The organism is Leptolyngbya sp. Cla-17 (assembly GCF_016807185.1).
Taxonomy (GTDB): domain Bacteria; phylum Cyanobacteriota; class Cyanobacteriia; order Leptolyngbyales; family Leptolyngbyaceae; genus ULC077BIN1.
Genome location: NZ_JAEVYN010000001.1, coordinates 171789 through 287131, shown reverse-complemented (window position 1 = coordinate 287131; position 115343 = coordinate 171789). Strand labels below are relative to the sequence as shown.

The window sequence follows — 115343 nt, the reverse complement described above, 5'->3', positions numbered from 1 at the left end:
CTGTGCAGAACTGGTTACCGAAGCCTATCGATCTTCGTTTTTTATGCCGCATCCAGAGACTCTTTCTCAGCCTGCCGCGATCGCCAGTGTGCGTGCAGGCAATGTAATTGGTGGTGGCGACTGGGCAAGCGATCGCCTAATCCCTGACATCATGCGGGCAATCCAGGCACAACAGCCTGTGCAAATCCGCAATCCTCACGCCATTCGTCCCTGGCAGCATGTTTTGGAACCCCTCAGCGGCTATATGCTGCTGGCAGAGCGTCTCTGGCAGGCCGGAGCTACCTATGCGGAGGGCTGGAACTTTGGTCCCAATGATGAGGATGTCAAACCCGTCTCTTGGATTGTGGAATATTTGACCCAGCGTTGGGGCGAGGGCGCAACTTGGCAACTGGATGCTGGCGATCATCCCCATGAAGCAACCTATTTAAAACTCGATTGCTCCAAAGCAAAAGCTAGGCTGGGCTGGTATCCTCGTCTATCCTTGGGAACAACCCTGGAATGGATCGTGGAGTTCTATCAGGCCTATCGTCACCAAGAAGACATGAAAACAATCGTGGAAACGCAAATTCTTCGCTATCAAGCGTTGCAATTAAATCCGGCTGCCCCTATCGCTGCAATGCCGTCCCTTTCCACCAGTTCACCGTAATCATGCATGACTTGGAGTATCTATGATTTTCACTGAAACTGCTTTGCAGGGAGCTTTTATCATTGATCTCGATCGCAAATCGGACGATCGCGGCTACTTCGCCCGGATGTTTTGCGGCAACGAGTTTGAACAGCATGGCTTGAAACCCACCATTGCCCAATGTAACCTTTCGTTTAACCATCAGCGGGGCACCTTGCGGGGAATGCATTATCAGATTCCACCTGCCACGGAAACAAAACTCGTTCGCTGCATTCGGGGCGCAATTTATGATGTCATTATTGATCTACGTCCTGACTCTCCCAGCTATCTTCAGCATGTGGGCGTGGAACTGACTCCCGAAAATGGGCGATCGCTCTATGTTCCCGAACTGTTTGCCCATGGCTACCAAACCCTGACCGATGACACTGAAGTGATGTATGCAGTCAGCGAGTTTTATACGCCCAATTGTGAACGGGGTGCCCGATACAACGATCCTGCCTTTGGGATTGAGTGGCGCTTGCCCATTACAACGATCTCGGAAAAAGATGCTACTTGGGCATTATACGAACCTGTCGCGATTGGAGTTCCGTCATGATTATTGTCGATACAGCGCTGAAAGCACGGGCTGAAGCAGGAAACCCCGTCAAAGTGGGCATGGTCGGGTCTGGGTTTATGGGCTGGGGGATTGCAAACCAAATTATCAACTCGGTTCCTGGTATGGAATTGGTGGCAGTGGCGAGTCGACATTTAAGCAATGCCAAACGCGCCTACGATGAGGCTGGCGTTGAAACGGTGCGGCAAGTGAAGACGGTGGCAGAACTGGAGGACGCGATCGCCCAAGGAACCGCCGCCATCACTGAAGATGCCCTATTGCTCTGTCAAGCAGACGGGATTGATGCGCTGATTGAGGTGACGGGTACGATTGATTTTGCGGCAAAAGTCGTTTTAGAAGCGATCGCCCACGGCAAGCATATTGTGTTAATGAACGCAGAATTGGATGGCACCATTGGCGCGATTTTAAAAACATACGCTGACAAAGCAGGTGTGATTCTCTCTGGCTGCGATGGCGATCAACCAGGTGTAGAGATGAACCTCTATCGCTATGTCAAGAGCATCGGCATGACTCCCTTGCTCTGCGGCAACATCAAAGGCTTGCAAGATACCTATCGTAATCCGACAACCCAGGAGGGATTCGCTAAAAAATGGGGGCAAAAACCCCATATGGTCACCAGTTTTGCCGATGGCACTAAAATCTCCTTTGAGCAGGCGATCGTTGCTAATGCTACCGGCATGACCATTGCTAAGCGAGGCATGTTGGGCTATGACTTCACAGATCATGTGGATCAGATGACCCACTTGTATGATGTCGATCAACTGAAAGCTTTAGGAGGCATTGTGGATTATGTGGTGGGCGCAAAACCCGGTCCCGGTGTGTTTGTCTTTGCCACTCAAGACGACCCAAAACATTGCCATTACCTTAACTACTACAAGTTAGGTGAAGGTCCGCTTTACAGCTTTTACACACCCTATCACCTTTGCCATTTTGAAGTGCCGCTATCGGTGGCACGGGTCGTTCTATTTAAAGATGCGGTGCTGGCTCCATTAGGTGCGCCCAGAGTGGAAGTAGTGGCGACTGCCAAAACTGATTTGAAAGTGGGTGAAACGATCGACTGCATTGGTGGATACATGACCTATGGACAATGCGAAACTGCTCAAGTTACCCAAGCGCAAAATTTATTTCCAATTGGATTGGCAGAGGGGTGTCGTCTGAAGCGCGCTGTTGCTAAGGATCAGATCCTCACCTACGAAGATGTACAACTGCCAGAAAATCGCTTGTGCGATCGCCTCCGGGCTGAACAAAATGCCTACTTTGCTCAAGCGCGTGAACTTAATTATTGTTTAACTCATAATGAAGCTTAGTGTCATCCTGCCTTGTTTTAACGGTGCCAAAACGATCGCGATTCAACTAGAAGCACTGACCCATCAATCTTGGGATAGTGAGTGGGAAGTTGTTGTTGTCAATAATGGTTCAACCGACACCTCAATGGAGATTGTGGAACGATATCGAGATCGTTTGCCTAATTTGCAAATTGTCAATGCTTATCAGCCAAACACCCCCAGGCGAGGCGTGACTCATTCCTACGCCGTGGGCTGGCAAACGGCAACAGGAGACGCCTTTTTATTGTGTGAGGCGGATGATGAAGTAGGGGAAGGCTGGCTTTTAACGTTAGGCAACGCACTCAAGGCTCATCCGTTTGTCGCTGCTGCTATCGACTACACTAAACTAAACCCTGACTGGCTCGTTAGCGATGGCTGGCAGCAACAGTCGGCACAAGCAGGGCTATCTACTATTTCGCCACCGCTCTATTTACCTTATGCCAGTGGGTGCAGCTTGGGCTTGCGGAGATCAGTCTATGAGGCGATCGGCAACCCCGATGAAACCTGCACTGCCAGTTGGGATACGGATTATTGCTGGCGAGCCAATTTGGCTGGAATTCCAATTCAGTTTGTGCCAAATGCCATAATTCACTATCGTCTGCGTACTGAACTGGGAGACCGCTACCGCCAAGGAAAGAACTGGGGACTGGCACATGTGGTGTTAGATCAAAAATATGGCTCATCTATCACCCGGCTGAGGGTGTTTAAACACTATGGGCGCAGCATGTTGAAGCTATTTAAACAACTTTTAAGTCTGTTTCCCCACCTTACCAGACGTAAAGGGTTTACCCAATGGATTTGGGGCTTCGGCTGGTGTGTTGGCGATTTGCAAGGCGGACGACATTTATGGGCAAACGTATTTAAGGGATCTAAGGGTTAACGCTCTATCAACCAGATCGGTCGAGACTTCGGCGTGAGCGCTTAGTCGAACACCGGAGTATCGACCTCCATCCGTTAAGGGTTGATATGAAATTTGAGGGTAGACTGACTGTGGGGATAAAGCGTTCACCTGGCCACCAGCTTTGCCGATGGTACCAAAAGATTTCCTTTGAGCAGGCGATCGCGGCAAACGCAACCGGAATGACAATCGCTCAACGCGGCATGTTGGGCTATGACTTCAGACTGCACAAAGACGAGCTAGTTGAGAAATGTAACCTCAATTACACTGGGCACGTCAATGATCTGGCCAAGCTTTATGACGTTGAACAACTAAAAGAATTAGGTGGCATCGTCGATTACATCATTGTGGTCAAACCAGGCCCTGGCGCATTTAAGGCTTTGTAATTTCCATGTAAATTGACGATGGAATAAAACAAAACTTTATGGAATTTGCTAAACACTTGCTTCTTGCTCACTTGGTGAGACATGAAAAAGCGTGATTTATATGGGGATGACATTTTTTGTAAGTGGAAGTGTTGCTGTTGTACTCGCTAAACTGTTCAAAATTTGCTTAATTGAGTTTGAGGATTAGAAGAAGCAGTAGACATCAATAAAATCTGGTCTTTAAAAATAGCCTGATTGTAGGATAGGAAATTAATGCCATCCGGCTGAAGAAACCAGCGAGCCTCAAATGCTACTCTTTGCTTCCTAGTGCACCCCGCGCAGCGATCGATTGATTCAGTTACTCATAAGCCCATCGTGGAATTATTTGATTCACCGCCTTATATCGATGCTCAGTGGCTAAGCCGCGACTCAACCTTAGTGGCACCTGACCTGATTGGATGTACGTTGGTTCGGAAAATGCCGGATGGAACACTTTTGCGTGGGTTAATTGTTGAGACGGAAGCGTATGGTCCAAATGATCCGGCGATGCATGCCTATCGTCGCTCCACCACTCGCAATCAGGTCATGTTTGGTGAGCCTGGTATAACCTACGTGTATTTAATCTACGGTATGTACCATTGCATTAATGTGGTTACAGACCAAGTAAATATTCCCAGTGCTGTTTTGATCAGGGCGCTTCAGTTAGAAACTATGCCCGCCTGGATTGATCCTCCGCAGCAACTTAAACCCCACCGAGTTGCAGCGGGTCCAGGAAAACTTTGCCGCGCTTTCAAAATTGACTTGACTTTGAACGGAACTCCTCTCCAGTTTGGTCAAGCTTTATGGTTAGAGCATCGTCAGTTTCAGTTGCAGCAGCAGTTAGCGGATGGCAATCTATCTTTAATTCAAACTACTCGCATTGGCTTGACTAAGGGAACAGATTTTCTATGGCGCTGGTATTTATCCAACTGTTCAGCCGTTTCTCGTAAAGGATAGACTCTCTCGATTAGTGCAAGAGCGAAGAATTTAGATTGTAGGAAACCGACTTAAAATAAATCGGATCTCCTTCTTATTGCACTGCCGCTTGTGGCTGGCATAGGCTCTCCGCCCCTGCACACGCACTGCCGATAGGCTGGAGATTTGACCCAAAATATCAACAACATATTCGGTAGACAGCGGTGGAAAATCGGTAAAAGTGACGAGATACCAAATCTCATTCAGCTTGTGATATTGATGATAAACATCAATAACTACTACATCTGTTGGAGGGGTAGGCGACTTTTCCTTACGATTGATTCGCTGAACTGCACACAGAATTCCAGTTTTAGGATCGACGTAGAACTGATCTCGATAGGCGCGATCAAGTCGTGTTCTTCCGCCCCATTGAGATTGACCGTAGAGAATATCATCAATCCACTCAACGTGCAGCACCACATAGTCCTTCACATGGTCAAGCACATGTCGTCCTGCCATGGTGTTGCTGTCGAGTTGCTGGCACAGCTTACTGTGAACAGTGTTCCACGGTTGCCCAACGTGCGATCGCAAAAACCGCCGCAATGGTCCAAGATGATCCGAAAGATATTTGGTTTTCTTTCTCGGTTTGATCAGATAGGAATTGAATAACCCGTCTTCAGCAGCATCCTGGGTGAGTTGATTCAACTGCTTCTTAAAACCTTTTAGCTTCTTCAAACTTGTCCTTCTGCCGCCACGGGGACGCTCGATTACAATTTCGCTCAAACGATGTTCGCTCATATTTTGATTCCAAAATTATTAGGGGCGATCGCGTTGTTTTCAGAACCGGAGCAAACCTCATTGAACTCACCTCTAGCTATGGGATATTAAAAGCCTCTCTGGTAGGAGTTGAACCTATATAGCCGACGTTCGTAGCATCAGCACCAGATCCGCTGGCAGAAAGACAATGGAGAGGACGGGAATCGAACCCGCATTGATCGACGGTAACTTTTAGGAAACGCGCTTCCTTACTACCCGTAGGCAAATGGGAACTTCCCCCATCTCGGACTATTAATTCCTTTCAGTGCCTCTGCAACCCGTTACCAGAGTTTTATCTCCCGATCGTCCTTGTGAGAACCGTTCCTTTAGTTTCTACGGCTGCCATTCCATTTAGGCGACCTCCCCAAAATTCCACTGACGTGGAAGTCCACCAGGCAGGTACTGCCCCTGCTACGACTGCGTTATCGGCACAGCGCGTCACTATATCCGCCTCTGGTGGAAACTTGATTTGGAGTGACTGACGAGACTCAAACTCGCTAACACTGGTTTCACAGACCAGCACCTCGATCGCTTCGGTTTCAGCCACAGTGGATCCGGTGGGATTTGAACCCACAGCCTCCTGTGTGCAAGACAGGCGCTCTCCCAGTTAGAGCTACGAACCCATAAATGGATCTGGTCGGAGTTGAACCGACACCTTCCCTGTGAGAGTTACACTCACTCCTCGTGCAAGTTGAAAAAGCTGTGGTAACACACGCGGGATTTGAACCCGCATCAGTCGCTTTACAGGCGGTGCTCATCCATTGAGCTAGTATGTAGGCTTTTTCCGTTTGGGCACGAGTGACATCCGGGCGCTCTGCCCCTAGAGCTACAGACCCATAGTTAAAAGAGAAAAGAGAAAAAGGGTTTTCCTAATTCTTATGTTGTGTGTTGTGAGATCGCGGCGAGCGTGCAAGTTTCTAGAGCAATGCGTTTTCTCAGCTACCACAGGGACTCCGCCGATGAGTTGTTACACACTCTTTAAAGGATGGCTACTTTTAAGCCTACCTATCGGGTTCTTTGCACTCCTGGTTCGCAAACGCCCACTGCATGGCAGTGTTACTGTTCCTCTCGTACTTGTATGTAGGCTCTTAGGGTTGGGGCACGGCGAGCGATCGCACAGTAGAAAAAACATCAATTAAACTCATTCATTAAGCTAGAAAACAGCCTCCTTGAAGAACCATAAATTACAACACCTCCACCAGGACTCGAACCTGGAACGAACACTTTAGAAGAGTGTGGCTCTTTCCATTGAGCTATGGAGGTAAGTCACCCCAGTAGGATTTGTAGCTCGCTTCTGCGAAGCAGTACCTACAGCCCTCTGGTTGTAATACGGAATTGAGTAGGGGAGTATCATTTAGCAAGATGAAAAAGGTACTCTGTCCATGCCTCGACCCCGCACTCAAATTAGCCCTCATCTAGACTACGCAGATCTAACTCAGCGGTATGTTCAGTGCCAAGATGCTGGCGAGAAAAACCGTTGGTTGGTGATTCGATTGCTCAGTCATCCAAAGACTCCGATGAGCATCGAACAAACCGCTGAGATTTGTGGACTCAGTTGTAGTGGAGTGCGGAAAATTGCCCGTCGCTACAACGCCGAGGGTGCGGTCGGACTAGTCAATCGGCAACGCTTGAACCCTGGGGGCAATCGGTTGGCTTTAAGTGATGAACAGCAACGGCTATTGCGGCAACGCTTACAGAGTGCCCCGGATGATGGCGGACTCTGGAGTGGACCGAAAGTTGGGGAGTATATCGAAACCTACTTTGGCATTTGCTTACACCCCTCAACAGCCTGGAAGTATCTACGACGTTTGGGGTTGAGCTTGCAGGTGCCGCGTCCGGTGCATCATCAAAGCGCAACCCTTGAGCAGCAAGCAGAGTTCAAAGCAGGATTAGCAGGTCATGTGGCGTGGTTGCGCTCGTTGTTTCCCAATCGGGAGATTGTAATTTGGGCGGAAGACGAAGCTCGATTAGGCTTGCAACCCATTGTCAGGCGGGTTTGGGCACCCATAGGAGAACGCCCATCAGCGCATCATTCTCGCCGCTATCAATGGGTCTACACCTATGGTTTTGTCCATCCTGCCACTGGAGCGAGCTACTTCCTTTTATTGCCCCGTGCCAATGTCTCCATGATGCAGATGGCGTTAGAGCTATTTGCGGCTCAGGTCAATCCCCATCGTCAGCAGTTGATCATTCTATTGGTTGATCAGGCCGCGTGGCATATGAGCCAAAAACTTCAGGTGCCCCCCGGCATTTTCTTCTACCCGCTATTGCCCTATACCCTCCAACTGCAACCCACTGAATGTGTCTGGTCTTTGCTGCGCGAAGCAATCGCTAATCAAGTGTTTGACAATCTTGATGCTTTAGAGGATGTCTTAGTCAAGCGGTGCCAATGGTTGATGCAGCATCCTGTGATAGTTCAAGGCAAAGTGGGCTTTGATTGGATTCAAGCAATTTAATCTGGTCAAAAAGTACTGCCTTCCGCAATTCCGTATAAGACAGATGCTCCACCAAATTGAGCAACAGGGCGACAAGAGCGAATGATGGGATTTGAACCCATGCGCTGAGTGTGGCGCACTCAGATGCTAGCCACTACATCACATCCGCATAAGCGATCGACGAGACTCGAACTCGTACCGTGAATTTGGAAAACTCTGATGCTGCCGTTACACCACGATCGCATTTTTCCTTCTTTTTTATAGTGGGGCTGGAGACAGGAATTGAACCTGCAACCATCTGATTACAAGTCAGACGCTCTACCAGATTGAGCTACACCAGCACAGCACAAGCAGACGATGAGATTTGTAGATTGCTTCCCGAAGAGCACTCAGATTCAGGACATACCCAATCCTGATATTGACTACACCACATCTGCATTTGGTCACGGAGGGGGGCGTTGCACCCACCTGATGTGCAGCTTATGAGACTGCCGAGCCACTCTTGCTCCATCTCCGCAGTGCCCCTGACAGGAGTCGAACCTGCAAGACTTCCGGTTTAAGCGGAATATGTCTGCCAATTCCATCACAAGGGCAAGGTTTGGTGGGCGCTACAGGGGTCGAACCTGTATCAGCCTGATTAAGAGTCAGGAGCATAACCGTTCTGCCAAACGCCCATATTTTCTGATTAACCAAGGGTTGAATTTGCTTATCAACCCTTGGTTTCAAATTGGTGGGTCGCCAGGGGGTTGAACCCTGATCTTTCCGCTTAAAAGGCGGCTGCATAACCGTTCTGCCAACGACCCGAAAAGAGTTTTAAGTTTTGAGTTTTAAGTTTTGAATTGTGAGTGAAACACTCAAAACTCATCATTCAAAATTCAGAACTGTCTCTCAGTACCCTTGGTGGGAGTCGAACCCACAAAATCTGGTTTCTAAGACCAGTACGTATGCCAGTTCCGTCACAAGGGCAAATGGTCGGGATGGTAGGATTTGTTCGCGAAGCGTTCCCAAAGGGTACCCACGACTCCTTGGTCCCAAACCAAGGCTTCTAGACCGCTGAATTACATCCCGAAACTTGGTACTCCTGGCGAGAGTTGAACTCGCACATAGACTGTTTTTGAGACAGCCGCCTCTGCCAGTTGGGCTACAGGAGTATGAAACGGGAGGATAGAGATCTCGACCCAGAGATATCTCACGCCTCCCGACTGGAAAGGAGGGAATCGAACCTTCAAACACTTGATTCAAAGTCAAGTCGCTTTGCCTGTTTGCGTACTTTCCATCAAATGGGTGCAGGAGTTGGGGTTGTAGCTTGCTTCCCGAAGGGTACCAACCTCTCCTTGATTCAGAGTCAAGGCGACTTGCCAATCGTCCATCCTGCAATGAATGGCTGCCTCGGTGGGGATCGAACCCACGACCTCTCGCTTAACAGGCGATCGCTACTACCGCTGAGCTACAAGGCAATACAAACCCCGATCACGGGGATGGGAAGGGCAGGAATCGAACCCGCGTCTTCAGGGCTATGCCTTCGGCAGGCATTGCCAACAACCTGACGCTATAACCATCTCAGCTACATTCCCAAAAGGCGGAGGCTAAGAGAATCGAACTCTTGACGGTTTAACCCGCAGGCGTTTTCAAGACGCTTTCCTCGTCCATGCCGGACAACCTCCATAAGTAGCGAAAAGTGGCGAAAACCGAGTGGCTACTCAATGAGTTTTTATCCAGTTACACCACGTTTTCAAAGGCGGAGAGCAGTGGACTCGAACCACAAGTAATGAACTCCATCTGTTTAGCAAACAGCGCCGATCGCCTAATCGGGCTACTCTCCAAAAATAGAAGGTGGGCAGAAAGGGACTCGAACCCCTAACGGTCAAGGACAACTGATTTACAGTCAGCTTGCTTCAGCCATTTGCATACCTACCCATTTGGCAGTGCCGACGGGAGTTGTAGCTCGCTTCTGCGGAGCAGTACCCGCAAACACAAGATTGAAAGTCCTATGGCTTTACCAATTTGCCTACGGCACCCAGTTTTGGAAGTATCTACAGTGTGTAAGTTTAAGAAGCTGTTTTAACCTGCGAACAGGACATAGGACTTGAACCTATAAGACTGATCGGAAAATCAGTTTTTACCAGTTTGTAAGCTTCTTGGATTAGGTCACACCGTAGAACGCAGAGATCAGGATTTGTAGCTTGCTTCCCGCAGGGTACCCGAACCAAAGGCTTTGGAGACCCCGATGCTGCCATTACACCATCTCTGCAAAAGAGTCCGAGGCGGGAATCGAACCCGCGCTAGTTGGTTTTGCAGACCAACGCCTTTCCACTTGGCGACTCGGACGAATCTAGTAGCCGTGACAAGGATTGCACTCGCTTCTCCACAGGGCTACACGGGGATGATGGGATTTGAACCCACGATCTTTCGCTCGACAGGCGATCGCTTTTGACCAGCTAAGCTACACCCCCAAAAAATTAGGAAGAAACGAGCTAGAGAACAGGATATTGGCAAGATGCCTGGTTCCCACTCTCTAGTGCTTGCTTCCTAGAAATTAAATGGCAATTCAGTTTTCAAGGTTCAGGGGTGGCTTGATGTCAGCCAGAGTTAGAGAAATGTGCGCCGTTCCAGGTGATAGGTTTGCCTGAGGTGGCGAAGTGCTTGATAAGGTTCAGTTGAGTTCAGATGGATTTTCTGACTGGATTGATGATCGACAAGTTGAGTAGAGGAAACTTTCTTGGGAATTTGAGGAAACTCTGAAAGCTTCGGTAAAGGCCTGGCTCGGTTAATAGAGCGAGTAACCATTGGATTGACTCCTTTGTGTTTCGTCTCGTACTACAAATATAATACAATGTGCTACATGACGTCAAGGGTGTACTACAACTTTTTTTGAGAGCGATGGGAACGGATGTTAGCGCGAGGCATTTAGGGTTAAATGCTGCTTTGTTGCTCTTTCCAGAACTGGTCTGCGAAGGCAACAGCGGGATGGATGGGTGCTTTGGGCTTGCTTTGTAGCACCATGCCAATTTCGTGCAGCAGGCGATCGCCCTTTTTCGAGTTGCACTTTTCGCAAGCAGTGACGACGTTATCCCAACTGTGTTGTCCATTTTTTGAACGAGGGATGACGTGATCCAGCGTCAGATGCTTGGTGCTGCCGCAGTATTGGCAGGTGTGGTCATCACGGCGAAAAACCTCTCGGCGGTTTACAGGAGGCACTTTCCAATGCCGCTGTGGGTTGCCATCTGTGAGGCGGATATGTTCCGTAACTTGTAGTACGATGCTGGGCGATCGCACTTCCCATTGCTGAGTACTGCTAAATTCCAGCGATTCTGCCTGACCCGTAACCAACAACGCGATCGCCCGCTTAATGTTGATTCGTGCCAAGGGTAGGTAGTTCTTAGAGAACACCACCACCTGGTTTTGTAGTATTCGTGGCTGATGAGTTTGCATGAAATTTACTCCTCAAAAAAATCCCCACCTCTGGTCACAGAAGCGGGGATTGGGAAAGGTGATAATGCTCGCCCTATGTCGGTAACAGGCTCGTCCTGTACCTCCCGCTCTGAATTTGTTGAAATCGATTTAGCCACTTGACAATGGCTGTATCACTGCCTCCACGGATAAATTTGCTGCCACAATACAGCTCAAATCTTGACAACAAGATTGCCTTGCCTAAACACTGCGGGTGTCGGCACAGGATGGCATGATGTAAGACGGGGAAGTGGTGGCGTATCATGGGAGGCTTGTAGTTTCTTGTATTATACTACAGTTGTAGATCCTCATCTCCGAGGCCGTCTCATATAAAGATTCAACGTCTCAAAAGTCAGCAGGGCTAAAATCGAACTAACCCAATCCTTCACAGTCCGCTACAACGCCCTAAACTCGTGAGACTGTCGCCTCGGTTAGTCCGACCGGAAACGCGCGCTCAACCAAGATAGGGCAACGGTGACACCCCTGTCTCATCTTCTTGGCTAGTTGCTTGACCGGCAAGCACTCAACCACTCGCTTCCACAAGAGCTTGCACAGTGCTGAAATCAGCTTCATTGTCTGCCACTACTATTGCTCGATGCAGCGGTGGCTAGCCAAAGCAAGGGCAACGCGAAGACCATTTTTACAGACAGTCGATCAGCGATGTCTGCGACTGTGCATTCTGGAGGCACCTCTACGGAATGAACCATTAGCAGTTTTCGCCACCGCATGGCTAACGCTCGACGCTTGAAGTGGTAGAACTGGGCAATCGCTTGATGCCGTCGTCGCCATGAGGACCAATGCAACAGCTGTCGAGGACTCAATGGAGGCTGCCAAGCTAAGCGCCATAGCAAGTGACGCAGTTCAGCCACACTCAAGGGCACACGGCCCATGCCTGCGACGGCTGCACCGGAGGGCGGTACTGGGCAGCAGTCACCGTTGAAAGCCCTTTTTTAGCCGCCTGCGCTCGCGTCACCGTTAAGAAAGCGTGGGCCAGTAGCGCTAACGTCATATGGCGATACCAGCCATTCCATGAACGCACTTCATACTCATCCAGCCCGACTTCCCCTTTGGCACTCTCGAAACAAACCTCGATCGTCCAGCGCCGACCGGCAACCTGCACCATCGTCTGCAAAGACGTTCCAGGCGGCGCAAACACCAGATAATAAGCCCAGTCTTCTGGGTGTTCGATGCCCCGTCGGACGAGTGCCCAGTGCTGCCAATCGCACCCTTTGGGACTGTTAATCGGCATACAAGTCCAGTCAAAGTAGCGTTCTCCCTTCGTGCCCGTCCCACAACTGAGCCGGTGCCATTCTTCAGCGGGCCAACTCATGGCGAGTTCCTCGATGCGCATCGATAGGGCATCGCGCCCAACGTTCTCTTTTGACCAAGTGGTCAGGACATACGCTTGATGCCGTGCTTCTAACCATTGCCGCAAGCGGGCATCGCGCCCGTAGACTTCATCCCCAGTCACCCAACGGCCTGGCAGTCCCGCCGCAAACGCCCGTTCTAACAGGCGTTGTGCCAGCATCGGCTTGGTCGCAAAGGCGGCCTCTGGCGGAATGCCAGCTTGAGCACATCGCTCTGGCTCATCCAGCCAACGTTGCGGTAGATACAGTGTTCGATCAATCAACGTGTAGCCATCGGCGGCGGCATAGCCGAGAAAGACGCCGACCTGACAGTTTTCAATCCCATTGCCGGTGCCACTGTACTGCGGTTGCACCCCAGCTGAGTGGTCGCCTTTTTTGAGAAAGCCTGTTTCATCGAGCACAAACACCGCTTCTCGATCGCCCAACGCTTCATTCACATAGGCTTGCACGTCGTCTCTCACTAAATCGGCATTCCACTGGGCTCGACCGAGGAGATGTTGCATCCCATACGGTGTGGGCTTGCCCAGTTGTTCTGCGATTTGCCAGCTATTCTTCCGCTCAGCTGCACTGAGCAATCCTTGCACATACTCTTTCGCGCGCTCTCGCAGCTCTGCGCGTTTGAAGCGCGGGGCCAGCCGAATCATGAGGGCATCGAGGTCGCTGGCCCAAGTCTCAAGCTGTTTCAGATTTGACTCGACCTCGGCTTCACTGAGGTCGATTTGGGCAAGGGCGAGAGTCATCACGCATCACCTAGAACACTGGTTTGACGCTGATTCTAGGCGAAATACAATCATAAATTCAACATCTACAACTGTAGTAATTACGAGAACTGCTTATAGACTACACTTGTAGTATAAAATTGTCCACTGTTTGATTAACCACTGCTTGATTCAATGGAGTGGTTCGGCTATGGATACATCTCATTTCAATGACATTACGGACTGATGCTTTCCATTTTTTAGAGTTACTGCACGAAGCTGATAGCAATCCGGCGCAGATGGTTGCAGCCGACTGACTGCCATTTGCTATACCTAAACTAGATATAGGTAAGAACTATGAGAAAGCATGAGATCTCAACAGAAGCAGAATTAATCAAAGAAGTATGTCGGCGAATCCGCGTTGCCCGCAGCTATTGGGATGCTCACAATAATGCTGCCTGTCGGGGTGAACGCGATCGCGCTTTGGAACTGTACAATACCCTAACCCAAGAACAGAAAGAGCAGATTCCTCAAGTGCTGCGAGTGTGGTTGCGTTACCGCAGTGATAAATACTTTGGGGCGCGTCAAACACCGCTTGGGAAAAAATCAAAGCGGCAATCTAAATGACTGCAACCCTGCCACTTTGCGATCGCCTGCCTACTCCAATCTGTTCAGGGCTTGCCTTAACCGCTCTTGCTCCCATGCAAGATGTGACCGATTTGTTTTTTATGAATGTGATTGCCAGCTATGGCAGCCCCGATTACTTCTTTACTGAATATTTTCGGGTTCATCCGACCTCCACCCTAGATAAAAAAATTCTGCGATCGATTACTGAAAACACAACCGATCGCCCCGTCTTTGCTCAAATGATTGGCGAGAGCATTCCCGACCTGGTGCGAATTGCCCAAACCCTGAGCCACTACCCAATTGCAGGCATTGATTTAAATATGGGGTGCCCTGCCCCCAGAATTTATCGGAAAAATGTGGGGGGTGGATTGTTGCGCGATCCTGAAAAGGTGAACCGAATTTTTGGCGAGTTGCGAGAGGCTGTTGATGGACGCTTGAGCGTCAAAATGCGAATTGGCTTTGATAATACTGATAACTTCGATCGCATCCTTGATCTAATCAATCGATATCACATCGATTTGCTGAGTTTGCACGGTCGAACAGTCAAAGAAATGTATCGTGGCGCTGTGCATTACGACCTAATTGCCCACGCGGTTCAACGGGTAAACTGTCCAGTTCTAGCCAATGGGAATGTCACTTCTGCCCAGTCTGCCGCTGCTGTCCTAACCCAGACTAAAGCCGCTGGAATCATGGTGGGTCGCGCTGCAATCCGCAATCCCTGGATTTTTAAGCAGATTCGCCAAATTCTAAAGGGAGAACCTGTTTCTATCGTCACGCTGGCTGAAGTTCATGGCTACATTGAGCAACTGCGTCAAACGACAACTGCGTTGACAGTTCCAGAGCGATCGCGGGTTAGCTATTTAAAAATGTACCTCAACTACATCGCCCAAAGTGTCGATGCTGCGGGTGCTTTCTTGCGCGATATGCGTCTGACCCAAACCGAAGCCGAATTGCTCTTGGTCTGCGATCGCTACTTACTGAGCCAACCCGATCAAGCATTTGCCTTGGAGCCATACCCCGGACTGGTTGCTCGTCCGGTTAGTGAGTGCTGAATGTGGACTGTCGAGTCATTCTCCACCCAAGCCGGACTTGAGTATGGTTGAATAGCACCATGAAAAGTTCTCGACACTATTGGTTACTGGCTGGCATTTTGCTGCTTGGGGCGGTGCTGCGATTTTGGCATCTAGATTTGAAGCCGCTGTGGATGGATGAAGTGATCACAGCTCTGTTTAGTCTGGGGCACACCTACTATGATGTGCCGCTGGAAAAAGCGCTTCCACTATCGGCGTTTGAGCAGGTTTTCACCCTAAATGCTCAGGCAACCTGCGCGCAGATTACAAAAACAGTGTCGGTGCAATCGGTGCATCCACCGCTATTTTTTTGTGGGATGCACCAATGGCTGAATTGGCTGAACCCCCTGCCTGTTTCGTGGGTGTGGAAGCTGCGATCGCTGCCTGCTTTGTGTGGCGTAGGGGCGATCGCTGCCCTTTATCTGCTCAACCGCATCGCCTTCTCTCCCAAAGCTGGACTCGTTGGAGCAGCCCTGATGGCAGTGTCGCCTTTTGCAGTCTATTTATCCCAAGAAGCCCGCCACTACACCTTTCCCATGCTGCTGATCATTCTGGCATTAGCCGGACTGTATGCCATGCTGGTTGATCTGCAAAAACAGCGCTTTAGGCTACCGATTTGGCTGGGCTGGATTGCCGTCAACAGTATTGGGTTCTATGTTCACTATTTCTTTTTACTCGCCTTTTTGGCTCAAAGCGTGACGCTAGTTTTAGGCGCTAGCAAAATCGCCCAGTCGAAGCATGCAACTACCTGGCAACAAGCAAAGAATGCTCTATCGTTTACAGCAGGCGATCGGAACCAGAAAACAGCCCAGCCGAGAGTTGGAGAGGCAGAAGCAGAGGAAGATAAACCGCTCTACTCGATGAACTCTACTTCCTACACACTCTTCACGTCTAATATTCCATCGCTGATATCTATCTTCATCGTCTGCCTCGCTTATTTGCCCTGGCTGCCGACTTTTTTCAGTCATACAGGTCGTCCAGAAATCGATTGGATGAAGTCTCATGCTCCTAGCTGGCAACATGTGATCGCGCCCTTATATCAGCTTCCAATGGGCTGGATTTTGATGGTGGCGGCATTTCCCGTTGAGCAACAACCTATTTGGGTTGTCGTTTTGGGAGGAGTACCCCTGCTAATTTTTATTGTTTGGCTCATTTGGCAGGTGAAAAGTGGGCTGCGGCAACTATGGCGATCGCCACAGTCTCATTTGGGAACCTGGATGCTCGTCACATTTATTCTGGTGGTGGTGCTGGAATTTGTGGCGATCGCCTATCTGGTAGGCACTGATTTGACCCAAGTGCCGCGCTATAATTTCATCTACTTTCCAGCAGTGTGTGCATTAATTGGGGCCTGTTTAAGCCAGCGATCGCCCAACCGCAATGAGTCAAATAAATTGATTTTTCGATTGTCTAAAACTCCATCCGCGATCGCGATTGTCTTACTTGTGGCACTGTTGAGCAGCCTCTTTGTAGTGCAGGATTTAGTCTTTCAAAAACCCTACAATCCTGGTCTAGTTGCACAGAACTTATCCGTTGAGCCAATAGAAAATCGCTTGGTGGTGAATGCCTATCAAGGTTTTCAAGACATTGCCTTGGGACTCAGTTTTGCCCTGAAACTGCAACAACAAGAACATCAAGTAAAAAAATCCTCGCGCACTCACTTTGCACTGCTTTCTCAAACAAACGGATATAACCAAGTTTGGGCTGATCTTGCTCAGTTAAAACAGCCTTTATCCTTTCCGCTGAATCTGTGGGTCATCAGTCCGGGGTTAAGACGCAGGGACTACAATCAACAGCTTATGCTGGGCGATCGCGCAGGCGCTCAGCATTCCTGTGACATCGATCCAACCCACCATTACCGTCTTGGGGTGCCCTATCAGCTTTATCAGTGTACGAAGTGAGGGCAAGCAAGAAACATTTTCGGTGCCCTCTCCCGTCGGGAGAAGGCTAGGGTGTATATCACTTTCCGCAGAGTGGGCTATTCTTCCATTTGCCAAGGATCTTTGGTGTACTCGTTGTCTAGCACCTTTTTAGGACGCATAATCAAAACGATTCGTCCTAAAATGGCTGCTTCTGGCGTTTCTGTAAACCAGCGAATGTGGAGTTGATTGGCTTCTTCGATTAAAAAGTAGCTACTGGCATCCCAAGTGCGCTGGGCGCGATCGACGATAATCAACACTTCCTCTGCTCTGCCAGGAAGCTGAGTGGGAAGGCGATCGCTGATTTCTAAAACGGCAACTGGATCTTCTGCCAGCCGAATCACCTGCCAACCGGGCACAGAAACCCAAGCCCCTGTGCCTGTAAACTGCACCATGCCAAAGGAGTCTTCTTCTTCCAGGATAGGAACGGCTTGCAGATCAGTTTTTGTCAGGGGAAACTTGCCCACAACCGGAATGATCCGGGGCAAAAATTCATCTTCTTCCAATCGATAAAGCGGCAGCAGTGGCTCGGGCTTGTTTGGCACCACAGCGAAATCGGTTAGCAGTTTTTCAATTTGCTTGCGGGCTGGTTCGCTATGGGCAAAGCGCAACCCTTTTGCGATCAAGCGCGATCGCTCTTGCAAATCGGATTTTTGGCGTGCCTGCTTCCAGGATTGATACGCCACCACATCACCCGGATGTTGGCTAAAGCCTTCAGGAATCGCACCCAATCGAGAAAAATCTTTGACGGCTTTGACTACATCTTTTGCTTCATCAATATCCAATCCTTTTTCCTGAACTAAATCCGCAGTTGCAGCTCGCTCTGGCTGGGTTAAAATCCGCAGTTCATACAAAATGTCGCTACCTTTGCGATCGAAAAGCGCCTTCGTCGCCTCAGATACGCCCACCGCCATAATCGTGGCATGTACCTGAGCGCCCACAATCACTTGATTTTGTTGAATCGGTTCAAATCCAGTCTCTTCAAAAATAGTTTGAGCGTCATAACCCGCTTTTTGCAACGCTTGGCAGGCTTGCCCCCATGACACCCAGCTTCCCTGCTTGCGCCGAAGATTGAGAAATAGTTCTGAGGCGTTGATCTCAGCTTTATCGGGATTGGATGCAGCATCATCGTGGGAATTTTCAGTCATAGGATAATGTCAGTGAAGAGTTTAAATCCAACAGGTTGACGTTTCTTCCCGTCTCAAGGCATTATAATTGATGCACAAGGGGCTATAGCACAGTTGGTAGCGCGTCTCAATGGCATTGAGAAGGTCAGCGGTTCGAATCCGCTTAGCTCCATAGATTTTCTTACGTATTGTTTATTAGAGATTGTGATTTAAGGCATCTGTTTGCCGCTGTGATGATTTTTTGGCGCAAGTCTGTGGAATACGCTTTCATCTCTATCAACTCTTTTGGAGCTGCAAACATCTCTAAAACTGTACCTTATCCAATAGGAAAAGGCTATAGGTCTTGTGTCAGCGGATGCTCTGATCGCCATTCGGTAATTTCATGCTCCTGATTGTCATCAACTATAGTAGACCGCTCATCTTGTCACTCCTTTTTACTTTGCTAACTGATGTAAAGCGATCGCCTTTTCCAAATATTTCACAGCTTTGTCGTAGCGCTCTTGCAGTTTGAATTGAGTTGCCATGCTGTCGTAAAGAATGGCAAGATTTTTTCGCACTTGCTGGATGTTGGGGTGGTTCAGATCAAGCTTTGCGGTCAAGATCTCTAGAGATTGCAGATACAACGGTTCTGCTTCCCCATAGCGTCCTTGGGAGTGGTATAACTCTGCCAAATTATTCAGGCTGGTGGCGGTAGTGGGATGGTCTGCCCCTAACTGCTGCTCCATAATCTGGAGTGATTGCAGATATAGTGGTTCGGCTTCGCTGGTGCGTCCTTGGGATTCATAGAGGAGTGCGAGATTGTTGAGGCTAGAAGCAAATTGAGGATGGTTCTCTCCCAAAGTTTCTTTCTCAATTTCTAGACCTCTTAAGCGTAGGGGTTCCGCTTCGCTATAGCGTCCCTGCACTCGGTAGAGTTCTGCCAGATTATTGAGACTGCTAGCGACCTGGGAATGGGGATGCTCTGGGCCAAAAGTCTGTTCAAGAATGGTGAGAGATCTCAAGTACAGTGGTTCGGCTTCGTTGGTGCGTCCCTGCGATTCGTAGAGGCTTGCCAGATTGTTGAGGATGCTGGCGACATGGGGATGCTCCGTGCCCAACCGCTGCTCATAGATGGTGAGAGATCTCTGGCACAATGGTTCCGCTTCGCTATAGCGTCCCTGCACTCGGTAGAGGTTTGCCAGATTGTTAAGGCTACTAGCGACATGGAAATGCTCTGTGCCAAACTGCTTTCATAGACGGCGAGAGATCTCTGATATAGGGGTTCTGCATCCCCATAGCGTCCCTGAGATTCGTAGAGTGCTGCCAGATTATTGAGACTTTGGGCAACGTCGGGATGCTCCGCGCCTAACTGCCATTCTTGGATGGTGAGAGATCTCAGATACAACGGTTCCGCTTCACTGTAGAGTCCCTGAGATCGGTAGATTCCTGCCAGACTATTGAGTCCCATGGCAAATCGAGGCTGGTTTTCTCCCAGAGTTCGTTTCTCAATTTCTAAAGATCTTAAGCATAGGGATTCCGCTTCGCTGTAACGTCCCTGGGAGTCGTAGAGGAGTGCAAGATTATTGAGATCAGTGGCAATTGCGGGATGATTATCTCCATAACAGCGTTGATCGATTTCGAGCGAGCGCAGATGTAACGGTTCTGCTTCGCTATAGCGTCCCTGCAATCGGTAAAGTCCTGCCAGATTATTCAGAGTAATTGCCACGTCAGGATGATCACTGCCTAAACGATTTTCAGACGTTTCTCGACAGTGCTGATACCAAAGCAGTGCTTCGAGGTAGTCTAACTGTCCTGCATAGAATTGGGCAATGCGAGTAGAGAGTTTAAATACATCAGCATCAGTGAGCCAAGGCTGTAGAGTGGTGGTTGCTTCTTTGAGATGAGGAATGACGACTGCAAATTGCTCAATTTGGGAACGGGTTGTGATTATTGGCAGTTGCTCTGCCACTGCTGCCATGACTTGACAAAGGGTTTGTTTCATCACGAGTGCCTCTGACCTCTGCTCCCGCTTTGCCGCAAAAAACTCGCGCAGCAGTTGGTGCAGTTGATACGTCCCTTGTCCAGTTCGCTCCAGCAGATGCAGGTTGAGGAGTGACTCATCCCGCAGATCTTCTAACGCTTCGGCATCGTTTTCTGGCAAACACCCCTCTACTAATATCCAGGGAATTTCTGCCAGGGCAAACAGACTCAGTAATGCAGCCAACTGTTGCACTGGCTCGTCCAATACGTCCCAACTCAATTCAAAGGCGGCGGTGACTCCCAAAGTGGCGGTCATTTCCGGGACGGCATCTTTCAATGCTTTCGCGTTCAGCTTTTTGTCCTGCAAGCGTTGCCACAGGGTTGCCAGTGATGTATCCGGTTTTCGCGCCAGATATCGCCCGACTAGCTCTAAGCCAAGCGGCAAGTAGCCCAACCATTGACAAATTCGCTTTGCTTCATCAATTTGCTGGTCAATTCGTCCATCGGTGACGATCGCCCTCAACAACTCGATCGCCTTCTCCTCCGACAGCACCTTGATTTCAAAATCATGCACGGGCAATTGCAACCGCGATCGAGTGGTCAGCAAAATTTTGAAGTGCGGGTCTACTGGTAACAGCGGTTTGATGGCACCGTAATCCTGGACATCATCCAGAATCACCAGCGTTTTCGCGTCTTGCCAGTTGCGCCAATAAAATGCAACCTTTGCTGCTGGGTCAAAATCATCCGGTGGCTGCGGCATTGGCAGCGATCTAACAAACAGCACAATTTGTGTGGCGATGTCTTCCCGTGCTTTTAACCAAACTACCCCACCTGGATAGGTTTTCTGCACCAGATGTGTCCACGCATACTGCACTGCTAATTCGGTCTTGCCAATCCCACCCATGCCAGAGATTGCCGAAATTGCCACAGCGTTTTCTCCCTGCAACAGCGTGTGCAAATCGATTAATTCCTGCTCTCGTCCAACGAAAATATCCGTACCGCGTTGGTCGAGATTGTGTGGGATGGGCTTCTCCTGACCGCCTCTACTCTTACCAGGAGAAGCACTTACTTTTTTGCCGCACCTTTAATGACGCGGGTAAAAGTTGGGAAATGTTTGCGGAAAAAGTTTTCTGTGTCTAGCTCTGCCTCATAGGAAACTCCAATAAACGGAGGAATCGACGAAATTACACCCTTGAGCTTTGCGGCGGCGGTCGTTCCTAGCTGGTTCAGTTTGTCCCGAATTTCCCGCAAGATTTGCAGCACTTCGGCAGAGCAGGCATCAGTCTGCTGTACTTCGATCTGGGCAACCGATTTGACAATTTCTGCTATTGCCACTTCTGCTTCTGGTTCGAGGATGGCTAGCTGGTTGATATTCTCGGCTAAAATCTGCCAGTATTCTTGCTCATAGTCACGAATTTTTGGCTTGATTTCTAGCCGCAATCGCTGCTCTGCCTGAGTTTTTGGCAATCCTGTCGTAAGCAAAGCTTCTCGTTCCAAAGAGGCTTGCTGTTCTCGCAGGAGGTTTAAGTTTTCCTCGATTTGACGCAGGCGATCGTTATTCATTGGGACGATTTGAGAGGTGGGACTACATCTTTTCTACCAAAAGAATTCCCATCGCTTCGGGAACCTTCACACCTATTTTGACGGCGATCGCTCCGGCGATCGTGCCACTTGCGATTCCAAAATTGCGCCATAGAGTGGACTGGTTTGCATCAACTCCTCGTGGGTGCCCTGTGCCATCAATCGTCCTTTGTCCATCAAAAAAATGCGATCAGCATTTTTCACCGTGCTGATGCGTTGGGCGACCACAAAGGTAACGCAGGCTCGGCGGCGCATCAGGTCATCCAGCGCCGCCTGAATTTGGGATGCGGTCTGGGCATCCACCGCCGAGGTGCTGTCATCCAAAATCAGAATGCTGTAGTCGGTTAGCAGAGTCCGGGCGATCGCCACCCGCTGCTTTTGTCCCCCCGACAAGCCCACACCGCGCTCTCCCACAATCGTTTCATAGCCATCGGGCAGGGCGGCAATAAAGTCGTGAATCTGCGCCGTAGTTGCCGCTTCAATTACTTGATCCAGGGTGGCGTTGGGTTTGGCATAGGCAATATTTTCCCGCAGGGTGCCCGAAAACAGCGTCGTTTCTTGAAAGACAATGCCAATGTGCGATCGCAAACTTGCCAGAGTAAAATCTCGCACATCCCGCCCGTCAATCCGCACGGCTCCAGTGGTCACGTCGTAAAAGCGCGGAATCAGGTTCATAATCGTACTTTTGCCCGAAGCTGTCATGCCCAGCACGGCAATTAGTTCCTTGGGTTTTGTCTCAAACGACATACCCTTAAGCGCTTCAGTCGTCGCTCCCGGATAGCGAAACGACACGTTTTCAAAGGTGATTCTGCCGCCACAGGTTTCAAAGGGCACGGCACCGGGGCGATCGCGAATTTCCACCTTGGCATCCACCACTTCATACACTCGCTCCGCAGAAGCCGCCGCCTGGGCGATCGCCGGTGCCGCAAACCCAATCAGCAAAATTGGCTGCAAAATCACTAGCAAATAAGAGTTAAACGCCACCAGTTCACCAATCGAAAAGTTGCCGCCAATCACCTGTGCCCCGCCATAACCAAACACCACCAGCGTGACCAAATTGCTGAGCAAAAAAATCACTGGAAACGTATTGTGAATCGCCCGAATGGTTTTCATGTTCGCCGTCACCAGCGCCTCATTCAACGCTGTATAGCGCTGCGCTTCGGCAGACTCACGCACAAACGCCTTCACCACCCGCACCCCCAGCAAGTTCTCTTGCAAGATGGCATTCAGATCGCTCAATTGCTCCTGCACCTGGCGAAACAACTTACCATTGCGCATCAGAAAACGAGCCAACAGCCAACCTGCCATCGGCACGACCGTCAGCGTAATCAGGGCTAGCTGCCAGTTCATCACCAGCAAAATCACCGCAATCGTCACCAATGTCACCACAGAACTCAGCACCTGAATCAGGCTGGTGCCCAGAAATGTGCGGATTTGCTCAATGTCACTGGTCACACGGGTCAGCAGTTGCGAGGTTTGCGCCTGATCGTGATAGCTAAAACTGAGGGTTTGGATTTTGCTAAAAATCTTGTTTCGCAGATCATAGGCAACCCCTTGAGAGGCGGCTTCTGCCCAAAAGCTCTGACCAAAGTTGAACACGCCACGGGCGATCGCGGTTACCACCATTGCACCCGCGCTGTACAACACGATTTTCAGATCTGGTTTTTCAATCCCCTGATCAATTCCCCAGCGAAATAGCTGCGGAGTTATCGCATTTGCCGCCGTCAACAGCAGTAGACTAAGAAACGCGCCCAGAGACAGCCAGCGGTAAGCATTCAAGCTTTTCAGCACCCGCTGAAGTGACTGCATTGAGGAATCTTGACTGTCTGATTGCTGCATCGCGATCGCTGAGCCTCATGGTTCTTAAGAAGCTCTTCTAACTTATCAGTCTCTAGAGAAGTGCCACTGCTTCAATCAATTCTCACTACCGCGTTAAGATCTAGCTCAAAACGCAATTCTGTATGTTGACCGAGCAAAACAAAGCGATCTCGCTCCAGTTCTACAAAGCCTTCGATGATCGCAACATGGAGCAAGCCCTGGATCTTTTGGCACCGAACTTTGTTGCTCATCAAGCAGGGATGCCCAAGCCATTAGACCGGCAAGGATTTAAGCAGTTTGGCATGTCCTTTTATTCAGCCTTCAGCCAGGGGCAACATATTTTTGATGAGGTTGTGGTTGCGGGCGATCGCGTAGTCACCTGCGGAACTTTCACAGCAACCCATCTCGGAGAATTTCAGGGTCTTCCACCGACGGGCAAGCAAATCAGTTTGGCAATCATGCATATTGATCGACTCGAAGACGGAAAAATTGTGGAGCATTGGGGTCAAGGTGATGCCCTTGGACTAATGCAGCAATTGGGAATTGTCTTCCTGCCAGGTCCAAAATTATTACCGCACATTTTGAGAGGCGCAGTATCTAAGCTGTTTAAGAAATCGGCCTAGAAATAGACCTACCTGAACGCTAACTGGCTCAATAGTGGGATATTCAGCAGAGTCAATCCCCTCCTTAAAGAAGAGGAATTAAAAAGTTCAGACAATTAAGTTTAAGTATCTCTCTCAAATCTTGAGTTGATGAGCTAAAAATCAAGGAGTTTGCTATGAAACCAGGACAGTACTTTTGTTTAATTGCGGGTAGCTTTTTTCTATTGCTTGGAATTGCAGGATTGATTCCAGGGCTGGTTGAATCTGCGGATGTGGCTTCTAAGACCAGTGAGGCCTATGGAATGGCATATGGTTACATTGCAGGAGTTATTCCTACGAATGGTAATCATGCCTTTATTCGCATTGTTGTAGGACTTTTAGGAATCGTAGCGTCGATCTCTTTAGACAGCTCTCGTATTTATAGTCGGCTGGTTGCAGTCTCCTATGGACTGTTTGCTGTGTTGGGACTGATTCCTTACACAAATACACTTTTTGGTACAGTTCCAATTTTTGGAAGCGATGTTTTGCTCCATGCAGCAAGTGCCGCGATCGCATTTTACTACGGCTTTCTTGAGTCACCAGGGCTTTTGGAATTGTCCAGTACCCCTAAGCAAGAGCCTCAGTAAACGCTGTAGTGCTAATTGGTTATCTCTTACGGTCTGTAATTTGAATGTAGTCTTTCTGGCTGCCCAGCTCTATAGCTTTTCAAAAAAGTCATAGAACTGGGCAGCAAACCTTTTAAAGGCTTACACCCTGGCTGACTGACACAAAAACTTGGAAGAGGGGCCAATCCAAGTACTCTGAGGATTACCACATCAACAGAAGTCGCTAAGGAAAACACCCCTCGCCTCTATGATGCGCTGCAAGCGTTGCTGGGTCAACACTGTCGCTGGCGAGATCAGCGCCACTTGTACCCTCTGGTCTGGATGGTCGCAGGACTGGTTGCCAGCGGACAAATCAGCTTAACGGCATGGAGCGATTATGTGCGAAGTCGTGCGGTTTATGCTCAGAGTACGCAACGGCGATTTTCACGGTGGCTTCAGAATGAGCGGGTACACGAGCATTCGTTGTATGCCCGGTTGATTGGATATGCCCTATCGGTTTGGCAGCAAGAGCGTATTGTTCTGGCACTCGACACCACGCGGCTGTGGGAGCAATACTGCATCATTCGGATTGTGGCCGTATACCGAGGACGAGGAATTCCAGTGGTCTGGAAGGTGCTGAAGCATTCTAGCAGTACCGTTGCTTATGCCACCTACGCTCCGCTGTTGGATGCCGTCGTTGAGGTATTGCCCGCAGGGGTTGAAGTCTTGTTTTTGGCAGACCGAGGCTTTGCTGACGTAGAGTTATTCAAACACCTGCATCGTTTGGGCTGGCACTACCGGATTCGGGTCAAGTCCAACTTTCTGGTGTATCGCGGTCAGCAGGGTACACCCATCTCGTTTTACCCCCTATCGACCAGTCATGCCCTGTTTCTGCATCAAGTCAAGATCACTAAAGCTCGCTATGGGCTGGTGCATCTAGCCTTAGCTCATCACTATCCCAGTCGGGAACGTTGGTATGTCGTTAGTGACCAACCCACTACGACCGAAACCTTTGTTGAATACGGCTTGAGGTTGGATATTGAGGAGAACTTTTTGGATGATAAGTCCAACGGTTTTCAACTTGAATCCTCCCACATCCGTTCTGCTGCCATGCTCTCACGCTTGTGCTTGGTACTCGCCGTTGCCACTCTCTATTTGACCAGTGCGGGCACAGCAGCGGTGGAGCGAGGTGAGCGTCGTCAGGTTGACCCGCATTGGTTTCGGGGCAGTAGCTATTTCAAGATTGGCTGGCATTGGATTCGCAAAGCCCTCGTGCAAGGTTGGGGACTGCCCACGACTCTGGCGCTCAAATCTGCCCTTGACCCTGCTCCCTGCATTTCGTCTAAATCTCAAGCGGCACAGCAACAACCGCTCTATTTCAGATGCACGACTGTTGATTGTGCGATTTCTCTGGAACAAAGTCTCAGCACTGCTTAGAAGGCTAGAGTCGAAAAGATGTGTCAGTCAACCAGGGCTTACACCTAAAACTGAAAAAGTTATTTTCAACTCTGCAACTCAATTGCGTTAGCTATCGTGACTTGGGCTTTGTCGATCCCGTGCAGATTCAACTAAGCGACCGAGGAACATTTAACCAGCTTTTCTATCTATGATTGAAGCCTGTAGTAAACGTGAAACGCTTTGGCATCTGATTCAACATCTCGAGAACCGCTGCAAAAATTGCGATCGCTGACGATTGCCTGGAGTCTTGTTGTTTTGACTGCTACTGCTGATGTTGCGATTGGCGCATGGAGCCACAGCCTAGCGCTGTTTGCCGACTCTGGACATCTGTTTGCGGATGCAGCCACCTTTGGGCTATCGGTGATTGCAGCATGGTGGGCTTGCAAAAAACAGCCTGCGACAGGCACCTCTCGCTTGGAAGCGATCGCCGCGCTGGTCAATGGTTTGGGATTGCTAGGCATTTCGGCAGAGTTGCTGTGGGAGGGTTTGCATCGCCTGGGTGAAGCGGCTCCAGAGATTTTAAGTGTGCCCATGGTCGCTATGGCAGGATTTAGCCTGGTTGCTAATGTGATCAATGTGCGGTTGCTGCATGGGCACAGCCACCAAGATCTGAACGTGCAGGGTGTGTTTTTACACTTGCTAGGCGATTTGTTTAGTTCAATCGGCGTGCTGCTAGCCGCGATCGCCGTTTGGCTCTGGCACTGGACTTGGGCAGATGTCGCCGTTAGTTTAGTGGTTGCCCTTATCGTCGGCGGAAGTGCTTTTCCTTTAATTCGTCGCAGTCTGCACTTGCTCAAGAGAGGAAACGCAAGCGCTGACCTGAATCCAATCGTCCCAGCCCAATGTATCTGCTGCACGCCTGCTGAAATTCAAAAACTTTTGCAGCCCACCCTAGAAGAATTGATCTAGCTGTGCAAGAGTTCTACTGTACTCATCAAGACGCTTCAGCCCTTATTGTGCAAATCCAGCTATAGCCAGATTTAATGAATTCTTTCTTAAAAGACGCTATAGGTAGAGTAGGTTAAAGTATTCCCAGCAGCAGCGAAGCAGAGTTCGCTAGGATGGAGCAGTATGGGAACAGTGAGAACAATGGCACGAGGCGGGGTTGGCATTCGGACGGCTCAAACTCGATCGGAACGGTTGACTGGGCAAATTCATGTCTACGACGGTGCCGGAAAGGGTAAATCTCAAGCGGCATTGGGAGTAGTGCTGCGATCAATTGGCTTAGGCATTCACAGCGATTTGCAAACCCGTGTGCTGTTGCTGCGCTTTCTCAAAGGTCCAGGACGCACTTATGATGAAGATGCCGCGATCGAAGCTTTGCAACGCGGCTTTCCTCACTTAATTGATCAGGTTCGCACCGGACGGGCTGAGTTTTTTGGAGCCGACCAAATCACCCGCTTCGACAAGCTAGAAGCGCAGCGCGGTTGGGATGTTGCAAAAGGCGCGATCGCGTCTGGTTTATATTCTGTCGTGGTGCTAGACGAGTTGAACCCCGTCCTCGATTTAGGCTTGCTGCCTGTGGATGAAGTGGCTAGCACGCTTCAGCGTAAACCTGACCATATGGAAGTGATTGCCACCGGACGTGCAGCCCCTCAAACCCTACTTGATATTGCTGATTTGCACTCAGAAATGCGCCCCCATTACCACTCCAAAGCCCAGAACAACGGAATTGAGGGCATTGAAATCTACACTGGCGAGGGGAAAGGCAAATCTACTAGCGCCTTGGGCAAAGCACTACAGGCGATCGGGCGCGGCATCAGTCAGGATAAATCTCATCGGGTGCTGATCATGCAATGGCTGAAGGGTGGCTCAGGCTACACCGAGGATGCAGCGATCGCCGCCCTGCGCCAAAGTTATCCCAACCTGGTGGATCATCAGCGCTGCGGACGCGATGCCATCGTTTGGCGGGGGCAGCAGCAAGAATTGGACTATGTGGAAGCCGAGCGGGGTTGGGAAATTGCCAGAGCCGCGATCGCCTCTGGACTTTATAAAACCCTGATTTTGGATGAACTCAATCCTACTGTCGATCTCGAACTGTTGCCCGAAGAACCGATCATGCAAGCCCTGCTTCGCAAACCACGTGATACTGAAATCATCATCACTGGGCGCTGCAAGAATTTGCCTGCTTACTTTGATCTAGCAAGCGTTCACTCTGAAATGATTTGCCACAAACACTACGCCGAAAAAGGCGTAGACCTGAAGCGGGGCGTAGACTTTTAAAGCACTTTTAAGCTAATTCACTTTCGTGCCAAGTTTGGCGTAGTGCATCATCAGTTTTGCCAGGGCATCTAGATCAATCGGCTTAGAAATATAATCGTCAGCTCCAGATTCTAAACAAACCGCGCGATCGCCCTTCATTGCCATTGCCGTTTGAGTGATTACTGGAATGGTCTGATAGCGAGGATGATGCTTCAGTTGACGAGTCAGGACAAGTCCATCTGCGTCAGGCAAATGCACATCCATCAAAATGACCGCAGGCAGCGATCGCTCCAGCGCACTCCACATTTCCATGCCATCTTTTGCCCAAGTGACCTCATAGCCCAAACGGCTCAAATAAGTCAGCATCAGTTTTGCATTCGGAATATTGTCTTCCACCACTAACACTCGGTTAAATGCAAGATCTTGCTGAGTAAACTCCTCCGCAAGCAGAGCGATTGAGTCTGGGTCGTCATCCGGTAGAGCGACCGCGCTAGTTCTATCGCTTTCTTTCACCGTTTCTGAAATCACCTGTTTAGCCACGATTCCCTGGCGAGCCAGTTTTGGACTGGGTTTCGCGTGAGCAGATGGAGGCACTTTATGATTCGCCTCGGCATCACACCGCTCAAAATCCTCTGCTAACCCAATTGGACTGAGCGGTAGCACCACCGTGAACCGAGACCCTTGATTTAGTTCTGAACAAACTTCAACCCGTCCACCGTGAAGCTCGGCTAGCTTTTGAGTCAGCACTAACCCCAGTCCGGTTCCTTCGCTGCGCTCTACTGCGACGTTGGCGATCTGCGAGTAAGGTTTGAACAGCAGGCTCTGCTGTTCGGGTGAAATTCCAGTGCCGCTATCCCACACGGTAAAGTGAATGTGATCCTTTGTGGTCATCACTTGCAGCCCAACTGAGCCTCGAAGCGTAAACTTGACTGCATTAGACAACAGATTAAACAGCATTTGCTTGAGCCGTAAGCCGTCTCCCCCAACTGTTTTCAGATTTGGCTGCAACTCTAACTGCACACTCAAGCCCTTATCACTTGCTTTCTCGCGCACCAAGGTCAGGCAAATTTTACAAAGTTCCTCAATATTGATCGTTTCCCATTGCAAGGTCATTTGATTGGCTTCAATTTTGGACAAATCCAAAATGTCGTTAATCAGTGCCAATAGGTGCCGACCGCTACTCAAAATTATTCTGAGATATTCCTGGTGGCGCAAATTCAGCGGGTCGAAGCCCTGTTGCTGCAAAAGATGGGTAAATCCAAGAATGGAGCTGAGGGGTGTACGAATTTCGTGGCTGGTATTGGCAAGAAACTCACTTTTTAGCTGATTAGCTTGCTCAAGTTCTTGATTTTTTGTTAGTAGAGTTTGGTAGCGCTGACGCTGGCTAGCAATCAGTCTAATCTGGTGCAGCGCACCTACACACTGTTGAGCGATGCGCTCAAGTGTTTCAGGGGAACAGCGTAGCTGAGGCGACTCATCTGGATTGCTTAGATCATCAGTTGAATGACCAATCAGCAGCCATGCTTCACACTGCGATCCGCGAATTTCATAGAGACGATACGGGTGCCCTGAGGAATCAACGCACTGCTGCAACTTAGCGAAGTCAGATCGGCTAATTGGCTGTCCTTGCTTCAAAGCAATTTCTTTGCCTTTCGACAACTGCCATGTCATTAACTGCGATCGCCCATATCCGGCAACATAGGCTAGCGTCAATTCGGCTTTAGGGTGATGGGTCAATGGCAGCGCGATCGCGACGGGTGTTTCTAACAGGCGACTCAACTCAGAGGCAACCCGTTGAAAAAGCGCCAATTCCGCTTGGTCTACACTTTCCTGCGGGACTGTCTTTTCATTCTCTAAATAAGCAGTTACAAACTCAGATATCCGCTGTCCTAGCGAAGCTACACAACGTTCATTCCAAAGCTGAAGCTCTAGTGACATAGAGTCTTTTGATTGCGTAGAGGCTTTGATTTGAGAAACTTTAGACGAAGAACAAGGCATAAAAGAGACTGTTCTAATCTGTGCAATCGCCACCAATCCATATCAGCTGAACCATGACACTACCGATTTGATCCAATCTAAAACAGAGGCCTTGTGACACTTTAAGCGTTGGGTCAATCCAACCTAAGACACATCTGAGACCCACTATGCGTTGGCAATCGGCAATATATGTGGAGCAAGAGCAAGGCGGCAAGTATCTTACGATTTTAGTTTAACTCCGTATATCTTCGTATATCTACTGCTTCAACCTCATTGAGGCTTCACAGGATAATGAAGAATCACTGAATCCAACCTATCGCACTCCGCACTCAAAACTGTGCCCTCCCCTGCTATATCATTAGCAATGCTTTGTCATTTGCCAGATTTGGTTTTTTTGATGTCTCATCCTACTTCTGTTGCGATCGCGGTTCCTGCCACCACCGCCAATATCGGACCCGGCTTTGACTGTTTGGGTGCGGCTCTGACGCTCTATAACTCCTTCACATTTTCGCTGTTATCTAGCCCACCGGCGGTTGTGATCACCGCAACGGGCACAGAAGCAGCACGGGTTTCAACAGATGAATCAAATCTGGCATACAAAGCGTTTGCCAAACTCTATGAACAGATTGGGCAATCAGTGCCCTCCGTAAAAATTGACATTCAACTAGGAGTGCCACTGGCAAGGGGTTTAGGAAGTTCGGCAACGGCGATCGCCGCGGGAATGTTGGGGGCAAATATTTTGGCAGGGTCACCGCTGAGCCTGGAAGCCGTGGTGAAACTAGCGGTAGATATTGAAGGACATCCCGATAATGTGGTGCCAGCATTGATGGGAGGGTGTCGCTTGGCAGCAAAGGGAGTGAATGACGAATGGCAAATTTGCGACATTCCTTGGCATCCCAGCATTACCGCAATCGCTGCTATTCCCAACTTTGAGCTATCCACTGCGGAGGCGCGCCGTGTTCTTCCTACTAGCTATAGTCGGGCGGATGCTATTTTCAACACGGCTCATTTAGGTTTATTGCTGCGCGGCTTAGAAACAGGAAACGCCGACTGGCTGCAAGCCGCTTTGCAAGATCGAATTCATCAACCCTATCGGCAAGCGCTGATTCCGGGTTACGAAGCAGTGCATCAAGCGGCGATCGCCGCAGGTGCCTATGGATTAGTGATTAGCGGCGCAGGACCAACTCTGTTAGCACTGGCGGAGGTGACCCAAGCAGAACAGGTGCAAGCCGCGATCGCCACTGCCTGGAAAGATCAAACCATTGACGCGACTGTCCAAGTTCTGCAAATTGATCACAAGGGCGCGATCGCCCAGTTTTAACTGTCGTAATATCCCAACAAAAAGCCCCCAGCTTGTGGCTGAGGGCGACAATCAGGGTGCATCTACCACTCCACTATTCCGAGTTCCTACGCTCTATCCGGAAAACTCCGAAAACTTTCTAAAAACTCTGCGCCAGCATTGCACACTCGACCCTTGCTGATATGATGTGCCCTGTGAATGAACTGAGTCTTAGTGCTACACCACAAAACTCTTATGCAAAGGGTTTGGGGGGCTGAGTCCTCCAAGGAGCGGGGGAAGTCTCCCGGCACAGACTCTTAACATCGAGATATGGATACACGGTAGGTGTAATAACAGGGAGTATTTTAACCGTGATTTCTTTACAAGCGAATCAGGTTCACACGGCTGAAATTCAATCAGAGTACCGTTGTAGCCGATCTTTAGATGTGTTCGATTCGCCAGCGTTAGAGCGGTTGGCAACTCAAGCAGCGGTTGGCAGACATCTGCGAACTTCCACAGTGCTGGAACAATTGGCTGCTGATCAGAGCACAGCCGCAATCGCCGTTTGCCTGTGTGAAGATGACTATCCCGGCTGGATTTCAATGGCAGATCTTGCCTATTTAGAGAAAGCAGTTCATCCCTATCAGCCAATCTCGCTCTCTACAACAGAGATTCAAGCGAGAGTTCCAGCCGCGATCGCCTTTACTCAGGCAGCAAAAGATCAGCCCAACCATTATCTCTGGGGCGGCACAGTGGCACCCAACTACGATTGCTCTGGCTTGATGCAAGCCGCCTTTGCATCGGTGGGCGTGTGGCTGCCGAGAGATGCTTACCAGCAAGAAGCATTTACTCAAGCGATCGCGGTTTCAGAGTTGCAACCCGGCGATCTGATCTTTTTTGGCACTCCCCAAAAAGCCACCCATGTTGGACTGTACCTGGGCGACAACCACTATATTCACAGTTCCGGCAAAGATCAGGGGCACAATGGCATCGCGATCGATGTCTTATCAGATCAAGCAAGCCGCATCGGTCAAACCTACTATGCTCAGTTGCGGGGAGCCGGACGCATCGTTGCCACCTATCAACCCAGCCAAACCCTGTAGAATCAGATCGCGTCTTCTCACCCTCAATGCACCCTAACGTTTCAATTCCGCATGACATTCACTGTTGAAAACAGCAAATTGTGGGCATCATCCCTCCAGCCTCAGGTCTCTATCGTCGTCCCGATTCATAATGAATACGAAAATCTGCCCCATTTATTAGAGGCGATTTCTGCCACGCTGATCACTGCCAACATCAGCTACGAAATCTTGTGTATTGACGATGGCTCTACCGATGGTTCCGCTGATCGGCTGAAGCAAATTGCCAGCGATCGCACCGATCTTCGCAGTGTGATTCTGCGGCGTAACTATGGGCAAACCGCCGCAATGGCAGCAGGGTTTAGCCACGCCAAAGGGCAAATCATCGTGACGATGGATGGAGATTTGCAAAATGATCCGGCGGATATTCCCATCCTGCTTAGCAAACTGAGCGAAGGCTATGACCTGGTCAGCGGTTGGCGTAAAAATCGGCAGGATGCCACGGTCACTCGGTTAATTCCATCTCAAATTGCTAATTGGCTAATCGCCCAAGTGACCGGGGTCAAGGTTCACGATTATGGCTGCTCTCTCAAAGCCTATCGCTCAGAACTGATCGCCGATATGAATCTCTATGGTGAGTTGCACCGCTTTTTGCCCGCACTGGCATTTATTGAAGGTGCGCGGATTGCCGAAATTCCAGTACGCCATCATCCCCGGCAGTTTGGCAAAAGCAAATACGGACTCGATCGCACGATTCGCGTCATCATGGATTTGATAACCGTTTTCTTTATGCGTAAGTTTTTGACGCGCCCGATGCATGTGTTCGGTTCCATGGGCGTGTTATCGATCTTTTTAGGAACGGTAATTGGTTTGTATCTCACCACCCTAAAGCTCAGCTTTGGGGAAAGCATTAACCGTCCCCTGCTGATTTTAGTCGTCGTATTGATTTTGACAGGAGTACAGTTGTTTTGCTTTGGGCTATTGGCAGAACTGCTAATGCGAACCTATCACGAATCGCAAGGACGACCGATTTATCGAGTACGAGAAGTGATTGAGCCAGGACAAGAAAAAGGCGATCTCTAGGAAAGTGCGGCGTTGGGAGGAGGGCTTTGCACCCACTTGCCCCTTAGTCCCTGCCACTTACCGTGATTAGTCTTCTGGCAGCACCCATTTGGGCGGCTCCGTCATTTTTTTCATGCGGGCTGACTCGGCAATTTCCAGCAATTTATCCAGCGATGTTTCATTCACAAAACTCACCGCTTTCGATTTGTACTCCAGGTTAGGGCACTTGTCACCCAGCACGCAGCCGTTGATACAGGCTACAGCGCAGTTAATCGTAGTGTTCTCCATCTCAAACTCAGCTTGTTAAAAATTAGTGTTCAGATGTTATTTTACCGCTCTCGTTTTCAACTTTTGTCTTTGGGCTGGAGTCTAAGTGGGTTAATCCAGGACAGTTGCTTCAGATTGAATAGCGCGATTGCAGAGACTAGGACTTTGCGATCGTCTTTGTGCGTTGAAATGATCTGTCCTTGCGAGAACACTACCCGCAGCCTGCCTTGGAATGGATTTGGAAAAAGGGAACTAGGTTGAGAACCGTACAGACGCTCAATATGCGATTGTGGTCTACTACAAATCTATAGTTTTAGCTACTGTCATGAGTCAGGTTTAGCATTTTGCTTTGAACTAGAAAAATTGCTTCTTGGCAATGAGGGCTAAAGCGTTAATACGCTTCCTTATGTTGTCAGTTGTTTTTTCTCAACTCGATTTCACTAGGAATAATTTCTATGCCTGTGTCTCAATCTGATGGTGTGGCTGCAAATTGGTTATTGAAAGCACTGCCGCCTGAAGATTACCAACGTCTCCTTCCTCACTTAGAGTGGGTTTCATTGCCCCTTCATCAGGTGATTTACGAAGCAAATAACGCCATTCAATACGTCTATTTTCCAATTGGCGCGATGATTTCTTTAGTTTCCACCTTGCTGAATGGTTCAACGATCGAAGTCGGCATCATAGGACACAAGGGCATGGCGGGGATTTCAGTGATTTTGAGCGGCACAACCGGAACTCATCGCGCCTTGGTTCAAGTTGCAGGCGATGCACTTCGACTTGAGGCAACGGTGTTGCAAGCAGAGTTTGGCGAGGGAGGCAGCCTGCAAAAGATATTGTTGCGCTATGTGCAAGCACTATTAGTGCAAACCTCGCAATCGGTGGCTTGTAATCGCTTTCACACAACCGAAAAACGCTTGGCGCGGTGGCTGCTATTAGTCGCTGATGCCGTTTCCAAGGAGGAGTTTTTGCTCACTCAAGAATTTATTGGTCAAATGCTGGGTGTGCGTCGGGCAGGAGTGACGGTGGCAGCAGGCAACCTAGCTCAATTAGGACTGATCCGCTACACGCGCGGCAAGATTGAGGTTGTGAGCCGACATGGACTGGAGGACTTTTCCTGCGAGTGTTATGGCGTGATCAGAAACGAATTCTCTCGAATGCTGAGGCTATAGCCTCAGCATTCGAGAGAATAACCAAAAGTCAACTCGTTTGTTTAAGATCGTACTGACTTCTTTGTATGAGAAATGTTACTCTTCTTTACAAGAAAAGCTTTACTGAGTTGCTTCTAGAGCCGTAATTAATTCAAACCTGTGTTTGCTAGGGAGAGCGCAGGGATGAGCTTGCAGATTTCAAAACTCGTTTGCTTCGATTCAAAATTCAAATACGCATTTGGGATTTTGTGATTAGAGAACTCATCATGGAAGGATACGTGCAGGATCAGTCTTTGGATCTCACTGGGCTAAAGATTCTGATTGTTGACGATGATCCAGACACCCAACTTCTGTTTACCTGTCTCTTAGAAAGTATCGGAGCGGTGGTGGCAGTAGTTGCTTCGGCGTGCGAAGCCTTCACTCTCCTCACCCAGTTCACGCCCGATGTTTTGGTCAGCGATATTGCTCTCCCCAATGAAGATGGCTATATCTTCATTCGCAAGCTTAGAGCCTTAGAAGCGAAGTCTAATCAATTTCTGCCTGCCATTGCTGTTTCAGCTTACATCCAGGGAAACGACGATTTACTGGCTGCAGCCGCAGGCTTTCAAAGGTGGCTCTCTAAACCCGTTGACCTTGATTACTTGATCCGCACGATCGCCGAAGTAGTGCCGCATAAAACTGGCGATCGCTGCGGAAGTAGTAGAGAGAATAAGACTGAAGTCTGGTCATAACTATCCTGAAACGAAGTAGCGATCGCTGTGAATAGTAAGCAGAGTTTGCTGCCATTTGATCATGCTTGATTCGTTAGTACTTGCCTCCCAAATTCCTGATAAAACCAACACCAGCGTTCCAAAAGACGAACTTCGCACCCATCATCAAGCAGTGCAAGCTGAAAAGCAGCGGTTGAATCAAATCTTGCTGAGGTTGCGATCTCACAGTCGCCCAGAATCGATCTCCTCCACAAAATTTTCTTCAGTGGCCGTGCCGAGGTCGGGAAGCCAGCTTTATTCTCAGCGGGTCGCCGCAGTCAGCACCGGGCATCTCTACACTCACTTACCACCCAACAGCTTTCAATCTAGTTGGAGCAATGCCACCCAACAACCGACTTACGAGCAGTGGCGCACTTTGATGAAACGGGAAGCCGCGATCGCTGCCAAAGCAACTCAACGCACTGGTGTATTATTGGGCGACTCTTTGAGCCTGTGGTTTCCTAGCGATCGCTTGCCGCAACCCCAAACGTGGCTGAACCAATCTATTTCAGGCGACACCACGCACGGCATTCTCCGCCGTTTGTCTGATTTTGCGGCAACTCGTCCCCGTGTCGTTTATCTCATGGCAGGCATCAACGACCTGAAACAGGGAGCCACCGACAACGAAATTTTGTGGAATGTGCGCCAGATTATTACTCAACTTCGGCGAACCCAGCCTCAAGCGAATTTGATTGTGCAGTCAGTGCTGCCAACCCGCTCGGTGATTGCATCCAGCGATCGCATCGCCCAACTCAATCGCCAACTCAGGGCACTTTCCACCCGCAGCGGAGCCTATTTTCTCGATCTCTCTAGTCAGATGGCAGATACCAACGGCAATTTGCGACAAGAGCTGACCACCGATGGATTGCACCTCAACGCTAAAGGATACGCCGCCTGGCAATCGATCTTGCTGAAGGCTGATGGCGCGATCGCAACTCGCTAAAGATGCGCTAGGATTCCTCCATGGCGTTTTCTCTGCAAAATTTTATAAGCAAACTCCCCACGACAGTGAGTGGGACGATCGCGATCGCGTATCTCCTCCATCCCACCATTGCCATCGCAGAGCCGATTATTAAAACTTCTAGCACGTTAGAACAGCAAGCCGAAGAAGTCGCTGCATTGCTAGTAGGCAAAATGGATACCTCAGCCCAAGCGATCGCCAATCCTAAAGCGCCCAACGTACAAATGACAACCTGCCGGATCGGGTTAGTCGCTCAGGCTGAACCGCAGTCCATTTTTTTATATCAAGAACAGGCAATGTCTACGTCGCTTGACAAACCATATCGTCAGCGATTTTTGGAAATTTCGCCCAGTTCCCTTAGCCAAAGTGTGCGATCGCGCTCTTTTAAGCCCACTGACCCAACTCGCTGGGCTGGATTGTGCGATCGCACATCAGACAGCATAGAGCGAACTGTCAACCTTAGCGATCTGGGCACTCCTGTTTGCAACGTCTTCCTCAAACAGGTCGGCACGGGCTACATGGGCAACACGCCGGTCGATGGCTGTCCCGCCAAAGTACGAGGAGCCGTTCGTATCACTAACCACATCGAACTCGCTCCTGCCAGCATGAATACTTGGGATCGCGGCTTCGATGCTCAAGGCAAACAAGTTTGGGGCGCAAAAACCGAAGCCTACCACTTCCGTCGCCAATAAAGTCTGTGCATCTTTTCTCAATCCCTATTCCCTTTCTCCTGCTCTTATTCCCTTTTTCCTGCTCTTATTCCCTTTCCTCCCCAAATCATTCCTGCCTGTTAGGTTGATTGTCATCTGGGGTATTTTGAGTTAGACAAGCAAGGGGCATAATGGCGCATGAGACTGCAATTTGCCATGGTGTACAAGGTTGGGGTATCACATGGCTGAGGAAATCGATGGCAAGCTGAAATTGATGGTCGTTGATGACGAACCAGATAACCTGGCGCTGTTGTACCGGACTTTTCGGCGAGATTTTGAAGTCGTCAAGGCAGAAAGCGCGATCGAGGCGCTGAAGATTTTAGATGAACAGGGCGAGATGGCAATCATCATCTCCGACCAACGAATGCCAGAAATGCTAGGAACTGAGTTTCTCAGCAAAACAGTTGATCACTTTCCCGATACGATTCGGATTGTGTTAACGGGCTACACGGATGTTGAAGATTTAGTGGAAGCCATTAACGCCGGGAAGGTGTTTAAGTACATCACCAAGCCGTGGGTGCCCGACCAACTTAAGGTTGTAATCCAGCAGGCAGGGGAAACCTACCGCATCGTCAAACAACGCACCAACGAACTCAGGCGGGCGCTGCGTCGAGAGTCGCTGTTTAATGCTGTAACTACAGCCATTCGTGAATCGCTCAATTATGACAGTATGCTGCAAACCATCGCAGCGACTCTAGTACAAACGTTTAATGCGAGTGAGTGCATTTTACAGCCTATAGAAGGCGATCGCCTGACGACCGAGGTTTTTTATCACTCCGCGATCGTCAACGCAGACAACAGCAATCCCGCGCAACAATCCTTGTCCACAGATGATCTCTTGATTCAAAATGTCCTTAGTACACGCCAAATTCAGACCGATAAAATCACAGGTAGCCCGCACCGCTTAGTTGTTCCCATCACCTATCAGCAAGATTTCCTCGCTATCTTTGCCATGCATCGGGAACTGGATGCTGCACCTTGGTCTAGCGAAGACATTACCCTTATTCAAGAAGTTGCCGAACAAGCTGCCCTTGCCATTTCTCAAGCGAAGCTTTACCTGCAAACGCAAACGCAAGCCGAGCAAATGCGGGCAGAGTTAGAAGTTGCCCGTCAAATTCAGGGCAACCTGCTGCGGCAAACTTTACCCGAATTGAAGGGGATGAAAGTTCAAGCATGTTGCTATCCGGCACGGGAGGTTGGCGGAGACTTTTTTGAGGTTTATGCCCATCCTCAAGGCGATGTTTGGTTAGCAGTAGGAGATGTTTCTGGAAAAGGCGTTCCTGCTGCCCTGTTCATGGCAAGCGCAATTTCTGTCTTACGGCGAGAACTTTCTCAAGAAATGCCGCCAGAGCCTCATATTGTGATGCAAAACTTAAATCGCAGCTTGTCTGAAGATTTAGTCAGCACCAACTGTTTCATTACCATGGTGTTAGTCTGCTACACCCCATCCACTCACAAGCTGATCTATGCGAATGCCGGACACATTTACCCCTTAGTCTGGTCTAGAGAAGCAGTTTCAGCCCATCTCGCTCAAGGACAACCCGTGACAATCGAACCGAATTATCTGAAAGTGCGAGGTGTGCCCCTTGGCATCTTGCCGCATTGGAAAGCTGCTGCTGGTAGCATTGACCTTAACCCCGGCGAGATTCTTTTGCTTACCAGTGATGGCATTACTGAAGCAACCATCCACAATGCGGAACCGATTAATGGTACCAATCAAGTTAATGGCAGCAATCAAGCCACTGCCATGCTGCAACAAACCGGGTTATGGCAATTATTGATTCAAGATCAATCATCCTTGGATCTGAAAGACTTGCTTGCCCGGATTCGATCGCACAATGATATACAAGAAGACGACCAAACTATTCTCTCTTTGGAGGTTCTGTAGCGAATGAGAACTGAACTTCACATCCCCAGCGATCTACAGTTTTTAAGCATCGTCGAGAATTGGCTGCTAGGCAGTTTAGAGGTTGAGCTAGGCGACCATGTAGATTGGCCCAGACAATCCAACCGTTTACGTTTAGTGCTGGTAGAAGCCTATTCCAACGTGGTGCGCCACGCTCACAAAGATCAGCCCAACTTGCCCGTTTTAATTCGTTTGGAACTCCAAGATCGGGATATTGCTCTAGAGATTTGGGATCATGGACAAGGGTTTGACTTGTCTACCTATCTTCCTCCTACTCCAGAAGCAAAACAGGAGAGTGGCTATGGCTGGTTGATTTTAAATCGGCTAATGGATCGGGTGGAATATCGGTTGCAGGTAAATGGAAAAAACTGTTTGAAACTAGAAGCAAGCATTCCCGAAGCCAAACCTGCGCCCGTAGAGAAGGCTGAAGCGGCACCGACTTTTACAGGCAAAGAAGGATAGAGCGAATCGGGGTGCAGCGTACAAAATACGAAGTGCAGTGGGCGAAGAAAGGCTGAATTGGCGATCGCCTCGGCACAAATATTCCTGGTTTGTCAATCTTTAAATATCTTTGGAGTTACCTGCTTTTCATGGGGTGGGTGCTGTAGACTACTTTAGCTGTCGTCCAGTTAAAGGGATTTTCTGGCATTTGGTATCCGCCTCCACCTTGCCATAATTTTATGTTTGCTACTTTAGATGTAGCGCCTTCAAAATGTTTAAACGCTGCCTATAGCGTTTTTTCTTATGTTGAGGTGACTTTCAAAAGCGCATGGCTCCCAAATTTGCGAGTCAGCAGGAATGATTTAGGGAACTATTGACCGTTCTCCTCAAATGCAGCTTTCTATTCTCCCTACCGTCCGCTAGAACATGAGGTCAGTTGTGGAAGCAACGGCAATTGAAAATTTTTGGGCAGAAGCCCTAGACCGCCTTCAGCTTTTGCTGAGTCGCCCGACGTTTGAGGCATGGATTAAAACGGCGATCGTAGAAGAGTTGACCGAGGAACGACTCGTTTTGCGAACGCCGAATCCTTTTGCCCGAAAGTGGTTGCAGAAGTATTACCTCAAAACACTGACAGAGGTGGTTCAAGAAATATTGGAGCGCCCGATCGAAATTCAAATGACGGTTGCCTGTGATGATGAGGGCAACCCAGTGGATTCAGATTTCTTCTGGGCATTGCCGATGGAACCCAACGCTGCCAATCTGACTAGCCCGATGGAGATTCCTACTGTGACCGTTTTGCCTGAGCCAGCTGATCGCCCCCGTTCTAGCGATCTCAATTCAAAATATATCTTCTCTCGTTTGGTCGTTGGGTCGAATAACCGCATGGCTCATGCTGCATCGCTGGCAGTAGCAGAATCGCCCGGTCGAGAATTTAATCCGCTGTTTTTGTGTGGTGGCGTTGGATTAGGCAAAACCCATTTGATGCAGGCGATCGGGCACTACCGTTTGGAAATTTGCCGGAGTTCGCGGGTTTTTTATGTGTCCACAGAGCAATTCACCAACGACTTGATTACTGCCATCAGACGCGACAGTATGCAGAGCTTTCGGGAGCACTATCGTGCGGCAGATGTGCTGCTAGTCGATGATATCCAGTTCATTGAAGGCAAAGAGTACACCCAAGAAGAGTTTTTTCACACGTTTAATACCTTGCATGAGGCAGGAAAACAGGTTGTGCTGGCATCCGATCGTCCCCCCAATCAGATTCCCCGGCTACAAGAACGGCTTTGCTCTCGGTTTTCCATGGGATTGATTGCCGACATTCAATCGCCCGACTTAGAAACCAGAATGGCAATTTTGCAAAAGAAAGCTGAGTATGAAAACATGCGTTTGCCGCGCGATGTGATTGAATATATCGCCTCCAGCTACACCTCCAACATCCGAGAGTTAGAAGGAGCGCTGATTCGGGCGGTCGCTTATATTTCCATCTCTGGGTTACCCATGACAGTAGCCAATATTTCGCCCGTGCTGAACCCGCCGGTGGAACAAGTGGAAGCGTCTCCCTCGGAAGTAATGACCATCATTGCAGAAAACTTCAATGTGCCGATTGAGGAGTTGAAAGGTCATTCTCGGCGGCGGGAAGTGAGCACAGCACGACAGATTGGCATGTATCTCATGCGCCACCACACCGGGTTGAGCCTGCCCAAAATTGGGGAAGTGTTTGGCGGCAAAGACCATACAACCGTGATGTATAGCTGCGACAAGATTGCCCAACTGAAGGAAAATGACACATCAATGGCGCAGACGCTTCGTCAGTTAAGCGATCGCATCAATCAAGCAAGTCAATCCCGCAATAAATCCTAAAAAACTTCTATTTTTAATTCAGTAGTCTGAAACCAATGGATTTCAGACTATTTTTTGCTAGGGATTATTTTGCTCATTGATCAGGTTGACTTATCTGGGGAAAAAATAGAGTTTTCCCCAGAAAACCAAATTTATGTGTTTAAATAATTTAGCTTCTCCTAAATTCGAGTAAATCAGGTCAGTAAATTTTTGCGTTTAAAGAATGTAAACATTTGTAAATCCTGAGATCACCTGTGGAAAAACTGTCAATTTCTGTGGATAAGTCTGGGGAAAATCAGTTTATAACGATCTAGCGATCGTGGAAAGACACACTAAGTATAAATACTGTGTGGAAATGACCTGTTTTTTTCCACAAGTTATCCACAAGCAAAAAAGTGTTAGATTCCTATCCCAGTTTGATCTGACGATCTTTTCCACAGTTTCCACAGCCTCTACTACTACTATTTAAATAAGTTTTTCTTAAGTCCGGATCGATCTCGTTAACGGCAAAAAATCTCAAAACAGGCTCAGGTGGATCGTTTCAGGCAACAGTGGTAGGATCTCCAGACAAAGACTTCAGAGCGCCCCCAAATGAAACTGGTCTGCACCCAAAACAGCCTCAGCACAAGCCTTTCTTTAGTTAGCCGCGCTGTTTCCACTCGCCCCACGCATCCAGTTTTAGCCAACGTGCTGCTTGTTGCCAACGCAGAAACCCAGCAAGTCAGCCTCAGTGCATTTGACCTGAGCCTCGGCATTCAAACCAGTTTTGCTGCAACGGTTGAAGCCGAAGGGAAACTGACGCTGCCAGCCAAACTGCTCACCGACATCGTGTCTCGCTTGCCAGAAGGCGATATTATCCTAGAAAGTAGCTCTGATGACGATGCTAGCTTTCTCACCACCCTCACGTGTTCCTCTGGGCGCTATCAGGTGCGCGGTATGAGCGCCGAAGAGTTTCCTGAATTGCCCACAGTCACCGATGGCGAGAGCTTGCACCTCCCCTCAGAAGCCATGCTAGACGGGTTGAGAGGCGCACTATTTGCCGCCAGCGCCGATGAAACGAAGCAGGTGCTCACCGGTGTTCACCTGACTTTAGCGGCGGAAGAGTTAGAGTTTGCTGCTACGGATGGACATCGCTTGTCGGTAGTGCAAACGACCAATGTAGATGATAACGGCAATGGCGCAAAAGATAGCACTTCAGAAGATGCCACAGCACTGGATGTGACGATTCCGGCAAAGGCGTTGCAAGAGCTTGCCAAAATGCTGGAGCGACAAACGGGCAGTTCGGTTGCAGTGAAGCTCGATCGCAATCAGGTGATTTTTGAATGGGTGGATCAACGCCTCACCAGTCGTCTGTTGGAAGGGCAATATCCCAACTATCGCCAACTCATTCCACGTCAATTTACTCACCAGACCACCATTGATCGCCGCCTGTTTCTTAGTTCTTTGGAGCGCATCGCAGTCTTGGCAGACCAGAAGAACAACATCGTTAAGCTGAGTGTGGATACGACTAATCAGGCAATGTCGCTGTCGGTGGATGCACCGGATGTGGGCAGTGGTGAAGAAACCATCCCGGCTCAAATTACGGGCGAAGATATGGCGATCGCCTTCAACGTCAAGTACCTGCTCGACGGCTTAAAAGCTCTCAACACGACCGAAATCCAGCTTCAGTTCAACACCCCCACTAGCCCCGCTATCCTCACTCCCCTCGGCGGCTTAAAGATGACCTACCTCGTTATGCCAGTTCAAGTAAGATCCTGATGATTGAGTGTCTACAAAGTAAACAACAATAACAAAACAGGATTGGTATGTTCGTTGTTTACACACAATAATCCTGCTTGCCTTTAACGTACTCGATGTACTCAAAGTACATCGATGTTTTTTATTCGAGGATGAATAGTGTTGTAGAATAGTACGAGTTTATTATTTTGCGGTATGAAGCCTCAACGCATTAAGTTGCCGGATGGTAGGGTAAGTTGGTTAGTACTCGATGATGACTACCAGCCGATTAAACCTATCACCCGTTATGTGAGGTACTTGGAGAACCTAGAACGTTCTCCCAATACAACTTTAAACGGTAGTCCTAAAGATGTGATGATAGCTGAAAGCCCCTGCCAGTCTTGAATCTATGGATCATCACTTGCCGCAAGGGGTTGAAGTTCCCGCGCAATATGGAAGCGAGAACACTGACTACGGCTCAGGCTGGCGCACTTTCGACTCAAAATCAGCCTATAGACTTAAGGCATAAAACTGTTAGCTGTATGCCTGCAACGTCTGTTCAGTCTTCATTGCAGGCATCATTACCTTTAGGGCACTACCACTTTTCGACTGTAGCTGAAGTTTCGGGGGTATCAAGGGCTTGGCTCAATAAGGAACCTGATGTTCAACAACGGATTCAGTTCCTTCGCAATCAGCAGACTCCCAAGAAAGGTGTGCCACCAAGTCAAAAGGCCTCGGATGCGTTCAATGCCGCCAAGGTGAAGATGCTGCTTCAGGAGGTCAAAAAGCTCCGGGTGACTAACCAGGGATTACAACAGCACATTGAAGAAATCTTGGGCAGATCGCGGTCTACGCTGATGAACAGGTTGAGAGGTTGCGAGAAGCGACCGAGGCTCTTAGGAAAGAGAATATTGAGCTGAAGAGGCAAATGAATTATTACCGCTCACCCCAACAATGTCATCGACTTACCTGAGCGAACTGCCGTTGCCCTAGAAAACAGAGCCAACCAGATTCAATCGGAGATTTCAAACCTTAATATCAAACTGAACTCAACGCTGAACAAGGTGATTGAGGCTGCCCCACAAGCAACGGTGTTATCTGCTCTGGAAGCCCTGAAAGAAGTGATGACTGCTGGTGCAATCAAAAATCCTGCCGGATGGCTGAGGCGAGCGGTCGAGGAGCGATGGCAGCCCAACAACAACTTTTCCCAGACTGACAAGACAAACGATCTCAGATCGTTTAATGAGTGGTTTCCATTAGCAAGGGCAAAAGGATTAGTTATTGCTAGTACAAGAAGCGAAAGCGGAATCAAAGTTTTGGCAGCGAACGACCAATGGATGCCTTTTGCTGAGCCTATAACTCTATACCCGCTTGAAAGTTTTGAAGAGTAAGGACATCTGAATTTTCAGCTGCTTCCCTATTTGGGTATGATGAATCACGAACTATCCTCATTAGACCTGCTTTGAAAATAGAGGACTAGCTCGGTGGTTGAGGGGCGGTAAGGGGCGTTAATTGAACCTGATATCCCAACCGCTCTATCCGGTGCTGCAAGGTTTGGAGCAGTTGGTGTTGGGTGCGTTGCCCCGAATCGGTAGTGCGGTAGTCGCGGTAGGGTTGGTGTTGTTTGAGGATGTGATAGACCGCAATCAACAGGCGGTGGGCGACGGCAACAATGGCGCGTTTGTGTCCCCGACGGGACGCAAGTCGGCGATAGACCGTAGCAAAATGGGAGGCTTTGCAGCGCACAGCAGCATTTGCCATTTGTACCAAGATGCTTCGCAACCAGCGATTTGCGGGTGGAGTTTTGCCAGAGTATTGTTTGCCCGCACTCTCATGATTGCCCGGACAAACCCCAGCCCACTTACACAGATGCGCGGCGCTGGGAAAGCGTCGCATATCACTCCCGATTTCTGCCAGCAGCAGTTGAGCACTGTGACGGGCGATTCCCGGAATGCTGTCGAGCAACGGCATCGCTTGCTGCCACGCCAACGGCAGGTCAGAGGAAGAATCTGTCTGAGGCTTGGATTCAGCCGCCGGAACGAGGACTTCGACCGGAGGCATGTGCTGCTCAATCAACTGCTCGATTCGCGCGTCAAACGGTTTGAGCTGGCGGTCGAGAAACTCTAGATGGTCGAGATGCATTTGGATCAAGAACCGATGATGGTCCCGCACTCGACCCGAGAGCGCTGCAATCAGTTCGGCTTGCTTGGATCGCATGCGTCCTCTGGCAAGTTCAGCGAGGGCTTCTGGGTCTTCAACTCCTGCCACCAGTGCTTTGAGTATGGCGCGCGACGAGACTCCCCCGATGTCACTGACCACCGATGCCAGCTTCAGATTTGCCCATTCCAACACTTTTTGCAGGCGATTGATGACACTCGCGCGTTCGCGAATCAGCGTCGTGCGCTGGCGGGTCAAGTCGCGCAAATCACGTTGGGGCAGGGGTGGAATAAAACTGCCACGGACGAGTCCATAGCTCAGTAGCTCGGCTAACCACTCGGCATCTTTGACATCGGTTTTGCGTCCAGGTACTTGCTTGAAGTGATGCGAGTTCACGACTATCACCTCAAAGCTGCTCTCCAATACGTTGTACACGGGTTTCCAATATTCCCCTGTACTTTCCATGGCAATGTGCGTGATCTCGCTACTCGATAGCCAGTCGCACAGATTTAACAACTCGCGGATGGTCGTACCGTAGGTGCGGGTTTCGCGCTGCGGTTTCCCATTCATATCCAAACTTAAGCAACAGACCACGACCGTCTTTTTGTGAACATCAATTCCAGCGCAGCGCTCATGGGTGACTTGCATCAGGCTTCTCCTTGATTAGGGTTAAGCTGGTTCACCCGCCATGTCGTTAATTGATCCTGCTTTGCGTGCTGTCTCGCAGTCGGCGAAATGCACAAATGGGTGTCCCAAGGGCGGGTACGGTCAGTCTCCTGCTCAGGCTGATTGGCACTAGTTCCAATTCGACCTCTAAACCAGTTCATCTGACGTTACCACTTTCATCCCAGGGTGTGAGCAATCGCTCATGATGTCTCTTGCGTGAATCAAGAAGAGAGCGCAAGCTCAAAGTTTAGGATCGCTGCAATCAGGTTGAAGTGCAACCCGAAGCGCTTGCGTCGATTTCGATACCGTTCAGCCAGAATCCGAAAAATCTTGAGCTTGCGGTTGACATGCTCAGCGACTACTCGCAATCGGGCTAGATTTCGGTTGTGCTGCCGCTCAGCTTTGCTCAATTTGCCTTTACGGGGCTTTTTGGTTGGAGTGCAACTACAGGGATGTAGCGTTGCCATACCCTGATAGCCTCTGTCCGCTAAACACAACTGCTCCGGCAGCATCGGCAGGCGATGGAGCTTGAACAAGCGAAAGTCATGGACTCGCCCTTTGCCAAAGGCTGTGCAGATAATCTGTCCAGTCGCTTGATTGACTACCACTTGAGCTTTTAGGGTATGCCGCTTTTTCTTGCCGCTGTAGTAGCCTCGCTGTTTTTTTGGGGACGCTCAATGGGGCTTTCAGTCACATCCACTGCCACTACGCTCCAAGTACTGGCATTCTGGTAGAGTTGCTTTTTGCCGGGTAGCCGAAACTGGTCTGAATTGGTCAATAATCCTTCCACCTTTTGAATCAATCGACATACGGCTGACTCGCTCATCCCCCACGTGGTGGCGATATGAAACTGTGTCCGGTATTCTCGCCAGTATTCAAGTACGACCAACAATTGGTCTTCTACGCTTAATTTGCACTGTCCACCCCGTTTTCCCCTGCGGTCAAGATCGGGACGCAATATTGCTACCATCTGCTCAAACGTTTCAAGGTGAACCCCACATCGACGTTTGAAAGCTCCGGGTTTAAGTTGGCTAAGTTGCTCGTAGGTCATAATATCCTCCTCCTTGACCTAGTTCTAGCCACTTACCTACATTCACGCAAGAGGTCTATTAGCTCTGCTCCACATGCTCATCCTGCTTACTGTAGGCAAAGTAGGTAAGCGACTTCTTGTATGTAGCAGCAAAATCTGTTAGTTCAATCACATCGACTCGACGCTCCCCAGATTCGCACTTAGACATGTAGGATTGCGGAACACCGAGTTGTTCTGCAACTTCTTTCTGCGTCAGCCCAGTTTCGTGCCGCGCAGTTCGAAGCCGTTTCAAAAATTCCTGATACCTTTCCGAGTGAACTGACCTGCCCATGAGGAGCAAGCTACAGTCCTTGCAAAAATATCCCAAAACAGGATATTTTGAGCCAATGCAGCGATGGAACCAAGGTTCACTTGGTGGCAAAGAGGCTATCAAGGCGAACTTTAGTAGCCCCTAATTGCTCAAGCTATCTGCCTGAAAACTGACTGCCTTATCACGGTTCAACATGATTATTCAGATCGAGATTGAACGAAGATGCTTACAGCTAACGGATTCGCTTTCTGCCTTGGCTTCACTTGCTAGTTCGCGGCATGATACCCGGCAGCGCTTTCTGAAGGAAATAGCTGGCCACATCACTGCCTACGCTCCCCTGCCGCCTTTGCAGGTTGATTCCAACACGTGGGCCTCATGATCCGACAGGTGAGTGAGCAGATTGTGTATCGTCCACTGGAAGAACTGCGCTACTTCTACTTCGTTTATTCTAGAGGAGCGTTCTTGCTGCTAGGGTATCCCAGACTTTTCTACATGGCGACCAATATAGCAATTCTCAATTGAGTGAGGTACAGTAACAGCAATGAGTAAACCAATGAAGAATATCTTTGAGTGAGACTTGAGCAAATGCTTGAGTTATCGCTTCGTCTAACGCTTGTTTGGTTCGTGGAGCGATCGCGCGCAGAATGGTTTTGACTTTTGACCAAAACTGTTCAATGGGATTAAAGTCGGGTGAATAGGAGGGCAAATAGACTAGCTTTGCACCCACTGCTTCAATCGCTTGGGCAATGCCATCGACTTTGTGAGAACTAAAATTATCCATGACGACACAGGCTCCTTTCCACAGGTTTGGCACTAACACCTGTTGGACAAAGGTTTGAAACGCCAGTCCGGTTGTTCCCCCTTCAAAGGTCAGTGCCGCAATGATGCCATCAAGGGTGAGCGCTCCAATGATGGTTTGGTTTTTTCCTCGGTTCTGTGGACGATGACTGTAAGCGCGGTGTCCTTGAAGGGCTCTGGCATAGAGCCTTGCCATTGCTAGATTTACTCCGGCTTCGTCGATGAATACTAGGTCTTTGGCTTCGACTTGAGTAATCATTTGCCAAAACTCAACCCGTGCCTGCTGCACCTGCTCCTGGTCTCGTTCAGTTGCTCGAAAGGTTTTTTTTGACGGTGAGCTTTAAGCGTTGCACCGCTCGTCCCATCGTTGAACGACTTACTCGCATTCCTACTTTCGCCTCGAATTGCTCAGATAACTGGGCAAGCGTGGCATCATTGGTAGCCTCGACTAATTCGGCAAGCACTTGATGATGCTCAAGCGTCAGTTGAGCGGGCTTACCTCCTCCATGAGGTTTTGGCTCAATGCTGCCCGTTTCTCGGTATTGTTTAAGCAGTTTGATAATGAAACTGGTTGCCACGCTAAATCGCTTGGCTAGTTGGCGTTGAGAGATGGGTTCGTCTTTGTAAACGTCAATGATTTTTTGGCGCAAGTCTGTAGAATATGCTTTCATTGCTATCAACTCTTTTGGAGCTGCAAACATCTCCGAAACTGTACCTTATCCAATAGGAAAAGACTATATCCCTCATATGTCACTCTAGTTAAAGTAAAATCCAGGCAAAACGCTGAAAGTCTTTCACCGACTGCTGTCTGGTATATACGCTTCATTGTCAAATGTTTTGAAATATCGGAAATAAGCTGCGTATGCTAAGACTCAAGCCGTATAGAAGCTTCAGCATTTTTGATTAAATTTGCTTTTCCGAAAGTGATTCAAGAGGGATATGAGCGACATCTGGAGCCATCGAAGTCGGCGATTGGAGCCATTGGAGAAGGCGTAGCCGCTATCTTAAGTCAGCGGCTTTACCAAGGCACGGTGAGGCTGGCACGTCCTTACCATACCTATCCCGACTTAGTGAGTACGGATCGGAAGACGACTCTGATGACGGAAGCAAAAGCGACAGTTGACTCCGTTGAGAGAATTAAAGAAGTGCCTCAAGAAGAATTGTTCCGCATGGCGCAGCACGTTAGCGCCTGCACTTCGCTCGATGTCAGACCTGTGATTGGACTGCTAATCGGCACAGCGCTTCTAGATGAAACCAGCTATCATGCCGTGATCACGGAGGTCAGGAAGTGATGAAGCGCATTTTGGTCTTGTCACAAGAGGAATTACTCCTGCAAACACTCACTGAACTAATTCAGGAGACGGTAGCTGAAGGATCAGCTCATTACAGTATTCTCATCGAAGAAGTTTACGCTGAGTTTATGCGAGAACTGATGATACAAACGGCTGATGCAGGGGACATTCTGGCAAAACCAGAGAGCCTTCTTTCTCAAGCAAGTTACACGGTCGAGCGTCTTGTACAGGAGCGCTTAGGTGAAGTCAAATTTAGCTTGCGTAGATACAAAGAAACGATTTGCGATGCATTAAGAACGTCTGCTAAAGAACTCTGGATACTACAAAGAGAGTTGAAAGATGCGAGAAGACGAGGAGAAATTTCTAGCGAACGACCAATCAACCGAGGCGAGCAAATTCCCTTTCAGATATTGGAAATCGGTTTGCTAAACAGCGAAGTGCAAGGACTAATCGCTTTGCCTGCCCGTCATAGATGCTACTTAGATTTCAGCCAGATTGCAGAGAGCTGCCCGGTGCAAGGAAATTGGTTTCCCTTCGAGTTGATTGTCAAAGAACCTACCATTGGCGACTTAGTTTTTGTGGTTGGTCAAGACGGCTCAGTCAACATTCACACCGAAAACTTTCCGGTTGAAACTTTAGATCGGACACGAAATATCCTCAAGTATCTCTCCGAAAGACTCTATACAAGAGATACTGATGATGACTCGTATGGGTTAAGTTCTGAACCGTTTACGCATTAGGACTGATTGTTCTACTGCACTTGCTAGTATCAAGTGCGCGATCTCATCCCCGAAATCATTCAAGCAGCAGGGCGAGAGTGTGCGGTAGAAACGATGAACCAGGAGGATATTTCACCAGGCACTACGGGAAAAACTGGTGGAAGAAGCCCAGGAAGTCGTTGCCGCTACTCCAATGGATCTGGTCACAGAGCTAGCTGACCTGTGTGAAGTAATAGACACTTTGATGGCAGCCTATGACATTGACCGCGAGACGGTGTTGGTAGAACAAAAACGAAGACAAATTGAGCGCGGCGGTTTCACCCATCGCATCCGTTTGCTATGGAGTGGGGCAGACTAGAAACAGAACGATTAGGGACAGTCTTCTTGAGTCTGAAAGATCTCAATCTTCGCAATCAGTACCGCAGCGATCGCCATAACTTGCTGGAGGATTTCTACATCCCTTGTCTGTCGCGATCGCTGACTTACGATCGCGCGGTTGGATTCTTTTCCAGCACCTCATTGGCAGCAGCAGCAAAAGGCATGACAGCGCTGATTCGAGCTGGCGGCAGAATGCGGCTGATTGCCTCGCCTCATTTGTCTCAAGAAGATGCAGACGCGATCGCTCAGGGACTTAAGCAACGAGAAGAAGTCATCACAACTCTACTGCTGCATGAACTGGAGCAACTAGACCAACTTGCCACTGATCGGCTGGAATATCTAGCATGGCTGTTGAGCAAGGGAATGTTGGAAATCAAGCTAGCAGTGCATCACGATCCTAGTCAGCGTGGGATCTATCACGAAAAATTAGGAATTCTTAGAGACGCGAATGACAACATAGTCATCTTTACAGGATCGGCGAATGAGAGCGCTAGTGGACTAATTGACAATTTTGAGTGTTTGGACGTGTTTCGCTCTTGGAGATCGGGGGATGACGAGCGGATTGCTGAAAAGACCGAGGACTTCCAGCGGCTCTGGCAGAATCAGACCCCAACCCTGGAGGTTTTAGAATTTCCCGAAGCGGCTCGTCGATCGCTCCTAAAGCTATGTCCTCAAGAGCCACTGTTGGCAGAACCCAGGATGTCAGAGCCGAGTGGTCTCTATTCCACCTCGTCTTCATCTTCAGACGGAGTTCCAAGAGTTCCCTCCTGGCTGAAACTACGTCCTTACCAGCAGCAGGCGATCGACAACTGGTTTGCCAATAAAGGGCGGGGAACGCTGAAGATGGCAACTGGAAGCGGCAAGACGATCACGGCTCTGGCGATCGCCGCTGAGCTATACCGTAAAAGTGTGCAACAGAATAAGCCGCTCCAGGGTTTGCTAATTGTCTGTCCCTATCGACACTTGGTAACGCAGTGGGAAGCAGAAGTTCACAAGTTTGGATTGCAGCCAGTCCTGGCATTTGAAACGTTGCAAAGCTGGCAAGGAGAACTGCAATCGCAACTGCTAGCGGTGCTTTCAGGGAATCAACGCTTTGTCACAGTGATTACGACCAATGCAACGTTAATTCGAGATAGTTTTCAATCTCAACTGCAATTTTTTCCGAAGCGATCGCTAATCATTGGGGATGAAGCGCATAATTTAGGAGCAACCCGTTTAGAATCCAGCTTGCCTCAAGAGATTAAGCTGCGATTAGCTCTCTCTGCCACCCCAGAACGCTACTTTGATGAGCGAGGCACGGAGCGATTGTTTGAATACTTTGGTTCTGTATTAAAGCCAGAGTTTACCTTGAGAGATGCGATCGCCGCTAAAGCGTTAGTTCCTTATCTTTACTATCCGGTTTTAGTAGAGTTGACGGAGCCTGAGATTGAGCGATATGAGGAACTCACTGGTCGCATTGGTCGAGCAATTGGAATCGGAGGCGATGCAGATGACAACGAGTTACTAACGGCGCTGCTGATGCAACGGGCGCGGATTGTGGGAGCAGCCACCAATAAGCTAGATGCTTTGCGCCAGATTATGTCCACGCGCCTGCAAACCAGTCATACCTTGTTTTACTGTGGCGATGGCTCTGTTGAGGATGAACTGACTGAAGAGAGCCATCGCCAGATTGCAGCGGTTACGGCTTTATTACAAGATGATTTAAGCTATCGAGTTAAAACTTACACTGCTGAGACTATCCTGGAAGAACGAGAGGAGCTTCGCTACCAATTCATGGAGGGCATCTTACAGGGATTAGTTGCGATTCGCTGCTTAGACGAAGGAGTGGATATTCCAGCCATTCAAACTGCCGTGATTTTGGCGAGTAGTAGCAATCCTCGGCAGTTCGTGCAGCGGCGGGGACGGATTTTGCGTCCGAGTCCGGGCAAAGAGAGAGCTGAATTGTTTGACATGATTGTGATACCTCCTGATTTGGGACGGGAATCCTGGAGTATCGAGCGAAATTTGCTGCGAAAGGAGTTGCAGCGGTTTGTTGAGTTCGCAGATCTAGCTGTCAATAGCGGACAGGCTAGAAAGATACTGCTACCGTTACAGGAGAAATACCAGTTGTTGGAGCTTTAAGTGAAGTATGACTTCGGATTATAACGACATTGAAGAACCGATTACGACCGCGCCACCTGAAGTCGAAAAAATTATTCGGGAGGTGATTCGAGTGGAAAAAGAAAACTTACACTCGGATAGACCCAGAGGCATTAAAGCCGATATTCTGCAAATTATCAAGGATGCGGTGAAATGAAGCTACTCTCGATGAAGCTGTTCAACTTCCGTCAATTTTGGGGTGAAGTGGAAATCGATCTGGCAGGACAGGCAGGGCGTAGCGTCACCGTAATTCATGGCAACAACGGGGCAGGTAAAACTACACTACTCAATGCCTTTACCTGGGTGCTATACGGACAGCACACCGGAGCGTTTGCTTCACCAGAGCAGCACATTAATAAACGATCGATCTCCCAAGCCCCTCTGGGCAGTCGGGTTGATTGCTGGGTCGAGGTGGTATTTGAACATAATGGCAACCGTTACCGCGCTAGACGATCGTGCTACCTTCAAAAGCCGCGTTCCGATGAGATGTCGATCGAACAGGGGGAAGAACTCGCCCTTCAAATTAATGGCAAGCTCGTTCAGTCTCCAGAGGTGCCAGAGGATAAGATTGGGCAGGTTTTACCGGAAAGTTTGCATCGCTACTTCTTTTTTGATGGAGAGCGGATCGATCGCATTGTCAAATCAGAAAACAAATCGGAGATTTCTAAAGCCATTCGGACACTGCTGAGCGTGGAGGTGCTGGATCGGGCAATTAACCATTTGAAGGAAGCCCAGCGATCGCTGAATAAGGAACTGGCAGAAATTGGTGATCCCGAAACAAAGCGACTGGTGACGGAGAAAGAAAAACTGATTGAGGAAAAGGCTGGACTGGAGGCTGGACGAGAAGAAGTTGCGTCTGAGCTTGAGGCATTTGAGGAGCAGAAGCAGAAAGTTACGGCGCAGTTGCGCGAACTTGATAAGGTAGGGCAGATTCAGGAGCGGCGCGATGACCTGAAGCGACAGGCAGAGGAAATCCAGGCACAGCTTGATCGTAGTGAAGATAAGCTGCGGCGGACGATATCGGGGCGGGGCTATATGGTATTTCTCACCGATGCGATCGCCCAGTTTCGCAATCTGGCGAATGATCTGCGGCAACGGGGAGAACTACCTGCCGGAATCAAACAGCAGTTTGTAGAAGATTTGCTAGAAGATGGAACGTGCATTTGCGGAACTGAACTAAAACGGGGCACGAAAACCCGGAAACAGGTGGAGTCGTGGCTTGATCGCTCTGGGATTCAGCAGGTTGAGGAAGCTGTGATTCATATGGGGGGCGAGGTCAACAGCATTGAACGGCAGATTCCAGAGTTTTGGGCAGAGGTGGAACAAGAGCAAGCCAGCATCGAGAATTTGCGACGGCATCTTTCGACGCTAGAGAACCAGCTTGACGACATTCGGGAGCAGTTGAAGGGCAACGAGGATGTCAATGTCAGTGGTCTAGAAAAGCGACTGGAAGAAATCGAGGAGAAGATCATTGATCTGCATCGAGAAGATGAAAATGGGTTGCGGGAGATTGAGGGGTGTGACGGGGAGATCGCAGATCTGAGTAAGCAGATTAAGGAGCTAAAGGCGAAGGGCAAGCAGCAGGCACTAATTCAGCGGCAGATCAAAGCAGCGGATGACGCGATCGAGCGGATTGGGCAAGTGAGATCGCGGGTCGATCAGAAATTCCGGGTGGTGCTAGAACAGAAGGTGCGAGAGATTTTCCGGCAGGTGTCGTTTAAAACACAAGTGCCGAAGCTGACGGAGAATTATGAGCTAGTGTTAATCGAGAATTTAACGGATGGAGAGAGCATCGTTGCGCCTTCAACGGGGGAAAACCAAATTCTCAGTCTGTCGTTTATTGGCAGCATTATTGAGCGGGTGCGGTATTGGAGTAAGAAGCATTCGCTGATCGGGCTGGATAGGAGCAGTTTTCCGATCGTCATGGATTCGCCGTTTGGGACTTTGGATGAGAACTATCGGCGGCAGATTGCTCGACTAATTCCAACCTTGGCGGATCAGTTGGTGGTGTTAGCAACGAAGACCCAGTGGCGCGGGGAGGTGGAAACGGAGATGGAGTCGTATATTGGGAAGGAATATGTGCTGGTGTTTAACTCGGCAAAGCCTGACTGTCAACCAGAATCGATCGTCTTGAATGAGGAAACCTATCCATTAGTGCGGCAAAGCCCGAATGAGTTTGAGTGGACGGAAGTGGTAGAGGTGAGCCGCAATGGTTAGTATGGGAGCCAAAGCCAAAAGAGGTGAATGATGATTAAATTGGCAGTATCAACTGGGAGAGACAATCTCTTCAGTCCTATTTGCTGAGTTGCATCTTCGCTTAGATGACATCTGCCCGGACAGAAAACTTTATTCGTGGAGGTGGAAATGAGTTTGAGGAATGTTTTAAGGGGTAAGCGAGCAGAAATTTTCGCGATCGCCGCCAAATATGGGGCTTCTAACGTTCGAGTGTTTGGTTCTGTGGCGCGTGGAGAAGAGCATCCAGATAGTGATATTGATTTTCTGATGGAGATTGAGCCAGGAAGAAGTTTGTTGGATCAAATTGCCCTAATGCAGGATTTAGAGCGTTTGTTGGGGCGTAAAGTGGATGTGGCTGAACCAGAAACGTTGCATGAGAAGATTCGCGATCGGGTATTGGAGGAGGCTATCTCGTTGTGAGAGATGAGAGCCTTTACCTGACTGATATCTTGAGTTGTATTCAAAAGATTCAAGCCTATACCGTTGATGGGCGAGACGCGTTTCTAAATATGCCGATGATACAAGATGCTGTGATCCGAAATTTAGAAATTATTGGTGAAGCAACAAAACAGCTTTCACTCGAATTGCGGCAAGCCAATCCTAATATTCGATGGCAACAAATTGCCGGATTAAGAGATATCCTAATTCACAGCTATATGAAGGTTAATTTAGAAAGAATTTGGATGATTCTTGAACAAGATCTACCAGGATTGCAAGTCAAAATTGAAGAAATATTAAAAGAACTCCATGAAAGCAAGTAAGACAGTTAGTTAACATTTATATCTACCGTCTCATTCCATACAAAAACATGGCAGACCTCCGCATCAAGGTTGCAAAAGATAAAGCCAAACTGGTCAAAGCTCTGAGAGCAGGAGAAGGTTCAACGGGTTTGTTTCACACTTACGTTGATGTGATGGTATTTGCAGCAGCATTAGGAGCAAAACGAGGAAAATACATTCCTGTATCAGAAGCATCAAAAAAAGATCCTGATCCTATTCCACAAGAACATTTTGTTTCTAAGGGACACGATCAAACCATCAATCTTCTAGCCGTCAATCACACAAAAGAGCCAAAAATTCTAAGTAGCGATGAGGAGTTGGAACGAAAGCGAATCGAAATTTTTGAGAGCTATGCTAATGGTGGACTTGAGATTATTCAGGAAGCTCTTAGAGGCTCAGTCGATTACACAAAGCAACTACTGTTACTTCTATTAACATTAAAAAGCTATGACTTATCCAATGATCTCGATATAGGGTTTTTGTAGACCTCCTTAAAGCTTGAACATCTAGACTTTTGCAGGTATTTATGTCATCAGATTCTAATAATCTAATTAATGCATCACCTACAAAAGAATTCTTTATCTATATGTTAGTAAAGGATCTTGATCTTACTCGTGCCATATCAGACTTGATTGATAATTGTATCGATGGAGCAAAACGTCTAAGAGGTATAGGAAGCTATGAAGGTCTTGCTATTGAGATTGATGCAAATGAAAATCTGTTCAGGATTAGTGATAATTGCGGTGGTATTCCGATAGATATTGCCAGGACTTATGCCTTTCGTTTTGGTCGAGTTTCAGGTACTCCCATGACTGATTATTCAATTGGTCGCTTTGGTGTAGGTATGAAAAGAGCAATCTTTAAGCTGGGTAAATTTTTTGGAATAGAATCTATTACTAATAGCTCTCGATTTGTTGTTGAACAAGATGTTGAACAGTGGGCACAAGAGGTAGATAACTGGGACTTTCGCTTTAAAGAAGTTGATCCAAACTATTCTTTAAACGAAATATCTAGTGTAGGTACGACAATAACTGTTACTCAATTGTATGAAGGAATTTCAGAGGAGCTATCCTTAGTAAACTATCAGACGAGGCTTAGAAATGAGCTTACAGAAGATCATCAAATTAGTATTGAAAGAGGGCTGAAAATCGTACTGAATGGAATACCGCTAAAGCCTCTACCAATAAAGATTTTACAATCTCCTCATATTGCTCCTGCATACAAGCAGCTTAGTAGAGATGGAGGAATTGTATCAGTTCGTTTGTATACAGGAATTACTAAACCTCTCGATCCAAAAGATACAAGGCTAGATCCTAGTAAGGCAGGGTGGAATATTTTTTGTAACGAACGCCTTGTTTTGGGAGCTGATAAATCCCCTGTAACTGGTTGGGGGCGTGAAAACGGGAATCCTGGTTTTCATAACGATCATGCTCGATTTATTGGATTTGCTTTTTTTGAGTCTACTCAGCCTGATCTTCTTCCCTGGAATACTACAAAAAGCGGTATCGATTCTGATTTATCCAGTTACAGAGCAGTTAAAGAAGAGATGACTAAGATGATGAAGCCGGTGATTAAATTCTTGGGAAATCTTTCCAAGGAAAAAAGAAATCAAGAAGAAGGCGATGAAAGTTTAACGCCTTTGGAAAAGCTTATTAATAGTGCTCAATTAGTACCTTTAACACACATTTCTAGTGAGAGTAATTTTACAGTTATCCCACCAGAATCGACTGATACAGATCGTATAAAGATGAGGAATATTCAGTATTCAAAATCAGAAGAAGAAATTTTGAAGGTTCAAAAAGCTTTAGGAGGTAATCCAACTCTCGGAGAAGTTGGAGTGAAGACATTTGAATACTACATGATGATGGAATGTGAAGAAGAATGACAGCAAGCTACAGAGAAATTAATTACATTCTTCGTCCCGCTAAATCTATAGAAAGAAAAATGCTGGGTGAAGCTTTTCGGTGCCTGTCCATTTTTTCTCCTGTAGATCAATACCAATATATAGGTTTCGGCTCGACATATTTTTCCGACTTTTATGTATTCCACAAAACCTTAAACATTAGGAAAATGTACAGTATTGAACGCGATACAAACAATAAAAAGCGTTTTGAATTCAACCGCCCGTTTGGGTGTATTGAAATTTGCTTCGGAGAATCAAATGATATTTTACCAACGATGCAATGGAAGGATACAAAATCGATAGTTTGGCTTGATTATGACTATAAGCTCAATGAAAGTGTAATTTCTGACATTAAAACTGTTTTCTCTAGTGCATGTTCTGGTAGCGTAATAGCTATTTCTGTTAACGCAGAACCTGCTCCCGTGGGGGATCGATTTAACGAGTTAATCAGAAACGTCGGTGAGGATAGAATTCCTGTTGGAATTGACGAAAAAGATTTTAATAAATGGAACACAGCAAATGTCTATAGAGACGTGATAAATAATGAAATACAGGAGACAATTGTAAACCGAAATGGCGGTTTAGATACTAATGATAAATTGATATATAGGCAGTTATTTAACTTTCATTACGAAGATAATGCAAAAATGTTAACCGTTGGTGGAATTCTATATTCAAGAGGTCAGGAGCCGGAATTTAGCAGATGTTTGATTAGCCAATTAGAATTTGTAAGAACTCATACAGAGCCTTACCTTATCAAAGTCCCAAATTTTACGTATAGAGAGTTGCGATACCTAGACACTCAACTTCCAATTCTTAATAATTTAGCAGTCAAACTTCCTGGAATACCCCAAAGTGATATTGAAGCCTACTCCCGAATCTATAGGTATTTTCCAATGTTTGCTGAAACAGAGCTTTAAACCTTCTTCATTCCGGTTGAGTCTCACTTTGAATTTCATCGACTAAGTACAAGTTGACAAAATCCTCGGCGGCAGATGTGTTAATTTGCTTCAAAGCTCTTACTATTTCTACAATAGTTTCTGCATATGGATCTCTATTCTCATGAACCCAGCGATAAACGTTTGTGCGTCCAATCCCAAGAGTGACCGCTAACTTATATTGACTGATGTCGTGAGCCTCTAGCACTTGCTTTAAGACTTTGCCTGCTTTTCCCATGCCCCCGATCATGTCAAAGGTCGGGGGTTTTTCAAATGTCTTCCACATGGTTGACAGTATTCCAGATGGATGACTAACATACAAATGTGATCAACAAGTTGCACCTTTTTTTCAACTCTGAATCCAATGCTTATCAAAGACTTTCTGATGTCCTCAGAAGTAGCAAATGATGTTTCTCTTATAAACACAGTGTCTTCAATAGAGAGGGAGGCTGTTCAAATCTGTGTAATTGGCTCTCTCGATAGCATTATGGGGATTATCTATGACCTACATCGTCGCGGCTTTACAGAAGTTACTGAGTGGAGTAAGTCTCAGCCGACGGTTAAACCAAGAGAGTACATTCATCTGCTCCATCGCTACATTCTGCATCGTTCGTAGAAGCTAAAGCTTTGTAGAGAAAAGATCCTCTAACGGCATTTCTACACAAAAATAAACAGAAGCCCCTTTACTTGGAGACAAGTTGGCGATGATTGCCCAGCCAGAAGTACCCCAAGACGATCGCCGGACTGTCCCGGAACTGATTGAAGACATCAAAGCCCTGACCAAGGAAATTCAGGCGTTGTATTGTCTTGATGAAATCCCCTGGGTGATTGGTTACTCAGGGGGTAAAGACTCCTCTGCTGTTTTGCAATTGGTCTGGAATGCAATTGCTGAACTGCCTGCCCATAGGCGAACAAAGCCAATCCATGTGCTTACGACAGATACGCTCGTAGAAAACCCCATTGTGACTGCGTGGGTTCGCAAATCGCTCGATCGCATCAGAGCTGCGGCTCAAGAGCAGGAGCTACCATTCGAGCCTCATTTACTTTACCCCGAAGTTAAAGATACCTTTTGGGTCAACCTCATTGGTAAAGGATATCCTGCGCCTCGCCATATGTTCAGATGGTGCACCGAGAGACTAAAGATCTGGCCATCCAATCGCTTTATCAATAACGTTGTACGTACAACTGGCGAAGTCATTATTGTTTTGGGAACCCGCAAGGCTGAGAGCAGTAGACGTGCAGGTGTAATGGCAGAGCATGAAGTGGGAAATATCAGCGATCGCCTCCCGCCTCAAAGCAGTGAGAAATTTAAGGGTTCTTTGCTTTATCGGGGTCCATTACCGGGTTCGCTCATTTACAGTCCTGTAGAAGACTGGCGGGACGATGAGGTATGGCTATATCTCATGCAATGGCAAAGCCCTTGGGGACACAACAACAAGGATCTTTTTGCTATGTATCGGGGGGCTACTGCCGATAATGAATGTCCTTTTGTTATTGATACTTCGACTCCAAGTTGCGGTGACTCTAGATTTGGCTGTTGGGTTTGTACGTTAATTAGTGAAGACAAATCGATGACAGCTATGATTCAAAATGACGTGGAGAAAGAATGGATGCAACCGCTTCTAGATCTTCGCAATGAACTGGATGTCTATGATGATCATGATCGGCGTGACTTTAGAAGAATGACAGGAAGAGTTCAACTTTTTGAGCGAAACATAGACAAAAGCTCAACAGAAGTTATTCCAATTCCAGGGCCTTACACAAAATATTGGCGAGAAGAATGGTTAAGACGAGTTCTGCAAGCTCAGAAACTTGCTCGTCAAAGTGCACCGCAAGAGATGAAAGATATTAAGCTAATTTCAATGCATGAACTTAGTGAAATTCGACGAATCTGGCGCGAAGAAAAGCATGAATTTAATGACTCTTTGCCTCGAATTTATCGAGAAGTCACAGGTGAAATCTTCAACGATTCTCATCCAGAAACTGAGCAAGCCCTTTTAGGAAACGACGAATGGAAGCTACTTGAAGAACTCTGCGAAGGCGATTTCATGCATCTTGAACTGATGTCAAAACTGCTAGATACCGAACGCCAATATCAGCTTGCCTCCAACCGCTCCGGCATTCTCAAAGACCTAAAAAAATGTTTTGATACCAGTTCCCGTGACAAAGAAGCTGCGATTCATGTTGCACACCGCGATCGAGACTTAAAACAAGCCGTTCAGGATGGTGATGCTGAAGCCGTTAAGCAATTGACTGAAGCTACCCAAGAGAGCAACATCGAAGTGACCGAGCCACCTAACGACTGGGCAGCAATGAAGTTTGGCAAAAAGGGGGCATCATCCCCGTGATTTTTCAAGAACTCACCCTTGAAAACTTCAACTCCTATAAAGGACAGCACACCCTTAACCTTCAACCTGAAACCACAACTGAGGAAACCCGTCCCATTATCCTGATTGGTGGCTTAAATGGTGGCGGCAAAACCACTATCATTGATGCCATCCGCCTCGCCCTCTACGGACAACGCGCCCAGATCGAGCGCCGCAAGAAGACCCAATCCTACAGTGAATTTCTCAGCCAGTGTGTCTGTAGCCATGCAGGTGCAGATGCAGTAGCCACGATCGAACTCATCTTTCAACACGTCATCCGCATAGGCAACATCGACAAACTTGCCGAAATTCGTGTGCAGCGCACCTGGAATCTCAAAGGCAAAGACAAACTCCAGATCTTTCTCGATGGATGGGACGATCGCACCCTCACCGAAACTTGGGACGAACGGGTCGAAAGCTGGCTCCCTCTCGGACTTTCAAACCTTTTCCTCTTTGATGGCGAACAGATCAAAGAACTGGCAGCGCAAGACACGCCACCCCCCAGCGTCGCCACCGCCATTCGTGCCGTCCTCGGACTCGAACTTCCCGATCGCCTCACCAGCCACCTCGAAATTCTGATTAACCAGAAACAGCGAGAACTTGCCAAAGATGAAGATCGCCAAATGCTGGAAGCGATCGCCCAGCGACTCGATCAGCAAAGAACTGACCTGAAAGCCGAGGAAAAGCGGCTTGAGACGCTCGATGACGAACTTGAAGCGGCAGATGCCAACCTTCAGGAAGCTCAAATTCAATTTGAGGCAGAAGGCGGAAGCCTTGCCGAATCTGCGCCTGAAATAGATCGCCAGCTTCAACACATCCGGGCTGAAGCCGAACACCACCGTCAAAACCTACGGAACCTTGCCGCCGACTTGCGTCCTCTGGCGATCGTTCAACCCTTATTGCAATCTGCCCATCAACAAGGACGCGCCGAACTCCGTCGTCAGCAGGCACAAGCCGCTCGTGATCTAATTGCAGAACACGACCAACGCCTCCTCGACCTGATTCAAACCCTCAACCTTAGTCCTGCTAAAACTCAGAAAATTGAAGCTTTTCTTCAGCAAGAAAACCAAAACCTGATAGAAGCCACTTCAACTGAATCCTGGCTTGATGCTGATCCTGAGACCCTAGAGCAATTGAGCCAAATTCTACAGCATCAGCTTCCTACTCAAATTCAACTGGCTCAGACCCAACTCGACCACCTCACAGCCCTAAATACCCAAATTGAAGCTCTTACCCTCAAACTCCGAGCAGCTCCCTCACCTGAAGATTACGATCGCCTTCGCTCCTATCGAGATCAAGCACAACTTCGCTATGAAGAAGGCCTTTTTAAGGTCGAACTCAGTAAACGTCACTGTATAAAGCTACGACAGGATATCGAAGCTGCTAAAGCTGACCTAAAACGCTACGGCGAGCAGCACCTTGATCAAAAAGATACCGATGACTTCCTCAAATCTGCAACCCGCGCCCAACAAACCCTGCAAGCCTTTCAATCTCGCCTGACACTACAAAAACTCAACGACCTCGAATCCAACATTACAAACTATTTCCGCTGCCTGCTGCATAAATCCAGCCTGACTCACCGCATTATGGTCGATCAGCAAACATTCAGCCTCACTCTTTACGACACCGAAGGGCAACCTATCCCAAAACATCGGCTCTCTGCTGGAGAAAAGCAGCTTTTAGCAATCGCCTTTCTCTGGGCGTTGGCAAGTGTCAGCAACCGTCAATTGCCTATCGCGATCGATACTCCCCTTAGCCGCCTCGACTCCAGCCACCGCCTTAACCTCATTGAACAATATTTCCCCAATGCCAGCCATCAAATGATTTTGCTCTCTACCGATACTGAAATCGGGCAAAACGAGGTACAAGATCTAAGGCGTAAGGAAATGATTGCCCGTGAGTATTTGCTCCAATACGACTCAACAAAACAGCAAACCACCATTACACCTGGCTACTTCTCCTTCAACAACGAAAAACCTTAATAATGTCCCCCCTATGGAACCTCCAATCGAACGCATCAAACTCTCTCAAACAGCTAAAGACCAACTCATTAAACTCAAGCGTGTCACAAAAATTGATCAGTGGAATATCCTTTGCCGTTGGGCACTCTGTCGATCGCTAGCGGAACCCACTCCGCCTTCTCCAGTTCCTATCCCAGCCGATAGCAATGTTGAAATGACCTGGCAAATCTTCGGTGGCGAAATTGCTGACATGCTCCTCATTGCTCTTAAACAACGCTGTCATAGTGACGGTTTAGGGAACGATCGAGAAACTTTAGCAACTCAATTTCGCCTGCACTTACATCGAGGAATTGGTTATCTTGCAGGTGATCCTACTCTTAAAAAGATTGAAGATTTCATAAGAAAAGTCCCCTAGCCTGACAGACTTATAGGTCGTAGAAATCAAGGTCAACAAGTCATGACTGAGGGTTATTTATCTTTCAGTCCATACTTGCCATCTGACATCTTCTTAAAGTACTTAGGATCAATTGAATCTTTCCTATTCAGATCTTCACACCGTCGCTCTATAGCTCCACGAACAATACTTTTAGGATCTTTAGCACTAAATTCGTACAGCTTCTGATCGAGAATAACCTGCGTAATCTCAGTCGAGGACATAGGTTGTTTAGCGGTTCGTAACACTTCAACTACAGCTTGAGCGATCGTTCGTTTTTCCATAAGTTGCTACCGCGTTCAATCACAATTCATTAAATAATAATGGTTGAATACTGCCATCTGATAGGATTTCCGGCAACCATTCATTTCCTTTCGGCTCCGTTCCATCCCACTTTTCAGGATAGGTGTTTGCTGCAATCAGTTCTTTGATCCGTGCGAGTTCTTCGTCGTTGATTAGGCTAAGTTCTGGCTTGCCGAGCGCACGCGTCGCCTGGTTCACCTCTGCCTGAATGCCCAAAACCTGTTCTAGCATCCAACGACGAGCATCCATATGCAGGGGGCCCAAGCGGTTCTGTTTAGCTGCCAGCGAACCATCTTTATTGACCTCTCCATGCTTGCGATGGCGATACTGCGGCTTTTTAACTTCCCAATATAATGGTCGTAGCTTCTCTAAAGGTTTCAGGTATGCCCACTCCGGCTGAGCAATGACGCGATCGAGTGCTGCATCCCTCTGTACAAGGGGACAGCCAATGCAACCCGTTCTGGCATTGATCGGCTCCTCGCCATCGCTCACATCTTGCCCATACACTCTGGCGATTTCAAACGTTGGGAAGCCTAGTTCTAAATCGGCGTGAAGTAGCCAATCCCACACATGGCAGACTCGCCAATGAACGATCGGAGCCAATGTATCCGCGATCGCATTGGAGGTTGATTGCTGAAACCAGCCCTGTCCGCACTCACCGCCATCTTTCGTACAGCTAACAGCGATGCGCTGATCACGAGCAGCACTTTCGCCAACTCGCACTCCCGTCAGCATCAAGAATTTTTCACCCCGTTCCTGACGCAACGCTTCCAGTTCCCGTTCCATGCTCATCACTTTCAGCTTGGGCGTACACCAGCGGAACGTGTTCGAGGGCGGCGGTACACCTCGACCTAACATATAGACAAAATAGCGGTGATCCAATTCAGGCAAAACAACATGAGTCACAAAACAGCCTTCGTTGAATAGGGGTTGAAGGCGATCTCGCAAGGCAGCCAAAATATTGAGCGCACTCGTATGGAGCGGTGGCAACTCTTGGCGAGTGTCAGCGTACAGAATAGTTAAGCTTTCGGGCTTGGGGATGTGCCCTGTTTCAATCAGATGGGCGACGAGTGTGACGGTTGCAGATGAGTCTTTTCCACCAGAAAAGGCGATCGCCCAGTGTTTGTAGAAAGAGCCATAGTGACGCAACGATTCCACCGATAGCTCAATGCTTTTCGGCAACGTTAGACGCTCTTCCTCAAATAAACTTAAGGTTCTCATCGCGCTCTTGTCCTCCCAGTGGCTTCTAACCATAGCAGAAATTTTTGGCTCTCACTGGATGTAGCGTCAAGATGCTGAAGTCAGCGTTTTGTACACCAAACAATTATTAGATTCTGCTTTAGTAGAATTTTACTTAAACTCGTTTTGCTCTCCAAATAGACTAATGTTCTATGCTGTTTTCAGCGACTGGGTGAGTTTTATGGACAGCGTAGAACTGATAGTGTGCACTTCAGAAGGGATTAAGCAGCAATTCGCTGACATGGTAATGTGCTGCGATCGCAGTTCCATCGGTAAGCGGCTACCAGGGGCTTTTTACATTCATGTCTCTGCCCTATCAGATCTCGACCCAACGCTGCAAATTTACGAGCAATCTGCCCGATGCTCTCTTCAACAACAGATCGCTCCAACATTAATCAAATTCAGCACGGTTCAACCCAAAATCTCTTACCTGTTCTATCCAGATTTTGAAGCTGATCCCCATCCTGTGCTCCAGCAGAGCATTCAAGTCGATCTCAGCACGAAGCAAACGAGTCATCGAGACTACCAGAGCCGCAAAAATCCACCCGTGCTCCATCGTAAAGAAACCTTTGTCGCACCCACGCATCCTCTCTACAGCAAATTTGCTGAACTGACGCGGCAGCAAGATAGCTTGGGTCTGTTGAACAACTCTCGTGAGATTGGGACACGCTTCGGCTGGCAGCAGCGATTAGAAGCTCACAAGATTGAACTGCATGGGCATCAACTGGCTTGTCCGCTTGCCACTTTATCTAATCGCACGCCACCTACGATCGATCGCCACAAAGCTGCTCTCGTTCGTACCGCTCTTTCTAAACCTGTGCGATCAGCGTTAGAAGTAGGGCTTTTTACGCCAGAAACCACATTCTTTGACTATGGCTGTGGATATGGCGGCGATGTTCAGCGTATCGCAGAGCAAGGCTTTTCTGGTTCTGGCTGGGACCCGTACTATCAGACCAACACGCCTTGTGTCTCTGCTGATGTCGTTAATCTGGGCTACGTCATCAACGTCATCGAGAACCCGCTAGAACGGCGAGAGGCACTCATTAATGCTTGGGCGCTGACCCAAAAAGTGTTGATTGTTTCAGCACAGGTGTTGGTCGAAGACCGCATCCGAGGCACGGTGATGTACAACGATGGGGTCATTACACGCCGCAATACATTTCAGAAGAATTACGAGCAAGAGGAATTAAAGGTTTATATCGATCAGGTTTTGGAAGTCGATGCGATTCCGGTAGCGTTGGGTATCTACTTTGTGTTTCGGGATGAAGCACAAGCGCAGAGTTTTCGGGCTTCCCGCTTTAGATCGCGCACCACCACACCCAGAGTCAATGCTAGCGTCAGGCGTTTTGAGGAATACAAGGAAATGTTGGCTCCGCTGATGGCGTTTGTCAGCGATCGCGGGCGCTTGCCCACTGCTGAAGAAACTCAAGACTTCGCATCCTTACAAGTAGAATTTGGCACGCTTCGCAGAGCCTTTCAGGTGGTTTTGCAGGCGACCAATGTTCAAGAATGGGATGCGATCGCCGACAAGCGCCGTCAGGATTTGCTGGTGTATCTTGCTCTCAGCCATTTCAGCCGTCGTCCTAAACTGCGAGAGTTTTCCTCAACCGTGCAGAACGACATCAAATCCCTATTTGGGGGTTACCAACAAGCTTGTGCAGCAGCAGATCTGATGCTGTTAAGCCTCAGCAATCTGGAATTTATCGCCACTCGTTGCCAAGCCAGTGCCGTTGGGAAAAAGCTGCCGAATTCGCTATGGGTGCATGTGTCGGCGCTCGAAGCGCTCGATCCCTTACTTCGCCTCTACGAAGGTTGTGCCTCGCGCACGATCGGTCGTCCTCAAGAGGCAAATGTGATCAAGTTCCACTGCCGCAAACCCAAAATCTCTTACTTGGTTTACCCAGAGTTCGATGCTGATCCTCATCCTGCACTATGCACAATTATGCAGGTTGACCTACGAGATTTGCACGTCAGCTACCGTGACTATGACCTAGATGATAACCCACCTGTGCTGCACCAAAAGGATTTGCTGGTGATGCCGGATTATCCGCTCTATATGAAGTTTGCCAAGTTGAGTCGGCAAGAAGCGGATTGGGGACTGCTGGAGGATTGGGAAAAGATCCGCGATCAACGGGGATGGCAGAAGTGCCTGGAAGACCACTGTGCTGAGTTGAAGGGTCATCGGATGGTGTGGCAGAAGGATGCTGATCCTTACCGAGTGAAGTTGGTGCGATCGACGATTCGGGCAAAGCAGGTAGGACGAAAAGGTGAGGAATGATCATGCTTGCCTTGGCCAAAATCGAACAGCTTGTCCACTCCACACGCCTCAAGAACTATTTGCCCGCTAAGGTGATTTCGCCTTTTTTGTTTTTAGAAAGACTTTGCCTTATCGCTTGACTGTAGACAAACTACATGGGTATTCCCCTGTCAAACCGCAGTTAAAAATCGAGATTAGTCGCGCTGGCACTGCTGAACACATTTTCCGTCGTGGCAATCCTGACTCTTATGAAGGCATCTCTGAACATGTTGGCGTGTTTCCTTGTTTGCCAGAGGATCAGCAAAATGTTCCTATGCAACACCGCAGGAGCTTATCAGCCGTTGCACCTGTGACAACCAAACTGTCTGGCTTCACTTCAATCACCACCGCCGCAAAAAGCGATCCGGTTTAATCTTAGCCATCACTACGAGTGGATCTACGCGTCCAAAAGCAGCCAATAAACCGAAAACCCTTGGTTTTAGTAATTCTTCACAACCTAGCTTTGGCTTTGTAAAGCAAATAACGCCTATCTTATTTCTGGCTATATTATAGACATGTCTACAAGGCAAAAGACTTCTATATCAGGCGTTGTAGCGATCTTGCTACATATAACAATCCAAGTTCGCAGCTAAATAACGTCAGTTCGGCTTAAGCAAAAGCAGACAAAGCGGCATCAATCAGCAGAGAGGGCTTCTTGGGTTAGTGCCAGCAGGCGATCAACCCGCATACTAAGTTGACCAGGCAGTTGTCTGGAGAACAATGACGCGAATGCTCAACTAAGAAATGTTTTTGAGCTGGTCAATCACGATTCAATGATCGCTCGTCGGCGCAGCAGCAGCTTATCACTCAACACGATCAGGCGGTTCTTCATGTTCCATTTGAGCTTAGTGATCAGTTGGATGCTGGAATTCTGCCATAGCTGAAGGGCTAGTTTTTGAGAGACATAGCCCCGGTCGCAAAACACCTTAACAAGCAGAGCGTGCAAAGCAAAGAGTAAGCTGTGCCCCAAAGGTGGGCAAGTTTTTGACATTTATTCCTCAATTCAATGATGCCCAACAAAAAAGGGAGAGGCGCTAAGCGTCTCTCCCTATCATCAGGGTGCATCTACTAAACACAGTATGCCATCTTAAGGGTGGGGGGTGACACCCCTCATTGATGTTGTTTTTGTAAAGAAATCTCTCTCTTGTCTAAATTACTGTGCTATCTAGGCATTTCGTAGGATGTAATTAGGACTGTAGTGCCTGCTATGATTTGCTTCCAGCTAAATGCTTAGTTTCTTGCTAACCAATTGATTCGTCAGCTTAGGATCGGCGCGACCTCCAGTTTTTTTCATTACTTGACCGACAAAGAAGCCTAATAGCTTGGTTTTACCGCCCCGATATTGTTCTAATTCTTTTGGGTTTTCTATCAACACTTCATCGATCGCGCTTTCCAGTGCAGCTGAATCCGAAATTTGCCCCAACCCATCTCGCTCCACAATTGCCTTTGCAGAACCGCCTTGAGCCAGCAATTCTTGCAAGATATTCTTTGCAGCCGCATTACTAATGGTGCGATTTTCGATTAGCCCAATTAGTTCTGCCAAGCTCTCTGGCTTTAGGGGCAAATCACTTATGTTGAGATGGGCATTGCTGTTGAGGTAAGCACCCAAGTCGCCCATAATCCAGTTTGCCGCCAGTTTTGCCGAAGCGCCTGCCGCGATCGCCGCTTCAAAATATTCCGTTGTGGCATGGTCGTTGGTCAATACGCGGGCATCATAAACAGACAAACCCAACTCGCTAGTGTAGCGCTGACGCTTTTGAGCAGGTAACTCAGGCAGTTGCGATCGCCAATCTGCTAATTGTGCGGCAGATACTTCAATCGGTCCTAAATCGGGTTCTGGGAAATAGCGATAATCGCTAGACCCTTCTTTCTTCCGCATACTAATTGTGCGTTGAGAGCCTTCCTCCCATAGTCGCGTCTCTTGTACCAGCTTTTCGCCTGCTTCAACGGCTGCAATCTGGCGCTCAATTTCGTATTCGATCGCCCGCTGAATTGCACTAAAGGAGTTCATATTTTTGATCTCTACCTTCGTGCCAAACTCTTTTTGACCCACTGGACGCACAGAAATATTCACATCACAGCGGAGAGATCCTTCTTGCATGTTGCCATCGCCAACGCCCAAATATCGCACGATGCGGCGAATTTCTTGAGCATATTCGGCGGCTTCCTGACCCGTGCGAATATCCGGTTCAGATACAATTTCCATCAGCGGTACTCCTGCCCGGTTATAGTCAACCAGCGAATATGTAGACCCTGAAAGCCTTTCGCCGCCGCCATGCACTAGCTTGCCTGCATCTTCTTCCATATGCAGGCGGGTCACACCAATTCGCTTATGAGTGACGATTCCTGTTTCTTTGTCGTAGAGTTCAATGTTCAAAAAGCCATGTTCTGCGATTGGCAGATCATATTGAGAGATCTGATAATTCTTCGGCAGATCGGGGTAAAAATACTGTTTGCGATCGAATTTACTATAGGGAGCAATTTGACAATTCAGGGCAATCCCCATTTTTACCGAGGATTCCAACACAGCCTGATTCAATACAGGCAACGTTCCGGGTAAGCCCATACAAACGGGGTCGATTAGAGTGTTGGGAGGTTCGCCAAACTTTGTCGAGCTAGGAGAGAAGATTTTGGTATTTGTATTGAGTTGACAGTGAGTTTCCAACCCAATCACTGCCTCATACTGCGTTTTTGCTGGAGCCGATGCTGTCATGGAAACTTTCTTGCACAACAATAGGCTTCCATTTTAGCGGGAAGCGGCAGAGATCAAGAAAGTGGGTGAAAAGTGAAAAAGCTGAAAGTAAGAATTCTAAATTTTGGATCTGAGTTTCTTTGACTTTAACCTTCTCACGCTTCACTTAGATATGAATGCAACCTCGGCAAATGTCCAGTCGGGGCGGAGATCTTTTGCGTGGCGCAGATAAGGGTGATGAATTTCAACAGTAGGATTGGAAGTATTGAAGTGGATTAAAAAGCGGATACATCTGGGTAGGCTACCTTTCACATGCATCTGCTGGACATCTAGCAACGGAACCTGTGACCAATGCGGACGTTCGCGGGCGATCGCCGCCGGAAAAATTGCATCTAGATCTTTCGTCACAGAAAAAGTGACGCTGACAATTTCTTCCATTTCTAAATGGTTGCGGGTTTCAAGCTCATTTAACAGTTCATGCACCGCTTCTCGAATCGCATCAATAGAATTTTCTGTAACCGTTGTCGCACCACGAATAGCCCGAATTCGCCAACTCACACTTTTTTCTCCACTTTCAAAAGTAAATGTTATCTGTTTGATACTAAAAAAATAGTTAGAACTTAAACATTAAAGCTACCAATGATCATGGCTGAAAATCTGCAAAACGTCAGCAATTGAGTGATCCATTACTGAAATATTTTTGAAATGAGTCTTTCATCCAACTTTCCTCAAAATATTCTTGACAGATGCGATTGTAATTCGTGACAATTGAGAACTGTTGTATTTTTTGCTCGGATCAGGTCACATCTAAAGTTGAAACGTGCGATCGCTTTTCAGCTACCTGTACGGCGCACTTGAGGCGAAAATTAATGGTTTACGCAATTATTGAAACGGGTGGCAAGCAATTTCGGGTTGAACCCGGTCGCTTTTATGACATCGAGCGGTTAGCCATTGAACCCGATGGCAAGATTAGCATTGACAAGGTATTTTACGTCCAGAATGAGAGCGATATTCACGTTGGGCAACCCTTTGTCGATGGAGCAACAGTCGAGGGCACTGTAATACGGCATATGCGGGGTCGAAAAATCATCGTTTACAAGATGCGCCCCAAAAAGAAGACTCGTAAAAAGCAAGGTCATCGTCAAGAGTTAACTCGTTTGATGATTAACAGTATTGCCATTGACGGGCAGTCGCTGGGTAACGCTGTTGCTGAGACTCCTACTCGATCTGTCGATTTTGAAGCGGCTGAAGCAGCACAAGCGGCTGAGTAAAATTTTGATGATCAATCTCATCTGCAAATTTGACCACTAAGAAAAGTAGGGAAGACAAATATGGCTCATAAGAAAGGGACAGGCAGTACACGCAACGGTCGCGATTCTAACGCTCAACGCCTTGGCGTTAAGCGCTACGGCGGTCAAGTGGTTAAAGCGGGCAATATTTTGGTGCGTCAACGCGGCACCAAACATCACCCTGGTAACAATGTAGGTATTGGAAGTGATGACACTTTATTTGCGCTAATTGCGGGCGTTGTTACCTTTGAACGGCTCGGAAAAACGCGTAAGAAAGTTAGCGTTTACCCAGCAGCAGTAGCAGCGATCGCGGTTGAACCCGTGGCTGAACTAGTCACAGCGAAATAGCTTAATCTCAAAAAACACGGTTGGTTTTTTAAGCAAAAAGCAGTGAGCAATTCCGCTCACTGCTTTTTACTGGCATTAAGCTTTAGTGACGTTAGGTTATTTCAAGGCGTTGACCAAGGAGCGACCATTCTGAGCAAAACGTTCTGCTAAAACTTTTTGATAGACTGCTTCATAGCCATCGGTCATTCGCTGAGCGCTAAAATTGGTTTCCACATGTTGACGACATACTTGTCGGTCAATGGTGTCAATTTTGCTTAATGCTTGGATGCATTCTTCGACGGTACGACACAAAAATCCGGTTTTGCCATGAGCAATCACCTCAGGTGCAGATCCCATATTCATAGCAATCACGGGTGTTCCGGCGGCCATTGACTCAGCCATTACCAAGCCAAATGGTTCTCTCCACGTAATGGGAAAAAGAGTTGCCACTGCGTTTCCTAAAAGGACATTTTTCTGAGCGTGATTTGCCTCCCCCAAAAATTGTATTTGCGTACCGTCGATGTGAGGTTTAACTTCTTGCTCGTAGTACTCTACGTCAACTGGATCAATTTTGCCTGCAATTTTAAGATTCCAGCCTGTTGCCTTAGCGATCGCGATCGCGATATGAGTTCCCTTTTCGGGCGACATCCGACCCAAGAATGCTAAGTAGGGCGGTTCGCTGGGTTTAGGATAAAAGCGATAAGCCGACGTATCGACCCCGTTGTAAACCGTTGCCACACAGTTCAAATTTAGTCTAGGTTCTCGCTGAGAGTTAGAGATGCTAATAAATGGTTGACGACGAGCATGAACAAACATCTTTTCGTTGTCAGGCGTAAAAATGCCATGTAATGTATACACTGTGGGCGTTTTCACCAAGTTGGCGTAAGGTAGTCCAGCACATCCCATGTGCGAGTGGATGATATCAAACTCGCTGGCTCGTTCATAGACTTGACTCAACTGAAGCATTTCATAAATGCCCCCTTCTTTAATGGTTGGGTCAAGCCGCAGTGCTTTCGGGTGAACTGATTCTAGCTTGGCACTAGTCGTTGAGTCGCCAGAGGCAAACAAAGTAACTTCATGTCCACGCCGCACTAATTCCTCAGTTAGCAGACTCACAACTAACTCCGAACCACCGTAAGTGGTTGGGGGAACTTGCTCCCAAAGTGGTGCTATTTGTGCAATTTTCATGGAAACCTCCGGTTTATAATTATCCTGATCTTTTTAGATCGGTAGAATCGCCCAGCTAAACGCTGCTAGGAAAATGTTTGTTAAGTTTATTGAAGGGGATTTTTACCTAATGCTCAAAGAGTTTAGGTAAATTTCTCCGAGTAACGGAACACACAAATTATTTCATCAATTTCTCATTGGTACTGATTACAGCGCATCTTGCTAAAGCTATAGAAACAAAGAATCTTTAGAGAGAATTTATGAGATAGCTTAGAAAATCCAAAAATAAGGATTTTAGTTTTTCTATAATTCTTCAGGAGCAACAACACCAAGCTCAATCCTGAGAAGCCCGTACAGCAATTTTTGAGTCACTAAAATAAGTGCTAAGTGGGCAATTAGGCGATCGCTCCCTTCATTCTCCAACGCGCCCCAGATTTGACACTGCTGATGGGTAGCGTAAAACGCTTGAGCCAAGCCTTGAGCAAGAATTGTGATTCGAGATGGATAAAGCGATAAGGGTTGAGAATTTTTGGCTAAAGTATCTGCTTGCCAGGGTAGCTCATCCCACACGGTAAAACACTGACTGATTAACTGACGTTCCGCCACAGTACAGGTGCGAAGCTGCTGTCCCGTCAACCAAGGAATTGGATTTGGCTGTGCCCATTGCCATTGTGAAGCATCCTCCAGCCAGTTCAGCCTAATCATTTCCTGTTGAGTGGCAAGCCGTAACAATGAGCAGCAGCGGGCATGAGCATGTTGAATCGAAAATAGACTTAGATGTGAGCGTTTAGCCGGCTGGGAGTGAGCAGTAAGGAAGGAGGAGTGGGGATCAGCGGAAACAAAGAGTGAAGCGATAGGTTGGTTTAGACAAGTGAGCCACTGGGCGATCGCCGACTCACCTATCCGAAACTCTAAATAGCCAGATGGGGTTGATTGAATCTCAACATAGTCTAGTAAGCCAACCTCTAACTCGGTAAGTAGTTGAGAGCAAGTGTAATCAGACTTACATACAGATACGTTCAAGGATATTTGTGCAACCAAAATATCTGCCACTTTGACCGCACAAATATTCGCATAGACACATATTTGATGAGTAACTGCGGATAGATAGGTTAGCTGAGTCGTCTTATGACTGCGTTTCAGTAAATTTTTTGAATTTTGAAATCTACGTTTTAATAACGAAATATGAGTGTGATGAATACAGGGAAATAATTTTTCCAGAGAGTTTTCTTCTGACAGCAAAGTATCTTGCAGTATAATTTGCAACAGCTGTTTAGGCGGACAAAGGGTGACTTGCAATATAGTACTTATTAGACTGGGCGAAGCTTTTGCTTCCAAAAGTCATTTCTAGTAAAAGCTAACTTTTCAATCAGTGTTTTCGTTAGCAAGTGGTTTACTATCTTTGGCAAGGTGTGTAATTTCGGCAAGGTGTGTAAATAGCGCTAAACCTTGCTGCTGTTTGTAATATTTAAGCAGTTATTGATTCAACAACTTTTCCACTGCGTCTACATAGATACACATTTTATAGTCTCAAAAAGGTTACAAGGGAGATGTGAAGATACACTAGTGCAAAAAGAGTAACCTTTCTTCATAAAATAGGCGTTTATCGCTTTGCTTAGAAATAAATATTTTTTGAACTTCTACTGCTAACTTCAGCCTCTCACTTATGTACTCAGTATCTTCTAACACCCCAGAGGCCTCGCGTCCATTTTTAACTTGGCAACGTATCATCGATTGGTCGCAGGAGCACTATCGAGTGAGATCGTTTGCCAAGGATGAAAAAATTCCAGCAAGACCCGGATTGCTTTATCTCGTTCAACGAGGTGCAGTTCGCTTAGTCGGTAGCGCTCAGGTTAATGCAACGAGCAATCTATCGCGAACCGTAAATGTGACTCCTGAAGAGGCATTTTTAGGATTTGTAGGGGCGGGTCAGCCTTTTGAAATTGTGGCGCAATCGCCGTTTACCTTACAGAGCTATGCGCACGTTGACCAAACCTCCGTCTTATGGATGTATTGGCATGATTTAGACAATTGGCCTCACTTTCGTAGAGAAGTGCTAGATGCATTTCGCTATCAGCATCAACGTAAGTTGCTTTGGCTCAGCACTTTGGGGCAGCGACGAACCATTGACCGTCTGTTGGGCTTCTTAACCTTACTCATTGAAGAGTTTGGAGAGCCTTCCGAAAATGGCTATTGCTTACCTTTTCCACTGACTCATGCTCAAATTGGTAGCGCGATTGGTTCTACTCGCGTCACCGTTACCCGCCTTATGGGCAAATTGCGTCAAAAGGGTATGGTTTGCACCCAAGGCGATAATTTGATTTGTATTCCAGCAGATTCGATGTTGGGCAAGAGTTGAAGTATCGGCTTGAATCTAAATGAGCAAATTAAAGGGATGTTTTACCATCCCTTTGCTTTAAATAGTTAGATTACATATTTAGAATGGTCAAAATGCCAACAAGTGCAGCGATCGCTCCTGCAACAGTAGACCAAACAGGATGAGCGCTTTGACTCGTGCGTCCGCTCGAACTTTGCAAAGTGTCTACATCCAGCCAAGACGTTGTGCCTCGTCGTAACCATCCCGTTGCTACAACAGTCTGATTGATTAAGTCTGCCGGACGGGTAGCTTTGGGAAATAGATCTCCAAGAAACCCAAAGCGAGAAGTGCAGTGAAGGCTGACAATTCCTGTGGCGGTGTCCAAAAGCAAGTCCTGATTCAGGTGATTGTTAATTGCAGCGCGACCTAGCACACGGCCCTCTAGACGAACGATTTGGCTATTGATCGGTAGCAGTGTTGCTTGTTGTGTGGCATCTGCTAAAGACAGGTTGGGGGTAGATGCTTTTAGAGAGGATGGGCGAATCTCTGGAAAAAAGGAATTGATGCGAATGATCGTGCCGATGCAAAATCCCACGAATGGTAAGCCGCGTAAAAGGGTGCGATCGCTTGCCATCCAGCTAATCACTTCCAGGTTAAGCGGCTTGCCTATCCAACCCACTAGGAAAAGCAAGCAGGCAATCAACAACCCTAAGCCTATGCCAAAATAGGGTGCCCCTTGAAGCAGCAGGCTGCGCCATTGTCGTCCGCTAAGAGTCGGTTGTCGTGATTTAGAGGGTAGGGATTGCCAATTTAATTCGGGATCAAGCTGCCAATGACGAGCGTAGAGGGAGAGCAGCTGTAAGCGATCGCCTATAGGTGGATGGGAACTGTTGATGGCTAACCATTGGCGGTAGGGATTGGTGCTATCCCATTGCAATAGTGGCTCAATCGACAAATGAGGATGAAAGCTACCTAAAGAAATTGCCGTGCGGTAATTGAGGGGCATTAGCAGATCAAACCCTTCAAGCAAATAGCTGGTTTGCTTTTGATGCTGTACATCTTTAGCAGTGCCGATCGCGATTTTTAGCAGAGCGCGGGTGTAGCCGTTAGGATTGCCCGTTAGATCGGTTGCCACGCGATCGCCATAATAAACCCGCTGCCGGGATAGCCAGAGCGGAATCCAATGCAGCACCCAATAAAGTCCATAGCTGAAGGCTGCAATCAACGAGGCAGAAGCGCGTGAAGTGGCGGCTGTCTTTTGACTGCCCCAATCTGCCACAACTTGATAAAGCGTGTAAGGAATTTGCAGCATCACAATTGCCACAGACATCAGCGGTACATCCCAATTGGCAAGATGCCCTAACTCGTTCGCGTAAATGGCAGCAATTTCATCGTCTGCAAGTTGGTCTAGCAAGCCCTGGCTGACAACAATGCGGGAGATCGCAGGCATTGCGCCATAGGTGAAAGCGATCGGTGCTTGAGTTGGCAAAATTCCTAAAGCGGGTGGTGAAATTCCATTTTGACGACAAAAGCGAGGCAAGAGTTGGATCGTTTCGGGGCTATAGCCTGCCAATTTTGGCAATGTTAAGGGCTGCAAACCATAGAGTATTGTCAGCAAACCATCCAAAATCCACCGCGAGCCGGCCAATACAACCAGTAGCAAGACTGCCGTAAAAGATAGTGTCCAATTAGGTGCACCAGATTGCACAACGCTAAATCCTAAGCGGGGCAACAGCTTAATCAGCATCGTGCTATAGGATGCAAAGACCCAGTAAAGCATCTGCTGAATGCCTACATATAGGGCGATCGCGGTCAGGATTTGAATAATAGCCAACTGGAGCCATTTTACTTTTCCTAAAGGCTTCCAGTGTTTTGCTCGTCCAGCATTGCGCCAAGTGGGTTGATAAAGATTGACTGATCGCTTAACGGGTGCATCGGTATGTGCAGCACTAGGCAGAACTGACGTGGAAGCCGAATCGGCTGGTAAGGAAGCTGGAGCAGATTGCTCGGATGAAGTATTTAGTGAGATGAACCCTGTTGTGCTGGGTATCGCAACGGACGGCTTGACAGGAGGTGGCGATGGCAATGGCACAAAGCCACTGAGATCCATTGAGGATTCTGAGGCTTTTAAATCCGAGAACCTTGGCTCTTCTAATGTGACAGGAATATTGTTTGGCTGTGGTGCTAGATGAGGATGGCGTTTGGTCAAGGTGTCCAGTGTGCGGTTTGCCCAAGTTTGCACCTGCTCACTAGAATTATTCTGCAACTGTTGGCAGACTTGTGCCGCTTGCATTGTTTCGTCTAATCGCTCATAAGCGATCGCTAGCGCCATTTGTGCCCGCGCAATCAAGGGCTGATCAGCAGCCATGGAGAGCGAAGTTTCGAGCAGCAGCGCAGCAGTGGAATAGTCTTCTTGTTTGAATGCGGCTAAACCAGCTTCTAGATCAGTCAGATCAGCAGCAGAATTGGTAGACGACTGAGGAGAAGTCATAGTGTGCACTCTCACTTAGAACCCTTCAAGGATACCTCTACAATGGATTTGGTTCTCTCCCAGAAAATACGGGGGCGATCGCGTTTAGTTGCAACTCCGGATGGTCCGCTTCCACTTGCCCTACATTCCATTCGTTGCGAAACAGCAGCACTGGGCGGTTCCAGCTGTCTTTTACCGTCACCGTATTAAACAGCCGCCCTGCTTTTTCTAAGGCTTCCCATCCGCCCACTACCCAGCGAGCCACCGAATAGGGCAATAGTTCCAAAGTTGTTTCCACACCATATTCACTTTGCATCCGAAACTGCACCACTTCAAACTGCAACTGCCCAACTGCTGCCAAAATCGGCTCCCGTTTTGACTCATCAGCGGAATGCATAATTTGCACTGCACCTTCTTCCCGCAGTTCAAGCACCCCTTTTTGAAATTGCTTAAATTTGGACGGGTTTGGATTTTTGAGGTAGGCGAATAGCTCTGGTGAAAAGGAAGGAATACCTTCGTACTCCAATTTTTGCCCAACATAAATAGTATCGCCGATCGCAAATACCCCCGGATTGTTCAAGCCAATCACATCTCCTGGATAGGCAGTCTCAATCACTTCTCGATCTTGAGCAAACAGTTTTTGGGGACGGGATAGCCGCACGATTTTTCCAGTACGCGCGTGATTCACGGTCATATCTTTTTCGAACTTACCAGAGCAGACCCGCACAAAAGCTACGCGATCACGGTGCTTCGGATCCATGTTTGCCTGAAGTTTGAAGATAAAACCTGAAAACTCAGGATAGGTTGGCTCGATGTCGCCTTGATTGCTCACATGGGGAGTCGGTTTAAGGGCGTAATCTAAAAAGGCGTTAAGGAATGGCTCTACCCCAAAGTTGGTCATAGCGCTGCCAAAAAAGACTGGAGTCATCATGCCCGCATGAACTGCCTCAAGATCTAGTGCTGAGCCAACGCCTTCTAGCAATTCCAAATCATCTTTGAATTGGTAGTACAAATCCTGTTCTAAAAGCTGCTCAATCCGGGGGTCGCCGAAGTCAATCATCGTGTCTAGCGCCTCTCGCTGTCCGTGGGCACTGCGTTCAAACAAATGGATTTTTTGACTGCTGCGCTCAAACACGCCCTTGAAGCGATCGCCCATACCAATAGGCCAGTTTGCGGCGTAGGTGGCTAAGCCCAATTCTTGCTCAATTTCATCCAGCAGTTCCAGCGGTTCCCTGCCGGGGCGATCAAGCTTGTTGACGAACGTAAAAATTGGCAGTCCGCGCAATCGGCAGACTTCAAACAGCTTGCGAGTTTGTGGTTCCAACCCCTTTGCCGCATCAATTAGCATCACCGCATTATCAGCAGCAGCAAGCGTGCGATAGGTGTCTTCACTAAAATCTTGGTGACCGGGCGTATCCAGCAAGTTGATTTGACAGCCTTTGTAATCAAACTGCAACACGGTAGAGGTAATCGAAATGCCGCGCTGCTGCTCCATTTCCATCCAGTCCGAAGTGGCATGACGCTGCGCTCGACGAGCTTTTACGGCTCCTGCTTGGTGAATGGCACCTCCATATAGCAACAGCTTTTCCGTCAATGTGGTTTTACCAGCATCCGGGTGGGAGATGATGGCAAAGTTACGACGGCGCTCAACTTGGGTTTGCAATTCAGCCTGAATTTCAGTGGACATTTATTCGCTGGGTAGGTAAATCTTGAAGGATGGAGTTTTCCCGACAGAACCTCAAGTCTAGCAGCACCTTAAACAGGGCTACAAGGGCAAGACTTTACTTGATGAAACCCGATCAGAATGGGGCTAGACTGGGCGGATAGTGATCCATGACTAGTATGGATTTGCTGTCTATTTCCCATTGAATGGATTGGATATTTGCTATGGATGATCTGACTCAACGCCGCAAGCTACTTTCTGCTCTATCTCATGGCGCAATCTTCTTAAGCTCTTCGATAATTTCGATTGGCATTCCGATCGCGATTCTGATTATTTCAGACGATCAAGTAATCAAGGATAACGCCAAGGAGTCTATTAATTTTCACATTAATCTTTACTTATACGGGATAGTTTTCGGGCTGCTCTTGTTTGTGGTAATTGGATTCCCGCTTTTAATATTGTTGCTGGTTGCCAGTTTTGTGCTGCCGATTATGGCGATCGTTCATGCCGCCAGTGAGCCCAATAAATCCTATCGATATCCATTCATCTTCCGATTAGTTTAGTAAGCCGCAATTCAAACGGTGAGCCAAATTATTGCAGGATATTTTTCCAATCAACTTTACGGAAATCTCACTAAGTTGGGGTGGGTTTTTGCGATCGCTGCCTTTTTACGATCGCTGTATAGTGTCAATGTAGTGAAGCCCAAGTGGATGTGAAGCTCTTTATGCAAACTCCTAATACTTTTGATTCTGATAAGCGCAAACTTCTGTCTTCATTGGCTCACGGGTCAATTTTTATCAGCGCTACGCTTATCTCAATCCTAATTCCAATCTCGGTTTACTTCGTTTCCGATGATCCCATTGTGAAAGATAACGCCAAGGAAGCGATTAATTTTCACTTTAATGTTTGGCTCTATGGAATTTTCCTGGTTCCCCTTTCATTTATCACCTTTGGATTAGCAGGTGGTCTTTGGTGGTTAATTCATTGGGGATTCACCGCCTGGGCGATTTATCACTGCTTAAACACTCCTGATCTGCCATTTCGCTATCCGTTTATTTTCCGCCCTTTGTAGGGGTGGGGCGCGATCGCTGGAGCAATGCGTCTCTGTTTAAAATAAAACTGCCCCACAGTTGAACCACTGCAGGGCATAAAATTACAGTTAAACGCTTGTATATGTAGTATTACAAAATCTTCAAAAGGCATGTTTCACTGATGTGCCAATCATTAGAGTGGTTATATTTGCCGGGGCGTATCCAAAATAGTAACGAGATCATTTCTGTAAGGCTGTTGTCTTACAGTAAAGCCATTCACCTCATGCACTAACAAATTCAGCAGCCTCAACGGCTGCTTTTTTTATTGTCATTTCAGCAATTTTGCTCGCAAATATCTTGTGCTGTCGATGACGTAAAGCCTTGCGTTTGAATTGCCTTACAAAATCGTGTTGCTGATCCAACCAAATCCTAAGCCAATCAGACAAACGACTGTTAATAACCAAAAGGATTGTATTCCATTAACGTTTCTTGTTTGCAGGTCAATTCGAGCCAGTGTTTCAGCGGCGAGAATTGTCAAGATTTGGATGAAAACATGGAGCCAAAAAAAGATTACGGCTGCCAGTGCAGCAAACAAAAAAATTGCAGTAAATGCCACAGTATCAGAGTGAAACCAACGGGTGATAAAGGCGCTGAAGCTCGTTAAAGGCGACATGAATGCCATTGACGATACTACGATCCAGCTAATTGCTAGGACTGCGCTAAATAAATTATGGTCAAGCGCAAGGCTGCACAGGTTCTTAGGTTGAGATGTTGAAACTTTGGCTTCTGCGGTTGCCTTAGAGTCAGGATTGGCTGGTTGAGCTTCATCTGACGATTGGGGCGATTTTGCTATGGGGGGCTTTTCAGATGATTGAAGGTTGTCAGATTCTAAAGATCGCGATCGCTCTTGACCCACAGTTGATGCCTGCCGAAACTCCGCCTCGGCAGGCATCGTTTCTCCAATCATCTGATAGCATTCCGCAATGAACCACGAAGGCTTTGGCGAAGGCAATCCTGCTAGGTACCAGCCAAAGCTGGCATAGCAAACAATGAGTAACGTTAAAGACACCCAAGGAAACCGTTTTACATACATCTTTACTTCAACTTTAAGCCTTCAGCCTTTGACCGAGTTTACTGATTCTATGTTCAATCTCTTCGTGAAAGCGTTTGGTAGAAGCAAAGTCCTTGCGCTATTAGCCGCTAATCGCAGGATGTGAGTGTGAACAAGAACTCGCCAATTTGGAAAATGTCTTTGTTGCAGAACTAATTGCAATCTATCTCACCCTATGGCAACAGCGATCGCAGCCCACCATTCAGCGGCTAAATTCGCTACTGTAATAATCTCTGATTAGAAGCATTCATTTGAAGATATTTGCTTAGAAAAAATCCGCCTATTGTGTGACCCAATAACCTTGAGAAAAGGAATGGAGCATGTAAAGATGCTGTAACGCTGGCAACTGTTTTTCCCACACTCAAGCTGCAAGGGAATTTATGACGCGAATTTTGATACTACACGCTTCTTTAGGAGCCGGACACCTGAACGCAGCAAAAGCCCTCTGTACAGCCTTTGAACGCATTTCCGAGGTGGAGGTTCGTAGCGAAGATGCATTGAGCTATGCCAACTCTCTTTACCGGAGTGCGGTGACGCAAGCCTATAAGCAATTGAGCGAGAAGGCTCCCCAGCTTTACAGAGCCTTTTATGAAGGCAGCGACATCAGCGATTTGGAAAAATCCCTCGACAGCAACCTGACTTGGGCAAAGCTAGAACGCCCATTTTTTGCTGATTTGGAACAGTTGCTCAAAGAGTTTGATCCGGATGCGATCGTGTGTGTTCAGCAAATTCCCAGCCGTTTGCTTCAAATTTTGGAGCAAGATGCACAAACGGCAAAACCTCAATATGTAGTAGTAACAGACGTAATTGCCCACAGCACTTGGATTAATCACGGCGTTCATGGCTATTTTCTACCCAACAGTCTCAGCGCTAATTTGCTGATTCAGCGGGGCGTTAATCCGGCAGTGCTGCATGTGACGGGGATTCCTGTAAAACTGGAGATTATGGAGTCGAAAACGAAGGAAGAGACGCGATCGCGTCACTCTTTGCCAAATAACATCCCCGTAGTCACACTATTTGGCGGCGGCTTGAACCACCGCCGGGTCAAATCAATGGTGGTCGATTTGCTGGCAAGTCCATTGCCTATGCTATTGATTGTTGTTGCAGGCCGAAATGAAAAATTGGTGGAAGCGCTGGAAGAGGTGACCGATAGCTCCCACGTACAATTGCTTAAACTAGAACAGATTGATTATGTGGATGATTTAGTAGTGGCAAGTGATTTGGTGGTTACCAAAGCAGGCGGGTTAATCACCAGCGAAATTTTGGCACGAGGCACCCCCATGGTGATTGTGGATCCAATTCCAGGGCAAGAGGAGCAAAATGCAGATGTGATTGCTGCGGCTGGCGCTGGAGTGCAGCTACGATTGCTAGAGATGGTGGCACCTGCCGTGCAATATCTATTGAAGCGTCCCGATCGCCTTGCAGAAATGCATCAGTCGGCATTGGAGTTAGGGCAACCACGGGCAGCACTCAATATTGCAGAACACATCCTGAACGATCTCAACGCTCGTCGTGTAATGCAGACTTTAGAAGTAAGCGAATTAGAATCAAACGCGATCGCCCATGCAGAATAATTCCAAACTTTCCGCTCCCCCTCTAAAGACAGAGACATTTCTTTGGGGAGTCGCAACCTCCGGCTATCAAATTGAAGGCGGCTACAACGGCGAAGGTGAACCCAAAAACAATTGGGCACTAATTGAGCAGCGCGGTAGCGTTATGAAAACGGGTGCAGCAGCAGAATTTTGGACCCGTTACGAAGAAGACTTTCAAGCCTGCCAAAAGATGGGGCTAACTGCCTTTCGCCTCGGTTTAGAATGGGCGCGAATTCAGCCTTCCTCAGAACTATCTTTATCTTCAACTCCACCATTTGATCGCAAGGCGCTAGATGAGTATGCAGACATAATTGCTGCTTGTCGCCGCCATGGACTAGAACCTGTGATTACGTTGCATCACTTTACCCATCCTGCTTGGCTGGGATTGGATGCATGGCTTGCAGAAGACACTATTGATCGCTTTGGAGAATATGTGCAAACTACGGTTGCTCACATCAACCATCGCCTAATTGAACACCATCAACTTGCTCCAATCCATTGGTATATCACCCTCAACGAACCCAATATTCTAGTTTCCAACACTTACCTCAGTGGGCAGTTTCCCACCGACTCTATCCTGGGTATCGGGTCTGTATTTCCAGCCTATAACCATTTATTAGCGGCTCATGTGCGTGCTTATAATCTGATTCACGACCTGTACGAAGCAGAAGGCTGGACGACTCCCCGCGTGTCGTTGAACACCTATTGCAGTGATCTCTACTGGTCTGAAAAAGTAATTTGGGATTTGCTCAGTTTACGGCTGCGATCAATCGATCCTAGCAACCTACAAGACTATGTTTATGAGAATGCGCAACGGATGGAAGCAGCCCTGCGAAACGCGAATCTTTCGTTTCGGCGAGATTTGCCTTACCAATTGGGGCGTTTCGCTCACTGGTTTAGTAATCGCTTAGGACGACGTAATTTTGATGCGCGTCACTTAGGTAGCTTTTTGCAAGAACTGGAAGCCTCACCCCGTACCCAAGTGTTTGATTTCATTGGCATTGATTACTACGATCCCTTCATTGCCCATGTTTTTCGCTTGCCATCGTTTTCCGATTTTGAGTTTGAGACGAAAGATTTTCGTGGCTGGCTGATGAGTGGCATCACTAGCAAATGGTGGGATTGGCGCAGTTTGCCCGAAGGACTGCATTTTTTCTGTAAGTTTTATGCAGAGGAGATTGGCAATTATCCGATTTTGATCGCAGAAAATGGCATGGCGTTACGGCGAAAGCCCGATAACAGCGTGGCATCTCGGCGCGGTGACCAATTGCAACGCAGCGAGTTCTTGAAAGCCCATGTGTTTCAAGTGGAGCGTTTGATTAAAGAAGGAGTGCCGATGGTGGGCTATATGCACTGGTCGCTAACCGATAATTACGAGTGGGGATCATATACACCGCGATTTGGGCTACTTTCCATTGATTTTACTCAGGGCAGCGATCGCATGGTGGAAGATCATTTAGGCGATCGCCCTTCCGAAACCTATGCTCAGCTGATTCGCGAAATGAAAGGCAGTCTATCAACTCAAATTCCTAGCGGTTAAGGCATAAGAGTTTTGACTATGAACTACTCCATCGCGATCGCAGCGTTGCAAAGCGCTGATCCTATTCTTGGCTCCGCGATCGCTCAAATTGGAACCTGTACGCTTGATCAACAGCAGCAAACTGGCGATTTGCTTTCCTCACTGGCGCGATCGATTTTGTATCAGCAACTTTCTGGCAAAGCTGCCGGGGCGATTCATCGTCGCTTTTTGGCGCTGTATCCTGATCAACCCTTTCCAACGGCTGCTAGTATCCTTGCCACACCCGATGATGTTTTACGCGGTGCTGGAATCTCTCGCCCGAAAGTGATTTACATAAAAGATCTGGCGCAGAAAGTGCAAGTGGGTTTGCCCACTCTATTAGATTTAGAGCAGTTAGACGATGAAACTATTATCCAAACCCTGACACCTATCAAAGGTATTGGGCGCTGGACGGTGCAAATGCTGTTGATTTTTCGATTGCATCGTTGGGACGTTCTGCCAGTCGATGATTTAGGAGTTCGAGCAGGGGCGCGTCGCCTCTACAATTTGCCAGAACTGCCTAATAGAAAGACTCTGGAACAGATTGGGCAAACCTGGCAGCCTTACCGGACGATCGCTTCCTGGTATCTTTGGCGCACCCTGGATGATGGACAACCGGACAAGTGACTTTCAATCCTTACAACTCAAACCCCTGGATTAGGGTTTTACCTAAAGTTCCTTCAAAGGCGCGTTGAGTAGAGGTTAACAGCACCACCACATTTTTGCCATTGGGCGACAGTACCACTTCTCTGATAGAAAAACCAACGGTCCAAGCCTGTGGCTCATTCATAGATCTGATCGCTTTTGTTTTTGCACCATAAGTCATCTGCATTTGCATAAATGCCTGATCTTTTTGTGCCGTGCCGCCAAACATCGGCGAAACCGTGGCAGTTTGCTGTAACCGAATTTTCATTGCAGGTTTGCCTGCTCCCATGTTCACGGTGACTGTTTCAGTGCCGTTTGGGGTGCGTGATCGCGCTTCAATGGTCAAATTCGTGCCAGTCGTAGGGGACTTTAGCTGGAGATCTTTCCGCAGCGTTTGAGTTTGTTGCAATAATTTGCTTTCTGCTATTTCCAAACTTAATCCCGCATCCACTTCACCATATTGGGTTTCAATGCAGCCTGTCTCAACACACGCATTCTTTGCCACATCTATTACTTGCAGCGCAGATTTGGGAATTCCGGCTCCCAAATCTCGCCAGCTTTCTAAATATAGGTAGTAGCGTCCATCTGTTGAAAAACCAGCGTTTTTTTGCAGGGTGCGTTGAGAGGGCGCAGAAAAATCAACGGATTCGATCGCAGCCGTCGGCGCAGAGGTTGAAATTGGATTTGGCGCAACCGCGCCCTTATTCACTTGATCGTTGGCTGACGGTTTAGCCTGAGTCAATTCTGCCTTCACCGCAGAGATTGAGCTAATTGCAGAAGCCAAACCCACCATCAGCATCGGTAAAAGGAGGCTCCGAATATTTATATTTTTTGGCAACATAGAACTGAGATAAAGTGCAACTGTATTGGGATCTTGAGACGGCTAGGCTCGTTTTTCGTTCCAAGGCTGCCTCAGCATCTCTCATCCCTTTCATTGGGTTTACAGCTCGTCAGGATCGGTTCATGTATTTTAGGATTACCACCAAAGAATGAGCTTGGGTGATAGCGCTTCGCGCGACGAAGTCGTTCGCTAAACCAAATGGGCTTGTAAAAAATAGAATCCTGTTGCGGACGCCAGTACTGAAAAACATACGATTGCAGTGAGGCGAACCCGCTTTGTGTAAGGTGAAGGCACAATCCACTCGCGCACCAGAATAGACGAGATCGCGCCAAAAAGGTAGCTGAGGCATAGGGTCAAATACTGCCAATCTTGCCAAATCCACCATGCAGCACACAGTGTCAGCGATAGCGCCAACATAGCCGCTTCCACCAGTTGAGGAGGATTGTATTGGCTGGTGATCTCCAGCCCATGCCACCAAGCACGCCATCGTCTCATGCAAACTTATCCTAAAACTACCCGTAGGATAATGCAGGCGGCAAAAATTAGCTAGATCCAAAATACAAGTGTTAGAGGACGACTTTTCTCAAACACTCGATCGCCTCCTCCATCTCTACTTGAGGAAACTCTTTATAAAATCGGCTCACACTTTGAAAAGGATGAGGAGTTGCCAACACGATCACGCGATCGCTCCAAGTTTGCAGCTGGGGCAAAATCTCTGGTGGTGCCACAGGAACGCAGATCCAAATCTCGGCAGGTTTCTTGGCACGCAGAGATTGGGCTGCAACTGCCATTGTCATTCCTGTAGCGATCCCGTCATCTACAATTAGCGTGATCGCCCCCGATGGATCGACCTGAGGACTAAATGGTGCTAATTGTTGCCATTGAGATTGGGCACGCTCCCGTGTTTGCTGCAACATCAATTCATCAAAATCGGAGGAAAGTGATTGTCTTTGGGTTAACCATAAAACATGCCCGTTTGATGTAGCAGCACCAAGCGCTAATTCTGGATTTTCAGGGCGAGTAATCTTCTTTGCTACGATCACATCCAATGAGCAATGCAGCGCTCGGGCAATCGGAGCCGCCACCGCAATACCACCCCTTGGCAATGCATAGACCACAAACCGACTGAGTGCTTCAGTTGCGCGATCGCGGGTTGAAGCGCGAGCTTCGACTACAGCTAAAACCGCTTGGGCTAAACGCTCACCTGCCTCTAACCGATTTGCAAAAACCGTCGAATCTGAGCTTGGAGGCGGTGAATTAAAAGACATAGTAACTCCAGCAATCTTCCCCAAAAAACCAAATAGTGGGATTAGGGGATTTTCTTCATCATGCCTGAGTTTGTTTGAATCTGCCGACTGACACTAGAAAAATCCTCAGACCTGTCATACGCTAGCCCAAAGGTATCAAATCATTTTCCCACCGTCATGACTGCCGAAAACCAAATCGATCTATTCAACTTATCCAGCATCCCAGATGCATCTCCACCACTGATTGACCCAGAGCAAATTCCTACGGATTCTAAAATTTTCATTCCTGTAGGAACCTATGCCACGATGGATGCGATGAAACAGCACTGTAACCGCTGTTATCGCTGTGAGTTGGGTCATACGCGCACAAATGCGGTGGTAGGCGAAGGCAATTTGAATGCTGACATTATGATTGTGGGAGAAGGTCCAGGACAAACTGAGGATGCAACAGGACGACCCTTTGTAGGGCGATCGGGCGAACTGCTAGACAAAATTTTGGCAGCAGTCAAGCTAACGCGAGATCAAGATGTGTTTATTTGCAATGTAGTGAAGTGCCGTCCACCGGAAAACCGCGATCCAAAACCAGCGGAAGCGGCAGCTTGTAAAGGCTATTTACTAGAGCAAATTCGGTTGGTAGATCCCAAAATCATTTTGCTAACTGGGAAGATTGCTCTATTAAATTTGTTGGGCATTAAGCAAGGAATTACGAAGGTGCGGGGACAGTGGATCGAGCAGGATGGTCGTTTGTATATGCCGATCTTTCATCCGGCATATCTGCTCCGAAACCAATCGCGGGAGGTGGGGCAACCTAAATGGCTGATGTGGCAAGATGTTCAGGCGGTGCGCACCAAGCTAGATGAGTTGCGGCAATAGGATGGGAGGCTTCAGCGATCTCCCTACTGAATTTAATCTCCAATCAAAAAGGAGATGATTACCACCTCCTTTTTGATTCAGTCTTGTTATTTAATAACCAGCAGAAACTTTTGTAGTCGGCTATTTATTCGGTTGAGGAGTGGTTCGCAAGTAGGGTTTGATTTCAGTCACGCCTTTAGGAAACTTTTGTCTCGCTTCTTCGGTAGGAATCGTAGGCACTACAACCACATCATCTCCATCTTTCCAGTTGGCTGGAGTCGCCACACTGTAGTTGTCGGTCAATTGCAGCGAGTCAATCACCCGCAGAATTTCGTCAAAGTTACGACCTGCACTCGGTGGATAGGTCAGGCTCAACCTTAGCTTCTTGCTAGGGTCAATTACAAAAACGGTACGAACAGTCACCTTCGCATTTGCATTGGGATGAATCATGTCATAAAGGTCTGACACTTTTTTATCCGCATCTGCCAAAATTGGATAATTTACAGTTGTTTTTTGAGTTTCGTTGATGTCTCCAATCCAACCCGCATGAGAGGTTGCGTCATCTACACTTAAAGCAATGACTTTAACATTCCGCTTATCAAACTCAGGTTTGAGTTTAGCAACTTCGCCAAGCTCAGTGGTGCAAACGGGCGTATAGTCGGCAGGATGCGAAAAAAGAACAACCCAACTATCTGCTGCCCAGTCATAGAAGTTAATCTCTCCTTCAGAGGATTGCTGGGTGAAGTTGGGCACTGTATCGCCGAGGTAGAGAGCCATAACTGATTAGTTCCTTTCTGCTATCTGAATTACATAATCACTGTTTAGATCATGCCATAAACCCCGGTTCCCCGGTCGGATTCCAGATCTATTTAATTTTGAGATTAGTAAATGATGCGATCGCGTTCTAAGTATTTCAAGATCGTTACATTCCTAGACAAATTGCTGCTTCTGGCATTCTAGGGTGACTATCTGCTCAAGCTCTCAATCACTCCTCTCAGCACAATAGGCTTGGATTTGCAGCATTCTACAATCCAGCAGTCATCTATCTGTTTGCTATTTTAGTCATCACCAAATCTTAAAATCTGAAAAAAACCTTCAGGAAGAAGCGATAATTTCAGACGAGACAGTCTTCAAATTACTCAGAGTTAGAGATTCATGGAAGCAAATGCACTCCTCATTGTTGACGAAAAGCCCCTTTCGCTGCGGCAATGCCTACGCTATTTGCAAATAGGCGGAAAATTGCAAGGATTTATTGGAGATGTCTTGCGACAATATGTTTTAGAACAAGAGTTAGAAACCCGCGAGGGATTAGAGATTAACTCCGCGATGGTAGAGCAGGCAGCGGTTGATTTCCGTTTGCAAAATCAGTTGACCGATGCGCAGACGTTTCAAGATTGGTTGGTGCGTAATGGCACAACCTATGATTTATTCCATAGTCAGATCAAAAACAGCTTTAAGCTCGAAAAGCTAAAGGCTCAGATTACTGAACCTCGTCTACAAGAGCATTTTATTGACCGGAAGTTAATGCTTGATCGGATTGTGCTATCGCGCATTGTTGTAGAAAGCAAAGAGATGGCAGAAGAGCTGCATACACAAATTGCTGAAGGCGGTAGTTTTGAGCAACTTGCTCGCGAATACTCCAAGGCAGATGAGCGCGTTGCTAATGGCATGATGGGACCTGTAAGCCGCGGCACAATGCCTGATGTGCTAAGGTCGGCGCTTGATTCGGTCGAGCCAGGAAGTGTAGTGGGTCCTTTGCCGATCGAGAATTACTGGGCAATTTTTCGCGTTGAACAATTTCTGTTCGCTACTTTAGAAGACGCTCAACTTAAGCAAACCATGCAAGGTGAGCTGTTTGAGCGCTGGCTAACCGAAAAAATTCAATCAATGACAGTTAAGCTTCAAGTCAACGAATAAAGATCCGAGTCTTCCATTGTCCATTTGCTAGAGTAGCGCTGTTGATGTCTTGCGAAGACCGATTACCCTACTTCACTAAACGCGTTAGTCCAGGAACTCTCCATGATTGCAACTGATCTTACTACTAATAATTTGCCTTGGAATTCTCCACCGTTTAGCTTGTTGAATGCAGACCAACAAGTTCAGTTTAAGCAGCAAGCGGAAGTTCGCCGCTATGGATTAGGAGAGGTCATTTGGGCAACTGATTCTCCTGGAGTTCAGGGTTACGTGTTGAAGGGTAAGGTGCGTTTGGTACCTGAGGATGAGCAGTCTGTCATTCTAAAAACGGGAGATTGGGTAGGAGATTTGCTTGAGTTGCCGGGTTTTTGGAAGGCAAGGGCGGCAGAAAAAGATGTGGTTTTAGTGACGTGGCGAACCGATCTGTGGCAGGCAATCGCCACTCCAGAGTTAGAAAATTACTGGGCATCTCACCGGATACGTCTACAGCCTAAAACAAATAATGCACCTCAGGCTATCTCTGGCTTTCCGTTTATTGCAGCCGTCAATACCCCTGCTGCCTGCCTGACTATGGTAGCCAATCACCTGCAAATTTCTACCAACTTGGACTGGGTGCAACGGCAACTATCGAGTCAGCGCCCAGCCGATGTAATTGAAGCGGCTGAAAAAGTAGGATTACAGTTGCGTCATATTGATTTACGCAGTAGTCAGGGGCTTGATTGGACGGGATTGCGGCGGTTGGAGTATCCCGTCCTGATGCTGTGGCAAGACCAAGATACGGCATCGCCAACGTTTCAAAATAATGGGTCTAAGGGATCGTCTCATTGGGTAGTGGTCTACAGCACAAAGGGCGATCGCCTGATTGTTGCCGATCCCCTTAATCCCAATAGAACCTGCGAAAGCATTCCCCGTTCAATTATCCAAACAGTTTGGGACGGTCAACTGTGGCAGGTTGAAACTATCCAAAAGCAAGAACGTTTTGGCTTATCTTGGTTTCTGCCAGCTGTCTGGAGATATCGCCAACTCCTTAGTGAAGTCTTGCTAGCATCATTTACCCTACAGATTTTGGGTTTAGCAGGTCCAGTGATTACCCAAGTAGTCATTGACAAGGTTATGGTGCAGGGCAGTCTTTCCACCCTAGATGTCATGGCATTTGCCCTCTTGGCAGTGGCATTTTTTGAAGGGTTTTTAGGAACGCTGCGACTATTCATCTTTACTCACACTGCGCGGCGACTAGATCTTAGCCTTTCAGCTCAGCTTTTTCGCCATCTGATGCGGTTGCCATTGTCTTACTTTGAAGCACGGCGGGTTGGCGATACGGTTGCACGAGTGCAAGAGCTAGAAAATATTCGGAGCTTCCTCACAGGCACTGCAATGACGGTAGTTTTAGACGCAGTTTTTGCTGGCGTTTATTTGACTGTCATGTTCTATTACAGTGTCCCCCTAACCTGGGTTGCGCTATCAGTATTACCTCTGTTCGCAGCTCTGACCATCATTGCAACACCAATTTTGCGAGGGTGGCTCAACGAAACCTTTAACCGCAGTGCCGATAGTCAGTCATTTTTAGTTGAAACCGTGACTGGTATTCACTCTGTCAAGGCTCATACGGCAGAGCCAGTTTCGCGAGAACGCTGGGAAGGATTATTTGCCAGATTCATTCGTACCAGTTTCAAAGCCTCAACGACTTCTAACATCAGTGGCAACATTGCAGATTTCCTCACTAAACTTTCTACCGTACTCATCCTTTGGTTTGGGGCAAAGTTGGTGATTGAGCAAAAGCTCACGATTGGTCAACTTGTTGCGTTTCAAATGCTTTCTGGTCGTATGACGGGACCGTTGCTACGATTGATTCAGCTTTGGCAAACACTTCAGCAAGTGTTGCTTTCAGTTGATCGCATTGGCGATATTCTCAACACTGCTCCCGAATCAGAAGCAGGCACTGGTTTAGTGTTGCCGCCTTTACAAGGGCAAGTAGCGTTTGATCAAGTCTTTTTCCGATACAACCCTAACCAAGAACCTGTGCTACGAGGAATTTCCTTTACTGTTGAGCCAGGAATGCTCGTGGGAGTAGTGGGTCGGAGCGGTTCTGGAAAAAGTACTCTTTCTAAAATAGTTCAGCGGCTTTATCCAGCAGAGTCTGGACGTATCTTAATAGATGGATTCGATATTAAAAGTGCTGATTTAGTTTCTTTGCGACAGCAAATTGGTGTGGTGCTGCAAGAAGACTTCATGTTTAACGGTACCGTTTTTGACAACATCAGCCTTGGAAATCCCAATGTGACTGCTGAGCAAGTGGTTGAAGCAGCTCGACTAGCAGCTGCCCATGACTTTATTAGCGACCAAGTCCATGGGTATGAAACAAATATCGGGGAACGAGGCACAGCCCTATCGGGTGGGCAACGGCAGCGTTTAGCGCTAGCGCGTCTGTTTCTTTCACAGGCTCCAATCTTAGTGCTTGATGAGGCGACTAGCGCCTTGGACAGTGAAACCGAGCAGCAAGTCTTGCAAAATTTGCAGCGTGTCTCAGCAAATCGCACAGTCTTTCTGATTGCTCATCGATTTGCACCTTTAAAGAAAGCAGATCTGATTTTAGTACTGGAAAAAGGAGTGCTGGTAGAGAAAGGCACTCATGATGATTTGCTCAAAAGTAAAGGGTTGTACTGGTCGCTATATCAAAGGCAACAAGCGGCTATTTAGAAGAATTAGATTGTCAGGGCTAGGGCGATCGCAACTGTGAATTCTTAATGGTCAGCTCAACAAACTAGAACACACTTTTTATCCTTTCTAGAGAGCTTTGACAAAACGTCGCTCGCTTAGGCTAAAAACCAAGATTCTTTCACGCCAATCGGTCACTTTTGTAAAGTTGTGTAAAGTGTGTGTGCCAAAAGCAACTCCTAGGGCATCATAGCAATGCCATTTGATGGGGTGATAAGCCGCGATGCCCGATAGTATTGGAAATACCCTAAATACTGCTCTTTCGATTTCTTTAGGTAGAAATACGAAGTTATTTGCCGACTCAGTTGAGTTTGGCGATAATGACTACTACAAATTTACGCTGAGCAAAAGCAGCAGTTTTAACCTTGCTCTAACAGACCTAACTGCTAATGCTGATGTTGCTATTTTGAATTCTAACGGAACGGTAGTATCTGTTAATGGACTTCCGGTTCAGTCGGTGAATCAAGGTTCTCTAGCTGAAACAATCAATACCGTTCTTGCACCGGGCAGTTATTTTATTCGGGTATTTCCAGGTTCTCCAACCGATCCGGCTGATTCCGCCAACACTACTCCCAGTACAAACTACAATCTCAGTGTCCGAAGTGATACGGGCGTTCGCACCGATATAGTTTGGCGCAACTATACAACAGGATATGGCGCAAATCGTCTTTGGACAATGGACGGGACAAATGTAGTTACATTTAATTTTCTTCCGACTATTGAAGATACAGCGTGGCAATTCAAGGGTCTAGATGATTTTAATGGCGACGGAATTGATGATCTTGTTTTGCGCTATTACGGCAGCAATAATCCCAGTATTCCCTTAGGCACCCAACTGCTATTGCTGTTAGACGCGAATGCTCAAATAGCTGGTGAGTTCGCCCTTCCGATTCAGCCCAATCCAAACATTACGCTTGCAGGAGCTGGCGACCTAAATAGTGACAACACTCCAGATCTTATTTTTCAAGATCTGAGTAGTGGAGAAATTAGTTTTTGGCTGCTAAGTCCAAGTCCAGCATTTTCTATTACTAGTAATATTTCCACCAATCTTTTCCTTGCGCCAGGTAGAGAGGTTCTTCGAGTTAGTGATTTCAACAACGATAACTCCCCCGATCTCCTGATTCATGATTACAACACTGGGGAAAATCTGGTTTGGTTTTTTAATGGAACTGCTTTTGCATCCTCTGGTAGTCTCCCTAATTCTGCACCCTCTGAATTTCCTCAAGGTGCAGGAGACTTTAATGCAGATGGGCAAGTCGATCTTTTAGTTCGTAACTTTGCCACTGGGGAAAACAATGTCTGGCTTCTCGATGGATTAAGCAGAACTGCCATTCTTCCGATTATTACTGTTAATGATGCTCCAAACTGGGTTGCTCTAACTCCATCTACGCGATCGCTTCCCGTCACACAACAAGACGGAGCCGGAGGCAGCCTTGGGGCATCGCTCAACATTGGTGCTTTGTATGGAAATGGGCTGTATCGCGATTCCATCACAACTAGCGACACAGACGATTACTATCAATTTTCGCTGAATAATGGACTATCGACAATTAACTTAAACCTCAATGGGTTAAGTGGCGGCAACCTAGGCGGCAACCTGAATGTGCAGGTTCTTAACGGCAGTGGGGCAGTCGTTGCCTCCTCAAGCAATGCTGGCACCTCACCGGAAACCTTGTCTAATCTGAACCTCCCTGGTGGAACCTACTATATTCGAGTCTTCGCGGGTCAAGCGGGAGCAACTAGCTCTTATGATTTAAGCGTGCAAGGCAACGCTCCACCTGTGTTGGTTTCTAGCGGTCCCCTTTTTGTTAGTGAGTCATCGTTACAAACGATTAGCAACACCTTACTGCTAGTAACAGATGCAAATAATTCGCCGAGCCAATTGACTTATCAATTAGCAACTGCTCCCAACGTTACTAACGGCAGCCTGCTTCTTAATGGAGCAGCTATTAGCACAGGGAGTCTCTTCTATCAACAAGATATCAATCAGGGAAGGTTGGTCTATCAGCAAGGCGGTAGTGAGGGAGCCTTAACAGATCGATTTGTCTTTGGTGTATCTGATGGTCAGGGCGGCACGATTCCTAACACAACCTTCAGTATTAATATCGTTCCAGTAAATGACCCGCCAGTTTTAGTCTCTTTTGCTGGTGCTACGGTGTCGGAAGGATTAGCGACTACGATTAGTAGCAGCAATTTGCTAGTAACGGATTCAGAGCAAGCTGCGCCGCAAATTGTCTACAGTTTGAACAGTTTGCCTACGAGGGGGGCATTGTTACTGAATGTTTTGGGTGGAGCGCAGCCGCTTACCTTGAACAGCACCTTTACCCAGGCAGATATTACTAGCAACAATCTAGTTTATCGGCATGATGGCAGTGAGACTTACGGTTCCGGACAATTGGACGTACCGGGTAGTGACAACTTCACTTTCACAGCAACAGATGGTGCAGGTGGTTTCTTAGTGCCAACCCAACGTACATTCAGCATTTCAGTGTTGCAGGTGAATGATGCGCCAGTGCTAGTTACCAATACGGGTACTACCATAAGCACTGGGTCAACTAGAGTCATTGATGCGACGCTCTTGAGAGCAACTGATGCTGAGTTTGTATCGGCGGCGGCTCAAGATTTGATTACGTTCTCGGTCGCAAGTGCGCCTACTCAAGGGACGCTTTTCCTTACCTCCACTCAGGCAACTACCTTCACCCAGGCAGATTTGAATGCAGGTCGCGTCTCATACTTACATAACGGTACCTCTAGTAATAGCGATCGCTTTACTTTCACAGTTTCCGATGGAACAACCACGACCGCTGCGTCTACCTTTGAGATCTTTGTGCTTGGAGTGAAAGGCCCTCCCGTTCTGTTAACGACTAACCCAAGTTTGACTGTTAACGAAAACGATGCTTTTGTCCTATCCAATGTTGAGCTTAATATCAGTGACGTCGATAGTGCTCCACCCTTCATTCGGTATACTGTCGGCTCGCCAACTAATGGTCGGCTAGCTGTAGCGGGGGCACCCATCTCGGCTGGGGGTACTTTCACTCAAGACGATATTAACAATGGTCGGGTGACATACAGACAAAACGGTAGTGAAACCACCAGAGATGCATTCACCTTTACCTTTGCAGATGAATCAGGTAATACGACCGAGCCGTTAAGAACCTTTAGTATCACCGTCCTTCCAGTCAATGATTTACCTATATTACTCACCACTAACCCACAGATCACCGTAACGGAAGCGGGCATTGTTAGCTTCTCTAGCACTCTTCTCAATGCTACCGATCCGGATGGTCTAGCTTCTCAAATCACCTATGCTATTGCGACTGCGCCATCAGGTGGTGCCATCTCGTTAAATGGCACGGCGGTAACTAGCTTCACCCAGTCCGATATCAACAGCGGTCTGGTGAGATATCAACAGAATGGCTCAGAAGCCTCATCTGATAGTTTCTCCTTTACCCTGACTGATCAGTCGGGTGTTCCAGGAGATCCAGCTACATTCAACATTAATGTTGTTCAAGTCAATGATGCACCTGGGCTAGCCAATAACATCAGTCTTACTGTTGGTGAAGGCGACACTGCTCCGCTGAATAGTAGCAACTTACAGATTACAGACAATGATGGACCAGGACCTCTAACCTACACGTTAGGAAATGGACCTCAGCGGGGCGTTTTACGCAGCGGCAACACGACCCTATCGGCTGGTGGAACCTTTACCCAACTGGATTTGGATAATGGTCAGGTCTTTTATATCAATGATGGTAGTGGATTTGCTAGCGATCGCTTTACCTTCACTGCTTCTGATGGAGCGACATCGGGATTGGGCTCACCTGGTTTAATTGGTTTAACCACCTTCAGCATCAACGTTACCCCCAGCAATGATGCGCCAATCATTGCCACAAACCTCGGCCTCACGGTTGCAGAAGATGGGCTGGTCTCCATTACCCGGTCTATTCTCAATGCAACAGATACGGATAATGTATCTTCGCAGCTAACATTTGACGTTTCCTCTACTCCTGCTAATGGAACCCTACTCAAAGCAGGTACAGCGGTTAGCAGTTTCACTCAGGCAGACATTGATGGCAATCTCATTTCCTACAAGCACAATGGCAGTGAGACCACGACCGATAACTTCGTCTTTGATGTAACTGACCCAAGCGGTGACGCAGCGGGCATTCAAACCTTCAACATCTCCGTTACCCCGGTGAATGATGCGCCGAGGATTGCATTAAATACTGGGTTGGTAGTCGATGAAGGTAACACGCTCATCATCGACGATGCAGCTCTGTTGATCACCGATCCAGATGGTCCTGCTCTCAGCCCTATCTATACTCTTAGTACCGCGCCAACTCGTGGTCTACTGCTGAGGAATGGCACAACGCTTTCTTCCGGGCAAACCTTTACCCAAGCGGACATTAGTGCCACGCTCTTGACTTATGTGAATAACGGCAGTGAATTGACGAGCGATCGCTTTACTTTCACTGCATCCGACGGCTCAACAGGCGTCTTGCCACTATCCACGTTTAATCTCACCGTCAATCCCGTTAATGATGCCCCAACGATTACCGTACCTACTGCCGCACTCTTGAACGTGAATGAGGACACTCAATTCATATTCTCCGGTGTCAATCGGATCAACGCCACTGACCTAGACTCCACACCGCTGACAGTCACTCTATCTAGTGAATTTGGCGGGACATTGGGATTAGGTTCCACCAGTGGATTAATTGGTCTAACAGGTAATAACACGGGTTCCATTTCCTTCAGTGGTACTCCTAGTGCAGTCTCAGGTGCCCTAAATAACCTGAGATATAGAGGCACTCAGGATTTTAACGGTACTGAGCAAATCACGATTCAGGTGACCGATGGTACAACGCCCGCAACTCAGGTAATCACCATGAACGTGGTTGCGGTCAACGACACTCCCACGCTAACGGTACCAACTGCAACAATCGTGGTGGGCGAAGATCTGCCAACTGCCGCACTGAACCTGACATTGAGCGATGTGGATTCTGGGGATAGCCCACTTCTGGTAACATTGACCGCTCCCAATGGTACTTTGACAGTCAATGACAATGGACTGCTTAGCTTCGTTAACAGCACGACAAATGGCAGCAGTTCCGTTACCTTTACCGGCTTAGTTGCTGATGCTCAAGCAGCGCTCGCTGGTTTGGTGTATCAGGGCAATCCTAACTACTCTGGGGCTGACCGTATTACGGTTACAGTGAATGACCAAGGTGCAACTGGCTTATCAATTGGACCTTCAGCAGTAACGAGATCGATTAGCCTGAGCGTTACTTCCATTAACGACAAACCGACCTTTACACCCAGTGCCACCAGCTACGTTATTAATGAATCTGGTTCCTCTACTTCCGCACCAGCTCAAGTTACTGTTCCGTCTTGGGCAACGGGCATTTCAGCAGGAGCGGCGAATGAATCGGGTCAAGCATTGACCTTCACCGTAACGGGCAACGATAACCCCAGCTTGTTCCAGACTCCCCCAGCTATCAACTCATCAACAGGCGCACTAACCTACACGCCGCGTGCAGATGCGAATGGAGTTGCAAACGTGACGGTAACTCTCAGAGACAACGGAGGCACTCTTAACGGGGGGATCAATGCGTCTGATCCGGTTGTCCTTACTATCACCATTAATCAGGTGAATGATGCGCCCTCTTTTACAAAGGGAGTAAATCAGACGATCAATGAAGATGGACCAGCGGTCACTGTTAATAACTGGGCAACCAACATTCGTTCTGGTCCTATCACAACATTGGCAAATGAAAGTACTCAGCAGGTGAATTTCCTGTTAAGTACTAACAATGACTCATTGTTCAGTGTTGCTCCAACGATTAGCCCGACAGGGACTCTCACCTACACGGCGGCACCGAACGTGTCCGGAACGGCAGTTGTCACCGCAATTCTGCAAGACGATGGTGGCACTGATAACGGTGGAGTAGACAGTTCTCCTGCACAACTGTTTACTATTGTGGTGAGATCGGTGAACGATGCGCCAACCTTTACACCGCTCTTAGCATCTCCGCTAGTCGAAGTACTTGAAGATGACCCAGCTCAGAGCATTCAAATTGCAACTGACTTATCAGTTGGGGCTAACGAAGTGGCTCAAACTCTTAGCTTCGGTATTACGAACAGTAATCAGAATCTGTTCTTATCAAATGCAAGACCGGCTATTAACGCATCGACAGGATTACTCACCTTCCAAACCGCTCCTAACGCCTTTGGTTCTGCGGTAATCACGGCAACCCTGCGAGATAACGGCGGTACGGCTAATGGCGGTGTGGATACGGCAGCGCCCTACGTCTTCACAATTAATGTGCTGCCCGTTAACGATGCCCCCTCCTTTACCAGGGGCGGTAACCAAACAGTGGCTGAAGATAGTGGACTGAGAACGGTGAATGGTTTTGCCGCCAACATTACCGCAGGTCCGGGTGAAGCTAGTTCACAGACGGTGAGCTTCCTAGTCGCGAACGATAATCCATCGCTGTTCCTAACACCGCCAACCATTAGCCCAACGGGGACGCTGACTTACACCTCGGCACCCAATGCAAATGGGACGGCCGTGGTGACGGTTCAGTTATCAGACAATGGTGAAGTTACTCCTGGAAACGGACAGGATACCTCGGCTCCGCAACTCTTTACTATCGTTGTCACTCCGGTGAATGATAGACCCACGTTGACCTTGCCCGGAACACAGACAATTCAGGAAGATCCTTCAACTCCATTAGTATTTAGTGGCGCAAATGCAATTCAGTTTACAGATATCGATTCCGGCAGTAGCCCTGTTCGGGTCGTACTGTCGGTGCAGCAAGGAACAATCACGCTTCCACAATCTACCGGACTGAATGTGACGGGTGGTTCCAATGGCGGTAGTTCGGTGACCCTTACAGGAGCGATCGACGACTTCGTTAGCGCCTTTGCTAACGTCAGCTACCAGCCCAACGCAAACTTTTCCGGTACAGACAGGCTGATTATTAATATCAGTGATCAAGGAGCAACGGGTTCTGGTCTTGTGGTTCCGGCGTTAGGAACCGTCACAATTAATGTGACTTCGGTGAATGATGATCCTGTGTTGTTATCGGTTAACACCTTAACTGTTGGTGAAAGTAGCGGGACACCACCAAATGTCATTATCAGTAACAGTCTGCTTCGCTCAACTGATGTAGACAGCACTGCGGCTCAGATTAGTTACGTTGTCGCGGGTACGCCAACTGCCGGACAATTACGGCTTTCAACTGGAACAGGATTTACAACACTGACGACCGGCAGCCGATTTACTCAGGCAGATATAGATAGTAATCGTCTGAGATATGCCCAAAATGGCAGCGAGGCAACCTCAGATAGCTTCACCTTCCAAATTTCGGATGGTGGTGTGCTCTTTCCAGCAACGCCAGAAACCTTTAACATCTCGATTCTGCCGTTCAATGACCCGCCTAGAGCGTTAGTCAATACGGGTCTAACCATATCCGAAGAGGCTGGCAGCGCGATTTTGGATACTCTTCTGCTATTTACAGATGTGGATAATTCCAATCCTGCTGAACTCGTCTACACACTGGAGAGTAACCTAAATGCTGGAGAATTACAGTTTGGCGGTACACCGTTAACCCAAGGTCAAACCTTTACGCAGGAAGATGTTAATAATGGTCTTTTGATATATCAAAACAGTGGCGCTGAGTCGCCTACTGATGGATTTAACTTCTCAGTAACGGATGGTAATAGTACAGCATTGGGCTCCTTCAATATTGCAGTCGTTCCAGTCAATGACGCGCCCAGGGTAATTTCGGCGGGTCCACTGTCTTCTAATGAAGGGGGCACTGTGAACTTGCGAAACTTTGTATTAACTACTGATCCAGATAACTTACCTTCTCAAGTTCGCTATACCTTGCAAGGTCAACCAACCTTTGGCCAACTGCAAAGAAGTGGAGTGAGTCTTGGAACTGGTACAGTATTTACTCAGCAGGAGATTGATAACGGTACAATCACTTACCTGAATAATGGAAGTGAAAACCCATCGGACTTCTTTAGCTTCCTAGTGTCAGATGGTACAGCGCCAGCAATTGCAAACGTTGTTCCTATCACGATCTCACCTGTAAATGATGCACCGATTCTAGTGGCTAATCTTCCACTAACGCTAACGGCTGGAACTCCAGCAACTCGTCAAATTAGCACCAGCATTTTACGGGCAACAGATAATGATAATCCACCGGATCAAGTGTTCTTTAGACTAGGATCGCTACCAACTGCGGGTGAGCTACGCCGCAATGGTCAACTGTTGACTACAGGGCAAACCTTTAGCCAGAAGGATATTATGGATGGTACTGTCACCTACCGTTACTCTGGCGTTGGTTCAAGTGATGGCTTCCAGTTCACGATTGTAGATTCTCTAGGTGCGCCGGGAGGCAGCAACTTCTTCCAAATTGCTTTCACTTCTTAAAGTCCTTTTTGAAAGCGACAGGGATCTAGTCAATAGATCCTTGTCGCTTTCAAAAGTTGAGCTACAAAGTTTTAGATTTTTAGACTATGGACCGCCATCTTAATTCTTCAGTAGGTGCTGTGCCTGTCGCCACAAAGCTTAGAATATTGAGATCAAAGAGAAATGTGGCTGTTGCCCCTAGCAACGAGGCTCATCCCTACGCCCCATTCCAACCAGTATGGCTATATATTACGTGATGCAGTAAAACCACTGTGAGATTGAGGCACAAGTAGGTCTTACTTTCCACTCTCAATTTGGTTAGCACCACTGGTGTTGACGGAGAAAGATTTAATTATTGTCCTAGTTCTTGCGATCGCAGATAGGCAGAGCGAACGGCCTCAATCAAAGCAGAGCGAACACCCGCACGCTCTAAATGAGCAACACCAGCGATCGTGGTGCCACCAGGGCTTGTCACCTGATCTTTCAGTTGAGCCGGGTGCATGCCAGTGTCTTGCAGCAATTGAGCGGAGCCTTTGACCGTTTGAATAGCAAGTTTCGTGGCAATCACTCTAGGCAATCCTGCTGCCACACCGCCATCAGCCAAAGCTTCTATAATCAATGCAACATAGCCAGGGCCAGAGCCGGATAAGCCCGTTATCGCATCCATATAAGACTCTGCCACTTCCACCACCTCCCCAACGGCACCAAAAATGCGCGTTGCTTGTTCCAAGTGATGGGACTGAGCAAGTAGACCCGGCGAGATCGCAGTAATTCCTGCGCCAACGGTAGCAGGAGTGTTAGGCATAGCTCTAATTACCGCTTTGTCAGGAAAAGCACGCTCTAGCTTTTCTAGGGGGGTGCCTGCAAGAATAGATAAGATGAGTGCCACCGATGTGACTCCATCCCCAGCAAGTTCCGCCACAACTTGATCGAACATCTGTGGTTTAACTGCTAACAAGAGTACGTCTGTTTGAGCAGCTTCTAAATTTTGAGCGGTTGTTTGAACCTTGTAGCGATCGCTCAAAAACTTCCGGCGTTCTGCCTGAGGGTCGCTCACTAAAATACGCTCAGGTGTATAAATTTCCTGAACGATAAGGCGGGAGATGAGCGCTTCTCCCATCATCCCGCCACCAATCATGCCAAGTTGAATCGACATCTCATCTCCTAAGCTGTTTGGTCGCTCCCTTAAACCATAGAAGGGCGAAAAATAATCATCAATCGCTAAACAGCAATCAGCAGACGCTAACGATTAATAACCAATTTTTAACAGCTTAATATTACTGAGCCATACGGACTTGCTCACTACCCCACGTTGCAGCAGGGTTGGTTGCACGGGGAACACGCACCTGAGGCTGCGGCACTTCGTGAACAACGTTATTTTGTGTACTGACTTGAACACAGCTAGGCGTAAACAAGAAAATGCTTTCGCCAATCCGCTCTTGATGACCATCGATCGCGTAGGTTCCACCTGCTACAAAGTCAACCGCACGCTGGGCTTGGTCAGGGTCCATGATGGTCAGATTTAATACGACAGATTTGCGCTCCCGCAATGCCTGAATCACTTGAGGCATTTCTTCAAAAGAACGAGGCTCCATCACCACAACTTCAGAAATTCCGTTGACGGCTCCAGGCATACCAATCACGTTACTCATTGAGGCTGCAGTCATGGTTTGTGTTCCCACATTGGTTGATTCAGTCATCATAGGACGATCCCGATAACGGCTCCGACGAGCACGAGACTCGTCAACAGGCGGTTGTTGAGCTTGATCTTGTTGATAAATACCTTGATAGTCTTCCCCATCCATCTCGTCATACTCATACTCATATTCCACTGGTTCGTTAAAACCAACAAAATCCCGTAGCTTACCGAAAATATTGTTACTCACTGTTTGCGCTCCATCACGATCAGTTATCTATGCACACACACGTCTTCCAATGTCCATCTGTACACGCTTGTAGCTAGCAGTTTTAACCTGTTACATCACAATAAAAACTGCCTTTTAGCTGACGTGCCAATCAAAAACTTTTAGATAATGACACTGGCTGAAGCGGTAGGTCAATCAACTCACTGCCCCTACCCGTTTTCGCTGAATTGAGAGATTAGTATACTCCTACTTGGTCAAAGTGAATCTTTTATTAAGACTTTTCTGATGTTTTGTTAAAAATGGCAGAAGAAAGTCTTAAGAAGGCTGATTTTGCTTTGTTTGACGACTTTGCTACTCAACAGTATTCAAAACTTAGAAAGTACTTATGTCAAGTATTTTTAAGGATCTTGAGCAGTAGATGCTATTTTGTAAAGCTCTATACACTGAGCAAGCCTTAGGCTTGGCGATCGCCAAACAAAACCCGACCTAAACGAATCATTGTTGTGCCAGCTTGGATTGCTAGCGGAAAATCTCCTGACATTCCCATTGAGAGGTCTTGCATTTGAATTCGCTGCCAGTTTTGCGCTTGAATTTTATTGGCAAGCTGACGATTTTGTTCAAATAGTTCAAGCACCTCTACTTCACTCAAGCCCGTTGGAGGAATAGTCATTAATCCTTTGATTTGCAGGTACTGACACTGATTGAGTTCAGCTAGGTCAGCCAACAATTCTGCTGCTGTCCAGCCATATTTGTCGGGATCTGGCAGCAACTTCACCTGCAAGCAAATTTGAGGTTCTAGAGTGAGTGATGCTGCTAGGCGATCAAGCCTGAGCGCAAGTTTCAGGCTATCAACAGAATGAATCCATTGAAAACATTGCAATGCTTTTTGAGCTTTGTTCGTTTGCAAATGCCCAATCAAATGCCAAACTACATCGGGCAAATCAGCTAATTCTCTTTGTTTAATTTCAGCTTCTTGAACTTTGCTTTCCCCAAAATCTCGAATTCCTGCGGCATAAGCCTCTCGCATTGCTTCTATAGGCACCTGTTTGGTGACTGCGATTAAGCGAACTGAATCAGGCAAAGACGATTTGATCTGAGCAATGCGTTCGGAAATTGTACCGGCCCAGTGAACGGTCATTGAAAGGTTTGCTTGTAGAGCTTGAGGAGTTCGGTGTGTTCGGGTGGCGATCCTAAACGGCGCAATTGGCGAATGCGATTTTCAACCGCCAGTCGAGCGTCAGCACGACCAACAGGCTCAAACTCTAATCCATCGTCACCGATTGACACGAGGAAAAATAACCTTTGGGCATAAAGGGTTGTGAATAACTCTCGGTTAGCATCAACCAGGCACATTCTAAAAAGCAAGCCAAAATTTGGATGATTTAAGTAATTTTCGTCGCTCATTGAAACTTGCTTCGGATAAACGCTCTCGATAGTACATGGTTTTAGTCTACGCCTATCGATAACACCATTTTCTCGATCGGTAATGGACAAACGCTGAAATCAAAAATATGAAGCAATCGATTAAAGACTGCTACTCCAGAAGATGCGAAATCCCCAAAATAGAATAATAGCCGCGATCGCCAACCAATCTAGAACTCTCAGTCGAAATTGATGCCACGGCACCTGATGCTGATTTGGGGTAGTAAAGCCACGTACAGTCATCGCGCTGGCGATTTGCGCAGCTCTGAGCAACAGATTGTCTAGCAATCGCTCTGCCACGAGCAACCAAATCTGAACCGTGCGGCGAAGCCCTAGCTTTTTCCAATTAATGGCACGGGTGCTGACCGATCGCACTAAATTCTGAAATTCTTCTAACACCAGTGGAATAAATCGCAGAGACAGCGTTAACGTCAGAGCAATTTCTGTGACTGGCACCTTAAAGCGGCGCAATGGACTCATCCAGTTTTCGATTGCGGCAGTCACTGCTTCTGGTGCTGTCGTCAGCAAAAACAGATTTGTACTGTAAAGCAGAGTAAATAGTAAAGTGCTGACTCGAATGGCAAGATCCAGCGATCGACGAGTGACTGTCAAAGAACCAAACTTCAGTAGCACATAGCGATAATCGGTAGGCTGCGGTAAATCTGCTGTTGAAGGCTGCTTTGCGGAAGAATCTAGGAATTTCGTCCACGTCAGCGGATTCCAGAGCTGGGATTCTGCTGATGGCGTTGTTTGTTGAGCAACCACGAGTCCATTTACAGGCTGACGGGGCTGGTGACTGGCATTTAAACCGTCCGGAAGCACCGTTGTGAGCGCAAAAATAAGAACACAGAGAAAGGTAAGCCAGCCAAGCTGTTGTCGCCAAACTCGCAGCGGGATTCTAGCAGAAAGGGTGAGTAGTAGCAGCAACCCCACCAACAAAATTCGCCAAAAAGGAGTTGCTAATATAGGAGCCAGTAGGAAGGATAACAGCCATGCCAGCTTGATCCGAGGATCTAGGCGATGCAACCAGGTAATGGGTTGTTCCAAAAAAAGCCCCAGTGGGAGCGATCGCAGCAAATCCATGACTACTTTATCTTCACTCGTGTTGCTCGGTTAACGGTCCGTTCAGTGCGCTCTAAATCGCGTAGCTTTTTACCCCGCCAAAACAGCCGCAGCGGCGTTCCTGTGAACCCTAAGGATTGGCGAAACTGGCGCTCAATGTAGCGACGATAGCCATCGCCAAACAGGTCAGGATCATTGACAAACAATGCGATCGACGGCGGTTGAGTGCTGACCTGGGTGCCATAGTAGATTTTACCCTGGCGACCCCCGCGAGTAGTAGGAGGCGTATGCCAACTGACAGCGTCTTCCAGCACTTCGTTGATGACGGAAGTCGTTACCCGACGACGATGCTGTTCAGCACCAACATTCACAAGATCCAAAATTTTCTCGACTCTTTGCCCGGTTTTGGCGCTGATGAAAATCATCTCTGCCCAATCTACAAAGTGCAGTCGATTGCGAATATCGCGTTCATACTCATAGATAGTTTCGTTGTCTTTCTCAATGGCATCCCATTTATTGATGATTAACACACAGGCGCGTCCCTCTTCCTCAATGCGCCCAGCTAACTTTTGATCTTGCTCAGTCACGCCATCAATCGCATCCAGCACAAACAGAACTACATCTGCCCGTGCGATCGCCTTAAATGCACGGTTGATACCAAAAAATTCGGGACCGTATTCCACACTTTTTTTCTTGCGGATGCCAGCAGTATCAATCAGGCGATAGGTTTTACCATCCCGCTCTACCAAGGTATCGATCGCGTCGCGTGTTGTACCTGAAATGGGGCTAACAATGGCACGATTTTCGCCAACAAACGCATTCAACAAGCTCGATTTGCCAACATTCGGTCGTCCGGCGATCGCCACCTTAATTTCGTCATTTTCAACAATATCCTCTGGGGGAGGCAGATGCTTCAGTAATTCATCCAGCAGTTCCCCAGTGCCGTTACCATGAATGCCAGACACGGGATAGGGTTCACCCAAGCCCAGTTCCCAAAACTCCATGGCTTGTATGATGCCTTGATCAACCGATTCGCACTTGTTGACTGCCAGCAACACAGGTACAGGCTGTTGACGCAGCCACTCAGCAATCTCCTGATCGCCGCCTGTTGGTCCAGTCATACCATCCACGATGAGGATCGCTGCACTCGCTTCGGCTAACGCAGTCAGCGCTTGTTCGCGGATTAGAGGCAAAAATTCTGTTTCGTCGTCAAACACCAAGCCACCCGTATCGACTATCATGAACTCGCGATCGCGCCAGTAGGCAGGCTTGTAAGTGCGATCGCGGGTTACACCGGGTTCATCATAGACGATCGCTTCTTGCACCCCTGCCAACCGATTGACAACAGTAGACTTGCCCACATTTGGGCGACCAATAATGGCAACAATAGGTAATGGCATGGGTGAAGACGTTGAAAGGAAAGTGAGTTCAAGTCATTAATTTGCCTAGCAAAAATTCGATTGAATCTCAGTTCTTCATTCTAGCGATCTTTACAAGATGCTGTTGTATCAATTTTTCACTCTTCCCTCTTTTTTAAACTAACGCCACGATTTCCTGTTCACTTTCCTGAGAACGCAAAAAAGCTTTGAAAGAGGGTGATATGTACTAGGTGCCAGCCAGAGCCTTTTGATTCGGAGGCTCTGGCATTGATTTTTTAAACCATGCAATTTGCCGACTGCCCTACGCCCGCCATTGTAATGAACGCTGCCGCTTATTCTATTTCTGGGGCAAACCAGAAGCTGTATTCACGGCTGAAAACGTCGCTGCAACTAAATTTGCGCCGTCAAATCTTTTTGGCAGTCTGTGATGATCTAGAGCTACGCAGTTATCTCGTTGCCCAGTTGCAAACGGCTCTTAGCTCTCCACGCTTCGTGAGTTTAAATTTAAATCTGAGCGATCCTAACCCAATGGCTCAAGTCTCTCAGTGGCTGTCGCAGCATGGTAACGAGCTTACTAGCCATGCTTTAGGTTTTCAAATTCTTGGGGTAGAGCATCTCACTCGCCAGCCTGCCCCCGTGCAAAAACGATTTTTGACTCATCTGCAAGCGATTGAATACTATTTGCCCGGAATCAACGGCACTATTGTGTTGTGGTTGCCACGTCCTTGGCTACGATCGCTACAACAATCGGCTCCAGCCTTCTGGGATTGGCACACCGCATTATTTGAGTTTGAGGGTGATCCCACGCCGCTCCGCAGCATTAGTCAAGCCCGATTAAACAGCGATCGCGATCGTAATACAGATTCCGCGATCGCCCCATTTCAAAAGCTTTCAGCTAGCCATACGGGTCAGTCCCAGCCCTCTAGATCCTCTAATTTAGCCCCCGTCATTCCCGTTCGGTATCCTGAGGTTTTAACTGAACCCTTCACAGAGGCTGCCCCAGAAGAAGAATCCATTTGGGACAGGCTGACCTACGATTTAGCACATTTAGATGTGGAAGAGCGGCAGCGCAGCAGGGCAGGCGAGGCGATGAACAGACGGGGAGAGGAAAAAGGGGAAAACTCAAAACTCACAATATCTCCCACGAAGCCCCCACGCGTTGGCAAAGATAGTCCGGAGAACTTACAAAGCTCAAAACATCTTCCCTTGCTGCACTCCACATCCCACTTAACTAAGCGGATTATGGCGGCGATTGCCCAAGAACCGACCCTGGCAGAACATCAAACAGCGCTGAGAAACTTGCAGAAAATCGAGCAGTTGTTGGAACATCAAGCTGCCCGAAAAACGATCGCGGCAGCATACCTCAACCTGAGTAGGCTCTACCGCGATCGACTTGAGCAGGGCAATCCATCTCCTGAAACTTTAGATATTGCGATCGCGGTTCATGAAACAACTTTGGAATGGCTGCAAGATAACCCACCTCAATGGATCGATGGGGCAAACGATCTAGGCAATTTATATTGGATGCAGTCTCATAGTCCAGTTACAGCCGATCAACAGCCTGTCAGCTTGCAAAAAGCAATTCAAACCTACACCTCCGCACTCCACAAAATTACGCCTCAAGCTGATCCGGTTACGTATGCCATGATTCAAAACAATTTGGGATCGGCATACGGAGATTTGGCTCACTACCAAGATCCTGCAAACAATTTACTAAAATCGGTTGAAGCCTATGAATTGGCCTTGCGCTATCGCGATTCGCAAGCGGATACTGCTCGCGATGCCGCGACTCAAAACAACTTGGGCACTGCTTGTTGGAATTTAGCTCAGCATCAACAGCCTATTGCCCGTCTAAATCAGGCGATCGCGGCCTATCATGCTGCTCTACAGCACTACACCCCAAATTGTGAGCCAATGCACTATGCCATGATTCAAAATAATCTGGGCACTGCCTACTGGAATTTGGCACAGCATCTTAAATCCAACCCCAATCCAAAGCTTGCTCATTCCACGGTGTCTCCAGCTAGGCTATTGCAATTGGCGATCGCCGCTTATCACACTGCCCTCCACTACCGCACGTTGGAAGCTGTCCCCGCGTCTTTTGCAGCAACCCAAAACAACTTGGGCACCGCTTACTGGAATCTGGCAAATCTGAAAACAACCGCCCATCACGATCGCGGACAGCAGTTACAACAGGCTATCAATGCATATGAAGCCGCGATCTCTGCTGTAGAGGCGCTCTCAGCCCAAACTGAATATTTGCCGGCCCTTACCTTTGATGTGTTTGCTACTTATAACAACTTAGGCTTGTCCTATTACCAACTAGCGATCGATCTACACAGTAGCTTAACCGCTACTCAGCGCCAAACCTTGCTTGAGTCTGCTCTAAATCAACATTTGCAAGCGCTCCAAGGCTGGGAACCCCTCTCCGATTTTTATCAGGCAACCTTAGACTACATCACCCACACTACCCGTGCTTTTCACAGTGAATTTGGCATTCAAGGACAAACCCTAGCACTTTCCAAAATTCCAGCTAATCTTTTGCCAGAGGTCATGAGAAAGCTGTGATCACCAAGCTTCTGTAGGGGCGTTTTGCGAAACCGTCCTAATTTTTATTCAATCTTTCACTTCAAACATCACGTTTTTTGTAGAAGCGGGCGGTTCAGCGTAGAGCAATGATAGATGGTCACCGGGAAATGATAGGCTCTAAGAAACGCCACACATCATAGATTCCGTGGGATGCAATGGGAGGTATGAACTTTATGAAACGACTATTCTGCCTGTTGGTAACCTGCATGGTTAGTTTTTTGAGTTGGTCAGGCTCAAGCCAAACTGCATTGGCTGCTACTCAAAATGCGCCAGCAAGCCAACTTTCGATCGCTCAATTTAGGCTCAACTCTGTAGCCTCAGCACCTAGATTCTTTGCAGCAGCAGAAGTAGAAGAAGCTGAGCTTCGGGATGTTGTTAGCGACAAAATGAGCGAGTTGGGTGCAAAAATTGATTTGAATAATACCAACATGCGGTCATTTCGGCTATATCAAGGGATGTATCCGACTTTGGCAAGCTTGATTGTGAAGAATGCGCCTTACGAAAACGTGGAGGATGTATTAGAGATTGATGGGTTAACCGATCGCCAAAAGGAAGTCTTGCGTGCAAACCTAGATAGTTTCACCGCAACCCCTCAGGAATCAGCACTCGTTGAAGGGGCAGACCGAATCAACAACGGTATCTATCGCTAAATCGCTTTTCCTACCGCTTACCTTAAAGTTGCTCATGTTCAGGCTTAAAACCGACAGAGCAACTTTTTTTGCGCTTAATTTGGCATTGAATAATTTTTGACTCAACCAATGTGCAGAAAAGCCCTAACCAGTAGGATGGAATCACATCATAGAAATCCTCTCATGCTGACTGCGGCTTGAATCCTCATTCCTGTCTCTTTACCCCTTTACTGCCCAACTTTTTTATCAATCATTCTTTGAAACACCATTAGCTTAAAAGTACTTTGTGGAGCGAATCCTTGTCTTCAAGCTTTGCAGCAACGTCTCAACTGCCACCTCTTCAAGCCTTTGATGTACTCATTGTGGGGGCAGGGGCGGCAGGGCTGTACACCTCTCTTTGTTTACCAAAACATTTAAGCATCGGTCTAATTACTAAAGAGCCAATTTCCCTTTCAGCAAGTGATTGGGCACAGGGGGGGATTGCGGCTGTAATTGACCCAAATGATTCTTCGGACCTGCATATCAAAGACACCCTCATCGCTGGGGCAGGGTTATGCGATTATGACGCAGTCAAGTTTTTGGTAGAGCGAGCGCCACAGTGTATTCGGGCGCTTGTAGAAATGGGCGTAGGATTCGATCGTCACCATGGCACTTTAGCGTTAACCCTAGAAGCAGCTCATTCGCGTCGTCGGGTGCTTCATGCCGCCGATACTACGGGGCGTGCCCTAGTGAGCACCTTGGCAGAACAAGTTCTCATCCAAAAAAATATTCAGGTGCTACAAGGCTTTGCGCTTGATCTCTGGATGGATAAGACGACACAGCGCTGCTTGGGGATCGCACTTGTATATGGGACTCAAATAGCTTGGATTCGTGCCGAAGCCGTCATTCTGGCGACTGGCGGTGGCGGACAGGTGTTTGCACAGACGACAAATCCGGAATTAAGTACAGGGGATGGAGTGGCGATCGCCCATCGTGCCGGAGTCGCTCTGCGCGATTTAGAATTTGTTCAGTTTCACCCCACCGCGTTAACTAAATCGGGTGCGCCTCGATTTTTGATTAGCGAAGCGGTTCGGGGGGAAGGTGCCCATTTAGTAGATGATCAAGGGCGGCGTTTTGCCTTTGACTACCATCCTGATGGAGAACTGGCACCACGAGATGTGGTGAGTCGAGCAATTTTTAGCTATCTGCAAGCCACCAAAGTTGATCCTGCGACTGCCCATGTCTGGCTAGATTTGCGTCCTATTCCCGCTGATAAACTTCAGCACCGTTTTCCTAACATCATTCAAGTGTGCAAACGCTGGGGAATTGATGTTTTTAATGAACCGATACCTGTTGCGCCCGCAGCTCACTACTGGATGGGTGGCATTACTACAGATATTGCCAACCGCACCTCCATTTCAGGCTTGTATGCGGTGGGCGAAACCGCTAGCACCGGCGTACAGGGTGCCAATCGCCTCGCTAGTAACTCATTGCTGGAATGTTTAGTATTTGGTGCCCAGTTCAGAGAGATGGAACAGAGAATAGGAGACAGGGAACAGGGCGAAGAGGGACTGAGCACTAGTCAGCAAAACTTTTCCCCTTCGCCTTTCGCTCTACTCTCTACCCCTTCAGAAATTGCGGCTCTAGAACTTTTTCGGCGAGAACTGCCGCGCTTAATGTGGCAGAGTGCTGGAATTTGTCGAAATCAAGACCAGATGAAAGCCGCGATCGCTCAAGTTGAGACTTGGCAACAGGAGTTTGCAGCCCTTCCCATTAGTCGATCGCTACAAGCTCTTAATTTCGGTCTCACACTGGAATTGACCTCACCTGATATTGCGCCTATTTTACGGCTATGGGGAGAAACACGAAACTTGCTAGAAGTCGCTATTTTAATGCTTAAAAGTGCCAACTTCCGCACGGAAAGCCGGGGTGGACATTACCGCTTAGACTATCCACAAACTCAGCCTGCATGGCAAGTTCATACTTTAGTGCAAGCGAATCACTGGTGGACAGAACCTGTTGGAACAGAGTCCAAAACGATGAGCTAAAGAATTGTCTTAAAGAGCTTCTTGTTTTTTGAGAAAGGCTTCAAGATCGGGGAAAGTGCAAGCATAGGCGGTCGCGGGTGCCTCATAGCCATGCATCGTGACCGTATGTTCTGACAACGGCGTGGAGCCATGCCCCAAGGTTGAAATATACTGAAAAGTCGTTTTGCCGACAGAAATATCTTTACCAATTTCCTTGGTCGAAGTTTCTAAACGAAAAGCAGCGTTGACGGTGTCACCTAAAGCAGTGTAATCCGGGCGATCGCCACTGCCAGTGTTTCCTACCATTGCATAACCTGTGTTAATGCCAGCACCGATCCGCAACGGAAACGGTAAGGGATAGTGATTATAAAGATCTGTGGTCATCTTTTGCATCGCGTTGAGCGCCTGCAAAATTTGCAGCATCTCATGGTTATCAACTTCTTGCGCACCATGAATCCAAACTGCCATCACCGCATCGCCAATGTACTTATCAACCCAACTGCCATTTTCACGAATAATTTCTCCCGCATGACGAAACCAGGTCCCAATCATTTCTGAAAGGATCTTTTCATCAAGCTGGCGGGTTAATCCAGTGAAGTTTCGGATGTCCACTACTAAGACTGAAATTAACCGTCGCACGTGCAAGGTTGCCGTTGCAGTAAAATCTTTTTCGCTTCCTGGCTCTGCCTCTTCAAAATGGTTAGAAGATGGACAGTAGAACTCGAGCTCAGTTTGCCCAAAAGTAAGGTGATCACCATTTTTGAGCGTCACGGGAATGCTAACACGACGACCGTTTACAAAAGACCCGTTACGACTACCCAAGTCAATCAAATAAAACTCACCACTTTCCATGTATTGCATCATGGCGTGGTTACGCGAAATCCACCGATCTGGCAACACGAAATTATTGTCATCACTGCGACCCACTGTCCAGCAGTTTGTTCCAGCCAGCGGCAAGCGGCGGTAACCCGAATCGGTACGAAGCAGCAAATGAGGAGTGGGTTGTGTAGTTAACACAGACTGCATTTAAAGAAAAGACTTCCCCTAGGATGCATCCCGACACATTAACGCAGTGCCAGTGTAGCGCCAAAGAGTGGCTTATCACTCTTCATTCCGAGTGTACTCTGACAAGGGGCGAATAGACATCCCCCCGCTTAACTCAGAATTACACTTCACTACTCGTAACTAAGCAATACAAGCCGCTACTAAAAATAGACCGTCTACCAAAATTGTACTTAAAACAGCGCCGCCAAATACCCACCAATGTAGCTTTAAGGAGCGGAGGGGAAAAAGACTAAAAGATAATAGCGAAATAGCTAGTACTAAAGCCCAACCAGTTCCCCAAGGAGTTTGAACTTGAGCGATCGCAGAATGAAAAATTGGACGAGCTAACTCTTCACTCACCTGCATTAGCTTGCGCCAATGGGGAATCAAATCTACTAAATAGAAATAAATATCTGTAATCGCTGTCCCTAAAAGAGAACCTAAATAAAAGAAATGACCCACTTTACCTTGGTTGCGAGAAATGCCCCAAACCGCAAACGGTAAGCCAATTGATTCAATGGGTAAGTGAAAATAAGGCTCCCATCGGAACCAACCCCAATAGAGGGAACCTGCCAACCAAGTCCAAGTAAAACCTAATAACAAATCTCCCCAGACCTGATTTTTGGGCTGAGCCGATAAGCGATTGGACACTGCCCATAACCCCACTGTTGCCAGCAAGCTGATGAGGGGAAGCGATCGCACCAATGGAGCCTGGACAAATACAGGCACCGATACTAACAACACCGCCACTGCAAACAAACGCCAGTGCTGCCCCGTTATCGTGATAACTTTTGTTTCAACCGCTTCAGCAAAAGAGATACTTTCAACTGCACTGTCAACTTTAGGTAAAAAGGTTGATTCAGGCGCATAACTGCTTGTGGAAGGGGGAGGATAGGAGATCAAAGTAGGTTAATAAATAATAAGGTGCCAGTGAAATTTAGTAATATTTCTTATCTAGTTTACGTTATTTAACATAACACAGGAAGCCATTTATCCCCATGGGGGGCATATCTTTCAATTATAGACTGGGAAATGCTTCTATTCTTTCTTCTTAAATCTGCTCTCAGTGAAAGAGGCTAAGCTTCGATGGGGGCGCTCAACCAAATGTAATAAGGACAGTTTGAGGCTCAGTAAAAGTGACAAGCAGCAGGTTTTACGATGCAGCCAATCTCTTAAAGATAAAAAATTCTGTTAGTAGCGGGAACACTACAGATTGGGTCTACCCACTGGATATAGCAAGCCAACTTGTAAGGATATGAACCGAGAGGATTGAAAACGACGAATCTTGCTCGAACGAATGCCATACTAACTACGAAAAAGAGTCTTTGCTGTGGAGTCCATGTCGGCTAGTCAGTAAACGCCTCGATTCGGGTGCCAAAACATTAGCAGCTTAAAATTGACAGCTTTAGTGAAAGCGGAGGACTACTCATCTTGATTTCAACAATGTTGCTGACAGTAGCAGAACCTGCTCAATCACCTGGGTTGGTTGTAGAAGTATTTCAAGCGATCGTGCTGGGTTTGGTGCAAGGCGTTACGGAGTTCTTGCCCATTAGCAGTACGGCTCACCTGCTTGTTTTTACAAAAGTTTTTGGCTGGGATGCGCTGGGACAAAAATACTTCGTGGATGCGATTCAATTTGGTAGCGTGATCGCAGTCGTTATGTATTTTTGGAAAGATATTGTTCAAATTTTGTCGGGCGCATGGACTGCCTATCGGCAAAAAGACTGGCAGAAAGAAGAATGGAAGATTTTAGTTGGAATTGCTGCTGGTACCATTCCTGCCTTGTTATTTGGCTTTCTCTTGAAAGATGTTTTGCCAGACAACATTCTGCTGATTGCTGTCATGTCGATTGTGATGGCGCTGTTGTTAGCATTGGCTGAGAAAATTGGCAGTCGGAAGCGGGATTTTGACTCCCTCACGATTCAGGA

103 protein-coding genes, 23 tRNA genes and 1 pseudogene (2 of these 127 cut by a window edge) are annotated in these 115343 nt (G+C 47.8%); 63 read left to right on the top strand and 64 right to left on the bottom strand.

Going from position 1 to position 115343, the window contains the following annotated elements; translation table 11 throughout:
- From rfbG to JOY44_RS01430, 6 genes are all read left to right on the top strand, one after another.
- Window positions 1–646, top strand: the 3' portion of a protein-coding gene (gene rfbG / locus JOY44_RS01455; RefSeq protein WP_171571997.1) for a CDP-glucose 4,6-dehydratase. 476 nt of this gene lie to the left of the window's left edge; the window shows 646 of its 1122 coding nt (coding positions 477–1122); its start codon lies off the left edge, out of view; it ends in the stop codon at window positions 644–646.
- 22 nt (window positions 647–668) lie between these two features.
- A complete protein-coding gene (rfbC, locus tag JOY44_RS01450; protein WP_171571996.1) occupies window positions 669–1220 on the top strand; it encodes a dTDP-4-dehydrorhamnose 3,5-epimerase in 552 nt (183 codons plus the stop codon).
- Window positions 1217–2545 (top strand): NAD(P)H-dependent oxidoreductase, encoded by a 1329-nt coding sequence (locus JOY44_RS01445; protein WP_171571995.1) that lies wholly within the window; start codon window positions 1217–1219, stop codon window positions 2543–2545. The genes rfbC and JOY44_RS01445 overlap by 4 nt, the downstream gene beginning before the upstream one ends.
- Window positions 2535–3443 carry a glycosyltransferase family 2 protein gene (locus tag JOY44_RS01440; protein WP_171571994.1) on the top strand — a complete coding sequence of 303 codons (909 nt, stop codon included), beginning with the start codon at window positions 2535–2537 and terminating at the stop codon, window positions 3441–3443. Before JOY44_RS01445 ends, JOY44_RS01440 begins: the two co-directional genes overlap by 11 nt.
- A 110-nt stretch (window positions 3444–3553) precedes the next feature.
- The gene (locus JOY44_RS01435) at window positions 3554–3847 is read left to right on the top strand and encodes a hypothetical protein (protein ID WP_207211149.1); all 294 of its coding nucleotides are present in this window, start codon (window positions 3554–3556) and stop codon (window positions 3845–3847) included.
- A gap of 354 nt (window positions 3848–4201) precedes the next feature.
- Window positions 4202–4822, top strand: a complete 621-nt coding sequence (locus tag JOY44_RS01430; RefSeq protein WP_171571993.1) for a DNA-3-methyladenine glycosylase — start codon at window positions 4202–4204, stop codon at window positions 4820–4822.
- A 30-nt stretch (window positions 4823–4852) separates the two neighbouring features.
- Here JOY44_RS01430 and JOY44_RS01425 read toward each other — a convergent pair whose 3' ends face one another.
- The 5 genes from JOY44_RS01425 to JOY44_RS01405 form a co-directional block, all read right to left on the bottom strand.
- Window positions 4853–5578, bottom strand: a complete 726-nt coding sequence (locus JOY44_RS01425; RefSeq protein ID WP_171571992.1) for a hypothetical protein — start codon at window positions 5576–5578, stop codon at window positions 4853–4855.
- A gap of 310 nt (window positions 5579–5888) precedes the next feature.
- Window positions 5889–6038, bottom strand: coding sequence for a hypothetical protein (locus JOY44_RS01420; protein ID WP_171571991.1), 150 nt, complete (start codon window positions 6036–6038; stop codon window positions 5889–5891).
- Window positions 6039–6066: 28 nt separating this feature from the next.
- Window positions 6067–6143, bottom strand: a tRNA-His gene (locus JOY44_RS01415).
- A gap of 2 nt (window positions 6144–6145) precedes the next feature.
- A tRNA-Ala gene (locus JOY44_RS01410) sits at window positions 6146–6219 on the bottom strand.
- Window positions 6220–6786: 567 nt separating this feature from the next.
- Window positions 6787–6859: transfer RNA gene (locus JOY44_RS01405), tRNA-Arg, on the bottom strand.
- Window positions 6860–6978: 119 nt separating this feature from the next.
- Between JOY44_RS01405 and JOY44_RS01400 the strand changes: the two genes are divergently transcribed.
- Window positions 6979–8052, top strand: a complete 1074-nt coding sequence (locus tag JOY44_RS01400; protein WP_171571797.1) for an IS630 family transposase — start codon at window positions 6979–6981, stop codon at window positions 8050–8052.
- Window positions 8053–8128: 76 nt separating this feature from the next.
- Here the strand turns inward: JOY44_RS01400 and JOY44_RS01395 are convergent.
- From JOY44_RS01395 to JOY44_RS01280, 24 genes are all read right to left on the bottom strand, one after another.
- Window positions 8129–8200: transfer RNA gene (locus JOY44_RS01395), tRNA-Gly, on the bottom strand.
- Window positions 8201–8203: 3 nt separating this feature from the next.
- Window positions 8204–8274 (bottom strand) — tRNA-Gly (locus tag JOY44_RS01390).
- Between the two features lie 21 nt (window positions 8275–8295).
- Window positions 8296–8372 (bottom strand) — tRNA-Thr (locus JOY44_RS01385).
- A gap of 178 nt (window positions 8373–8550) precedes the next feature.
- Window positions 8551–8624, bottom strand: a tRNA-Leu gene (locus JOY44_RS01380).
- Between the two features lie 6 nt (window positions 8625–8630).
- Window positions 8631–8705 (bottom strand) — tRNA-Lys (locus JOY44_RS01375).
- Window positions 8706–8759: 54 nt separating this feature from the next.
- Window positions 8760–8834 (bottom strand) — tRNA-Lys (locus JOY44_RS01370).
- 89 nt (window positions 8835–8923) lie between these two features.
- Window positions 8924–8997 (bottom strand) — tRNA-Leu (locus JOY44_RS01365).
- Window positions 8998–9000: 3 nt separating this feature from the next.
- A tRNA-Pro gene (locus JOY44_RS01360) sits at window positions 9001–9099 on the bottom strand.
- A 5-nt stretch (window positions 9100–9104) separates the two neighbouring features.
- Window positions 9105–9182: transfer RNA gene (locus JOY44_RS01355), tRNA-Leu, on the bottom strand.
- A 51-nt stretch (window positions 9183–9233) separates the two neighbouring features.
- Window positions 9234–9307: transfer RNA gene (locus JOY44_RS01350), tRNA-Gln, on the bottom strand.
- On the bottom strand, window positions 9276–9440 hold the full coding sequence (locus JOY44_RS01345; RefSeq protein WP_171571990.1) for a hypothetical protein: 165 nt from the start codon (window positions 9438–9440) through the stop codon (window positions 9276–9278). The genes JOY44_RS01350 and JOY44_RS01345 overlap by 32 nt, the downstream gene beginning before the upstream one ends.
- A tRNA-Asn gene (locus tag JOY44_RS01340) sits at window positions 9413–9488 on the bottom strand. Before JOY44_RS01340 ends, JOY44_RS01345 begins: the two co-directional genes overlap by 28 nt.
- 22 nt (window positions 9489–9510) lie before the next feature.
- Window positions 9511–9605: transfer RNA gene (locus tag JOY44_RS01335), tRNA-OTHER, on the bottom strand.
- Window positions 9606–9611: 6 nt separating this feature from the next.
- Window positions 9612–9695, bottom strand: a tRNA-Ser gene (locus JOY44_RS01330).
- Window positions 9696–9770: 75 nt separating this feature from the next.
- Window positions 9771–9853: transfer RNA gene (locus JOY44_RS01325), tRNA-Ser, on the bottom strand.
- Between the two features lie 12 nt (window positions 9854–9865).
- Window positions 9866–9948, bottom strand: a tRNA-Tyr gene (locus JOY44_RS01320).
- A gap of 3 nt (window positions 9949–9951) precedes the next feature.
- Window positions 9952–10049 (bottom strand) — tRNA-Glu (locus JOY44_RS01315).
- Window positions 10050–10192: 143 nt separating this feature from the next.
- A tRNA-Trp gene (locus JOY44_RS01310) sits at window positions 10193–10282 on the bottom strand.
- 5 nt (window positions 10283–10287) lie between these two features.
- A tRNA-Cys gene (locus JOY44_RS01305) sits at window positions 10288–10359 on the bottom strand.
- Between the two features lie 50 nt (window positions 10360–10409).
- Window positions 10410–10484, bottom strand: a tRNA-Asp gene (locus JOY44_RS01300).
- A gap of 136 nt (window positions 10485–10620) precedes the next feature.
- Entirely contained in the window at window positions 10621–10818 is a 198-nt protein-coding gene (locus JOY44_RS01295) for a hypothetical protein (RefSeq protein WP_171571989.1), read from the bottom strand.
- Window positions 10819–10944: 126 nt separating this feature from the next.
- On the bottom strand, window positions 10945–11463 hold the full coding sequence (locus JOY44_RS01290) for an HNH endonuclease (protein WP_171571988.1): 519 nt from the start codon (window positions 11461–11463) through the stop codon (window positions 10945–10947).
- Between the two features lie 587 nt (window positions 11464–12050).
- Complete coding sequence (locus tag JOY44_RS01285) at window positions 12051–12371, bottom strand: hypothetical protein (RefSeq protein WP_171571987.1); 321 nt, start codon at window positions 12369–12371, stop codon at window positions 12051–12053.
- Window positions 12353–13492 carry an IS701 family transposase gene (locus JOY44_RS01280; protein ID WP_242541748.1) on the bottom strand — a complete coding sequence of 380 codons (1140 nt, stop codon included), beginning with the start codon at window positions 13490–13492 and terminating at the stop codon, window positions 12353–12355. Before JOY44_RS01280 ends, JOY44_RS01285 begins: the two co-directional genes overlap by 19 nt.
- A gap of 411 nt (window positions 13493–13903) precedes the next feature.
- Between JOY44_RS01280 and JOY44_RS01275 the strand changes: the two genes are divergently transcribed.
- The 3 genes from JOY44_RS01275 to JOY44_RS01265 are packed head-to-tail and all read left to right on the top strand — an operon-like array spanning window position 13904 to window position 17141.
- The gene (locus JOY44_RS01275) at window positions 13904–14173 is read left to right on the top strand and encodes a Precorrin-3B methylase (RefSeq protein WP_171571986.1); all 270 of its coding nucleotides are present in this window, start codon (window positions 13904–13906) and stop codon (window positions 14171–14173) included.
- Entirely contained in the window at window positions 14170–15225 is a 1056-nt protein-coding gene (locus tag JOY44_RS01270; RefSeq protein WP_171571985.1) for a tRNA dihydrouridine synthase, read from the top strand. The genes JOY44_RS01275 and JOY44_RS01270 overlap by 4 nt, the downstream gene beginning before the upstream one ends.
- A gap of 59 nt (window positions 15226–15284) precedes the next feature.
- Complete coding sequence (locus JOY44_RS01265; protein ID WP_171571984.1) at window positions 15285–17141, top strand: glycosyltransferase family 39 protein; 1857 nt, start codon at window positions 15285–15287, stop codon at window positions 17139–17141.
- 77 nt (window positions 17142–17218) lie between these two features.
- Here JOY44_RS01265 and JOY44_RS01260 read toward each other — a convergent pair whose 3' ends face one another.
- Window positions 17219–18307: a RuBisCO accumulation factor 1 gene (locus tag JOY44_RS01260; protein WP_171571983.1), complete on the bottom strand. Its 1089-nt coding sequence runs from the start codon at window positions 18305–18307 to the stop codon at window positions 17219–17221.
- 78 nt (window positions 18308–18385) lie between these two features.
- Between JOY44_RS01260 and JOY44_RS01255 the strand changes: the two genes are divergently transcribed.
- Window positions 18386–18458 (top strand) — tRNA-Ala (locus JOY44_RS01255).
- Window positions 18459–18720: 262 nt separating this feature from the next.
- On the opposite strand, the gene JOY44_RS31235 is transcribed toward JOY44_RS01255, so the two are convergent.
- From JOY44_RS31235 to JOY44_RS01235, 4 genes and pseudogenes are all read right to left on the bottom strand, one after another.
- Window positions 18721–19449, bottom strand: a complete 729-nt coding sequence (locus tag JOY44_RS31235; protein ID WP_242541701.1) for a tetratricopeptide repeat-containing protein — start codon at window positions 19447–19449, stop codon at window positions 18721–18723.
- A gap of 110 nt (window positions 19450–19559) precedes the next feature.
- Window positions 19560–21191, bottom strand: a pseudogene (locus JOY44_RS31230) (tetratricopeptide repeat protein); the annotation flags it as partial.
- A 119-nt stretch (window positions 21192–21310) separates the two neighbouring features.
- A complete protein-coding gene (locus JOY44_RS01240; RefSeq protein WP_171571982.1) occupies window positions 21311–21808 on the bottom strand; it encodes a hypothetical protein in 498 nt (165 codons plus the stop codon).
- Window positions 21809–21880: 72 nt separating this feature from the next.
- Window positions 21881–23665: an ABC transporter ATP-binding protein gene (locus tag JOY44_RS01235; RefSeq protein WP_203031909.1), complete on the bottom strand. Its 1785-nt coding sequence runs from the start codon at window positions 23663–23665 to the stop codon at window positions 21881–21883.
- Window positions 23666–23787: 122 nt separating this feature from the next.
- Between JOY44_RS01235 and JOY44_RS01230 the strand changes: the two genes are divergently transcribed.
- The 5 genes from JOY44_RS01230 (at window position 23788) to JOY44_RS01210 (ending at window position 28511) form a co-directional block, all read left to right on the top strand.
- The gene (locus tag JOY44_RS01230) at window positions 23788–24267 is read left to right on the top strand and encodes an ester cyclase (RefSeq protein ID WP_171571980.1); all 480 of its coding nucleotides are present in this window, start codon (window positions 23788–23790) and stop codon (window positions 24265–24267) included.
- 155 nt (window positions 24268–24422) lie between these two features.
- Window positions 24423–24872 (top strand): DUF4383 domain-containing protein, encoded by a 450-nt coding sequence (locus tag JOY44_RS01225; RefSeq protein WP_171571979.1) that lies wholly within the window; start codon window positions 24423–24425, stop codon window positions 24870–24872.
- Between the two features lie 300 nt (window positions 24873–25172).
- Window positions 25173–26267 carry a transposase gene (locus JOY44_RS01220; protein WP_203031908.1) on the top strand — a complete coding sequence of 365 codons (1095 nt, stop codon included), beginning with the start codon at window positions 25173–25175 and terminating at the stop codon, window positions 26265–26267.
- Window positions 26268–26468: 201 nt separating this feature from the next.
- Window positions 26469–27197, top strand: coding sequence for a cation diffusion facilitator family transporter (locus JOY44_RS01215; RefSeq protein ID WP_171571977.1), 729 nt, complete (start codon window positions 26469–26471; stop codon window positions 27195–27197).
- Between the two features lie 162 nt (window positions 27198–27359).
- On the top strand, window positions 27360–28511 hold the full coding sequence (locus tag JOY44_RS01210; RefSeq protein ID WP_197984869.1) for a cob(I)yrinic acid a,c-diamide adenosyltransferase: 1152 nt from the start codon (window positions 27360–27362) through the stop codon (window positions 28509–28511).
- Between the two features lie 12 nt (window positions 28512–28523).
- Here the strand turns inward: JOY44_RS01210 and JOY44_RS01205 are convergent, their stop codons facing one another.
- Window positions 28524–30428 (bottom strand): ATP-binding protein, encoded by a 1905-nt coding sequence (locus JOY44_RS01205; RefSeq protein ID WP_197984868.1) that lies wholly within the window; start codon window positions 30426–30428, stop codon window positions 28524–28526.
- A gap of 436 nt (window positions 30429–30864) precedes the next feature.
- On the opposite strand from JOY44_RS01205, the gene thrB reads away from it, so the two are divergent.
- The 3 genes from thrB to JOY44_RS01190 all read left to right on the top strand — a co-directional run bounded on the left by thrB (window position 30865) and on the right by JOY44_RS01190 (window position 33908).
- Window positions 30865–31788 (top strand): homoserine kinase, encoded by a 924-nt coding sequence (thrB, locus tag JOY44_RS01200; RefSeq protein WP_171571976.1) that lies wholly within the window; start codon window positions 30865–30867, stop codon window positions 31786–31788.
- A 329-nt stretch (window positions 31789–32117) separates the two neighbouring features.
- On the top strand, window positions 32118–32849 hold the full coding sequence (locus tag JOY44_RS01195; RefSeq protein WP_197984867.1) for a C40 family peptidase: 732 nt from the start codon (window positions 32118–32120) through the stop codon (window positions 32847–32849).
- 51 nt (window positions 32850–32900) lie between these two features.
- On the top strand, window positions 32901–33908 hold the full coding sequence (locus tag JOY44_RS01190; protein WP_171571975.1) for a glycosyltransferase family 2 protein: 1008 nt from the start codon (window positions 32901–32903) through the stop codon (window positions 33906–33908).
- A gap of 66 nt (window positions 33909–33974) precedes the next feature.
- Here the strand turns inward: JOY44_RS01190 and JOY44_RS01185 are convergent, their stop codons facing one another.
- A complete protein-coding gene (locus tag JOY44_RS01185) occupies window positions 33975–34175 on the bottom strand; it encodes a hypothetical protein (RefSeq protein ID WP_171571974.1) in 201 nt (66 codons plus the stop codon).
- Window positions 34176–34609: 434 nt separating this feature from the next.
- On the opposite strand from JOY44_RS01185, the gene JOY44_RS01180 reads away from it, so the two are divergent.
- From JOY44_RS01180 to JOY44_RS01140, 9 genes are all read left to right on the top strand, one after another.
- Window positions 34610–35323, top strand: a complete 714-nt coding sequence (locus JOY44_RS01180) for a Crp/Fnr family transcriptional regulator (RefSeq protein ID WP_171571973.1) — start codon at window positions 34610–34612, stop codon at window positions 35321–35323.
- 245 nt (window positions 35324–35568) lie between these two features.
- Window positions 35569–36033: a response regulator gene (locus JOY44_RS01175; protein WP_171571972.1), complete on the top strand. Its 465-nt coding sequence runs from the start codon at window positions 35569–35571 to the stop codon at window positions 36031–36033.
- Between the two features lie 61 nt (window positions 36034–36094).
- On the top strand, window positions 36095–36994 hold the full coding sequence (locus JOY44_RS01170; protein WP_171571971.1) for a GDSL-type esterase/lipase family protein: 900 nt from the start codon (window positions 36095–36097) through the stop codon (window positions 36992–36994).
- Window positions 36995–37014: 20 nt separating this feature from the next.
- Window positions 37015–37704 carry a chromophore lyase CpcT/CpeT gene (locus tag JOY44_RS01165; protein ID WP_171571970.1) on the top strand — a complete coding sequence of 230 codons (690 nt, stop codon included), beginning with the start codon at window positions 37015–37017 and terminating at the stop codon, window positions 37702–37704.
- Between the two features lie 199 nt (window positions 37705–37903).
- Window positions 37904–39610: a SpoIIE family protein phosphatase gene (locus JOY44_RS01160; protein WP_171571969.1), complete on the top strand. Its 1707-nt coding sequence runs from the start codon at window positions 37904–37906 to the stop codon at window positions 39608–39610.
- Between the two features lie 3 nt (window positions 39611–39613).
- Window positions 39614–40090, top strand: coding sequence for an ATP-binding protein (locus JOY44_RS01155; protein WP_171571968.1), 477 nt, complete (start codon window positions 39614–39616; stop codon window positions 40088–40090).
- A gap of 417 nt (window positions 40091–40507) precedes the next feature.
- Window positions 40508–41929 carry a chromosomal replication initiator protein DnaA gene (gene dnaA / locus JOY44_RS01150; RefSeq protein ID WP_242541700.1) on the top strand — a complete coding sequence of 474 codons (1422 nt, stop codon included), beginning with the start codon at window positions 40508–40510 and terminating at the stop codon, window positions 41927–41929.
- Between the two features lie 570 nt (window positions 41930–42499).
- Window positions 42500–43666 (top strand): DNA polymerase III subunit beta, encoded by a 1167-nt coding sequence (gene dnaN / locus JOY44_RS01145; protein WP_171571966.1) that lies wholly within the window; start codon window positions 42500–42502, stop codon window positions 43664–43666.
- 1022 nt (window positions 43667–44688) lie between these two features.
- Window positions 44689–45015 carry a hypothetical protein gene (locus tag JOY44_RS01140; protein WP_171571963.1) on the top strand — a complete coding sequence of 109 codons (327 nt, stop codon included), beginning with the start codon at window positions 44689–44691 and terminating at the stop codon, window positions 45013–45015.
- Between the two features lie 85 nt (window positions 45016–45100).
- On the opposite strand, the gene JOY44_RS01135 is transcribed toward JOY44_RS01140, so the two are convergent.
- The 4 genes from JOY44_RS01135 to JOY44_RS01120 all read right to left on the bottom strand — a co-directional run bounded on the left by JOY44_RS01135 (window position 45101) and on the right by JOY44_RS01120 (window position 47769).
- Window positions 45101–46429, bottom strand: coding sequence for an IS110 family transposase (locus tag JOY44_RS01135; protein ID WP_171571962.1), 1329 nt, complete (start codon window positions 46427–46429; stop codon window positions 45101–45103).
- Complete coding sequence (locus JOY44_RS01130; protein ID WP_171571961.1) at window positions 46429–46608, bottom strand: hypothetical protein; 180 nt, start codon at window positions 46606–46608, stop codon at window positions 46429–46431. Before JOY44_RS01130 ends, JOY44_RS01135 begins: the two co-directional genes overlap by 1 nt.
- Window positions 46609–46668: 60 nt before the next feature.
- Window positions 46669–47498, bottom strand: a protein-coding gene (locus JOY44_RS01125; RefSeq protein WP_415881094.1) for an IS5 family transposase whose coding sequence is annotated in 2 segments (ribosomal slippage) — window positions 46669–47108 and window positions 47108–47498 — 831 coding nt in all. Because the reading frame shifts where the segments join, the coding sequence is not laid out codon by codon here.
- A gap of 58 nt (window positions 47499–47556) precedes the next feature.
- Window positions 47557–47769: a helix-turn-helix domain-containing protein gene (locus JOY44_RS01120; RefSeq protein ID WP_242541698.1), complete on the bottom strand. Its 213-nt coding sequence runs from the start codon at window positions 47767–47769 to the stop codon at window positions 47557–47559.
- A gap of 384 nt (window positions 47770–48153) precedes the next feature.
- Between JOY44_RS01120 and JOY44_RS01115 the strand changes: the two genes are divergently transcribed.
- Window positions 48154–48309 carry a hypothetical protein gene (locus tag JOY44_RS01115; protein WP_203031907.1) on the top strand — a complete coding sequence of 52 codons (156 nt, stop codon included), beginning with the start codon at window positions 48154–48156 and terminating at the stop codon, window positions 48307–48309.
- Here JOY44_RS01115 and JOY44_RS01110 read toward each other — a convergent pair.
- Window positions 48302–49256, bottom strand: a protein-coding gene (locus tag JOY44_RS01110; protein ID WP_197984866.1) for an IS630 family transposase whose coding sequence is annotated in 2 segments (ribosomal slippage) — window positions 48302–48923 and window positions 48922–49256 — 957 coding nt in all. Because the reading frame shifts where the segments join, the coding sequence is not laid out codon by codon here. The two genes, JOY44_RS01115 and JOY44_RS01110, sit on opposite strands and share 8 nt — an antisense overlap.
- A gap of 228 nt (window positions 49257–49484) precedes the next feature.
- Between JOY44_RS01110 and JOY44_RS01105 the strand changes: the two genes are divergently transcribed.
- From JOY44_RS01105 to JOY44_RS01055, 11 genes are all read left to right on the top strand, one after another.
- The gene (locus JOY44_RS01105; RefSeq protein ID WP_203031906.1) at window positions 49485–49877 is read left to right on the top strand and encodes a hypothetical protein; all 393 of its coding nucleotides are present in this window, start codon (window positions 49485–49487) and stop codon (window positions 49875–49877) included.
- Entirely contained in the window at window positions 49877–50617 is a 741-nt protein-coding gene (locus JOY44_RS01100) for a hypothetical protein (RefSeq protein WP_171571958.1), read from the top strand. Before JOY44_RS01105 ends, JOY44_RS01100 begins: the two co-directional genes overlap by 1 nt.
- A 106-nt stretch (window positions 50618–50723) precedes the next feature.
- On the top strand, window positions 50724–50954 hold the full coding sequence (locus JOY44_RS01095) for a nucleoside triphosphate pyrophosphohydrolase (RefSeq protein ID WP_281063292.1): 231 nt from the start codon (window positions 50724–50726) through the stop codon (window positions 50952–50954).
- The gene (locus tag JOY44_RS01090) at window positions 50936–53095 is read left to right on the top strand and encodes a DNA phosphorothioation system restriction enzyme (RefSeq protein WP_171571957.1); all 2160 of its coding nucleotides are present in this window, start codon (window positions 50936–50938) and stop codon (window positions 53093–53095) included. Before JOY44_RS01095 ends, JOY44_RS01090 begins: the two co-directional genes overlap by 19 nt.
- A 7-nt stretch (window positions 53096–53102) precedes the next feature.
- Complete coding sequence (locus JOY44_RS01085) at window positions 53103–53270, top strand: hypothetical protein (RefSeq protein WP_171571956.1); 168 nt, start codon at window positions 53103–53105, stop codon at window positions 53268–53270.
- Entirely contained in the window at window positions 53267–55330 is a 2064-nt protein-coding gene (locus JOY44_RS01080) for an AAA family ATPase (RefSeq protein ID WP_171571955.1), read from the top strand. Before JOY44_RS01085 ends, JOY44_RS01080 begins: the two co-directional genes overlap by 4 nt.
- A gap of 147 nt (window positions 55331–55477) precedes the next feature.
- Complete coding sequence (locus JOY44_RS01075; protein ID WP_171571954.1) at window positions 55478–55768, top strand: nucleotidyltransferase family protein; 291 nt, start codon at window positions 55478–55480, stop codon at window positions 55766–55768.
- Window positions 55765–56109 carry a DUF86 domain-containing protein gene (locus JOY44_RS01070; RefSeq protein WP_171571953.1) on the top strand — a complete coding sequence of 115 codons (345 nt, stop codon included), beginning with the start codon at window positions 55765–55767 and terminating at the stop codon, window positions 56107–56109. Before JOY44_RS01075 ends, JOY44_RS01070 begins: the two co-directional genes overlap by 4 nt.
- Window positions 56110–56156: 47 nt before the next feature.
- Complete coding sequence (locus JOY44_RS01065) at window positions 56157–56612, top strand: DNA phosphorothioation-associated protein 4 (RefSeq protein ID WP_171571952.1); 456 nt, start codon at window positions 56157–56159, stop codon at window positions 56610–56612.
- 41 nt (window positions 56613–56653) lie between these two features.
- Complete coding sequence (locus JOY44_RS01060) at window positions 56654–58012, top strand: ATP-binding protein (RefSeq protein WP_171571951.1); 1359 nt, start codon at window positions 56654–56656, stop codon at window positions 58010–58012.
- The gene (locus JOY44_RS01055) at window positions 58009–58950 is read left to right on the top strand and encodes an O-methyltransferase (RefSeq protein ID WP_171571950.1); all 942 of its coding nucleotides are present in this window, start codon (window positions 58009–58011) and stop codon (window positions 58948–58950) included. The genes JOY44_RS01060 and JOY44_RS01055 overlap by 4 nt, the downstream gene beginning before the upstream one ends.
- 7 nt (window positions 58951–58957) lie before the next feature.
- On the opposite strand, the gene JOY44_RS01050 is transcribed toward JOY44_RS01055, so the two are convergent.
- A complete protein-coding gene (locus JOY44_RS01050) occupies window positions 58958–59254 on the bottom strand; it encodes a helix-turn-helix domain-containing protein (RefSeq protein ID WP_197984864.1) in 297 nt (98 codons plus the stop codon).
- A 141-nt stretch (window positions 59255–59395) separates the two neighbouring features.
- Here JOY44_RS01050 and JOY44_RS01045 point away from each other — a divergent pair, with 141 nt between their 5' ends.
- The 4 genes from JOY44_RS01045 (at window position 59396) to dndE (ending at window position 63710) form a co-directional block, all read left to right on the top strand.
- Window positions 59396–59584 (top strand): hypothetical protein, encoded by a 189-nt coding sequence (locus JOY44_RS01045; protein WP_171571949.1) that lies wholly within the window; start codon window positions 59396–59398, stop codon window positions 59582–59584.
- An 88-nt stretch (window positions 59585–59672) separates the two neighbouring features.
- Window positions 59673–61316 carry a DNA phosphorothioation system sulfurtransferase DndC gene (gene dndC / locus JOY44_RS01040; protein ID WP_171571948.1) on the top strand — a complete coding sequence of 548 codons (1644 nt, stop codon included), beginning with the start codon at window positions 59673–59675 and terminating at the stop codon, window positions 61314–61316.
- The gene (gene dndD / locus JOY44_RS01035) at window positions 61313–63316 is read left to right on the top strand and encodes a DNA sulfur modification protein DndD (RefSeq protein ID WP_171571947.1); all 2004 of its coding nucleotides are present in this window, start codon (window positions 61313–61315) and stop codon (window positions 63314–63316) included. Before dndC ends, dndD begins: the two co-directional genes overlap by 4 nt.
- Before the next feature lie 13 nt (window positions 63317–63329).
- Window positions 63330–63710, top strand: coding sequence for a DNA sulfur modification protein DndE (gene dndE / locus JOY44_RS01030; RefSeq protein ID WP_171571946.1), 381 nt, complete (start codon window positions 63330–63332; stop codon window positions 63708–63710).
- 53 nt (window positions 63711–63763) lie between these two features.
- Here the strand turns inward: dndE and JOY44_RS01025 are convergent, their stop codons facing one another.
- Both JOY44_RS01025 and JOY44_RS01020 read right to left on the bottom strand, forming a co-directional pair.
- Entirely contained in the window at window positions 63764–64012 is a 249-nt protein-coding gene (locus tag JOY44_RS01025) for a winged helix-turn-helix domain-containing protein (protein ID WP_171571945.1), read from the bottom strand.
- 19 nt (window positions 64013–64031) lie between these two features.
- Window positions 64032–65252 (bottom strand): phosphoadenosine phosphosulfate reductase family protein, encoded by a 1221-nt coding sequence (locus tag JOY44_RS01020; protein ID WP_171571944.1) that lies wholly within the window; start codon window positions 65250–65252, stop codon window positions 64032–64034.
- Between the two features lie 199 nt (window positions 65253–65451).
- On the opposite strand from JOY44_RS01020, the gene JOY44_RS01015 reads away from it, so the two are divergent.
- Together JOY44_RS01015 and JOY44_RS01010 are read left to right on the top strand one after the other, a co-directional pair.
- On the top strand, window positions 65452–67548 hold the full coding sequence (locus JOY44_RS01015) for a DNA phosphorothioation-associated putative methyltransferase (protein WP_171573629.1): 2097 nt from the start codon (window positions 65452–65454) through the stop codon (window positions 67546–67548).
- Window positions 67549–67651: 103 nt separating this feature from the next.
- Window positions 67652–67939, top strand: a complete 288-nt coding sequence (locus JOY44_RS01010) for a hypothetical protein (protein WP_203031905.1) — start codon at window positions 67652–67654, stop codon at window positions 67937–67939.
- A gap of 390 nt (window positions 67940–68329) precedes the next feature.
- On the opposite strand, the gene JOY44_RS32630 is transcribed toward JOY44_RS01010, so the two are convergent.
- The 3 genes from JOY44_RS32630 to aroH form a co-directional block, all read right to left on the bottom strand.
- A complete protein-coding gene (locus tag JOY44_RS32630; RefSeq protein WP_171571942.1) occupies window positions 68330–68557 on the bottom strand; it encodes a transposase in 228 nt (75 codons plus the stop codon).
- Between the two features lie 231 nt (window positions 68558–68788).
- Window positions 68789–70279 carry an Asp-tRNA(Asn)/Glu-tRNA(Gln) amidotransferase subunit GatB gene (gatB, locus tag JOY44_RS01000; RefSeq protein WP_171571941.1) on the bottom strand — a complete coding sequence of 497 codons (1491 nt, stop codon included), beginning with the start codon at window positions 70277–70279 and terminating at the stop codon, window positions 68789–68791.
- 141 nt (window positions 70280–70420) lie between these two features.
- Window positions 70421–70816 carry a chorismate mutase gene (aroH, locus tag JOY44_RS00995; RefSeq protein ID WP_171571940.1) on the bottom strand — a complete coding sequence of 132 codons (396 nt, stop codon included), beginning with the start codon at window positions 70814–70816 and terminating at the stop codon, window positions 70421–70423.
- Window positions 70817–71127: 311 nt separating this feature from the next.
- On the opposite strand from aroH, the gene rplU reads away from it, so the two are divergent.
- Together rplU and rpmA are read left to right on the top strand one after the other, a co-directional pair.
- A complete protein-coding gene (rplU, locus tag JOY44_RS00990) occupies window positions 71128–71529 on the top strand; it encodes a 50S ribosomal protein L21 (protein WP_171571939.1) in 402 nt (133 codons plus the stop codon).
- A gap of 60 nt (window positions 71530–71589) precedes the next feature.
- Window positions 71590–71895 carry a 50S ribosomal protein L27 gene (gene rpmA / locus JOY44_RS00985; protein WP_171571938.1) on the top strand — a complete coding sequence of 102 codons (306 nt, stop codon included), beginning with the start codon at window positions 71590–71592 and terminating at the stop codon, window positions 71893–71895.
- Between the two features lie 96 nt (window positions 71896–71991).
- Here rpmA and JOY44_RS00980 read toward each other — a convergent pair whose 3' ends face one another.
- Both JOY44_RS00980 and JOY44_RS00975 read right to left on the bottom strand, forming a co-directional pair.
- The gene (locus tag JOY44_RS00980) at window positions 71992–73062 is read right to left on the bottom strand and encodes a glycosyltransferase family 4 protein (protein WP_171571937.1); all 1071 of its coding nucleotides are present in this window, start codon (window positions 73060–73062) and stop codon (window positions 71992–71994) included.
- Between the two features lie 282 nt (window positions 73063–73344).
- Complete coding sequence (locus JOY44_RS00975; protein ID WP_171571936.1) at window positions 73345–74064, bottom strand: DALR anticodon-binding domain-containing protein; 720 nt, start codon at window positions 74062–74064, stop codon at window positions 73345–73347.
- A 643-nt stretch (window positions 74065–74707) separates the two neighbouring features.
- On the opposite strand from JOY44_RS00975, the gene JOY44_RS00970 reads away from it, so the two are divergent.
- Complete coding sequence (locus JOY44_RS00970) at window positions 74708–75400, top strand: Crp/Fnr family transcriptional regulator (protein WP_171571935.1); 693 nt, start codon at window positions 74708–74710, stop codon at window positions 75398–75400.
- A gap of 70 nt (window positions 75401–75470) precedes the next feature.
- Here JOY44_RS00970 and JOY44_RS00965 read toward each other — a convergent pair whose 3' ends face one another.
- Together JOY44_RS00965 and prfC are read right to left on the bottom strand one after the other, a co-directional pair.
- The gene (locus JOY44_RS00965) at window positions 75471–77849 is read right to left on the bottom strand and encodes a M48 family metalloprotease (protein ID WP_171571934.1); all 2379 of its coding nucleotides are present in this window, start codon (window positions 77847–77849) and stop codon (window positions 75471–75473) included.
- 37 nt (window positions 77850–77886) lie between these two features.
- Window positions 77887–79515 (bottom strand): peptide chain release factor 3, encoded by a 1629-nt coding sequence (prfC, locus tag JOY44_RS00960; RefSeq protein ID WP_171571933.1) that lies wholly within the window; start codon window positions 79513–79515, stop codon window positions 77887–77889.
- A 200-nt stretch (window positions 79516–79715) separates the two neighbouring features.
- Between prfC and JOY44_RS00955 the strand changes: the two genes are divergently transcribed.
- Genes JOY44_RS00955 through JOY44_RS00950 form a run of 3 tightly spaced genes read left to right on the top strand, consistent with a single transcriptional unit; the run spans window position 79716 to window position 80563 of the window.
- Window positions 79716–80054, top strand: coding sequence for a DUF4870 domain-containing protein (locus JOY44_RS00955; RefSeq protein ID WP_171573628.1), 339 nt, complete (start codon window positions 79716–79718; stop codon window positions 80052–80054).
- 18 nt (window positions 80055–80072) lie between these two features.
- Window positions 80073–80207, top strand: a complete 135-nt coding sequence (locus JOY44_RS32270; protein WP_281063274.1) for a hypothetical protein — start codon at window positions 80073–80075, stop codon at window positions 80205–80207.
- Window positions 80208–80215: 8 nt separating this feature from the next.
- A complete protein-coding gene (locus JOY44_RS00950; RefSeq protein ID WP_171571932.1) occupies window positions 80216–80563 on the top strand; it encodes a DUF4870 domain-containing protein in 348 nt (115 codons plus the stop codon).
- Between the two features lie 356 nt (window positions 80564–80919).
- Here JOY44_RS00950 and JOY44_RS00945 read toward each other — a convergent pair whose 3' ends face one another.
- Entirely contained in the window at window positions 80920–81615 is a 696-nt protein-coding gene (locus tag JOY44_RS00945; protein ID WP_171571931.1) for a hypothetical protein, read from the bottom strand.
- A gap of 398 nt (window positions 81616–82013) precedes the next feature.
- Here JOY44_RS00945 and JOY44_RS00940 point away from each other — a divergent pair, with 398 nt between their 5' ends.
- Genes JOY44_RS00940 through JOY44_RS00930 form a run of 3 tightly spaced genes read left to right on the top strand, consistent with a single transcriptional unit; the run spans window position 82014 to window position 85410 of the window.
- On the top strand, window positions 82014–83207 hold the full coding sequence (locus JOY44_RS00940; protein WP_171571930.1) for an MGDG synthase family glycosyltransferase: 1194 nt from the start codon (window positions 82014–82016) through the stop codon (window positions 83205–83207).
- A complete protein-coding gene (locus JOY44_RS00935; protein WP_171571929.1) occupies window positions 83197–84765 on the top strand; it encodes a glycoside hydrolase family 1 protein in 1569 nt (522 codons plus the stop codon). The genes JOY44_RS00940 and JOY44_RS00935 overlap by 11 nt, the downstream gene beginning before the upstream one ends.
- 18 nt (window positions 84766–84783) lie before the next feature.
- Window positions 84784–85410: a DNA-3-methyladenine glycosylase family protein gene (locus JOY44_RS00930; protein ID WP_171571928.1), complete on the top strand. Its 627-nt coding sequence runs from the start codon at window positions 84784–84786 to the stop codon at window positions 85408–85410.
- 10 nt (window positions 85411–85420) lie between these two features.
- On the opposite strand, the gene JOY44_RS00925 is transcribed toward JOY44_RS00930, so the two are convergent.
- From JOY44_RS00925 to JOY44_RS00915, 3 genes are all read right to left on the bottom strand, one after another.
- Window positions 85421–86269, bottom strand: coding sequence for a DUF2259 domain-containing protein (locus JOY44_RS00925; protein WP_171571927.1), 849 nt, complete (start codon window positions 86267–86269; stop codon window positions 85421–85423).
- A gap of 189 nt (window positions 86270–86458) precedes the next feature.
- On the bottom strand, window positions 86459–86764 hold the full coding sequence (locus JOY44_RS00920; protein WP_171571926.1) for a hypothetical protein: 306 nt from the start codon (window positions 86762–86764) through the stop codon (window positions 86459–86461).
- Between the two features lie 71 nt (window positions 86765–86835).
- A complete protein-coding gene (locus tag JOY44_RS00915) occupies window positions 86836–87537 on the bottom strand; it encodes a phosphoribosyltransferase (RefSeq protein WP_171571925.1) in 702 nt (233 codons plus the stop codon).
- Between the two features lie 156 nt (window positions 87538–87693).
- Here JOY44_RS00915 and JOY44_RS00910 point away from each other — a divergent pair, with 156 nt between their 5' ends.
- Window positions 87694–88389 (top strand): uracil-DNA glycosylase, encoded by a 696-nt coding sequence (locus JOY44_RS00910; protein WP_171571924.1) that lies wholly within the window; start codon window positions 87694–87696, stop codon window positions 88387–88389.
- A 120-nt stretch (window positions 88390–88509) separates the two neighbouring features.
- Here the strand turns inward: JOY44_RS00910 and JOY44_RS00905 are convergent, their stop codons facing one another.
- Window positions 88510–89145: a peroxiredoxin gene (locus JOY44_RS00905; RefSeq protein ID WP_171571923.1), complete on the bottom strand. Its 636-nt coding sequence runs from the start codon at window positions 89143–89145 to the stop codon at window positions 88510–88512.
- Between the two features lie 378 nt (window positions 89146–89523).
- On the opposite strand from JOY44_RS00905, the gene JOY44_RS00900 reads away from it, so the two are divergent.
- The 3 genes from JOY44_RS00900 (at window position 89524) to JOY44_RS00890 (ending at window position 101440) form a co-directional block, all read left to right on the top strand.
- Window positions 89524–90285 (top strand): peptidylprolyl isomerase, encoded by a 762-nt coding sequence (locus JOY44_RS00900; protein WP_171571922.1) that lies wholly within the window; start codon window positions 89524–89526, stop codon window positions 90283–90285.
- Window positions 90286–90387: 102 nt separating this feature from the next.
- Window positions 90388–92979 carry a type I secretion system permease/ATPase gene (locus tag JOY44_RS00895; protein WP_171571921.1) on the top strand — a complete coding sequence of 864 codons (2592 nt, stop codon included), beginning with the start codon at window positions 90388–90390 and terminating at the stop codon, window positions 92977–92979.
- A 241-nt stretch (window positions 92980–93220) separates the two neighbouring features.
- On the top strand, window positions 93221–101440 hold the full coding sequence (locus tag JOY44_RS00890; RefSeq protein ID WP_171571920.1) for a cadherin-like domain-containing protein: 8220 nt from the start codon (window positions 93221–93223) through the stop codon (window positions 101438–101440).
- A 331-nt stretch (window positions 101441–101771) separates the two neighbouring features.
- Here the strand turns inward: JOY44_RS00890 and proC are convergent, their stop codons facing one another.
- The 6 genes from proC to der form a co-directional block, all read right to left on the bottom strand.
- Window positions 101772–102575: a pyrroline-5-carboxylate reductase gene (gene proC, locus JOY44_RS00885; RefSeq protein WP_171571919.1), complete on the bottom strand. Its 804-nt coding sequence runs from the start codon at window positions 102573–102575 to the stop codon at window positions 101772–101774.
- Window positions 102576–102696: 121 nt separating this feature from the next.
- A complete protein-coding gene (locus tag JOY44_RS00880; protein ID WP_171571918.1) occupies window positions 102697–103305 on the bottom strand; it encodes a cell division protein SepF in 609 nt (202 codons plus the stop codon).
- Window positions 103306–103738: 433 nt separating this feature from the next.
- On the bottom strand, window positions 103739–104422 hold the full coding sequence (locus JOY44_RS00875; protein ID WP_171571917.1) for a YggS family pyridoxal phosphate-dependent enzyme: 684 nt from the start codon (window positions 104420–104422) through the stop codon (window positions 103739–103741).
- Window positions 104419–104688 carry a transcriptional coactivator PipX gene (gene pipX, locus JOY44_RS00870; protein ID WP_171571916.1) on the bottom strand — a complete coding sequence of 90 codons (270 nt, stop codon included), beginning with the start codon at window positions 104686–104688 and terminating at the stop codon, window positions 104419–104421. The genes JOY44_RS00875 and pipX overlap by 4 nt, the downstream gene beginning before the upstream one ends.
- A 120-nt stretch (window positions 104689–104808) precedes the next feature.
- A complete protein-coding gene (locus JOY44_RS00865; protein ID WP_171571915.1) occupies window positions 104809–105789 on the bottom strand; it encodes an energy-coupling factor transporter transmembrane component T family protein in 981 nt (326 codons plus the stop codon).
- Window positions 105790–105791: 2 nt separating this feature from the next.
- Entirely contained in the window at window positions 105792–107168 is a 1377-nt protein-coding gene (gene der, locus JOY44_RS00860; protein WP_171571914.1) for a ribosome biogenesis GTPase Der, read from the bottom strand.
- Window positions 107169–107429: 261 nt separating this feature from the next.
- Between der and JOY44_RS00855 the strand changes: the two genes are divergently transcribed.
- The 3 genes from JOY44_RS00855 (at window position 107430) to nadB (ending at window position 112392) form a co-directional block, all read left to right on the top strand.
- Window positions 107430–109715, top strand: coding sequence for a tetratricopeptide repeat protein (locus JOY44_RS00855; protein WP_171571913.1), 2286 nt, complete (start codon window positions 107430–107432; stop codon window positions 109713–109715).
- A gap of 194 nt (window positions 109716–109909) precedes the next feature.
- A complete protein-coding gene (psbU, locus tag JOY44_RS00850; RefSeq protein WP_171571912.1) occupies window positions 109910–110386 on the top strand; it encodes a photosystem II complex extrinsic protein PsbU in 477 nt (158 codons plus the stop codon).
- A 278-nt stretch (window positions 110387–110664) separates the two neighbouring features.
- The gene (nadB, locus tag JOY44_RS00845; protein WP_197984861.1) at window positions 110665–112392 is read left to right on the top strand and encodes an L-aspartate oxidase; all 1728 of its coding nucleotides are present in this window, start codon (window positions 110665–110667) and stop codon (window positions 112390–112392) included.
- 9 nt (window positions 112393–112401) lie between these two features.
- On the opposite strand, the gene JOY44_RS00840 is transcribed toward nadB, so the two are convergent.
- Together JOY44_RS00840 and JOY44_RS00835 are read right to left on the bottom strand one after the other, a co-directional pair.
- Entirely contained in the window at window positions 112402–113397 is a 996-nt protein-coding gene (locus JOY44_RS00840) for an adenylate/guanylate cyclase domain-containing protein (protein WP_171571911.1), read from the bottom strand.
- A 159-nt stretch (window positions 113398–113556) separates the two neighbouring features.
- Window positions 113557–114318 (bottom strand): DUF3120 domain-containing protein, encoded by a 762-nt coding sequence (locus tag JOY44_RS00835; protein ID WP_171571910.1) that lies wholly within the window; start codon window positions 114316–114318, stop codon window positions 113557–113559.
- A gap of 540 nt (window positions 114319–114858) precedes the next feature.
- Between JOY44_RS00835 and JOY44_RS00830 the strand changes: the two genes are divergently transcribed.
- Window positions 114859–115343, top strand: the 5' portion of a protein-coding gene (locus JOY44_RS00830; protein WP_171571909.1) for an undecaprenyl-diphosphate phosphatase. It continues 370 nt past the right edge of the window; only the first 485 of its 855 coding nucleotides appear in the window; the start codon lies at window positions 114859–114861; its stop codon lies beyond the right edge, outside the window.

Bases quoted from the DNA above. Each gene is read 5' to 3' on its own strand.
- JOY44_RS01085 (WP_171571956.1), top strand. From the start codon at position 53,103: ATGACTTCGGATTATAACGACATTGAAGAACCGATTACGACCGCGCCA.
- JOY44_RS01295 (WP_171571989.1), bottom strand. From the start codon at position 10,818: ATGGTTACTCGCTCTATTAACCGAGCCAGGCCTTTACCGAAGCTTTCA.
- dndE (WP_171571946.1), top strand. From the start codon at position 63,330: ATGGAACCTCCAATCGAACGCATCAAACTCTCTCAAACAGCTAAAGAC.
- pipX (WP_171571916.1), bottom strand. From the start codon at position 104,688: ATGAGCGACGAAAATTACTTAAATCATCCAAATTTTGGCTTGCTTTTT.
- JOY44_RS00935 (WP_171571929.1), top strand. From the start codon at position 83,197: ATGCAGAATAATTCCAAACTTTCCGCTCCCCCTCTAAAGACAGAGACA.
- JOY44_RS01160 (WP_171571969.1), top strand. From the start codon at position 37,904: ATGGCTGAGGAAATCGATGGCAAGCTGAAATTGATGGTCGTTGATGAC.
- JOY44_RS01260 (WP_171571983.1), bottom strand. From the start codon at position 18,307: ATGACTGAAAATTCCCACGATGATGCTGCATCCAATCCCGATAAAGCT.
- JOY44_RS00925 (WP_171571927.1), bottom strand. From the start codon at position 86,269: ATGTTGCCAAAAAATATAAATATTCGGAGCCTCCTTTTACCGATGCTG.
- rfbC (WP_171571996.1), top strand. From the start codon at position 669: ATGATTTTCACTGAAACTGCTTTGCAGGGAGCTTTTATCATTGATCTC.
- JOY44_RS01180 (WP_171571973.1), top strand. From the start codon at position 34,610: ATGCCTGTGTCTCAATCTGATGGTGTGGCTGCAAATTGGTTATTGAAA.
- JOY44_RS00945 (WP_171571931.1), bottom strand. From the start codon at position 81,615: ATGTATGTAAAACGGTTTCCTTGGGTGTCTTTAACGTTACTCATTGTT.
- JOY44_RS01080 (WP_171571955.1), top strand. From the start codon at position 53,267: ATGAAGCTACTCTCGATGAAGCTGTTCAACTTCCGTCAATTTTGGGGT.
- JOY44_RS00980 (WP_171571937.1), bottom strand. From the start codon at position 73,062: ATGAAAATTGCACAAATAGCACCACTTTGGGAGCAAGTTCCCCCAACC.
- JOY44_RS01100 (WP_171571958.1), top strand. From the start codon at position 49,877: ATGAAGCGCATTTTGGTCTTGTCACAAGAGGAATTACTCCTGCAAACA.
- JOY44_RS01175 (WP_171571972.1), top strand. From the start codon at position 35,569: ATGGAAGGATACGTGCAGGATCAGTCTTTGGATCTCACTGGGCTAAAG.
- JOY44_RS01235 (WP_203031909.1), bottom strand. From the start codon at position 23,665: ATGCAGCAATCAGACAGTCAAGATTCCTCAATGCAGTCACTTCAGCGG.
- JOY44_RS01185 (WP_171571974.1), bottom strand. From the start codon at position 34,175: ATGGAGAACACTACGATTAACTGCGCTGTAGCCTGTATCAACGGCTGC.
- JOY44_RS01240 (WP_171571982.1), bottom strand. From the start codon at position 21,808: ATGAATAACGATCGCCTGCGTCAAATCGAGGAAAACTTAAACCTCCTG.
- JOY44_RS00920 (WP_171571926.1), bottom strand. From the start codon at position 86,764: ATGAGACGATGGCGTGCTTGGTGGCATGGGCTGGAGATCACCAGCCAA.
- JOY44_RS01205 (WP_197984868.1), bottom strand. From the start codon at position 30,428: ATGTCACTAGAGCTTCAGCTTTGGAATGAACGTTGTGTAGCTTCGCTA.
- JOY44_RS01440 (WP_171571994.1), top strand. From the start codon at position 2,535: ATGAAGCTTAGTGTCATCCTGCCTTGTTTTAACGGTGCCAAAACGATC.
- JOY44_RS00875 (WP_171571917.1), bottom strand. From the start codon at position 104,422: ATGACCGTTCACTGGGCCGGTACAATTTCCGAACGCATTGCTCAGATC.
- der (WP_171571914.1), bottom strand. From the start codon at position 107,168: ATGCCATTACCTATTGTTGCCATTATTGGTCGCCCAAATGTGGGCAAG.
- JOY44_RS01020 (WP_171571944.1), bottom strand. From the start codon at position 65,252: ATGAGAACCTTAAGTTTATTTGAGGAAGAGCGTCTAACGTTGCCGAAA.
- JOY44_RS00905 (WP_171571923.1), bottom strand. From the start codon at position 89,145: ATGGCTCTCTACCTCGGCGATACAGTGCCCAACTTCACCCAGCAATCC.
- JOY44_RS00965 (WP_171571934.1), bottom strand. From the start codon at position 77,849: ATGACTTCTCCTCAGTCGTCTACCAATTCTGCTGCTGATCTGACTGAT.
- JOY44_RS01290 (WP_171571988.1), bottom strand. From the start codon at position 11,463: ATGCAAACTCATCAGCCACGAATACTACAAAACCAGGTGGTGGTGTTC.
- JOY44_RS01400 (WP_171571797.1), top strand. From the start codon at position 6,979: ATGCCTCGACCCCGCACTCAAATTAGCCCTCATCTAGACTACGCAGAT.
- JOY44_RS01265 (WP_171571984.1), top strand. From the start codon at position 15,285: ATGAAAAGTTCTCGACACTATTGGTTACTGGCTGGCATTTTGCTGCTT.
- JOY44_RS00910 (WP_171571924.1), top strand. From the start codon at position 87,694: ATGACTGCCGAAAACCAAATCGATCTATTCAACTTATCCAGCATCCCA.
- JOY44_RS00855 (WP_171571913.1), top strand. From the start codon at position 107,430: ATGCAATTTGCCGACTGCCCTACGCCCGCCATTGTAATGAACGCTGCC.
- JOY44_RS00840 (WP_171571911.1), bottom strand. From the start codon at position 113,397: ATGCAGTCTGTGTTAACTACACAACCCACTCCTCATTTGCTGCTTCGT.
- gatB (WP_171571941.1), bottom strand. From the start codon at position 70,279: ATGACAGCATCGGCTCCAGCAAAAACGCAGTATGAGGCAGTGATTGGG.
- JOY44_RS01425 (WP_171571992.1), bottom strand. From the start codon at position 5,578: ATGAGCGAACATCGTTTGAGCGAAATTGTAATCGAGCGTCCCCGTGGC.
- JOY44_RS00890 (WP_171571920.1), top strand. From the start codon at position 93,221: ATGCCCGATAGTATTGGAAATACCCTAAATACTGCTCTTTCGATTTCT.
- JOY44_RS00950 (WP_171571932.1), top strand. From the start codon at position 80,216: ATGCAAACTCCTAATACTTTTGATTCTGATAAGCGCAAACTTCTGTCT.
- JOY44_RS01055 (WP_171571950.1), top strand. From the start codon at position 58,009: ATGACAGCAAGCTACAGAGAAATTAATTACATTCTTCGTCCCGCTAAA.
- JOY44_RS01065 (WP_171571952.1), top strand. From the start codon at position 56,157: ATGGCAGACCTCCGCATCAAGGTTGCAAAAGATAAAGCCAAACTGGTC.
- JOY44_RS01170 (WP_171571971.1), top strand. From the start codon at position 36,095: ATGCTTGATTCGTTAGTACTTGCCTCCCAAATTCCTGATAAAACCAAC.
- JOY44_RS32630 (WP_171571942.1), bottom strand. From the start codon at position 68,557: ATGTCAAAAACTTGCCCACCTTTGGGGCACAGCTTACTCTTTGCTTTG.
- JOY44_RS00865 (WP_171571915.1), bottom strand. From the start codon at position 105,789: ATGGATTTGCTGCGATCGCTCCCACTGGGGCTTTTTTTGGAACAACCC.
- JOY44_RS01075 (WP_171571954.1), top strand. From the start codon at position 55,478: ATGAGTTTGAGGAATGTTTTAAGGGGTAAGCGAGCAGAAATTTTCGCG.
- JOY44_RS00915 (WP_171571925.1), bottom strand. From the start codon at position 87,537: ATGTCTTTTAATTCACCGCCTCCAAGCTCAGATTCGACGGTTTTTGCA.
- JOY44_RS00930 (WP_171571928.1), top strand. From the start codon at position 84,784: ATGAACTACTCCATCGCGATCGCAGCGTTGCAAAGCGCTGATCCTATT.
- JOY44_RS01155 (WP_171571968.1), top strand. From the start codon at position 39,614: ATGAGAACTGAACTTCACATCCCCAGCGATCTACAGTTTTTAAGCATC.
- JOY44_RS01230 (WP_171571980.1), top strand. From the start codon at position 23,788: ATGTTGACCGAGCAAAACAAAGCGATCTCGCTCCAGTTCTACAAAGCC.
- JOY44_RS01090 (WP_171571957.1), top strand. From the start codon at position 50,936: ATGGAGTGGGGCAGACTAGAAACAGAACGATTAGGGACAGTCTTCTTG.
- rplU (WP_171571939.1), top strand. From the start codon at position 71,128: ATGGTTTACGCAATTATTGAAACGGGTGGCAAGCAATTTCGGGTTGAA.
- JOY44_RS01165 (WP_171571970.1), top strand. From the start codon at position 37,015: ATGGCGTTTTCTCTGCAAAATTTTATAAGCAAACTCCCCACGACAGTG.
- JOY44_RS01060 (WP_171571951.1), top strand. From the start codon at position 56,654: ATGTCATCAGATTCTAATAATCTAATTAATGCATCACCTACAAAAGAA.
- JOY44_RS00955 (WP_171573628.1), top strand. From the start codon at position 79,716: ATGGATGATCTGACTCAACGCCGCAAGCTACTTTCTGCTCTATCTCAT.
- JOY44_RS01270 (WP_171571985.1), top strand. From the start codon at position 14,170: ATGACTGCAACCCTGCCACTTTGCGATCGCCTGCCTACTCCAATCTGT.
- JOY44_RS01050 (WP_197984864.1), bottom strand. From the start codon at position 59,254: ATGTGGAAGACATTTGAAAAACCCCCGACCTTTGACATGATCGGGGGC.
- dndC (WP_171571948.1), top strand. From the start codon at position 59,673: ATGATTGCCCAGCCAGAAGTACCCCAAGACGATCGCCGGACTGTCCCG.
- JOY44_RS01225 (WP_171571979.1), top strand. From the start codon at position 24,423: ATGAAACCAGGACAGTACTTTTGTTTAATTGCGGGTAGCTTTTTTCTA.
- JOY44_RS01210 (WP_197984869.1), top strand. From the start codon at position 27,360: ATGGGAACAGTGAGAACAATGGCACGAGGCGGGGTTGGCATTCGGACG.
- JOY44_RS01135 (WP_171571962.1), bottom strand. From the start codon at position 46,429: ATGCAAGTCACCCATGAGCGCTGCGCTGGAATTGATGTTCACAAAAAG.
- psbU (WP_171571912.1), top strand. From the start codon at position 109,910: ATGAAACGACTATTCTGCCTGTTGGTAACCTGCATGGTTAGTTTTTTG.
- rpmA (WP_171571938.1), top strand. From the start codon at position 71,590: ATGGCTCATAAGAAAGGGACAGGCAGTACACGCAACGGTCGCGATTCT.
- JOY44_RS01025 (WP_171571945.1), bottom strand. From the start codon at position 64,012: ATGGAAAAACGAACGATCGCTCAAGCTGTAGTTGAAGTGTTACGAACC.
- JOY44_RS01130 (WP_171571961.1), bottom strand. From the start codon at position 46,608: ATGAACTGGTTTAGAGGTCGAATTGGAACTAGTGCCAATCAGCCTGAG.
- JOY44_RS00895 (WP_171571921.1), top strand. From the start codon at position 90,388: ATGATTGCAACTGATCTTACTACTAATAATTTGCCTTGGAATTCTCCA.
- JOY44_RS00940 (WP_171571930.1), top strand. From the start codon at position 82,014: ATGACGCGAATTTTGATACTACACGCTTCTTTAGGAGCCGGACACCTG.
- JOY44_RS01445 (WP_171571995.1), top strand. From the start codon at position 1,217: ATGATTATTGTCGATACAGCGCTGAAAGCACGGGCTGAAGCAGGAAAC.
- proC (WP_171571919.1), bottom strand. From the start codon at position 102,575: ATGTCGATTCAACTTGGCATGATTGGTGGCGGGATGATGGGAGAAGCG.
- JOY44_RS01280 (WP_242541748.1), bottom strand. From the start codon at position 13,492: ATGATTCGGCTGGCCCCGCGCTTCAAACGCGCAGAGCTGCGAGAGCGC.
- JOY44_RS01275 (WP_171571986.1), top strand. From the start codon at position 13,904: ATGAGAAAGCATGAGATCTCAACAGAAGCAGAATTAATCAAAGAAGTA.
- JOY44_RS01220 (WP_203031908.1), top strand. From the start codon at position 25,173: ATGGTCGCAGGACTGGTTGCCAGCGGACAAATCAGCTTAACGGCATGG.
- JOY44_RS01285 (WP_171571987.1), bottom strand. From the start codon at position 12,371: ATGGGCCGTGTGCCCTTGAGTGTGGCTGAACTGCGTCACTTGCTATGG.
- JOY44_RS00970 (WP_171571935.1), top strand. From the start codon at position 74,708: ATGTACTCAGTATCTTCTAACACCCCAGAGGCCTCGCGTCCATTTTTA.
- JOY44_RS01015 (WP_171573629.1), top strand. From the start codon at position 65,452: ATGGACAGCGTAGAACTGATAGTGTGCACTTCAGAAGGGATTAAGCAG.
- prfC (WP_171571933.1), bottom strand. From the start codon at position 79,515: ATGTCCACTGAAATTCAGGCTGAATTGCAAACCCAAGTTGAGCGCCGT.
- JOY44_RS00900 (WP_171571922.1), top strand. From the start codon at position 89,524: ATGGAAGCAAATGCACTCCTCATTGTTGACGAAAAGCCCCTTTCGCTG.
- JOY44_RS01190 (WP_171571975.1), top strand. From the start codon at position 32,901: ATGACATTCACTGTTGAAAACAGCAAATTGTGGGCATCATCCCTCCAG.
- thrB (WP_171571976.1), top strand. From the start codon at position 30,865: ATGTCTCATCCTACTTCTGTTGCGATCGCGGTTCCTGCCACCACCGCC.
- dnaN (WP_171571966.1), top strand. From the start codon at position 42,500: ATGAAACTGGTCTGCACCCAAAACAGCCTCAGCACAAGCCTTTCTTTA.